Source organism: Paenibacillus sp. J31R30 (assembly GCF_059692115.1).
The window spans coordinates 173,015-288,357 of the sequence record NZ_JCAUAV010000005.1; the positions used below are offsets into that span (position 1 = coordinate 173,015).

The following is a 115,343-nucleotide window of genomic DNA, read 5'->3' on the forward strand; positions in this document are numbered from 1 at the left end:
TGCATTGGATTAGCGTATAGCTCCTCGCTCTCCGCCAGCTCGACGATCTTGCCCTTGTACATCACGGCCACACGGTCACTGATATGCTTGACCATCGAAAGGTCGTGCGCGATAAATAGGTACGTCAGCCCCAGCCTCTGCTGCAGTTCTTCCAGCAGCTTGACGATCTGCGCCTGAATGGAGACGTCCAAGGCCGAGAGCGGCTCGTCACAGACGATAAACTCCGGCTCAACCGCCAGTGTTCGGGCGATCCCGATCCGCTGCCTCTGCCCGCCTGAGAACTCATGCGGGTAGCGCATAGCGTGAGACGGGCTGAGTCCGACCATCTCAAGCAGCTCTTCTATCCTATACTGCCGCTCCGACTTGCTGCTTGTCATCCGATGGAGGTCTAGCGCCTCTCCGATGATGTCGGCAACGCGCATGCGTGGATTCAATGAGGCGTACGGATCCTGGAAGATCATCTGCATATAGCGTCGCATCGTCTTCATCTCTCTGCGAGATAACCGGTTCAGCGAGATCCCCTTGTACAACACTTCTCCGCCTGTCGCTTCGTTTAAACGCAAGATGGTCCGACCCGTGGTGGACTTGCCGCACCCTGATTCTCCTACAACGCCAAGCGTCTCACCCGCGCGGATATCGAAGGTGATATCGTTGACCGCTTTGATGATCTGGCCCTTGCCCAGTTTGAAATGCTGTCTAAGCGATCGCACCTCCAGCAACGGACGGTCATCTGCCGAACGGATGACAGAGGAAACTAGTTTAGGTTTCTTCTTCTCGTCAAGCCTCGGCAATGCGTTCAGTAGACGCACCGTGTAGGGATGTTTCGGTGCAGAGAAAATTTCCTCTGTCGTGCCCGTCTCGACGACCTCGCCATCCTTCATGACCACGACCCGATCGCACATACCGGCTACGACACCTAGATCATGTGTAATCAAAATAATAGAAGTGCCCAGCTTCTGTTGAATGACCTTCATCTGGTTCAGAATTTGTGCCTGAATGGTCACATCAAGGGAAGTGGTCGGCTCATCCGCAATAAGCAGCGACGGTCGGCAAGCAAGCGCGATGGCAATCATCACCCGTTGACGCATACCACCGGAAAACTCATGGGGATACTGATAGTAACGAGCTTCTGGATGGGGGATACCGACTAGTTTCAGCATCTCAATGGCTTCCCGCTGTGCTTCCTCTTTACCAAATCTCCGATGCTTGATCAGACTCTCCTCAATCTGCCGACCTATGCGCATGGTCGGGTTCAGTGAAGACATCGGATCTTGGAAAATCATCCCGATATCGCGACCGCGAATATGCTCCATTTCCAAATCCGACTTATCGGCAAGGTTCTGCCCTTGGAAGAGAACCTCTCCACCCTTCACCATCGAAGGAGGCGACGGCAATAACCGCATGATCGTACGTGCTGTAACACTTTTCCCGCTGCCGGACTCTCCTACGATTCCAAGCGTCTCGCCTTCGCGAACGGAGAAGCTTACGTTACGAACCGCTTCAACTTCTTTATCGCGAGCGTAGAAAGAGACAGACAATTGCTTCACTTCTAAAATTGATGTCATATAATCACCTTTGAGTTGGGATAAACTTGAAAAGAAAGTTTCTATCATTCGTAAATACATGTTAAAATATAAGTTAATTATATCGCAACGATAAAAAAATTATATAATTCAAATAAAATAAACAATTTTTCGACTTTCATTGACATTTTTAGCTACCACTCTTAAAATCTACTATATCGATCGGAATAATGCAATATAAACTGACCGACAAAGGAGCATACGAATTTGACCGGGCACACTGCCGCTATGGATTCCCCTTTAGTTGACCGAATCGGGAACATTTTTCACAAAATGCTGTTGCATCCTACTTACCGCTTTTTGCTGCTGCTGGCTGGAGCTCCCTTGCATCTAATCGTCTACTTTGTTTATCTGTCCAATAAGAAGCAAAGTAAGCACAAGACTGCGCTGGCCAAGTTAGAACAGCAATGGACATCTTCCGGATACCGAGATCGGCTGTTCGAGGAGGCGAAAGAACAACTTGAACGCAAGCACCGATTTTTCAATCAGTCTATTGTACCCGAGAAGCTTGATCGCGAAGCTAACCGGATTACAGCTATCAAATTCAGGGAAGCATTACTAAGTCAGCTTGAGTCCGAGCAGGACGGGAAGTCGCAGGTCACCTACGCCGATACGTTCACACAATTGATCCGGCACCCTGCGTTTCTGGCGATATCCTTTATTCTCGGCATTCTTATGTACGGACTTATGTACATTTATAGCAACGCCTATCTCAAATATATCACGGAGCGGCTCGTGATGACCGTTTTCGTTATTTTCGGCGTTGCCTTTCTCGTCTTTACCATTCTCTATCTGTCGCCGATGAATCCTGCCGCCAACATCATTGGAGAAACCGCTACGGCCGAGCAGATTGCTTCGTTCAACAAGCTATACGGACTGGATCAGCCTTATCTGGTTCAGCTGTGGGAGACGTTCCGAGGTATTCTAACATTCGATCTAGGTAAATCATTCGCAGGCAACGAAGTCGTCACGACCTCAATTGCTGCGAAGTTTCCCGTGACGCTGACGCTTACCGTCATCTCCACGATCGTAGCGGTATTGTTCGCCCTGCCGATCGGGCTGATATCCGCCACTCGGCCAAATTCCTTTTTTGACTATACGTTCATGCTGATTGCTCTGATTGGATTGTCGATACCTAACTTCTGGCAAGGTCTGGTCCTCATCCTGAATTTCTCGATCAAGCTGCATTGGCTGCCTGCTACGTATAATCCGAATAATGCATTGACGATGATCATGCCAATCGTCGTATTAGGAACAGGTCTTACAGCGGCAGTCGCTCGGATGACACGTTCTTCCACATTGGAGGTCATCCACGAGGATTACATTACGACAGCAAGAGCTAAAGGTTTATCCCGCAGACAAGTGCTGTGGAAGCACGCTGTAGGTAATGCGCTGATCCCGATTATTACGGTTATCGGACTACAGTTCGGTGCAATGCTCGGAGGAGCTGCTGTTACGGAGAAAGTTTTCAACATCAACGGGATTGGCAGTTATATCGTGGACAAGCAGTTCATTCCCGATATTCCTAGCATTATGGGCGGTGTCGTCTATACCGCTATCACGATCTCTATCGTCAATGTCGTTATCGACATTCTGTACGCTTTCTTCGATCCACGAATCCGTTCCAAAATGAAACAATACTAGCAGGTGACCAATGTGAGCAAACCGATTCTTACTAAACAGGACATTCATTTCAGACTACACACCTGCTCCGAATATGGACAGGCCAGCTTTGCCGGAGTCGCCTCTTTAATCTTGGCGCTGGTGCTGTTGATCAACAGCTTCGAAGGGGCCCACTTAGCTGTGAATTCAGCCGTGTTCGCTGCCTTTGTCTCTTATTTGGTTTTTGCTTTACTTCAACTGGGAACAATGTCCTTGATCCGCAAAGATCTGCTCCAGCATGGTGAGATACGCCGCGCCACTCGCTGGTTAGGCTACCTGCTGTTACTCAGCTTGCTGACTGCTAATATCTTCGTCGTTACGGCAGCCTTTCAGCTCATCAAGCGCAAGAAGACCGCAGCTTATACACTCTCGGTCTACGCCTTGTTGACCACCGTGTTCGTGTTCGCCGTCTCTGCGTTAAACGTCTTCAAGCCTTACGTATCCAACTTATTCCTACCCGGTATGTCGCTCATTCTTGTCGCGGCTGCCATTCAATTACTTGGTCTGCTTCTGATCTCTCGATATGCAGATAACCAGCTTCTGCCTAAGTGGTTGTGGATCGTCGCGATCCTGCTGCTTGCAACTTCGCTAACAGGCAATGTATTCGCCCTAGCGCTTGGCATCCTGTTGATGTCCAAACTTAAGAACAGAGATGGTTCGTCTGGATCGAAATTGAATGAAGTTGTCGACCGGCTGTCCCGCAGCTCCACTTCTATGCTGGGCTTATGGTTCATCGGCTTCCTGTTGGCCATCTCCTTGTGCAGCTACTTAACGTTCGACTACGGGTTAGCGATCGATAATAATTACAGCGCTATCCTGCAATCGCCAAGCCTTACTTATCCGCTTGGTACGGACAACTTTGGCCGATGCTTGTTCTCTCGCATTGTCTTCGGTGCACGTATCTCGCTCTTCGTCGGTATCCTCTCAACATTGATCCCCGTCATTATCGGCGGCTCACTGGGAGCGATATCCGGATACTACGGACGCAATACGGACAATCTGATCATGCGGGCGCTCGATATCCTGTACGCGATTCCTGGCATTCTACTAGCCATTGCTATCATCGCGGCATTCGGCGCCAACACGGTAAATCTTATTCTCGCGCTAAGCATTGGGGCTATCCCCACCTACGCTCGGACCATGAGAGCCAACGTGATGCTCGTCTCTACGCTTGAGTATGTGCAGGCGGCGCGCGCTTTCGGAGCAGGCGATCTGACCATTCTGCTCAGACATATCGTACCGAACTCCATTGCGCCGATGATTGTTAAGTCTACGCTAACTGTCGGCGGGGCCATCATCTCGACGAGCAGCTTAAGCTACCTCGGACTTGGCGTCGAGCCGCATATCCCTGAGTGGGGGAATATTTTGAAGGTGGGAAGCTCCTACCTTGAAACCCATTCCTATACGGCGATCTATCCCGGCTTAGCTATCATCGCACTAGTACTGTCCTTCAACTTCCTTGGAGACGGACTTCGCGACGCGCTTGATCCTAAGCTGGATTAAGCACTTAAGAAACTTTTTGGAATCTTCATTCTTACTCCATGAATCTCTTCGTTACATATACACAGAAGGATATGGAATGAATGTGCGTTCATACATTTAATTTTACTAGGAGGGTCTCTACAATGATTAAGAAAAGCAAAGTTGTCATCCCCGTCATCCTCGGTGTCTCTATGATGCTAAGCGGATGCAATGTCAAAACCAAAGACGAAGCTTCTGCAACACCATCCGCATCAGCAGGAACAGCAGTCGTCAACACTACACCGGTTGATATCGAACTGTTGGGTATGAGCTCAAACGAAACGGACCTCAACATCGTACGTGACCAGCTCACAAAGAACGGTTTTAACGTCAAGTTGAACATCCAACCGGATTACGGTACGTTCAAAGCTCAACAAGATGCAGGCAACTTCGACGCAGCACTTTCCAGCTGGACAACTGTCACAGGTAACCCAGACTATGCGGTACGTTCCCTGTTCAAAACAGGCGGCGACTACAGCATCATGTCCGATCCAGAGATCGACAAACTAATCGATCAAGCAGCATCCCAAACACCAGAGAAGTACACAGAAACATACAAGCAATTCGAACAAAAATTAGTGCTAGACAAGGCTTACATCGCACCACTTTACAACTCCCTTAAATCACAAGCATTCAATCAAGATGTTCTGAAAAAAGAGTCTGTACGTCTTTCGAAGTCACGTTCCCTTCCTTGGGAAGAGCTGGACTTCAAAGATGCCGCTAAACGCGGGAAGGACCCCATTATTCTGCAATCCACGCTTCCTTCCTTGACATCGCTTGACCCGATCAAAGGTAACGATGGTTCGATCAATATTATCAACACGAACATGTACGTACGTCTACTCAACTTGACGGACGACGATAAGCTAACAGCTGAAGGTTCCCTTTCGCACAACTTCGCGATTGCTGAAGGCAATTCCGACTACTACTTCGTACTTCGTGACGATATCAACTTCGCGCAAATCAAGAACAAGCTAGCTGCTGATTCTGGCGAACGCGTAGGTGCAGAAGATGTTGTCTTCTCGCTAAATCGTGCTAAGAACAAAAACTCAGTGCCAAACCACCGCACATTTACGCTTCATGAACATATTAAAAATGTGGAGCTCGTGACAGACCCTGCCGTACTAGATTCCGTTAAGATCTCTGGCAGCTCCGACACGATTAAAGCTGGCTTAGAAAAAGGTCTTGGCTCCAAAATCTCATCTCTCGTTTCTGATAAAACAAAAGCGAGCAATAAAGAAGGTAAATATCAAGTTGTCAAGTTGACAACGACAGAACCGTTCCCACAAGTATTGAACTATTTGGCGCATCAATCCGCTGGTATTGTTTCCAAGAAGCAAGTCGAAAGCATTAACACTTACGATATAGCCAAATATGACGTAAACAAAGACGTTGCCTACGGTGACCAAGCGACGATTACTGAGGGTGCTAAATACAACAATACGTTGGCAACAAGCGGCCCTTACATTCTTTCTTACAAAAATGATTATGAAGCTGTCTTCTACAAAAACCCAGGTTATATGAAGGGTACGAAATACGAGCCGAAAGTCGACTCCATCAGAATCCGTTTCATCAAAGATGCTGAAGCATCCCTGTCCGCGCTTAGAAGCGGTGAGATTCACTTGTACTACGGCGTGTCCGAAGTGAAGTTCGATGTTGTCAAAGCGGATACTAAGCTTCAACTTCAAACAATGCCTAGTAACGCAGTTTCTTACCTGCTGTTTAACACGAAGAACCGTGAGATTGGTAAGAGTGCTGACTTGAGAAAAGCTGTGCTTCACTCCATCAATCAAGATGAATTCCTTGCTTACTACAAGAACAATAAGTTCAAAGCGATCTCGACATTAAGTCCGCTTGTCAAAACAGGACTTGAAGTCAAAGCAGACTCTGCTAAAGTGAAGGATTTCTTGAGCAAGTATAACGCCAGCAAATCCACAAAATAACGCAACAGCAGAACATGCGAAGAAGACTGCCTCATCGTCGATATGACGGTTGGGCAGTCTCTTTCATACCAAAGTCACACGCACAGATAGGAGCGAACAAAGATGTCAACTCCCGAAACAAACCGAGTTAAACTATCGCAATGGGATGCCCTCACCTTGGAATCGATCAACTCCCAAGGATGGTCTGCAGACGAGCTGCTTCAGCGCGTCCAGAATGGCCAGCTTCCCATCGACGACAGCAAGTTCCAATTCGACTATACGCGCTTAACAGAGCTCGCGAGCAGCGATCCTGATGCGTTTGAGCAAGCTGTACGTAATGGCTATCAGATCAAATACAATACGATTCGCGGCATCGCCGGCTGGATCAGCCTCGTGTTCGGACATGAGCCCGAGTTGATCCTGGAGCCAGGTCAAGAATCAGTCGTGGCAAGCCTAACGGCCGAAGAGCATAGCCGCTTAACGGATGTGCTCTCCTATGGGTGGGTCGTGCGCGGCGAGCAGGCCGATTCTCCTAAAGCGAAATCGACCTACGTCATCGAGCCACTCGTCCGGGGTTAACATTCTCGACATATCCGCCGAGCATGGTTATAACGACAATAAAAGCGCCAAGAGGTCTATCCCTCTTGGCGCTTTTGCTATTTATTCGTCAACCGTCCGTACGTTTCCTTATCACAAATGACGAACAATCTGGCTCCCTGCGGAATCTTCTCATGGAGCCTTTTGTTAATATTCAGATGCTCGCCATCTGAGATGAGTGTGGCACCCTTTTGCAGCAAATCCTGAAAAGCATCATGGAACGTCACCCACTTCGTCTGAGCAGGGATCTCGTAAAGGTCCTCACCACTCGGCGTGCGTGTCAGCAGTTGGGTTAGGATCTTAGAACTGCCCGGGTTGAACGCTGAGCGTACCGCGAGCTGGGAAATGGTTTCACTGCCGAAGATGAACTCATCAATCCGAATATGTTGAAAGTTGGGCAGATTCTGCTTATCACGGATCTCCACAATCGTATACACGTGGTTATAGTTGCGTTCGACGGTCGTGGCGACCAGTAAGGTTTTGCCATCGACGAAGGCCGGATCTCGAATTGTGTTCTGGAACTGCGTCACCTCATCAGCGAAAATGAAGACCGCTCTCGCCTTGGACGTATTCGCCATTTCGAGTGTCGTCACGAGCTGCGGGTTGCCAAGCACATAATGCACACGTTCATGCTGAATGGGCGATTTTTCCAGTGTATCTATGAGTACAATCTCCACAAGGGGGTCTGAATTCAGAATTTCCTTAATCGCATTCTCCGCATGCTGACTCCAATCAATAATGACAAAATGGTTCGACCCCGCAAACTTCAATTTCCCTTCCTCCTTCATGCGCTGGTATACAAACAAGGCGTCCACGACTTTGCTAATTGTAATAGAAATAAGGCCGATACCGAAGATGTAGACGACGATACCTAAGTATTTGCCTGCGACCGTATGGGGATAAAAGTCGCCATAGCCGACAGTCGTAACTGTCGTCATCACCCACCAGAAGCCATTAAATCGGCTCTCGAAGGTGCTCGGTTCGAGCTCATACGCTAACAGGGAGCTGCCCGCAATGAACACAACAGCTAGGCCAAAAACAAAGAGATTATTCCACCTTATCAGACGCAAAAGGAATTTCGAGAAGAAAAGCATGGTGACCTCCTCACAGGCATCCGCCTAACATTTACCAATGCAATCATTGTAGCATATCATCCAAAACGCTTATATATGAAGGAATGAGAAAATACCATGGATACGGAAAAACCCCAGCGCCAAGTTGGTTGGCACCAGGGTTATCTTCATGTACAGGCTGTCTCCAGCTTATTTTGCAGCTTTCTTTGCCCATTTGGCTTGCATAGCACTTTCAATCTCCGCATAAACCTGCTCGGTTGTTTTGCCATCCGTGGAGATACCTAATTTGGCTGCTCGCTTGGTCACAGCTTCGGATACCTTCGCTTGTTTCGCTGCTTTCTTTGCTGCTTTGGCAGCCTTCATAGCTGTGCGAATTTCTTTGGCTGTTTTGCCATCCGTCACGATACCCGCTTCGGTCGCTTTCGCTTGCAGCTTCGTCAAAGCGGCTGCTTTCAGCGCTGCTTTGAGCTCCTTGTTCGTCAGCCCGTCCGCGCTCACGCCGAGCTTAGTCGCCTTCTCCTGCAGCTTCACGGTTACAGCGGCTTTGATTTCTGTTTTGAGCTGCTCAGCTGTCTTGCCATCTGTGGAGATTCCCAATTTCGCTGCCGCAGCATTCAACTTCTCAGTGTGCTTAGCTGTGACTGTTGTTTTCAGCTCAGCCTTGATCTCCTTATTCGTTTTCCCATCCGTCGATATGCCAAAAGCTTGCGCTTTTTCTAGTAACAGTTGCTTCATAGGATGAAATTTCGGTGTCGAAGACGCTGTTGCATCTCCTTGTGCACCTTCGGCGAATGCCGCTAACGGAACGGAACATACAATCGCACCTACCAACACTATTCCTGCTAACTTCTTCAACATGTGGAATCACTCCTCGATTCATTTAATGGTTGTGTACCTTACGAAACCTATCTTAACCCATAGTTATGTCATAAGTTTGTCATGCGAGGACATTGTTCCGATTGGCAAAAAGATTTTGAAAACCGTCCCAGCCCCCAGCTGTGACTCCACACGAATCGAACCGCCATGCGCTTCAATGATGTGTTTGCAAATCGTCAGACCCAGCCCAGCGCCAGCTCGATTGCGGCTTTCGTCCGCTTTGTAGAAACGATCAAACAAATACGGAAGCTTCTCCGGTGCAATGCCCTGCCCATGATCCCAGACTTCGACCCAGCGCTCATGTCTGATCGCCTTGATTCGAATCCCCGCTTGCGAGCCCTCTGGAATGTGGTTAATCGCATTGTCCAACAAATTGATGAACACCTGCCTCAACCGATCGGCGTCAGCCTGTACGGTATATGGGCCTTCCACGTCGGCGCTGAGCTCGATGCCTTTGCCTTTCGCCTTCATCTTCAGCTGTGTCACCACGAGCCCTATCAACTCAGGGAGATCAACGGCTTGCATAGTTAACTTCACTTGCTTCTCCTCAAAAGAGGACAGCTCCAGCAGATCATCCACCAAATGGCTCAATCGGAGTGTCTCCTGGAGGGAGATATCGATGAACTCTTTTGCATCCTCAGGCCCTACTACGCCATCAGTAATTCCCTGCAAGGAGGCCCGAATCGTCGTCAACGGAGTCCGCAGCTCGTGTGAAATTTCAGAGAGGAACCGCTTGCGGCCTTCTTCGACCTTTTGCAGCTTGCCCGCCATTCGGTTCAGGGAACCGGAAAGCGAGGCGATTTCATCTTTGCCACGCACCGGCACCCTGCCGCCAAAATCCCCCAGCGCCAGCGCCTCGGCGGTCTTGCTCATTTGTTGAATCGGCTTCACAAAATGACGCGAAACAAAATACAAAACTGCAATCGCCAGTAAGGCGACAACGAGCGCAGATGCATAAATAGCGCGATTAATCTCATTGATCGTACCTTGAATGTTCACGATAGGCGTGTACAGGAAAATCGCCCCAACCACCCGACTGTCCTGTAGGACAGGACGTCCGACAATGAGCATTTTGACCGTACTGTTCGTGGTAAAATTACTCTTCACTGTCACCGGATTGCCGGCGAGCACCTTCTCCACCCAACCGAACTTCGCGGGGACCTCGCCCACGGTCTGAATTTTATCCAAGGTAGCGCGAGGATGCCGAATCACAGAAACACGCACATTCGACGTGCGCTCTAGGGTATTAATTTGCTTGCGGAAATCCTTCTGAGCCGTCGAATTATCGAACAAATCCTTCGCCAGCTCCTCCACTTGCTCCACCTTTTCCAGAAGCAGCTTCTCGCTCCGTTCATACGTCTTCTGTTTCATCGTGTAGCCGATCGTGCTCGAAATGGCTAGAATCGACACCACCGTTATGGAAATATAGATGAATAATAGCTTGCTATAAAAGGAATTCAGCATGCGCCAGGTCCCTCGAACTTATACCCGACTCCCCATACCGTGCGGATACTCCAGTCCTCTTTCCGCTCCGTGAGTGCCGAAAGCTTCTGTCTTAATCGTTTGATGTACAAATCGACTACACGATCCTCACCATCGAAATCCCACCCCCAGATCTTGGCGATCAGATCCTCACGGGTAAATACTTGATTCGGATTACGTACGAAAAACAGCAGCAGTTCGTACTCCTTCTTCGGTAGAGACACCGCTTGCCCTTCGACCATCACCTCATGCCCCACGCTATCCACGCGCAGACTGCCGATCTCATAGATATGCGCCGCTGGCATGACTTGCGTGCGCAGCACCGTTCGGCGAAGAATCGACGTTACCCGTGCGACCAGCTCATTCGGGTCAAACGGCTTCACCAGATAGTCGTCGGCTCCCATCCGCAGGCCCTCGACGCGCTCATCCACGTGGCCCCGCGCTGTTAGCATCAGAATCGGCACATCGCTCTGGGCGCGGATATTCTGACAGACAGACCAACCGTCGCGCTTCGGCAGCATAATATCCAGCACGATGAAATCCGGCTGCAGCTCCTTAAACCTCGTAAGCGCTTGCTCACCGTCGTTCGCGGTCGCCACTTCGAAGCCGTTCTTTTCCAGGTACAGCTTCGTGATTTTACATATATTCAGATCATCATCTACGACTAATACCGTTGTCACGCGAGGTCACGCTCCCTAATTGAACCATTATCCTTTTATTTTACTGAATAATTGTGAAGAAATTATTTATAAAACACATTTTTATAGAAAAAGAGAAAATACGCTCCCTAATATACGCATTTTAGTTGCTATAGCGGATTTGCATGCCTTTATAGCTTGTTTTATGCTTGAATTGATCTTTTGACCTTGCATGTACGAATATGGATTTGTCATTTTCCCAATAGGCAATAAACTCATCATTAGAAATGAATATATTTCCACTACGGTTCTTTAAATCAGAATTAGCTTTAATCAGTGAAAGATGATAGCTATAGTCTGTCGTAGCTCCACAGTCTCTTCTAAACACAACTAGTTTGTAATTACCATCGGGCTGATTATGTTCAGAGATAATCTCATTTCCGCACATTCCTGAAAACAAGTTAGTCGCCAAAAAAAACAACATAGCTAAGCCTACACTCATGGTTAAACCTGTTGCGAAAACAATAATTGCTATTACTTTAGCTGCAACTCTGATACGACTCCTTTTGTCGGGTTCTTCCGCTGACCAATCCGTTGGTTGATCCATTCGAATCTCCTTTTATCGTGAATTCCAATTCATTTTTCCATTCCTAAACTATTCGCGAAGGACTGACGCTGTCCTGCTATGCGCGAATAGCGAGAAAATGCAAATAGGCATCCTTTTACCCGCAAATTTCTTAGGTAGAAGTACATGCTTGCGAAAATGCATCTTTTCCCCATGAATGAACCCATTCCGGGTGATTTCCCTCCAAATAACTGCATATTTGCATCTTTCCTGCCTATTTCGAACAAAAGGCCCAACAAAGCCTGCACATTTGCACTTTTGCAGGTTTTGTGGAGCTGGAAGCATGGAGCCCGCCCCTTATTGCGGGGCCTGAAATATGAAAACCCCCTAGCATCCGCTAGGGGGTCTTGGTTTATATTCGTTCGTTACACGACGAACGAGCTTTTCAACGATACGATCAAGTTGAACACCAGATGATCAGGTGTTGTGTACTTCGGATCCACGTTGAAGTAGCCGTGGCGGAAGAACTGGAACTTATCATGCGGGTTCGCGCTCTTCATGTTGTCTTCGACGAAGCCTTGTACGATTTGCAAGGAGTTCGGGTTCAAGTTCTCGAGGAACGATGCGCCTTCTTCGCCTTCCTCATCGTCCAAGATCAAAGGCTCATACAAGCGGAATTCCGCTGGTACCGCACTTTTCGCATCCACCCAGTGGATGGTGCCTTTGACTTTACGGCCAGTGAAGCCGCTGCCGCTTTTCGTCTCAACATCATAGGTGCAATGCAACTCAACAACGTTGCCATCGGCGTCCTTGATGAAGTCGTTGCACTTGATGAAGTAGGCGTTTTTCAAGCGCACTTCGTTGCCAGGGAAAAGACGGAAATACTTCGCCGGCGGATTTTCCATGAAATCGTCTTGCTCGATATAGATCTCGCGGGAGAACGGAATCATGCGATTGCCCATTTCCGGGTTCTCGGAATTATTCTCCGCTTCCAACATCTCGACTTGATCCTCTGGATAGTTGGTGATGACGACTTTCAGCGGATTTAGCACGCCCATCGTGCGCATCGCCTTCAGCTTCAAATCCTCGCGGATGAAGTGATCCAGCATTTTCGCATCGACAACGCTATAGCTGCGGGCCACGCCGATTTCGCGCGCGAAATTGCGAATGGATTCCGCTGTGTAGCCTCTGCGACGAAGTCCAGAGATGGTCGGCATCCGCGGATCGTCCCAACCGTCAACAGCTTTCTCGTCAACGAGTTGTTTCAGCTTTCTTTTGCTCATCACCGTATTCGTTAAGTTCAAGCGTGCAAATTCATACTGTCTCGGCACATTCGGCATTTCACACTCACGAATAACCCAGTCATAGAACGGACGTTGATCTTCAAATTCCAATGTACAAATCGAGTGCGTCACGCCCTCAATCGCATCTTCCAACGGGTGCGCGTAAGCATACATCGGATAGATGCACCAAGCGTCTCCTGTGTTATGGTGATGCGCATGTACAACGCGGTAAATAACCGGATCACGGAAGTTGATATTCGGTGAGGACATATCGATTTTGGCGCGAAGCACGCGCTCGCCATCCTTGAACTCGCCAGCACGCATACGCTCAAACAGCGCAAGATTCTCTTCTACTGTACGATCACGGTGAGGACTGTTCGTTCCTGGTTGTGTCAGTGTTCCACGCGTTTCACGGATTTCATCCGCTGTTTGGTCGTCCACGAAAGCCAAGCCTTTGCGAATCAACACAAGCGCACGTTGGTACATCTCCTCGAAATAATCCGATGCAAAAAACAAGCCGTCCCATTCAAAGCCAAGCCATGCGACATCCGCTTTAATGGATTCCACGTATTCGGTATCTTCCTTAACGGGATTCGTATCGTCAAATCGCAGGTTCGTTCTTCCTTTGAATTCATCTGCAAGCTCGAAATTAAGACAAATTGACTTCGCATGTCCTATATGAAGGTAACCGTTCGGTTCCGGGGGAAAACGGGTCACGATCTGACTAACTTTGCCTGATTTCAAATCTTCGTTTACAATGTTCTTAATGAAATTAGAGGGTGTACCTGCAGTTGCTACTGTACTCTTCGTTTCCATATGTGCCCAGCCTTTCTCCCACGGGTTAAAGTTTTATTTTCTATCATACACTAAATGGTACTCAAATATAAAGGAGCCAATGAGATGGAATCATTCGAGCATTACTTAGATCAATATGCAGAGCTGGCCATACGCGTCGGATTAAATGTACAAAAGGATCAAACCGTCGTCATCTCAACACCGATAGCGTGTGCGGATTTCGTACGCAAGCTGGCGCAGAAGGCCTATGACGCTGGTGCCAAGGATGTTGTCGTAGACTGGGATGACGACGTAGTGAAGGCGCTTCGACTGAAGCATGCACCCGAAGATACACTTCGGACCTACCCCGCATGGCGCGCCAACGGGATGGAAGAGATGGCTAAAGAAGGTGCAGCGTTCTTGTCTATTTATGCGCCTAACTCGGACTTACTCAAAGATATTGATCCAGCTCGCGTCGCGATGTCCAGCAAAGCAGCAGCTACAGCCCGAGCAGGCTACCTGAACTATACACGCAGTAACAAAGTCAACTGGCTTATGGTTTCCTACCCAACACCTGAATGGTCAGCGAAGGTATTCCCGCATTTAGGCGAGGCTGAGCGAATTCAGAAGCTGTGGGAGCAAATTTTCAAGCTGACGCGTGCTGATTTAGCTGATCCTGTGACGGCATGGAAAGAACATATCGGCACCTTGACCGCGAAGCAAAACCTGCTTAACAACAAGAAGTTCAAGCAGCTGCATTTCCAAGCACCAGGCACAGACCTGTACATAGAGCTAGCACCGAAGCATCAATGGGTTGCCGCAGGCAGCGAATCCGAGAAGGGCATTTTCTTCGTACCGAACATCCCGACCGAAGAAGTGTTCACAATGCCAGCTCGTAACGGAACAAATGGGACGGTTCGCAGCACCCTGCCGCTAAGCTACCAAGGCTCGTTAATCGATGGCTTCTCCGTAACCTTCAAAGATGGCCGCGTCGTCGAAGCGACTGCTGAAGTGGGTCAAGAAGTGCTCAACAACATGCTGAATATGGATGAAGGCTCTCGTTATTTGGGCGAAGTTGCCCTCGTACCTTACGACTCGCCGATTTCACAGTCAGGCCTAATCTACTACAACACACTTTTTGACGAAAATGCTTCCTGTCACGTCGCGCTCGGCAACTCCTATCCGTTCACCATTGAGGGTGGGACTGCAATGAGCGCCGAAGAACTGGCTGAAAACGGTTATAACAAGAGCTTAATCCATGTGGATTTCATGATTGGATCCAAGGATATGGCGATTGACGGAATTCAAGCAGACGGTACACGCGAGCCACTATTCCGTAATGGAAACTGGGCATAAGGCTCGACCGGAAGCCTCTATATAACGTAAGAAGACCGCTCATACCTTGGAGTATCTCCAGGTTTGAGCGGTCTTCTGTGTGTCTAATCCTCGTCCTCTGGACCCGGTGCACTCATCATGCTGGTCTGCAATGTTTGAACGACGGCCGCCTTCTTCAGCTGCCACTTGCCCTTGTGCCATTTCCACATCGAAGTGACATAGCCTAACGTATCCGCATTGGCGATACCAGTGATACGCTGAACACCCTTCAACTCACAAGAGCCGTCTTTTTTCACATCGACAGGCTTCAACAAGCTGTATGCATCCACATTGACGATGATCGGCTTCACAATCTTCCCTTGATTGTAGATGCCAAATTGCTCGTAAGCCTCCTTGCGATCCGCAATATCTAGTGTGAAGGATTTACCGGTTTCCTCGATTTTCATCTTCACCTTATAGTTATTCTTAAAGGTCGCTTTGACATGCAGCGGTTCTGGCATCGGGATTGCAGTGGGTACGTTATTTTTGAGCGAATAAATATAATTCGAAGTGAACCCGCCACTGCCCCCGGTATCGGAAGTTACATAGATCTGAGGCAGCTTGTCGTGGATAAAGTCACAAAAATCCATCTTCGGGTTATATCCGCCTTCCAGCGGAATGACTACCTGTGCCTGACCCTGTCCAACGACGGAGATAAACAGCTTGTCATAATAAGGACTGTTCATATCCGATTGGAGTCCGACCAGAGAGACGATGTCGAATTTGCCATCGCCCGTGACGTCGATCTCACGTGTTTGGATGAGCTGGCCTTGTCCACCTTGAGGCGGCGTTAGTTGTGGCGAGGGGGGAGGCACCGTCTGAGTGAAGGCCTCTGCCGATCCGCCGAAGGCCAAGCCGCCGCTCAGAATAACACCGATAGCTGCGGTGTGCAGCGCTATTGTAAACCTTTTTCTAAAACGAGACATTCTTCGCACTTCCCATCATGGAATTGAATTCAGTATATTATTTCAAATGTTTCCATGAGGTATGCGGAAAACAACTACAAAACTGGCGGTCTGCGATACAATGTTGCCTGCTCAAGGGCATATGCAAGCTTAATCAGCGTCGGTTCACTGAATGCTCCGGCCGCAAACATAACACCCATAGGGCCTTTGCGCGTGTAACCGGCGGGTACAATCAGCAGCGGATAGCCTGCTCTGGCGGCAATATCCTCGCCTTCATCTTTTGGAAAGAACAACGCATCGAGTTGATACGTCTGGAGGGCATGGTCAATCCCTTGCGCGCGTGTGAGCTCTCTATATCGATGGAGACTCCTCAAATAAGCTTCCTCAGTCAGCGTTCCATGCGTATCCTCTGAGCTAATCAGCGTATCCTGCCCGTAAACTAGCGCCTTCTCCGCATGAGCTTCATTAAAGGCGATGACCTCCTGCAGCGAGTGTACGTGATGTGGAGCTAGCTTTTCGAGATAGGCGTCCAGGTCTCTTTTAAACTCGTACAGCAGCACATCATAGTTCCACTCGGCATCTTGGCAAGGAAGCACCACATCATCAATGACAACCGCGCCCTCGTCGCGTAAAACTTGAATAGCCCGCTCGGCGATCTGCCGTTCTTCCTCATCCAACTGCTGATAATACCAGCGTGGAATCCCTATTCGGGCTTGCTGAAGCCCTTTTCTTTCCAGAAATACCGTGTAATCCCGATGACCCTGACCGTCACTCGCTAAGCTATGTGCATCCGAAGCATCTACACCTGTCATCACGCCGAGCAGAACAGCTGCATCGCTCACAGTTCGAGTCATTGGACCTGGCGTGTCCTGACTGCTAGAAAGCGGAATAATGCCTGAACGACTTAATAAACCCACGGTTGGCTTCAAGCCGACTAGACTGTTATGACCTGCCGGATTGACGATCGATCCTGACGTCTCAGTGCCGATGGCACCTGCTGCAAAGCCCGCCGCAATCGCCGCACCTGACCCCGAGCTAGAGCCGCCTACCTCAAATACGCCCGGTCCGTAAGGGTTCACTACCTGCCCACCTCTTGAGCTATAACCTGAAGGCATCGCAACAGCCATGAAATTCGCCCATTCCGTCATATTCACCTTGCCGAGCAGCACAGCACCTGCCTCACGCAGCTTGGCTGCGATATAGGCATCTTCTGTCGCCACATGCTCCGCCAAACTCAACGACCCTGCACTGGTATGCATGCGGTCAGCGGTCTGAATATTATCTTTGAGCAAAATAGGAATCCCATGCAGTGGGCCACGACTCCTACCTTCTCGACGTTCCCGATCCAAAGCTTCCGCCATCTCTAGCGCATCTGGATTTAGCTCCAATACAGCATTAATTTTGGCATTATAAGCTTCGATACGCCCTGTATAGTAGGCAACCAATGCTACCGAGCTGGTTTCCTGTCGCTCCATCGCAAGCTGAAGTGTTTGAATATCTGCGTTTGCCATAAATTCGTCCGATATAAGCATCATCTTTCACCGCCACCCTTCCACTATTCATGCTACACTTATTCCCTAGGCTTTGTGTTATACCTTCTACAACACTACCAGAATCAATGAGGTGCTTTTTTTGAAAATAGATCGTCTACTCGCCATCACTATGCTGCTGCTCAATCGTCGACGCATTAGTGCCAAGGAGCTTTCTGAACGATTTGAAGTGTCCTTGCGCACCATCTATCGGGATGTGGAAGCCATTAACCAAGCTGGTATTCCCGTCGTTTCCTATGCGGGGCTGAGTGGTGGTTATGAAATCATGGACCAATATCGGCTCGACCGCCAGTTTCTATCCCTGGAAGAACTGCAATCGATCATCATCGGTCTCAAAGGGATTCGCGCTTCCGTCGGCGACCAAGAGATCAGCAATTTGCTAGATAAGGTCGGCGCATTAGTGGCCAAATCCGAGCAGCCCGCTGCAGCTCAATTAGGCAACCAACTCATCCTCGACATCAATCCATGGCAGAATGGGCATCAAAATCTAGAGCAGCTAACAGCCCTCCGCACCGCAATTAAGGAGACAAGGCTCGTCACCTTTTCCTATATCTCATCGCAAAGTGAACCTTCCGTGCGAACCGTCGAGCCCATGGGCATCGTGGTCAAAGGCTTCGGCTGGTATTTGTACGGATACTGCTTGCTGCGGGAGGATTTTCGAGTGTTTCGATTATCCCGTATGCATGGAGTCGACGTGCTCCCCCAAACGTTCGAACGCAAGCAAGAAACGCTGGAACAGCTGGATTATGGCTGGGGCAAAAGAGACCCCTCCACCCTCATTACGCTCGTGCTCCATGCGCAGCCGAATATCAGGGCGAAGATCGAAGACTACTTCCGCCCTGAGCAAGTGACCATCCAGACCGATGGAACGCTGATGGTAAGAGCTATACAGCCCGATGAGCCTTGGCTGCACGGCATGCTGCTCGGCTATGGTCCCAGCCTGCGTATTCTAGAGCCTGCGCATATCGCAGACGCAGTCAAAGAGATGGCCGAAAAAATAGTTGCGCTCTATTCGACTCACTGACATTCTGTTGTCAGGGATGTTTGTCTATAATGTGGATATGAGAAAACCTCTATCGAGGCCATTCATGGATGAGCGACCGCGTTTAATGGTAGGTTTTATCGCCAATAAGAAAACAGGTTTTCGTGAAACGAAAACTTATACTTTCTTATGTGGTAACAAATTTGAGGAGGATCACCCTAATGTTTAAAACGATTGCGGATTTTGTAACTGAATACACACAAGAAGCCAAAGCAACCCAGCGTGTACTGGATGCTCTGACCGATGCTTCCCTTTCCCAACGCATCACGCCTGAATTCCGCCCCCTAGGGCAAATCGCTTGGCACATCGCCACAACGATCCACGAAATGCTGTCTCGCACTGGACTGACATTCACCGCACCTGAAGGAGAAGAGCATGCCCCTGCTTCTGCCCAAACCATCGCTGACACCTACCGCTCCTCCGCTGCCGCAGCCATCGAAGCGATTCAGTCGCAATGGACAGAGGCGAAGTTGACCGAAACCAGCGATATGTATGGCGATCAGTGGCCTAATGGGCTCACGCTGCGCATCCTCATCTCGCATGAAATCCACCACCGCGGAGAAATGTTCGTATTGATGCGCCAAGCTGGGCTGCGCGTTCCGGACATTTATGGTCCGACGAAGGAATGCTGGGTTGAAATGGGTATGCAGCCATTAGTGTAAAAAGCAGGATCTTTATCAAAATAGCGTCCTCTCGTTCCGTTACGTTTGTTTTAGGCATCAAACAGAAAGAGTCGTCTCCACAGGTCCTCTGAACTCTAGAACTTGTGGGACAACTCTTTTTTATTTGTTAGACGTTTTATCCCCTACGAGCCTATCCACCGAACCATCCTTATACCCCACGATCACCTGACTCGCCATCCCCACAAAAAGCCCATTCTCCACAACACCCGGAATCCCATTCATCTCATGGTGAAGTACAGCAGGATTCGGAATGTTCCCGAAGTGGCAGTCCAAAATATAGTTCCCGTTGTCCGTCACATAGGGCTGATGGTCGGCAACTCTAACTTTGGGCTCGCAGCCTAGGGCACGGAGCTTCCGCATCGTCAACTCATAACCAAACTTCACAACTTCAACAGGGAGTGGAAAGGTCCCCAGCTGAGCAACGACTTTACTTTCATCTACCACGATGATCAGTTTCTTGCTCGAAAAGGCAACGATTTTCTCTCGCAACAGCGCACCTCCACCGCCTTTGATTAAGTGCCATGCAGGGCTAACTTCGTCTGCCCCATCTATCGTTACATCAATTTCTGTAATATCTGCAAAAGGAATCAGCGGGATACCCAACTCTTTAGCTAGGTTCTCGGACGCTACCGAGGTGGCAACTGCTTGAATCTGCAGGCCGTTACGTACCCGAACACCGAGTCCTTGAATTGCCCAATAGGCTGTCGAGCCCGTCCCCAATCCAACGATCATCCCCTCTTGGATCTCTTCGATTGCTAATTCTGCTGCTGCTTTTTTGGCTTCCACCCGTGCACACTCCTAACTTCCACTGATCGGAATACTATCTAACTATTTTAACACAAAAAGGAAATTTCAACGGAATGCCGTTCGTGCAGTATTGTATGCGGGGATTCGTCTCATCCGTTATACTGGAAGAAAAAGGAGGCGAACCTCGATGCAAAATCAAACAGCTCTCGTCACTGGCGCCAATTCCGGTATGGGCCTTGCCACCACAGTGGCACTGGCCAAACAAGGCGCCAAGGTTATCATGCTCTGCCGTAGCCGCGAGCGCGGCGAGCAGGCGCTCGTGGAAGCGCGCCGACAGAGCGGCTCCGCGCACATCGAGCTGATGCTGTGCGACCTCGCTTCGCTGGCGAGCATTCGGACATTTGCTGCGGCGTTTCTGGCCAAGCACGACGTGCTGGATGTGCTCGTGAACAACGCGGGCGTCGTCACCGTGAAGCGGCAAATCACAGCAGATGGCTTCGAGGCCATGATGGGTGTCAACCATCTCGGCCACTTCCTGCTGACCCAGCTTCTGCTGGACGCCATTATCCGCGCTCCGCAGGGGCGGATCGTCAATGTCTCCTCCGGCGCCCACAAAATCGGGCGCATCGATTGGACCAACCCTCACCTGCAGCGAGGGTTCCGGGTCTGGAACGGATACGCCCAGTCGAAGCTGGCGAATATCCTGTTCACCCGCGAGCTCGCGAAGCGGCTCGCCGGCACTTCAGCCACGGCCAACTCGCTCCATCCAGGAGCCGTGGCCACGAACATCGGTGTCGATCGCGACACCGGGTTTGGGAAGGCCGTGCATGCGATGATGCGGCCGTTTTTCTTGACGGCAGCGCAGGGTGCGGATACGGCGGTGTTTTTGGCCACGAGCCCGGACGTGCGGAGGGTCAGCGGCGAGTACTACTACAGGCGGCAGATTGCGCCTGTTTCGGCCCGAGCGAAAGACGACGCGCTAGCACGTCAGCTCTGGACTTGGAGCGAAGAGCAGGTCGGACTCACCGCTAAGTAACGGACGTCATGCACGCACGACCTCGCCAAATCGACGGATAGCTCATCCAATATAAGGGTACGTTATAGGGAGCATTTACCTTATTTGCGGAGTGTGACGACCCTTGGACTTCTTCCGTAGTCAAGAATCGCTAACTACCATGCAGTGGATTCTGCGAGCCATCGTAGGCTACTTTTTCTTGCTTATCACCGCCAAAGCATTGGGCCAACGCTCCATCTCACAGCTGCGCTTTCTTGATTTCGTCATCGCACTTATCCTAGGCAACATTATGGCTCACCCGCTCTCCGACGAGCACTTGGCCCTCAAAGGCTCCATGATCACTACCCTTGTGCTCGTTGTGCTGTATCTCTCTACCTCTTGGCTGAGTCTAAAATGGAACTTCCTCAAGCATCTCTTTGAACCGGCACCATTGACGCTTATTAAACACGGGCTGCTCCGTATGAACGGCCTGCGCAAAGCCAAAATCTCCGTCGATCACCTTTTCTCCGAGCTGCGCAAGCAACAAATTGAGGATATCCAGAAGGTTGCGCTTGCACTGTGGGAGCCTGGCGGGATGGTCTCGGTCTTCCTGGAGCCGCAGCATCAGTCAGTGACTGCTCAAGACATGGCTATCCCCAGCGATCCCTTCTCCCTCGTGAAGCCGATTATCATACAAGGTGCCTACGATAAAAAGCTGCTCGCGCAGCAAGGCAAGGATCTCGCATGGCTGGAGTCTCAGCTTCATGCTGCAAAGGTTGAGCTCGAGCACGTTGTACTCGCAACCATGGATGATCAAAATCAGTTCCGCGTGTACACGGGACTAGACACAGCTCAAGACGAACAGGCGCTGTAGTAAGCGTTGGTTCGTCTTTTTTGCGGCTTTTTGGTTGTTCTGTTTCACGCTGCAGATCAAGGTCATTGGACAAATACCGTGCATTTCTTCGTCGAAATGGACCAAAATCCCTCATTTCGTGCCCTCCCCCCTTCCATTAGACAATCATATTATGTTATTATGTAATTACGTAATTAAATAATTTATATGAGGTGATCCTTTTGACAACAACACGAGATTATGGCGCCGAGCTAGATACTTTGCAGGCACAAATGAACCAACTGGGACAGCTGGTTCAGCAATTACTGAAACGGGATGCGCAGGAGCACTCCCCTATTTTCACGCATACGAAAGAGAACCCCGCTTCCGCTGAGTTAGGCCGATTATTTTATGCCGGGCAGTATCGGGGAGAGAAGGCAAGCTACCGCTGGGAGCCGCAGGACAAAGTCGTCAGTCAGCTGCTTCAACTTGATGGAGATAAATCGGCTAAAGTGCTGGGGGCGCTTGCGCATAAGCAGCGTTTGGATATTTTGCGACTAGTGTTACAGGAGCCGCTTACGGGGCCAGAGCTTGTGGAACGCTTGAATATGGGAACGACAGGGCAGCTTTATCATCATATGAAAGCCTTGGTCGGTGCGGATCTGCTCGTGCAAGAAGAGCGAGGCGGAACGTATGCGATCCCCGGCCATCGTGTGCTTCCTCTATTATTACTGCTGGCAGCCGCATCGGATCTGATGGACACAACAGATTACATCGCCATGACGGAGGCACGGACGAATGCGCCAGCCTACCTGGGCGGCGCCGATGATGCCTACAACCCGCATCTGCTGCTCTGGGCTGTCGTGGAGAACTCCCTTTTAGAGCACCAGCATGGCACGTGCACGGAGGTTAATCTCATTTTGCATGAGGATGGCAGTATAACGGTCTCAGATAACGGACGGGGCATCCCCGTTCATGCCTTGCCTGGTGCAGAATTGCCTCGAGTTCAGTCTATTCTCACGGATATGAGTCACCTTCGCGGGAGTGCCCAGTTCTTCGCCCCTGGCAGTAAAAAGGGCATCAGCATGCCGGTTGTCAACGCACTTTCTCTCAATCTTTCCGTTACGATCAAGCGGGATGGGTGCGTTTATCAGCAGTACTATAAGCACGGCATCCCTCAGAGTGAGGTCCAAACGGTGGGAGTGACGAAGGAGACGGGAACGAGTGTTACGTTTTTGCCGGATCGAGCTATTTTCAGTCAGTCGTTTGACCTTTCCACAATCCAACAACAAGCAACCGAGTTTGCAGCCTCCTATCCCGACTTAACACTTAACGTGTTGAGCGATTCCAAGTAATTTTGCCTAACTAGTAAAAAATGACCCTGCCCCAGCGAAGACAGCGGCGCCCCACGAGTTGGGAACCGTTATCCATCGCTGAGAGGCGGGGTCATCGCGTATAATCACATAAACCGCTTCTCTACTTTTTTGCTAATCACCAATGAAATACCAATGAATAAGGCCACATAAATAAGCTCGTACGGGTTATTCAAGAAACGTTTCAAATCATGCCCTATGACGCTAACGGTCATCACCATCACGGCCTTCCCCGCAGCAACCGCCACTAGGAATGAGCGAAAACGCATCCGCACCAGTCCCGCCGCCATATTAATCACCACGAAGGGTCCCAATGGGAATAAGCTAAGGATAAAAACATAATTAAAAGCTTGGCGCCGCGCCCAGTTGAGGCTTTTTTGGACTTTCGGTTTCTGCGACCAGCGCACGAGGTAGGGGTGTTCGGCCACTTTTTTGACAATCGCAAACGTCACTAAGCAACCGCACACGATACCGATCCAGGAGTAGAGAAAGCCGAGCCAGAGCCCATAAACAGCCGCGTTCACACTAATGATCACCAATGTTGGGAGCGGTGGAATAAATGATTTCATAAAAGGAAGCAGCAACCCTGGCAACGGCCCGAGTGACCGGTATTTGTCCAGAAGCAGCATCAGATTCTCTTCCGTTAAATAAGATAAGAGCTCTTTGATATCCATATGCGTGTGAAAAGCCTACTGAATTCAGCCTTTCTCTCCTCTCGTTCATATGGCACGATTATAGCACGACGGCCTGCGCCTGCGCACGGTAAAGAGGCTGACACCGGATGCATCCAGTATCAGCTTGGCTTTTGAACCTATTACAACTTATGCGAACTCATTTGAACTTATCGGGGAACTGCTTGATAATCCCATCCGACAACATATCGGCATACATCATCATATGATCCTCACCCTTATCGAAGGCAAGAATATCGGCTTTCCAATCCTTTTTCAGTCTCGCAGTGACTTGATCTGTCACAAACTGCAAGTGCGCATAGAGCATGTCCCGCTGTTCTTTCTCAGACCAATTCGGGTTCGCTGCGCTTAGAAACTTGGCGATATCATCCGCATTTCGGTACCACTCTTTGTTAAATTTGGCTAGTTCGGCTTGATTGCCAGCTTTTGCCGCGTCTATTACGCCACCAGCTAATTGGATGTGCTCCCTCAACAGTTCAGCCAACTTATTCCCAGCCGCATCTCCATAAACCGGCTTCACCGCATCACCGATGTCCTGCTGATTCTTCAGCAGCCTAGCCAAAACATCCTTCTGATCCTCCAGCCCTGCAATTGCGCTGATGATGTAGCTTCTCGTCCAGCCCACATGATCAACCCAAAGTCTCCTCATGTCTTGCTTGAGCTTCACTTTCGCAGCGTTCATGCACAGCGCAGAACCAGGTTCCTTTCCAGCGGCATGTACGCCAAACGGCATAAAAGTGAAGGAGAGAACCATGGTTAACAGTAGCATGGATATTACGATTTTTCGCTTCAAAATGTATCTTCTCCTCTGTCTGCAATTCTCGAACATGGTTTATTTTGAGCAAAATTCACAATTTTATGCCCCAGCCTTCTCCTGTACGCAAAAGACCCACAGCAATCTGCTGCGGGTCTTTTGCCTTCTATTGTCTCCGCTCGAAGGCGAGACGCACAGCCAACCCCGTCAATACGCTTCCCATCAGCCACCGCTGGATCTGCAGCCATTTGGGACGCGTGCCAAACCATGAGGCGATGTGGCTTGCGGTTAACACGATCAAGAGATTCACAGTAAAGCTCACCGTGATTTGTGTGAGTCCGAGCGTTGCGCTCTGCAACAATAAGGAACCCCGTGCAGGGTCCTCAAACTGAGGTAAGAGCGATACATACAGGACCGCCGCTTTGGGATTCAGCAGATTGGTCATGAACCCCATAAGAAATAGCTTCTTAGGCGGGTCCAAAGGTAGTTCCCGAGCAGTCAGAACGGATCTGGCCCCAGGCTTCACAGCCTGCCAAGCCAGCCAGAGTAAATAAGCAGCACCCGCTAGCTTTACAGCGTCGAATACATACGGAGCCGCCAAAAACAGCGCCGAAAGCCCTAACATCGTGGTCACGATGTAAACTAGAAATGCTAGCATAATGCCCAGCAGTGATATAACCCCAGCCATCCTCCCCTGCGTGACCGAGCGTGAGATTAAGTAGATCATGTTAGGTCCTGGCGTGCACACCATGCCTAGCGAGACTAAGGCGAAAGCTAGCAGCGTCGTAAATGTCATCTCGTGATGGCCCCCTTCGGTGTGTTATAGGTTCAGTAGGTGTAAAAGCAGACTTTTTTGAACATGCATCCGATTCTCCGCTTGCTGATAAATGATAGCATTCTCCGATTCAATGATATCTTCTGCGATTTCAAAGCCTGGATGAATGGGCATATCATGCATGATATAAGGGGAGTACTTCCCAAGGCTCCGCTTATTGATCTGAAAAGACATCATAATGTCAATTCGTCTAGCTTTCTCTTCCTGATACTGTACATCGGAGAAAAATTCCATGTCAACCCACGTATCTGTGTAGATGAAATCGGCCTTTTTCATCGCTGCAGACAACACCTCAACTTCCTCAATGTATCCACTTTGATAGGCTCGCTGCATCAGTTCTTCGTCCCATGAAGCTTCATTGACGATCGGGGTGACTAGCAACAGTTTGAGTCCCAAGATCATACAACCTGCAACTAAGGAATTTACCACGTTATTATGAATGCCAACATAAGCTACGGTTACGCCTTCAAACGTACCTTTGACTTCATAAATCGTCATTAAATCCGCAAGCGCTTGGCACGGGTGGTACTTGTCACAGCATCCATTAATCACTGGCACCCCGGAGTATGCAGCTAGTTCAAGTAAATCGGAGTGTTTTTTGAGCCTAGCCATGATCACATCGCAGTTCCTTGATGCATAACGGGCTTCGTACCTAATTGGAGAAATACTAAAATTACTAGCATCCCAGTCCATATTCACCGCATAACCGCCCATTTGATGAATACCTGAATGAAAGGAAAGCGCCGTTCGGGTCGATGATTTTTGAAAAAGCATGAGCAGTCCTTTGCGCTCGCAGTGGTGGTAGTAAGCCTCGGGATTGTTTTTGATCTCTATGCCTTTGAGAATGATGGAGAACAAGGTCTCTTTATCGAGTTCTTGCAAGGACAGAATGTGTTGCAACTTCGTCACCGCTTTCGCATAATTATTCACTATATTGTATTTTTATACATTTTAGTCCGAGTAGAGTTAGGTGTCAATGGTTAAAATGGTGTCTCTCGTTTACACAGCAAAAATGCAGGAGTTTGGCAGCGCTTCACGAAATTCAACATGTGAACTGTCAAACATTCTAGGGTAACAGGGAGAGGACGTATTTCCGTGAAAATTACGAAATTAGAATTGTTTAAAGTGCCGCCAAGATGGTTGTTTTTGAAAATCGATACGGATGAAGGTATTACAGGATGGGGCGAACCCGTCGTAGAGGGAAAAGCGGATACCGTCGCAGCAGCCGTGATGGAAATGAGCGAGCATATCATCGGGAAAGATCCGATGCGAATTGAAGATATGTTTCAGGTGCTCTACCGCGGTGGATTTTATCGTGGAGGGCCCATTCTTACCAGTGCGATTTCCGGCATCGAACAAGCACTCTGGGACATTAAAGGCAAGTTCTATAACGCCCCAGTTTACGATTTACTAGGTGGTGCATGTCGTGATCGCACACGTGTCTATTCCTGGATTGGTGGAGACCGCCCAAGCGACGTAGGTGAATCAGCAAAGCTGCAGGTTAAAGCTGGCTTCACCGCGGTGAAGATGAACGCTACAGAAGAATTGCACTACATTGATTCACTTAGCAAAGTAGATGAGGCCATTGCCCGTATTGCTGCCGTCCGTGAAGCTGTTGGCAAAGACATCGGCATCGGAATCGACTTCCACGGCCGAGTACATAAATCGATGGCCAAAATCATCGTAAAAGAGCTCGAGCCTTATCGCCCAATGTTCATTGAAGAGCCCGTTCTGCCTGAAAACAATGAAGCACTGAAAGAAATCGCTCGCTATACTTCTTGTCCTATCGCCACCGGCGAACGCATGTATACGCGTTGGGGCTTTAAAGAACTGTTGGCTCAAGGTATCGTGGACATCATTCAACCTGATCTTTCACATGCCGGAGGGATATTAGAAACCCGCAAAATCGCCGCAATGGCCGAGGCGTATGATATCGCGATTGCACCGCATTGCCCGCTTGGCCCTATCGCGCTTGCCTCCTGTCTGCAATTGGACATCTGCTCGCCAAACGCGTTCATTCAGGAGCAAAGCCTCGGCATTCACTATAATAAAGGCAGTGATTTGCTGGACTATCTGAAAGACCCGACTGTGTTCCAATATGAGGCCGGCTTCGTGAAGAATTTGACTGCTCCCGGTTTAGGGATCGAAATCAATGAGGAGAAAGTTCGTGAAATGGCGGCCATCGGGCACAATTGGAAGAATCCGATTTGGCGGCAAGAGGATGGTACGGTGGCGGAGTGGTAGATTGAAATAAGACCGCACCCTTAGGGGTGCGGTCTTATTGGTTGTCTCTTTTTGTAGTCCATTTCAGTTTGGATTGAATGAATTTATGTAATTGAACCTCTGGAATCTTTTTAAATGTCTTCAGCCTTTGATCAGCGATCTTGAAAACAAGATCCTCACTACGACGCTCAATCAATTGTTAAGATATATGCTACGCGAAGAACCTCAACTGTCTCGTTCGTAATCCGAAACACAATACGGATACCAGCATCTCTAAGCTTAATCTCTTTACAGCCTGCTAATTTTGTATTGGCTTTATTGCTGAGTAGTTTACCGACCTCATCCGCACGATAAACCAGCTCGTCAATCGCTTTGTTTACAATACCGAGCACTGAATTATCTAACTTTCGATATTCTTTCTCTGCCTCGACATCAAAACGAATATCAAAGCGTTCATTCATGAGGTTCCCTACGAATTTCTTTCCACGATTTTGCCGATTCCGGATACCCATTCAAACGATCTACACGCTCGTTCAAAATGCGTTCTTCCTCCTGCTCTTCAAGCTGGGTCAGACGCTCAAATAACTGCTCGTAGTACTCATATCCAACTAAAACAGTATCCACTGCACCATTTTCCGTAATGAATTGAGGCAGTTGCTTCGCCTTTTTGCGTAACTCACCAAACTTTTTGGATGCAACGGAGGAACTGACCAGTTGATCAGCTGTAAATGTTGGCTTAGCCATCGTAACCATCTCTTTTCTCTCCTCTTTACCCTATAGTATGATCCATGTAGTAACAAGTATACTCCATTTATAACGCAAAGTCTTACGTAATTTATTACGTAAGACTTTGCGTTATATTTATTTTAAGCCTCTAGCGAGCGGCTTACATTCTGAAATGAGGCAAGACCGCATCCCTTGAGGTTGCGCTCTTTTTAGTTATCTAGAAACTTCAACACTTCCTATTTATTTCATGCTAATATACCATTATCTTGCAATTTAGAGAGGATTAGAATCTCATGCAACAGACAGTCGTACATACAGAAATAATTGAATGCCCAGATTGCAAACAATTAATAACAGTGGACAAAAACTATGTTTCTTGGTGTGAGGGATGTAATTGGAATTTGAACACCGCAAAACCATCTTCTCCTAAAAACATATTCGAAAAGATTTATGCAAGCGCAGTGGAAAAATCTAGTAGAAGCTTGTTCGAAGCTGTAATTGAACAAGGGCATGTTAGCTCTCGCTTCTCCGGCTTAAAATTATTGACCCTACTTACATCAATATTTATTCATTTAGTGAGTTTGTGCTTTTTCTTGGCTGGTTGTTACCTCATCTTCAGTGACTTCCCTAACGTTATTTTTATCATAGTAGGGCTGTCCTTACTATTATTGTCTTGGAGTACGCGTCCAAAGCCAAGTCAACTTCGACAAGTCCTACTTCCTAGAGAACATTTCCCACATTTGTATGCATTGACTGATGATATTTCAGCGAGACTCAACGCTGATAAGATTCACGGAATTATCCTTGATAAAGAATATAATGCTTCCTTTTCTCAAATAGGCTGGAAACAAAAGAAGATACTTCGTTTAGGGATGCCTTTACTGTCCGTATTAAATCAACAAGAACTCGTCGCTCTAATTTCTCATGAAATTGCGCATGGCATAAATGGTGATCTTAACAGAGGGTTCTGGGTTGGTTCTGCTATCCAAACACTTTCATCTTGGTTTCAGATTACAAAACCAGATAAGATCCTTGATATGCGTTACCGTTCTGGGGCCTTTTTTATGATTTTCGCAAATATTCTCATGCTGCTTCTTTCAAAGATTGTATACCTTTTCTTATACATTTTATGCCATTTGAACTGGAGAGACTCTCAGCGAGCAGAATATCTAGCAGATCACTTAGCGGCTACAACAGCAGGTAAAGAAGCTACTCTGTCTCTACTTAATAAGCTGCACTTCCATGAATTATTTGAATTCACTGTACTTAAAGTAATAAATACGAAGAGAGAGGGGCATTTATTCGAAGATTTTATTGAACAAATCGACATACTGCCCCCCAAAGAATTGGAACGAATGAAGAGACTATCAAGTTTAGATACCGCACAATTAGACGCTACACATCCACCTACATGTAATCGAATTGCTTTTATTAACGCGATGGAGGATGAGAGCCCGTCTTTACAGATGCAAAAAGAGAACCATCAGCTGATAATGAAGGAATTATCCCGATTACAAGAAGTTGTAGAAAAACTTATTATTGAAGATTATAAACTTAGATATTTACACTACTAGTTTCGTAAGCTTAACCACTTAGCTAAAAGACATTATATTTTAAGCCTCCAGCGGATGAACCGCCTCATGGAGCAGCTGCTCCAGCTCGGCGGTATAAGCCGCTGTCTGCGCTTCGCTCCAGCCGAAGCGCTCCGCCAGGAAGGCCGTCGCAGGCGCCTTCCATTGCCTTGCCCACGCGATGTCGAAGAAGAGGGCGCCCGTGCGGCGGATAAAGAAATCCGCCGGCTTCACGACCATCTCCCGCTCGATCGCGTACACGAGCGCAGCGAGCACCGCGGCAGGCATGCCCCGCCGCTCCGCTTCAACCCGGTGCTGCTCCAGCAGCGCGAATACGGCGTCCACGTTGGACCCGTATCGCTGCGCGAGCTGCATCGTCTCAGGCTCGGTCAGCCCCAGCCGCATGCCTTGGCTGACCTTGCTGCGCAAGAACGGCGCCAGCTTCGCGGAGCCGCCCACATCGCCGCCGGATATCGGCAGCGTCTTCGTGCGGCTCGGAGGCAAGGCCGCCGAGACCTTGCCCTCCGCCACCAGCATGGCGGCGATCTGGTTCACGACCGACTCCGCCATTTTGCGGTAGCCGGTCAGCTTGCCCCCGGCCATCGAAATGAGGCCGGAGTTAGAGATGAAGATTTCGTCGCGGCGCGAAATCTCGGAAGGGTCTTTGCCCTCCTGATGGATCAGCGGGCGCAGCCCGGTCCAGCTCGATTCGACGTCAGCCTCCGTCAACCCGAGGGACGGAAACATCTCGTTCGCGGCACGCAGCACATAAGCGCGATCAGCTACTGTAATGCGGGGATTGGCAATATCCCCTTTGTAGTTCGTGTCGGTCGTGCCGACATAGGTTTTGCCATCACGCGGAATCGCAAACACCATCCGCCCGTCCGGCGTATCGAAATAGATCGCCTGCCCCAGCGGGAACCGGCTCTGATCAAAAACCAAATGCACGCCTTTGGTCAAATGCAACGTTTTGCCCTGCTTCGAACGGTCCATTTCACGAAGGGTGTCCACCCAAGGACCAGCCGCATTTACGATTTTACTCGCATACAGTGTGTAGGACGCGGGTTGATTCCCTACTTTCCGATCTGTCCCTCCATCTGTTCCTCCTGTTTTCGCCAGTTGATCCACAACCTTCACACCAACCAGCGTGCCATCCTTCACGATCAATTCCTGGGCCTTGGCATAATTCACCGCCATCGCGCCGAGCTCCACCGCTTTTTTCATCACTTCAATCGTTAACCGCGCATCATCCGTGCGGTACTCTACATAGTATCCGCCGCCTCTGAGATCCTTCTTCTTCAACAAAGGCTCATGCTGCAAAGTCACGTCCGGGCTGAACATCTTGCGTCGTTCCGAGCGTTTAACCCCCGCTAGGAAATCGTAAACGCGTAGACCGAGCGACGTGGAAAGCTTGCCGAACGTACCGCCTTTATAGAACGGCAGCAGCATCCACTCCGGCGTCGTCACGTGAGGTCCATTTTCGTACACAATCGCCCGTTCCTTGCCGACCTCTGCCACAACCTTCACATCCAACTGCTTCAAATACCGCAATCCACCATGCACCAATTTCGTCGAACGGCTCGACGTCCCCGAAGCAAAATCCTGCATCTCAATCAACGCCGTGCGAAGCCCGCGACTCTGCGCGTCAAGCGCAATACCCGCGCCGGTAATCCCGCCGCCAATCACGATCACATCAAATTGCTGCTGCGCCATCGCTTCGAGCATCTCTTTACGTTGTAACCCACTGAATGGTCTATGTTGATCTGTCCGTTTCTGCTGTCCCGCGTTCGCTTGCCCTTTTGTCATCCCAATCTCTCCCTTGTATGAAAAAAAAGAAGAAACCACAACAACCTATTACGTTTGCACGTAAAGGTCCGCTGTGGTTTCTCCCAATCTCCAACCGAATATGAACTTGTTAGGTGTAGTATAACACGGTATGCCTTTATTTAAAAGCAATTGCTGCGTTTACCGCCTTTTTCCATCCACTATACAACTTCTCACGCAAATCCGCTGCCATTTCCTGCTCAAAGGCCCGATCCATCTGCCACTGCGCGGCAATTTCCGCCTGATCCTGCCAGAATCCTACCGCAAGGCCAGCCAAATAGGCCGCCCCAAGCGCCGTAGTTTCATTGATCACCGGACGCTCAACCGTGACTCCCAGCATGTCACTTTGGAACTGCATGAGGAAGTCATTTTTCACCACACCGCCGTCAACACGCAGCTTCGTAAGCTCAATCCCCGAATCATCTTCCATTGCTTTCAGCACGTCCTTCGTCTGATAAGCGAGTGATTCCAACGTTGCCCGGATAAAATGCTCCTTCGACGTCCCTCGCGTCAGCCCAAACACCGCGCCCCGCACATCACTGTCCCAATAGGGAGTACCTAGCCCGACAAAGGCTGGAACCACGTACACACCCTCGGTGGACACGACTCGTTTGGCATAGTCCTCCGAATCTTTCGCGGATTTGATCATCCGCAGCCCATCTCGCAGCCATTGAATCGCTGATCCCGCCACGAAAATGCTGCCCTCTAGCGCATACTCAACCTTCCCGTTCAATCCCCAAGCTATCGTAGTCAAAAGGCCGCTGCGCGACGGAATCGCGTGATTTCCAGTGTTCATCAGCATGAAGCAGCCGGTGCCGTAGGTGTTCTTGGCCATCCCTTTTTCAAAACAGGCTTGACCGAACAGTGCCGCCTGCTGATCCCCCGCCGCGCCCGCGATCGGAATCGCCGCCCCGAAGAAGAGGCTCTCCTGCGTGTACCCGTATACCTCTGACGACGAGCGAACCTCCGGCAGCATCGCTGCAGGAATGTCCAAATGCCCCATCAGTTCCTCGTCCCACCTCAGCTCGTGAATGTTATAAATCAGCGTCCGCGAGGCGTTCGAGTAATCCGTGACATGCGCCTTGCCGCCCGTCAGCTTCCAGATGATCCACGTGTCCATCGTGCCGAAAAGCAAATCCCCGCGCTCCGCCTTCGCCTTAGCGCCATCAACGTGATCGAGGATCCATTTGATTTTGGTCGCTGAGAAATACGCATCAATCAGCAGCCCCGTCCGCTCCCGAAACAGGTCGTTAAGACCCTCTGTCTTCAGCTCCTCACAAATGTCTGCGGTCTGCCGCGACTGCCATACAATCGCATGGTACACGGGCATCCCCGTATGCTTATCCCATACAACCGCCGTCTCCCGCTGGTTCGTAATGCCAATACCCGCAATCTCCGCAGGCTGCACCCCGGTCTCGGAAAGGAGCGTGGCGATCACACTTTGAATCGACAGCCAAATTTCGTTCGCATCATGCTCCACCCAGCCCGGCTTCGGAAAATACTGCTTAAACTCCTGTTGAGCGGTGTGCACAATACTTCCTTTTTGATCAAATAAAATGGCTCTAGAGCTTGTTGTCCCTTGATCGAGGGAAAGGATATATGAGGGCTTAGATCCCGTTGTTGTCATGATTGATTATGCCTCCTTGTCACGCCATCGTAATGCTGCCATAGCTCATGGTTCGAGGTCGTTACAGCTGTCGCACCTGCCGCAAGCGCCTGCTCCACATCATCAATGGAACGGATCAGTCCACCTGCGAAAATCGGAATACCCGAGCGCTCCTTCACCTCTTTAATAATGTGCGGAATGACACCAGGCATGACCTCGATGTAGTCTGGCTGTGAGCGTTCGAGCAGGGTGTAGCTTTTGTCCAGCGCCGAGCTATCCAGCAGAAAAAGCCGTTGAATCGCGATCAAGCCGTTCTGCCTTGTTTTCGTAATCACATTGCCACGCGTCGAAATGATCCCCGCAGGGCGAATGCTTTGGCATAGAAATTCAGCCGCGAACTCGTCGTTTTTCAGCCCCTCGATCAAATCTGCGTGCAGCAGCAGCTTCTTCCCGTGGGCTCGGCCCAGGTCTACAATGCTTTTGAGTTGGCCAATATGACTGTCGAGCAGCACGATATACGTGTATGACGACTTCATGAGCCTCTCTAAATCCTTCATCTTACGGATGGCTGGTAAAATACATTGATCCTGGAGCGACATGCGCTTCACCTCGATTTTCTGAAACAAAAAGACTCACCAAGATATGCCTTCTCTATTCAAAGGGCAATCCAAGTGAGTCTCCTGTTCTCCGTCACATGTTATTAACTTACTTGTATTTTACTGAAAGAGGGGATGCCATGTCAATGGGAGCCCCCAGAGCTTAGGTGGATAAGGCCTTGCGTACAGCTAAAATATACTTCGACTGATCTAGCGGATTAACACCGCGCCGCTTACGTTCAGCATGTACATCAGGAGGACTTGGCTGATAGCCTGCAAAAGAAGAAGTAATCACGCCCCGCCCACCTGACATAGCGCTTAGCTTCACGGGATATTCGAGCGATGTCGCGACAGGGAGCCGCCCCTCTAAGACGAAACGGCCTCCAGCAATGCTAGGCGCATCAAAACTCGCCCGCATCTGCACCAGGTCGCTCAGCACCTTACCGCCGAATTCTTCCGGCACGGTAATGCGCACTTGCAGCATAGGCTCCAGCAGCGTCGTGCCCGTCTGCGCCAGCCCCTGCATAATCCCCATCGGCGTCGCGACGGCAAAATCGAGCGGATGGGTGTGCCACACATGATGCTCACCCTCCACAAGCGTCACCTTTACATCGGTGACTTCCCAACCGAGCAGCCCCTGCTGCAGCGCCTCCGGCACGCGGCGCGCCACCTCATTTTGGTACTGCACGAGCAGCTGCTCGCCGCGTACCTGGGACTCATACACGAGCCCGCTGCCTGGCGCACCAGGCTCGATGCGAAACCGTAAGATGGCCCAGCACGGCTTGGGCATCGTATAAGCAATGAATCCTTCGCCTGATTGCGAAGGCGTTTCTTTGTAGATGACGGAAGGTTGATCGAAACTTACCGCAAGACCGAAGCGCGAGCTCAAGAGACTCGTCAGAATCTCGAGCTGGATCGCGCCCATGACTTTGACGTGCAGCTCACGCTCGTCCTGCAGCCACTGCAGATCGAGCAGCGGATCTTCATCCGTGAGCTCCTGCAAGGCGGCGACGAGAGCAGGGTACTGAGCGTCGCTCTCAGCATGCACCTGCACGGTCAACAGCGGAACAGCCATACGTGGCGCAGGCGGCACACTGTCTGGCCGGCCCAGCACATCGCCGATGCGCACCTGCGTCAAGCCGCAGACGGCCGCAATGTCGCCGGCCGCGACTACACCAAGATCTTCGGCTTTGCGCCCGTCGATGCGGCGAATCTGGGTCACCTTCTCCTCCACGCCCTGCGTGGCATTGACGACGGTGTCCCGGTTACGGATCGTCCCCTCATAGAGGCGGACGTACGCCATGCGCCCCATAGTCTTGTCGCGTTCGACCTTGAACACCACAGCCGAAAGCGGCCGCTCCGCATCGCCGCGCGGCTCAGGCAAGTAATCGAGGATCGCTGCTAGCAGCTCCTCGATACCGAGCCCTTTGCTGGAGGCACCGACCAGCAAAGGAAAGGCCTCCCCCTGCCGAGCGTACCGCTGCAGGGTGGCCTTGACCTCGTGCGCCGCGATGGGCGCACCTTCGATGTAGCTCGTGAGCATCGGCTCATCGAGCTCGGAGAGCTTTTCGACCGCGGCTGCGAGGTCGAATCCATGGAGCGCGCCGACTGCCGGCGCGTCGTCCAGCACGTTCCGCGCTCCGCGGAACGTGTCCTCAATGCCTAGCGGCGCATATATCGGCACCGCCATTCCCGTGAGCTGCTTATGAATGTCCTGTAGGACACGCTCAGGGTCTGCGCCGATGCGGTCTAATTTATTCATATAGAGCAAAGTCGGGATTCGAAGTGATTGCAGCGCATGCCAAATCATTTCAGTCTGCGACTGCACACCCTCCACGGCGGAGATAATCAGAATCGCTCCGTCCATCACTCGTAAGGAGCGTTCCACCTCCGATAAGAAATCGACGTGACCTGGCGTATCTACCAGATTAATCCACGTATTTTGCCATACTAAGCTCGTAGTTGCACTCCGAACCGAAATTCCCCGCTCACGCTCCACCTCAAGGGAATCCGTCTGCGCCGTCCCACTATCTACGCTGCCTAGCGCGCGAATACGCCCACTTAGATATAGTAAATGCTCTGTCGTTGTCGTTTTCCCCGCGTCGACGTGAGCAAATATCCCTACGTTCCTTCTCGACACTATGCGTTTCTCATCTGTCATTCCGGCTCCGGCCCCTTTGGCTTTCATTCTTTCTTCTATTATACTCAAAGAGAGTCGATTTGGATAAGTCACCCAATTCTCTCAGCTTGAGAGGATATTTAGCAAAAATGCGCCGTTTGGACATGATTTTTTAGAGGAGGAATTGTTATGCACCAGCCTACTGTGCCTACTACAACCATTAAACTTCATAGCCAGCACCCTGCCATCATCGCCTTATCTCAAGCGGACCCGAAACTAGCCCGTCTAATCGAACTCATTGGTGAGCTCACACTCACACCTAGCTTTCGCCCCTATGAGTCTCTCGTCATGTCGATTATTTCACAACAACTCTCGGCCAAAGCCGCATTAACCATCAAAACGAGAGTCAAACATATCATCCCCACCATTACCCCGGAGGATGTTCTGGCCACAGATGAGGAAGCAATCCGCCAATGCGGTGTCTCCTATCCCAAAATCCGCTACATCCGCGACCTCAGTACTAAGGTGCTGAATGGCGAGGTGATGCTGGATCAGCTGCAGGATGTAGATACCTCAGAACTTCTGAAGCAGCTGACTAGTGTCAAAGGCATCGGCGTATGGACCGCTGAAATGTTTCTCATCTTCACCCTAGGCCGGCCCGACATTATGTCGCTCGGTGATGCCGGTCTGCAGCGTGCGGCCCGCTGGCTGCATGCCCTCCCTGAGCGCAAAGACAAAAACTACTTAGCCGTCGTCGCCGAAGGCTGGACACCCTATCGCAGCTTCGGCTCCCTCTATTTATGGCGCGCGATCGACACGGGGCTCGTGGATTCCGGCCTGCCGGTGGAGGCGTGTGAGAAACCGATGCAGTTGTAAGTACATATAGCATATTGAGGGAGAGTATTTACTTCCACCCTTCTGTTTAAGGTCATCTCCGCCTGCGATGTTGCATTTTGTACAACATGATGAGGACATTTCAACCTTTTTAACTCCCCAGATTGCATAACCTACAACATTTTTGCTTAAAAGCACGAGAATGGCTCTTAATGTTGTACGTAATACAACATTAGAAGCCATTTTTGAGGATTTCACTCCATTATGTTGCAATAAATACAACATAGGCATGCCTTGATTGTGAAAGCGTTCATTTCCCAAAGAAAAAGCGTAAGTTGCCGCATAGGCCACTCACGCTCTCCACTTTTATCATGCCTTCGCATCCGCACGCAGCCCCCGCAAATACGTCTGCAACAACCGACGCAAGCTCTCATCCCGGTCTATCCCCATGCGGAAGCCGTTCCGATGCTCGAGCGAGGCGAAGCCATGCACCATGCTTCGAAACCCACGCACCACGTGCAGTGCGTCTTCTTCAGTGAGCCCATAAGGCTCAAGGATGCGAAGCAGGAAGCTGACAACTCCAGCGCCGACCTCTTTCAGCTCGGGATCCTCATAATCGGGCAGCGCCGAGATCGCTTCATACAAGCCTGGCTGCTTCCGGGCAAAACCCACATAAGCCACACCCGCAGCCAACAGCGCGTCATCCTCGGATTTTCCAATCGCAGCCTCGATCATCGCTTCCTTCACAAGGATAAGCCCTCGCTTCGAAAGCTGCTTTCTCAGATCAGGCAGACCTTTTATATGATTGTAAAGGGACGGTGTTTTGATGTTTAATTTGGCAGCCAACACAGCCAGTGAAAGCTGTTCAACACCTTGTTGATCTGCAATTTCTATTGCCGCTTGCAGGACCGTTTCTGCATCTAACCCTTGTCGAATAGCCATCTTGTGCCCCTCTTTTCTAAATGGCAGCTGATGCGCCTTGAAATTTAGCGGTGGCTTCTTCGAGCGCTGCATCCATGATCGCAACAGGCTGCTCAATCATTCGTCCATGTCCCACTGCCAGCAAGCTAGGTTCTAGCTGTCTCAGTCTGCGCGTACTTTCCAAGGACGCATCTTTACTCCAGGTTGCCATCGCCGGAAACGGGAACCAGAACTTCACCACACCCGACACCGCCACACCGCCTCGTACTTGAAAAGCATCCCCAGCGATCAACGCCCGGCTCCGCACATCAAGGAAAGCCATTGAACCTGGTGTATGGCCAGGAGCAGCGAAGGCTTGCAATGAACCAATTCGATCCCCATCTGCGAGCAGCACATCGGGTTTCGTCTGAATTCCTTTCGGAATGCCGCCCTTAATCGGCATTTGGGGCTCACCAGCCTCCAGCTCCACATTGCCTGCCAGCAGCTTCGCATCCCTTCTGGAGATGTAGACCTGAGCCTTCGGCAGTACCTTTTTCAAACCGTCCAAGGCACCAATATGATCACCATGTGCATGCGTTAAAACGATGCGTGTAATCGGCTTCCCTATTTGCTCTGCTGCCTGAAGGATGCCCTTCACACTGAAAGGCAAAGCCGCATCAATTAAGGTTAATTCGGATTCTTCCTCCACCAGGTAACAATTCACCGGGAAAAATCTCGGCATAAAAGCCAGTTGGTACAAATGTCCGTTTTGCGTTATTTTCATTTGAAACGCCTCCTTTTAACTACTTATATTAGGATAATAACTAATGTCATTAGTTTTGTAAAGAGACAATATCCCTCTATTCGAAATCCGAGCAAATGTCTGAGTGTTCTTTATTGTACTGTGGTAAAATAGTTCTCATATTTGCCATTCAGTACATACAAAGTGAGTGAGGTCCCCTTATGAATAATGAAACATTGGCGCTTTTTAAAACCTTAACCGAATTGCAAGCCGCTCCTGGTTTTGAGCGAGAAATCCGTGCATTTGTGCACGGCGAGTTAGCCAAATATACCGACGAATTCGTGCAGGATGGCCTTGGCAGCCTCTTCGGGGTTGTGCGCGGCGATGAAACAGGACCGCGCATTATGGTCGCTGGCCATTTCGACGAGGTCGGCTTCCTCGTGACCGGCATCACCGAGCACGGCACGGTCAAGTTCCAGCCGCTCGGCGGCTGGTTCAGTCAAGTACTGCCCGCGCAGCGCGTGCAGATCATGACAGCGAACGGACCGATCATCGGTGTGATCGGCTCCGTTCCCGTGCACTTGCTGGACGAAGCTGCGCGCAGCAAGCCCGCAGACATTAAGACGATGTACATTGACATCGGCGCTGAAGATAAAGCCGATGCCATCGCCATCGGCATCAAGCTCGGCCAGCAGATCGTGCCGATCTGCCCGTTCACACCCCTGGCCAATCCGAAGCGGATTATGGCCAAGGCTTGGGATAATCGCTACGGCGTCGGCCTCGCGATTGAGCTGTTGAAGGAGCTTCACGGCGGGCCGAAGCTCCCGAACGTCCTGTACGCCGGTGCCACCGTACAGGAAGAGGTCGGCGTGCGCGGTGGAAGGACGGCTGCGAATCTGATTCAGCCGGACCTGTTCTACGCGCTCGATGCTAGTGCGGCCGGGGATATGACCGGCGACCGCCAGGCTTTCGGGCAGCTGGGGCGCGGGGCGCTGCTGCGGATTTTTGATCCCACGATGATCACACACCGTGGGATGGTCGAGTTCATTCTGGATACAGCGGAGACGCATAAGATCCCGTATCAGTACTTCATCTCGCAAGGCGGCACGGATGCCGGGCTGGTACATGTGCAAGGCACAGGGATTCCATCCGCTGTGATTGGGGTATGCGCGCGCTACATTCACACTTCCGCGTCGATTCTCCACGTGGATGATTATGCCGCGGCGAAGGAGTTGCTGATCAAGCTGGTACAAGCCAGCGATCGCACAACTTTAAACACCATTCATGCTGGTGCATGAGTGATGACTCGCTAACCAGGCGGGCGATATTTCGCTAATTGTCTGCATCTAAAAAGCGCCTCTCGGTTCGGCTTCATCTCTATATACAAATAAAGTGGCTGTCCTTAAGTAGAATAACCTACTTGCTGGACGGTCACTTTTTTATTTCACGCTATATTATACCTATCGTCGCCTGTTATATAAAATTTTGACATTTTTTTCATAAATATAGAACTAATGTTCCAATATATGGTACAATTAACAATATAACTTGTTCTTAGAAAGAAGGATACCCATGACCTCAATCATTCGTGAAGCAACACCCAAGGATACATCAGCGATTAGCTCACTTGTTTCTCATATTACCGGCAAGATTATTTCCCCTTTACATATTGAAAACAGGCTGCATAACATGCGAAATAATCCAGACGAACTACTTTATGTCTACGAAGAAAAGAATCGCATTCTTGGCACGTTAAGCTTTCGTATCCGCAGAGACCATGAAGAGCGGAATCTGACCTTTAGTGAAATTTCGGTTATTTCCTTACAGAAGGATCCTGACAGTAACCAAGCACCGTTGGAACAATTGAAAAGCTATGCCGAACAGCTTACCAGCGATCATAATTGCTCCGGGATGATGTGGCTAACAGATGTGGAATCCGCCGATAAAACCCGCTCCCCCAAAGCCCCCATTGGCTTCCATGAATCTGGCTACCGCTTCGTCAAACGATTCCTCTAACCTAAGAAAGCTGAATAATCCTTATTTTATTACCCATACGAAGGAGTGCTGACGTGTGCTGACTGGCTTTAATGAAGGATCTTTAAGTACGCTGGTTCTTATCCTATTCATGAGCGTCTTAGTTCTCGTTATTGGCATCTTTCTCTTCATCATTATACAATCCCTTTCGGTCTGGACATCTAACAACTACGCGCCCATTCAAGATCGATCCTGTAAGGTTGTGGCCAAACGAATACAATTCTCCGGAAGCTCTCGTAATTCGGGTTCAAACACCTCTTACTTCGTTACATTCGAGTTCGAGGACCGGAGCAGAGTGGAGCTATGGATAGGACGGCAGCAATTTGGTTATATGGTCGAGGGTGATACGGGAAATTTAACGTTTCAGGGTACTCGCTTTAAAGAATTCGAACGCAAACAGGCTGTTTAGGTCCTTGTCTACTCGCATTTCTACCGCAGGGACCTGTCTTTACAGTCCAATCTACTGAAACCCCTCTATTTATGAAAGGCAACTCACGCAATGCCAAATAGTCTCGTCACCTTTCGACATTGCTTTCGCACATTTGTGATGAAAAGCCTTATTTTGCATGTCATTTTCCTCTAGAATGAGTAATCTTCAGCATTTTCTTACGCCTTTTCATCGTTCAATTTCTTCTCTCATCTCATATTCACCTTCATAAAGGTAGCGCTTTCATTCATATGGTATTTCAAAACAGCGTAATCGCAAGCATTACCAAGATAACACCTAAAAATCGACAAAATTCCGCTGATTTTTGAATAATCTGAATATTTACAATATTTTAATAATGGGCTATTATGAATTCAAGGCAGACAGGGAGGACAACCCGCACCAGACGGTGTAAGGATCAACGAAGAGCCTAGCAATCTTCTATGAGAGGGGATAGTCCATTGGACCACGTTAGCGAAGCATGCTACTCACCTGCGCTCTAAACGACAGGAGCCTTGTGCAGGAACGTCCCACTCGTTCAACCAGCATGCGGGAAATGAGATCAGGCAGGTCATCATTTGAGGAAAGGAACTAAAGTGAGGGGCTTGTCGTAAAGGTGATTAGTTGGAGAATGAGATGGAGATTAAGACGGAGATTAACTACGAGGAAAGGACACTTTACTTTGAGAATGACTTATTGCTTTCTGAAACAAATGCATGATTTTTCGGGGAATGGAGTGTGTGTAAGAACAATTGAATAGTCAAAATGACTCATAGAGACCTCCGGTTATCATAGATAAGCGGGGGTCTCTATTTGCGTTCAAGCCGGGTTACTTGTTTGGCAGCTGTGTTTTCTGCACAATCGGCAGTCGTACGATGAAGGTTGTCATTTCATCAACTGTGCTTTCTACTGTAATGGATCCGTGATGCATCTCCACGATTTTCTTCGCAATCGACAAGCCAAGCCCATTGCCGCCCGCTGTGCGATTTCTAGATTTATCGGCTTTGTAGAACCGCTCAAAAATATGCGTCTGATCCTCTTCTGGAATACTCGCACCATTATTCGAGATGCGTGCAATCGCTTCTTCCCCGTTACTTACCACACGCACGCGAATGATCCCGCCTTCAGACACAAATTTCACCGCGTTGTGGATCAAATTGGTCCATACCTGACTGAGCAAATCCTCATCCGCGGCAATCGTCACAGCATCTAGCTCGATGTCCATTTCAATTGCTTTATCGACCCACTGCGGCTCGCAAGCGAGAATATGATTGCGCAGCTGTTTATCCAGTCGGTAACTCTTCGGTTCAAAAGGGTGGTTCTGAGACTCCAATGAAGTCAGCTTCAGCAGACTTTCGCTGAGCTTGGATAAACGTACACTTTCCGTTTCAATGATAGTCAAATAATGCTTACGCTCTTCAGGCGACAGCTGATCATTCTGCAGTGCGCGTGAGAATCCGCTAATGGACGTTAAAGGGGACTGGATCTCATGGGAGACGTTCGAAATAAACTCCTGCCTCATTCGCTCCAATTGCCCGAGGTCAGTCGCCATTTGATTGATGGACTCCGCTAGCTCCACAAAGGGACCATTCCGAGGGTTATTATCCACCGATACATTGAAATCCCCTCTAGACATGCTGCGTATCGCTTGATTCAAGCTTTGAAAGAATATCAACTGATGTTTACGCAAAAATTGGCCAAGGATGGCCATTGTCATCCCCCATAGGAACATGCCGCCAATACAGTTGATCAGCTGTACAATGACTTCGGCAGGGCGTTTCCCCAAATACGTGTAGAGATGCTCCATCCCATAGAAGGTAGCTAGCCAATACGCGATAATGAGAACAAATATCCCAAAGCCAAAAAAGAAGCCTCCTACTCGCTGGAGGAAGGATTGGTTCTTGTGGTTTAACCGCCGTTTTTTCTGTCTTTCTCTCCGCTCTCTTCTCTCCGCTTTCCGCTTATTGGTCACTTCAGTACCTCCAAACGATAGCCGAGCCCACGAATCGTGGCGATGCGAAAAGCGTGCCTCTCCTCTGGAAATCGCTCCCGCAGCCGATTAATATGCACATCAACGGTGCGTTCGTTTCCTTCGTAGTCAAATCCCCAGATCTGCTCGATCAATTGATCGCGTGAGAAGGTTTTGCCCGAGTAGCTCGCCAGCTTATAAAGCAGCTCGAACTCCTTAAGTGGCAGCGTGATGCTCTCTGCGCCCGCGGTGACTTCATACGTTTTGCGATTCATGCTCAAATCGCCCGCCTGAATGGTTTGCGCGGAGGCGATTCTGTAGCGCTTGAGCAGCGCTCTCACTCGCATCGTCAGCTCAAGCGGCTCGAAAGGCTTCGTGAGGTAGTCGTCTGCACCCAGCTCGAAGCCTTTGACCTTCTGGGCTGTTTCTCCTTTGGCCGTCAGCATGAGAATCGGCAGATCATAATGCTCTCTGAGCTCCTTGCACAGCGCCCATCCGTCCATATTCGGCATCATCACATCGAGGATGACCATATCGACTTGGACGGTTTGCAGCTTCTTGAGCGCTTCGACGCCATCCGCGGCCTCCACAACATCGAAGCCCTCGTTCAACATGAAAACACGGACCAGCTCACGAATATACGGATCATCATCTACGATCATAATGGGTGCCATGGTTCATTCATCCTCGCTTCTTGAGTTCTATCGTTCCCTTGCTCATTTCCTTCGCTGCTTCCATGAGTGCATGATAGCATAAGCATATAAACTGAATTTAAACCCATGGACCTTTTTACGAATGAAAGTGCTTTATTTGGTAAAAACTTTATGATAAATTTGGGGAAGGAACAGTTTCTTTTGGGGGGATATGGCCTGTATGACTAATAACACATTGGCGGATTTCAACAAGCTGACTACCGCGGAAGCGGAAGCCCTGTTTCAACGTGAGGTGCTCTCAGAAGGATTCGCAGGTTTCAGGCGGTTACTCGACAGTCTCACGGATGCAATTAAAGCGGCAGGAGACACGGACATCGTCACCGTGGAACAGTCGGTCGCTAAAGCGAAGCGGCTTTTTCCTGAACCCGTGGATTTCAGTCCGTCCTGGGAGAACGTTTGGCCAGAGCTGGAGACAACCATAGCTGCCAAGAAGCACATTTTCACCAACATCCCCCAAGCAGAAAGGGCCGGCGAATGGCAGGTTATCATGGATAATCCACTCGTCGTGCAAGAGGTTGTCTGTTACCCCGCCTTAACTTTCGAGGATGCGGCCTATCTGTATGCTTATTTCCGACCTCAATTAGAGAAGTCCGAATACATTCGTCTGCAGAAAATCCAAACGGTGATTCAGGAAATTGGCGGTTAATTTACTTCAGTTTCTCCTTCATCCACTCACACCAATACAGATCCGTATCTACCTTCATTGTAGCTTTATGCACGAGGACGTACATCCCAAATGCATCATCACCAATCTCTAATTGGTCGAGCGGTTTATCACTTCCTTGTTGGAGCTTATCCATCAGGAGGTTGAATCGCTCTTTTTTCTTCTTATAATATACTTCTCGTACCGCGAGCATTTTCCTCGCTTGCTCTTTATCCACTAAACCGATGCAATACATCTTCAAGGCAAGCTCATCCCTCGTCACAGGTTCATCCGTTGGCTCTGCAATCCATCCCCGTAAGGCATCTTTCCCTTGCTCCGTAATGGAGTAGACTTTCTTATCTGGCTTATCGGATTGAGGAACATGTACGAAAGCGACGTGCCCCTTTTGCTCCAATTGCGCTAAGAGTGGGTAAATTTGGCTGTGTTTAGCTGACCAAAAAGGTTGTATATGCTGCATGAGCTCATACCCCGAACGGGAGTTTTTCGTTAAAAGGCTTAGTAATCCATATGAAAGGGTATTCATTTCCGCTCCTTCACTATGTCATTATTGACATATAAACATATCGGTAGTATGATGATTTTCATTCAAATTATAGAGAATACTATCGTTAAGATCAATGATAGAGTGGAGGCATTATTTTGAGTAGGGATGAGTTACAGCAAGTGCGCTTCTGGCCAATCATGATCGCTATTTTCTTCGGGTCGTTCGTTTCGATCCTAAGTATGAGTACGATCAATATCGCCATACCGATACTTAGCGAGCATTTCAATACCGATTTAAGCAAAATCCAATGGACGATTACAGGCTTCATGCTCGCAAGCGGTACAATCGCTCCAATTACAGGGTATTTCGGGGAGAAATTCAGCTACAAGCGGCTATATGCCATTGCACTGATCGGTTTTACTGTATTCTCACTCTTATGCGCGTTAGCATGGGATGCATCATCACTTATTGCATTCCGTATTATTCAAGGGGCTTTCAGTGGTCTGATTATGCCCGCTACGATGACGATTGTCTATCAAGTGATTCCGCGTGATAAGCAACCGATTGCGATTTCACTTTGGTCCTTATCAGCGATGATGGCGCCTGCTATTGGGCCTACATTAAGCGGTTGGTTACTGCAAAATTGGAGCTGGCACTGGTTGTTCCTTATGAACGTACCTGTCGGCGTTGTTGCTATTATTCTCGTCTTCAAACTGATCCCTTATTACCGTCTTTCTGTACCAAAAAGATTTGATTTAATCGGCTTACTGACCGTCGTCGTCAGCAGTCTTGCCTTGCTGGTTGGTTTCTCGCAGGGGCATGCTTGGGGATGGACTTCAGGCCGTGTCATTGGTCTATTTATAACAGGGTTCCTAGTTCTGCTGCTGTTCATCTGGAGAGAGCTTAAGGTGGAGTCACCGTTATTGAACATTCGCGTGTTGAAAAACTCGCGTTACACCCTATCTCTCATTATTTCCAGTATTGTTACGATAAGCTTGTACTCAGGTACTTTCCTGACACCGATTTTCTTGCAAAATATTCAGCATGTCACCCCGCTTGATACGGGATTAATCTTATTGCCGGCATCACTTGTGATGGCGCTTTGTATGCCGATTGTAGGCAAGCTGTATAGCAGTGTCGGGCCTCGTATTCTTATTTTTATCGGTATTACCTTAATCGCGGTAGGTACGCTCACACTGAGCTGGTTGAGTACAGACGTCTCTCGCGGCTACATTGTGTTCTGGATGATCGTTCGGAACGTCGGGATTGCCTTCGCTACGATGCCTGCAAGTAATGCGGGTATGGAACAAATTCCAAGAACCCTATCCGGTCATGCAACATCCATTAATAACTGGGTTCGTAACGTATTCGGATCCTTTGCGATTGCCCTGTTCACATCTGTTCTATCGTCCCAAACCGTTACACACAGCAAGGATTTAGCTACTGGCGGAATGACGGACAAAGTACAAATTGGTACGCACGCCTTTACCATGAGTGTCAATGATGTCTACTTGCTTGCAACCTTTATTGTGCTTGTTGCTTTGCCGCTTAGCTTGTTCATTCGCAAGCGCTCCTTAGCGCCAGACAATCCTTCGGCGTCGGCACCTGCTCCAATCGTGGCCCCAAGCCCAAAAGCGTAATGCCTAATGAAAGAACCCCAGACCGATGTGTCATCACACACATCAGTCTGGGGTTTTCGTTTGGTTTAGGCGCGGTAGAAATCGCGCAGCAATTCATCCATCACGCGATTGGTACGCGCGGCTGTCAGTCCAGTGCTTGGACTTTGCCCGATGCCTCTGAGATCATCTACCACTGTCTGGATCAGCGGTTGCTGAACATGGGGAGGATTCGGAATATTCAACTCTTCTACGGAACCATCTTCAGCTACAATGCGCAGATCCCCACTGAAGGTGGAGAACGATAGCTTACCGCGGCTACCGACAATCTCATTCAAATCTAGGCGCGTATAGGAATTGAAGCTCCAAACCCCTGTACCCATCACACCGGATTCGAATGCGTAGCTGGTGGTAACAATGTCTTCTACCTTTTGCTTACCTGTTTGGTTCCTTGCAAAGCCTTTGACCTCACCAATTGGCCCGAGTAAGTAATCGAGGATATCTAGCGTATGACTAGCCAGATCTACGAATAGTCCGCCGCCTGACAGCTCAGGCTGAATCCGCCATGGCTCTAGCCCTTCTTGATATTCTCTTGCCGGTTGCAGATAGGTCGATTGTACAAAACGTACTTCACCGATTGCGCCGCTATCAATTAGCCGCTTGATTTCCACGAATTTCGGCAATCCTCTGCGATAATACGCCACGAAAAGAGGTACGCCCGCTTCCTCACAGGCCGCGATCATTTCCTGACACTCCGCGTGATTTCTAGCCATCGGCTTCTCCACATAGACGGGCTTCCCTGCTTTTGCAGCGAGCAATGTATATTCATGATGAAATCCCGGCGGAGTTGCGACATAGACGGCATTTACATCTGGATCATTGACTAGAGCTGCCGCATCATCGTACCATTTTGCCACATTATGCCTCTGCGCGTAATCCTCTGCCAATGCCCCATTGCGGCGCATAACCGCGACTAGCTCCGAGCCTTCTGCCTTCTGCAAAGCAGGACCGCTTTTGACCTCCGTCACGTCACCGCAGCCGATAATTCCCCAACGTACCTTCTCCACTGTTGTAGCCTCCTCGTGATTATGTAGTTAGTTAGGTATTCGACAAGAAGACGGCGACCTCCTGTGCCAAAAATGTTAACTCAAATGATCCCTCGAACGAGCAGTAAGTGAGTGGTCTAGTCAAAATCAATATAATTGGCACTTTGTATGTACCACATAAGTTGCTATTCTATATCTATTAATCCATAAAGTAGGTGGAAACCGTGTACATTCCTTCTCATTTTAAAATAGAAGACCTTTCAAAAATGTATGACTTCATAGACGCCCATAGCTTCGGTACAGTCGTTTCTCATCATCAAGGGCGGCCTTTCGCGACGCATATTCCCTTATTATTAAGTCACGAGGATCAAATCTTATACGGCCATTTCGCCCGCTCCAATACGCAGTGGATAGATATGGAGCAGCAAGAGGTTTTGGTTATTTTCCAAGGCCCTCACTGCTATATCTCACCTTCCTGGTATGGTACACCTGCTGCTGTTCCTACGTGGAATTATACGGCTGTTCATGTCACTGGCAAGGTTGAACTTCTGTACGATGACCAGGAAGTATTACGCGTCTTGCAGCTGTTGACACTCAAGTACGAGGAACCAGATAGCTCGTATGATCTAGAGAGCGTTGACCCTCACTATATTGCTGGGCTGAGTATAGGGATTCAAGCCTTCAAGCTGCCCATTACGAGCATAGAAGGCAAGGCCAAGTTGAGCCAGAACCAGCCAAAAGAGCGCCAAACACGCATTATTCAAGCACTTGAGCAAAAAGGGTATCCCGAGCAACAGATTGCCGCGCTTATGAAAGAGAACCTGAGCCAAGATTGAATTCTAACGTATGAGAAAATGCCTCCACACCCGTATTTCTCGGGTGTAGAGGCATTTACAATTAATTAGGAATGCACCTGTACCGTCTGCACGGATTCGGAAGCCATTGGAGCATGCTCCGCAATCAACTGTTCTTGAATCTGCAGCTGCTGCGTGGCAAATTCACGGTACATCTCATGCGACTCAATGAGCTCTTGATGCGTACCGCGGCCTGTGACAACGCCCTTATCGAGGAACACGATCTGATCCGCGTCCACGACTGTGGATAAGCGATGGGCGATGACTAGCGTTGTCCGCCCCTGCATCAAATTCTGCAGTGCTTGCTGCACAACGACCTCAGACTTGCTGTCGAGACTCGACGTTGCTTCATCCAACATTAAGATCTTTGGATCCCGCAGCAGCGCTCTTGCGATCGCAATCCGTTGACGCTGTCCACCGGACAGCTTGATCCCGCGCTCTCCAACTTCCGTGTCGTACTTCTGCGGAAGCTCTTCGATGAAACCATCGGCGTAGGCCATCTCGGAAGCACGCTTTAACGCCTCTTCCGTCACTTCATGCTGCAAGCCATAGCAGATGTTATCCCGAATCGTCCCTGCAATGAGCGGACTTTCCTGCGATACATAACCAATCTGGCTGCGCCAGGAGACGAGCGAGTATTGATCGATGCTTTCTTCGCCAAGTGAAATGCTGCCTTCCTGCTGCGAATAAAACCGTTCAAGCAACGAGAACATCGTCGTCTTCCCGCTTCCGCTCGGCCCTACAATTGCGGTAACCTTACCCGCATCCATCGTGAAGCTAACATCCTTAAGGACCGCCTCGCCCTCTTTATAGCCGAACGTTACATGTTTAAAATGCAGGGTTTGAGAAGCATCCTTGACCGGTAAACCTGCGTGTGGATCCTCTTCCTCATGATCTAACACCTTCAGAATCGTCTCCGTTGCTCCCATCGCTTTCTGCGTTTGCGTGAAGAATTGCGTAATCTGCGTAATTGGCATTACAATTTGGAATAAATACAGCATGAAAGCCACCAACTGACCTGCCGATATTGCACCTGACGCCACGCGTGTGCCACCATAACCGAAAAGGACAACGAACATCATCAACATGACAAACATAATTAGCGGCGACATAAGCGCTTGAATTTTACCTTCTTTTAGTCCAAATTTGAACAGCGTCTGAATCCCAACGCTTCCTTCCTTATACTCCACAGGCTCTGCATTTGCAGCCTTCACCAAGCGAATTTCGGAAAGCGCACGATTTAACACAGAAGTGAAGTTTGCCGTCTCGGCTTGCATGCCTTTAGATATTTTGTACATTTGTCTACCCAAAGGAAAAAGGATAAGAAACGCGATCGGAAATATACTAAACATGATCAGAGTCATTTTCCAATCCATATATAAGAGCACAACGATGGATCCGATAATTGAAATGCTGCCTGTAATAAAGCCTGCGGTATGCTCAGCAATCAGTCCTTTAATAATAGCCGTGTCGTTCGTCATCCGGGAGATGGTGTCTCCTGTTTGATGATTATCAAAGTAACGAACCGGCAGCACCAGCAGCTTCTTCCATAAGCGATCCCGGATTCCCGCCACAACGCGCTGACCTGAATAATTTAGTAGGTACGTAGCAACGCCAGAGGCCACTGCTGATGCGATAAAAGCAATAGCCATCCCGCTGATTTGCAGCCAATTAAGTGAGGAGATGGAGAAATTATCAACCACATTTTTCGTAAAAAGTGGAATGACCAGGGCGACCAGCGTGGCGATCACGCTTAATCCCAGCGCAATACCCAACAGGAGCTTCGGCGGATTCGCCCCCATCAGTAGGCGGGTGAATCCCCGCCAGTCGTTTTTTTGTTTCGGTTGTTCACTCTTCGTAACAGCCATCTATCTCGACTCCTTTATCCGTTCAGATTTGTATCTTTATTAAAATGATTGCTCTTCCCTAACACTGTTACGATCATACTCCCCTATTTTAAACAGAATATAAACGAGGTTGAATCGGTCCTCAGGTGGAAAAGGATGTACGGGGTTGCGTTCAGTGCGGAGTTTCGACTGTTACCGGATGTTCTGCCACAAAAAAAGCTCCCTCATGAAAAAGCCGCATGGCTTCTCACAAGGGAGCTATCAATCTGTTGTGCCTACGCTTCTGTGGCCACTTGCCACATCACACCGTACCGATCTCGCACACGACCGAGCATTGTGCCCCAGAACATCCGTTCAAACGGCATGATGACATCGCCATCGGCTGCTAGCCCGTCATAAATCGTCCGCGCTTCCTCCTCATCCTTGAAGGTGAGCGCTAAATCCATGCCTGTGCCGCGATCATTCGCCTCCGCCACTGCATCCGCCATGAAAAAACGCAGACCCAGCGCCTGCAGCTCCAAATGCAGCACTAAGTGCTTCTTGGACTCGTCCATCCCCGGCAGATCGCCATACGATTGGATGCTGACGATTTCTCCACCGAACACGCTCACATAAAAGTCAGCCTGCTTACGCGCGTCAGCGCTATAGATATATGGTGATAAGGTTGCCATCTATTCCTTCATCCCTTCTATACTTTTGCGATGTGCTTTCGTTTTATCTAACACCTCGTCTGCTGCGGCTATCTTCTTAATTTCATTCTATAAAATGGATATAATGTCCTGCTTCTATACTAAACAGCCCGTATTCCCGTTAACACATCCAAATCAACCCTGTTGGGGACGAATTCCCTTAGTTGATTGTAAAAAATATAACTTCCCCTGAAGTCCAACATCTCGCTGGTTTTGTTTTTCTAAGATGCTTACTATACAATAGTAAGAGGGGAATCGTTCATTCCCGAGTCAGTTCGAGGAGGTATACTCATGAATAATTTCACATTTCATAATCCAACAACCCTACATTTCGGTCAGGGCCAATTAGAAAAACTAGCTTCCGAAGTGCCTAAGTATGGGAAAAATATTTTACTCGTCTATGGTGGCGGCAGCATCAAAGCCAATGGCATCTACGACAATGTCCTCGCCCTGTTACAAGGTCTTGATGCGACGATCGTGGAGCTTAGCGGTGTCGAGCCTAATCCTAGATTAACGACTGTTCACCGCGGTGTTGAACTGTGCCGTAACAACAATATCGACCTCATTCTAGCTGTTGGCGGCGGCAGTGTTATCGACTGCGCGAAAGCAATCGCTGTTGGCGCCAAGTTCGAGGGCGATTTCTGGGATATCGCAACACGTAAAGCAGCAGCCACAGGAGCTATCCCCTTAGCAACGGTATTAACGATTGCTGCAACAGGCTCCGAAATGAACTCCGGTTCTGTCATTACGAACTGGGAAACGAACGATAAGCTTGGCTGGGGAAGTCCTTTTGCCTATCCGAAATTCTCAATCCTCGACCCCGCTCATACAACTTCCTTGCCTGAAAACCAAACCGTTTATGGCATGGTAGACATCATGTCTCACGTATTCGAGCAATACTTCCATCATGGCACGAACTCCCCTGTACAGGATGGGTTCTGTGAGACGATTCTGCGTACCGTTATCGATACAGCACCTCTTTTGCTGCAGGACTTGAACAATCTCGAACACCGTGCCACCATTCTGTATAGCGGCACCATGGCGCTTAACGGCACGTTAAGCATGGGCATTCGCGGGGATTGGGCGACGCACAATCTGGAGCATGCGGTTTCTGCTGTTCATGATATTCCACACGGCGGCGGTTTGGCCATCCTTTTCCCGAACTGGATGACCCATACCCTTGATGCTAACATAGGGCGTTACAAACAGTTCGCACAGCGTGTCTTCGGCATCGATGCCACAGGCAAATCCGACAAGCAAGTTGCAGAAGAAGGCATCGCGGCACTGCGTGCGTTCTTCACCAGCATCGGCGCACCAAGCCGCTTAGCGGATTACAACATCGACGACTCCACGGTCGAGCTTATGGCCGACAAAGCCATGATTTACGGCGATTTCGGCAACTTCCAGAAGCTGACACGCGCAGATGTGGTGAAAATTTATCAGATGTCGCTATAAAAATAGCGAATGCGAAGAAGCGTTGCACATAGGTGCAACGCTTTTTTTTTGCGCGGCGCTACGCTGCCGATCCGTGCATGAACTACCGCTGCACAGGCAGCACCGTATACTCGCGCCACTCCTCCGGCAGCAGCCTCTGATAGCGAGGCTGCAAATACCGATCGTCGATCAGCAGCAGTACGCCGCGATCCGTTTCGGAGCGGATCAACCGCCCGCCAGCCTGCTGCACTTTGTTCATGCCGGGGTAGACATAGGCGTAGTCGTAACCATTTTTGCCTGTACGCTCCATGTAATCCTTGATCAGATTGCGTTCCGGTCCCAGCTGAGGCAAGCCAACGCCCACAACGACAACGCCCGTCAGACGGTCTCCAACGAGATCGATGCCCTCGGAGAAGATGCCGCCCATCACCGCAAACCCCACCAACGTCTGCTCCGCTCCCGCCTGAAAAGCCGCAAGAAAGTGCTCCCGTTCCTCCTCCGTCATTTTCGCCTGCTGAACGAGCACGTTCAGTGCACTGCCACGGTGTTCGCTTTGCCCATCCTCCTGCTCACCTACAAGATCCGTAAAAGCCTCATACACACTGCTCATATACGCATACGAAGGAAAAAAGACTAAATAATTACCCTGTCGTCCCGCGACCAGTTCATAAATAGAACGAGCAATCAACGTACGGCTGTGCTCCCGGTCCTGATAGCGGGTTGAAAGCGGCTGCACGAAAACCTCCAGCTGCTCCTTGGCAAAAGGTGACGGCACCGTCACGGAATAATCGTCCTCCCCCGCCCCTAACGTGTCCATGAAATAGGACAGTGGTGACAGCGTCGCCGAGAAAAACACATACGCCCGATACCCCTTCCCCATTTGCCGCAGCAGGTGGGATGGATCCAAGCATACAAGCTTCACGCTCACCTCGTTCCGATCATTCGCAACCAGCGTTACATAACGCTCATCGTATAGCTTAGAGATACGCACAAAATTTTGCGCGCCGAAATAAGCATCCAAAAGGACCGCACTCGCAGTGTTACCGCCGGCCGATTTGGCTAACTCTTTTTCAGCAACTGCTATAAAGGCCTCCACATGAACCAATAACGATTCCGGCAGCGTGGACTCCACCATCATTTCACGATCCCCCGCTTGCTTGCGGAGTGCTATGAAATAGGCGTTTATCGCCTTGGCTGCTTCATGAATCTCCTTACGAACACCTTTGAATTCCCGTTGCAGCGTCAAAAAGACCGATTTATGCAGCTCACTGCCGTACATTTCCCGCGCTCGATCAACCAGATTGTGCGCCTCATCAATCAGCAGCGATGTTTTGCGCTTTTGCTCCTCAAACAGTCTTTTCAGATTCACACGCGGGTCAAAAATATAGTTATAGTCACAAATCACCGCATCCGCCGCATAAGCCACATCCAACGAAAACTCAAACGGACACACCCGATGCTTGCGCGCATAGGTCTCAATCACAGAACGCGTCATCACCGTTTCTTGCCTGAGCAGATCAAGCACCGCCTCGTTCACCCGATCATAGTAACCATCCGCGAACTCACAGTGGGCCGGCGTACACCTGACCTCGTCCTTCAAACACACTTTCTCCTTCGCCGTTAGCGTAACCACTTGCAGCTGCAAGCCTTTGTCCTGTAATAGGTAAAAAGCCTCCTCTGCCGCCGTACGTGTTATCGTCTTCGCCGTCAGATAAAAAAACCGTTGGAGCAATCCCTCCCCCATCGCTTTCACCGAAGGAAAAAGGGTCGACATCGTCTTCCCAATCCCTGTCGGCGCCTTGGCGAACAGCTTGTGCTCGTCCTGGATGGTTTTGTACACCGCCCCCACTAGCTTACGCTGTCCCTCACGGTACTGCGGAAAAGGGAATGGCAGCTCCTTGATGCTCTGATTTCTGCGCTGCTCATGGTCATGCTTCACTCGCGCGTATGGATAATAGCTCTGAATCACCTCATACACAAACCGTTCAAGCTCTTCATAAGCAGCTTCCCTCACAAAATGCCGCGTCTCCTCCGTATCCACCTGCGTATACGTTAGCTGAATCCGCATGTAACTGAGTCCGCGATCATGCGCAATCATATAGGCATAGCACATTGCCTGTGCCCAGTGCACAGGGTAGGAATTCTCCTCAATGAGCGTGATATCATTTGAAGTCGATTTTATTTCATCCACGGTTAGTATATCGACATCGTCATCCGTCCCAATAAGAAGCCCGTCACAGCGTCCATCAATGACAAATAAAAGCCCCTCATACGCTATCTCCGCAGACACATACACTTCATGTTGGTCTAACTCGCCATATTGCTTTTGCAGCCTTTGATGCGCCTTCGTGCCTTCCCTCAGCGACGTGGTCGATCGAAACTCCGAATCGATACTACCACTGCTAAACACATACTCTACAAGCGACCGAACTGACATCTTTACCGAAGGTAGCATTCCATGTCTCCATTTTAGAACATTTGTTCCTTATTATAACATGTTTCTATCATTTCACCCACTGAAACGGGGTTGTATTAAAAAATAAGTCCGGATTGGCCTGAATATTATGCGCCCAGAAGGTAAAATGCAGATGCGGCCCGGTGGAGAAACCGGTCGTGCCGACGAGCCCGATGATGTCGCCTTGCTTGACGCGGTCGCCTACCTTCACGCGCAGCTCGGAAAGATGCGCGTACTGCGAGAACAGCCCCATCCCATGGTCGAGATAGATGGCATTCCCGGTCAAATACAGGGTTTCGGCTAGCGCCACAACCCCATCGTTCGTAGCCTTGATCGGTGTGCCTTCTTTGGCGGCCAGATCAAGGGCCAAATGCGAGCTGTCGTATTTCCCGTTCACATAACGGGTGTACCCATACGGCGTGGTCAGAATCCCCTCGACCGGCTTCACAAACGGTCCGCGGAACAAAAATGTCGGCTCCGACTTGCTGCGCGCCAGATCAATCTTCTTCTGATCGGCATTGATGCGCGCCGTATCCTGTTTCATGCTTTCCATTTGCTCGGTGACCTTCAGATACTGCGTCTCGAACTTTTTCGCTTTGATGGTTAGCGTCTGATCGCCAATTGGATACGTGCCTGCCTTCACACTTAGCGAGATTGGCAAATAGGTGAAGTATCCCGCTTCATAAGGCTGCAGCGTATACGTCTTGCCCTGCCAACTAATATTGCCCGGCTCCTTATGACGCACAAGTACGATATCCCCCGGCGAAGCCTGTTCCGGCAGGAGCTTCCAGCTAGAGCCCATGGCCGCTTTAGCACCCGCTTCATCTATATACAAGGAAGCTTCCGCTTTTAGCTTGGCCAAATGCGACTTCTCCCCTAGAAGGATCGCTTTCGCTTCCTCTGTCATGCCATCGACCCAAGTTTGCCCGCCGTCTACTGTCAACAGCAACGGATTCTTGCTGTCCGTAGTCCGGGTCAAAAGCACCCACCCAATCTTCGGCGTCACGAATTGGGATTGCTTCACAGCGAACGATGTCCCGTTCAGTGTAATCGCCGCCAGGCTATCTGGAGTCGCCACTCCTGCTGCAGCTGTCCCAGCTGAAGCCGCTACACTCCCACTCCCCGCTTCCAAGCTTAACAGCTTAGCAATCGTTTCACTGCCCGCTGCATCAGCCCCACCATCTACCGGAGATACCTCCGTACTCGAAACTTCCTGCCAATGCGCGCCGCCATCCACGGTTTGGACCATGCCGTCCGCATATTTCACCCAGCCTCGATCTAGATCGAGCATCCGAAATTCCACAGCCACACGTGGTGTAGGCGTTGGTACTGGTGTAGCAGCAACCGTGTCAGATACATTCGTCTTTACCGTGGGGGTTGTCTCAAATGGATATTTACCGAAAAAAATTACCGTACAAGCCGCAAGGATGCAAGCGCCAGCCAACAGTGGCCATTGACGCCGTTTTCTTGGTCTCACAGAAGCTCTACCTCCCTTAAATGACGATGGGTTGTCCTCTTGTCAGACACCTTCCGTCTCTTCCTTCGCTCTTCTCATGGTAACACAAAAAACCCGGGGACAGCTATGCCCCCGGGTTTCACTATGCTATATTTGTACGCCCTTTTTGAGCGTTTTCTGATCACTATTCGTGTTATTAACTAATGGAAGTAACTTGACACTTCGAATCATTGTGGACTGACACAAATGACATGTCGGCACGTGATCGAATGCAAAATTATCTCGCATCCAGCCTTTACAGCCTTCATTTTCACAAGACCATACCGTCACATTTTCTAGAGGCATCTCTTCAAGCGACTTTTTTCTGGAATACATGGATAAACCTCCTTAGAGTACTAAGCGTCAGCTAGCTTTAAATTGAAAAAGACTGCCATTACTTAAGTAAAGGCAGTCTTTTTAATTATATTACAGTTTTACAACGTTCTCAGCTTGTGGACCGCGGTTGCCTTGAACTACGCTGAATTCAACTGCTTGGCCTTCGTCCAAAGTTTTGAAACCTTCGCCTTGAATTGCGGAGAAGTGAACGAATACATCGTTGCCGCCTTCAACTTCGATGAAACCGAAACCTTTTTCTGCGTTAAACCATTTTACTGTACCAGTAGCCATTGTGAAATACCTCCAAAAATTATTAACATGTTTTTTATTCTTCAAAGAGAAAAAATTCACACATTGTATAAGGTTCACTAACAAAAATGAAAACCCTTTACAATATGTGAATTAAGGTTCTATTTGTCGATTGGATTTATCATAACACACCCCTTATGAAAACGCAAACTATTTCCAGACTTTACAAGTATAAAACTCAAAAAAAGGGCTCCCCAACTTTAGTCTAGGTTGCCCCTTGGTCTCCAGACGGTTTGATGCGCGGGGCAGGGGGACTATACTTGACGTATCGAGTCTAGGAGGGTTTTCATCGTGTATAACGCAAGTATTCAAACGATATTATCAGTAAGTCTTTTGTTCGTCATTTTCACTTGGATCGGTAGCGTCAAAGCCTCCCGGTTATTGTACAGCGGCAGCTTAGAGAAGCTGAACCGCAAAACGCGCAAGCTGCTTTTCTGGGCATGGTTCCCAATCCTTCCATCAGCCGCTATTGTAGCTGGCATCGTCTGGCTGCAGATGAACATGGATCCGATATTTTGGAAAGATCGTGTATTCCTGCAGGCGCCGCTTGTCGTTGTTCCACTTTTGAGCATATGGTTCGCGGCTGTCCCTAAACTGCTAAAGCTTCGCTCCTTAACCAAACAAAGCTTAGCCGAAAATGGTACCGTAATCGAGCCTGCTATGTTCCAAAGAGCGGCTAGTCCTGGCCTCATTTTCCCATATCAATTAACCGCGCTTAGCGCCGTAATCTCACTTTATTTCGCATTTGTGCCACCTGTTCCTTTTCAATGGTTGGATGTTTCCATTCCTCTTGCAGTACTTGTCATACTAGCGTCTGGACTTTGGTGGAGACATCAGCTTCGTTACAAGCAAGTTAGTAAAGTAGAAACTTATCAGGCTCCACGTTTATGGAAGCGTGTTGGTACCATGACAGGGGTACTCGTCGTGATTGCGGGTATCGGCTTCTACTTAATTACGTTCGCTATGGACAATAGCGTCCTGCCAGCCGAGATCGATATGGCAAGCGGGACGCATGATTACGGCGGCGGAGCAGCTGGAGAGCATGCTCATCATGATATGACCGCAATGGCGGGCATGGTGTCTGTCGCCGACCTGACAGGTCCCAAAGAGGGGACACCGGATCGTCGTTTTACACTCGTTGCGCAGAAAAATACAGTCACACTCAGCTCCGGCAAAACCGTCGATGCTTGGACGTACAACGGGCAAATTCCTGGACCTGAGCTTCGTATGAAGGAAGGCGAGCTCATCGAGGTTACTTTAATGAACCAAGACATTGATGTTGGTGTTACGGCACATTGGCATGGATTAGATGTACCAAACGCCGAGGATGGGGTTGCTGGTGCCACGCAAAATGCGGTTATGCCCGGTGAAACCTACACGTACCGCTTCCGCGCTGAGCAAGTAGGCAGCTTCTGGTATCATTCACACCAAGATTCACAAGAAGCGGTCAGCAAAGGACTCTTCGGAGCTTTAATCGTGGAGCCTAAGGAGGCTGCAACTACAACAACTTCAATAACATCTACAAATCCGTTGAAAGATATCACTGTTATGACCCATCGTTGGAAGAATACTTTCGCGATTGGCTCAAATGATGAGCTTGATCGTCAAGCCGTCGCTCCTGGGACGCCTGTCCGGATGCGACTCATCAATACAGATGATTGGATTAATCAAACATATACGCTCGTGGGTACTCCTTTCGAAGTGGCTGCTATCGATGGGACAGACTTGAATAAGCCGGATCTCCTGACCAATACACGTGTCATTGTGCCAACTGGCGGACGATTTGATCTAACGTTTGTTATGCCGGAGCATCCTGTTTATTTGAATGTGGGAACTAATAAAAACGGAGGAATTCTCCTGTCAGCTGACGGCCAAGGGAACGTTCCTGAACTGCCGCAAACCGTGCCTTTCGATCCGCTTACCTATGGACGCCCTGCGGCTACACCTTTTGATGCGAATAGCAAATTCGATCGCGATTTTACACTAATTTTAGATAATAAGTTAGGTTTCTATAATCGGAATTTCGATTTCCTCTATACGTTGAATGGTAAAGTATTTCCAGACGCTCCAATGTTTATGGTGAAGGAAGGGGATCTGGTTAAAACAACGTTCATTAATCGCGGCAATGTCGAGCATCCGATGCATTTGCACGGTCATCACGTTCTTGTGCTTTCGCGAAATGGCAAGCCTTCTACAGGAAGTCCTTGGTGGTCGGATACGCTAGATCTTCAGCCCGGAGATACGTATGAAGTCGCTTTCGTCGCAAATAATCCAGGCTTATGGATGGACCACTGCCATAACCTCATACACGCTGCCGCTGGGATGTCCATGCATCTGATGTATGAAGGGGTTACGACACCATATTCGGTCGGAAGCGGTACACAGAATCATCCGGAATAACTTTGGCATGGGGGACCTATATACATGACAGAAGATCTATTTGTAGCCGCAGGATTTAGTTCCTTCGGCCTCCTTTTTTCAGGGTCCATAGCTGCATATTGGAGCAGTCGATTGACCTATAGCTCGGGGCATAAACAGCTGCAACACAGGTCTATAGGTCTACTTTTCCTCATCCTAATGGTTGAGGTACTAGCCTTTACTAAGGCCGCGATCATCTTGACCTCCTGGCCGATAGGTTGGCCAGCCATGCAGGTGAAGCTGGGTCTGGAACTGGCATTGTTCGTCGCCCCAGCGCTGGCGACGCTGGTGTGGTCCGTGCCGAGGCTGTGGTGGTTGACTCGGCTCAGCTTTAAAGAGCCGCAGGGCAAAGCCCTGCCTGCGGAAGTGCGGTTGAGCGCCGCGCATATCGCGATAGCGCTGCCGGTTCAGGCGGTCATGCTGGGCGCAATGACCGTTTTCTTTTACACCTTCTTCACCGCGGTTCCGCTGCCGGTGAAGCTGATCGTCGTGCCGACGCTGCTAGCCGCAGTCGGCACAGCACTGCAGGGGCATCGGCTGCACCGCCGATACCTGGCCATGCGCAGCCCCGCGTTGACGAAGCCACGGCTCGGGATGCGGGTTGTGCGCGCTGCCGCCGGCGTCCTAACGGCGGCAGCGGTGCTCTGGATCTGGCTGAGCGCAGCTAGCCAGATGAGCCGTTTGCCCGCCGAAATGAACATGGCGGCGGGGGTCATGGACTACGGCGGCGGCGCAGCGCCGGCGAACAGCTCGCACGCCCAGCACGGCGTGGGCTGGACGAGCGTAGCGACGCTGACGGGTCCCCGCGAGGGGACGCCGGATCAGCGGTTTACGCTCACGGCAGTGAAGAAAACCATGACGCTCAGCTCGGGTAAACTGGTGGAGGCGTGGACGTTTAACGGCCAGCTTCCTGGCCCCGAGCTGCGCGTGAAGCAGGGTCAATTGGTGGAAGTCACGTTGATAAACGCCGATATTGAGGATGGCGTAACGCTGCATTGGCACGGTCTTGACGTCCCCAATGCGGAGGACGGAGTGGCAGGCGTGACGCAGAATGCCGTCATGCCAGGTCAGACCTATGTGTACCGATTCATTGCCAGTGACGCGGGTACCTATTGGTATCATTCACATCAGCAATCGTATGTGGGAGCTGGTAAAGGTCTATTCGGCTCTTTACTTGTTGAGCCCGCTGCTTTTTCCGCCGAAACTAAGTCAAATGAACTAGAAATCCCGATTGTTGCACACACTTATTCAACCGTAGATGGCACATCGAACACGATCTCTTTTGGAGCTTCAGATACGCGCCAAATCCAGCGGATTGCGCCGGGGACACCGGTCCGCTTACGTCTTATTAATACAGACAATGAGCCGATGACGTTCAAGTTAGTAGGAACAGTTTTTCAAGTGGCCGCCATTGATGGAACGAACCTGCATGGGACCACAGATCTAGTAGAGAAAGATTTACTCCTCGCACCAGGTGGACGCTATGACGTGACATTCACGATGCCGCAGGGGGGTGTGCTACTAGGTCCACAGTCCGAGAAAGAGCGGGGTAGCCATGCCTCCTTGGTGATGAGCCCAGATGGCAAGGACGGTGAATTCGACGATGCTGCGAGTAAACGCGGACCCGTGTGGGACCCACTGACGTATGGCGGTCCAGACGCCAACGCTGTTGCCGCATTCAACGGACAATACGACCGCGAATTCCAGCTAATTTTAGATAAAAAATTAGGCTTCTTCAACGGAGGTTTCACGTACTCTTTTACGATTAATGGCAAGCTATTTCCCGATACGCCTATGTTGATGGTGAAAGAGGGAGACGTTGTGAAAACGACGATCGTCAATCATAGCAACGCCAGCCATCCGATGCATTTGCACGGACACCATATGTTGGTGCTGAGTCGCAACGGGCAGCATTCAACCGGAAGTCCTTGGTGGGTGGATACGTTGAACGTTGCTGCAGGTGAGACGTATGAGGTTGCTTTTGTCGCGGATAATCCTGGCCTCTGGATGGATCATTGCCACAATTTGCAGCATGCGACTGCGGGGATGACCATGCATTTGATGTATGAGGGGATTACGACGCCTTATTCCGTAGGAACTGCAACGTCGAATCATCCGGAGTAACGGTTTTCACCTTTTCGACAAGATTGGAAGCCGTTTTTTCAGAAAAGAGGGAGGGCATGTCATGTTAACTTACACATTGTTGACAAAATTGACCTCGACAGTTTACTCTAGAGAAAAGCAGGCACGACATAATTGCATATGACTTCTTTCGTATAACCTTAATAATTGGATTAAGGGTCTCTACTTAGAAACCGTAAATTTCTAGCTACGAAAAATGTGCACTGACACAGGCATATTTTTCATGGCTAGTTTTTTTATGCCTACATTTTCATATATTAGGGGAGTAGGAGGTTTTCGAACGATGACAACGATATTAATTAAAGATGCACAGATCGTGACCATGAACCGCAACGGGGATATTCTGACAGGGGATATGTTGATCGAAAATGACCGCATTACCGCGATTGGGCCTGACTTGAACCCCACACATGCAGATAAAATCATCAACGCCAAGAATCGTACCGTCATTCCGGGCTTTATTCAAACGCACATTCATCTGTGTCAGACGTTGTTCCGTGGCAAAGGAGACGATCTCGAGCTTATGGACTGGTTGAAAAAGCGGATCTGGCCGCTGGAAGCCTCCCATGATGAGGAGTCGATTTACTACTCGGCGATGCTCGGTATTGGTGAATTGATTCAAAGCGGAACGACAACGATCGTGGATATGGAAACGGTGCATCACACTGATTTTGCTTTTCAGGCGATTGCAGAGAGCGGTATTCGAGCGTTGTCAGGCAAGGTGATGATGGACAAAGGGGACGAAGTTCCTTTCGCTTTGCAGGAAAATACGACAGAATCGCTTCAACAAAGCGTTGATTTGCTCGAAAAATGGAACGGACACGACGACGGACGTATCCAATACGCGTTTTCACCGCGTTTTGTCATCTCATGTACGGAAGAGCTGCTGCGTGAAGTTCGTAATTTGTCGGAACAGTACAATGTGAAAGTGCACACGCATGCTTCTGAAAATCTTGGTGAAATCGAGATCGTGCAAGCGGAAACGGGCATGCGCAACGTCGTCTACCTCGATCATCTCGGCTTAGCGAATGAACGATTGATCCTGGCGCATTGTATCTGGCTCGATGAGCAAGAGAAACGCATCATCCACGAGCGCGGCGTGCATGTCAGCCACTGTCCCGGCTCGAACCTGAAGCTGGCTTCAGGGATCGCCGAGACGCCTGAGATGCTCAAGCTGGACATCTCCGTCAGCTTGGGAGCAGATGGCGCGCCGTGCAACAACAATCTCGATATGTTTAACGAGATGCGGCTCGCAGCGCTGATCCAAAAGCCCGTCCACGGACCGACGGCGATGAACGCGCAGACGGTGTTCCGCATGGCGACCATCGGCGGCGCACGCGCGGTCGGGATGGCCGATGAGATCGGCAGTCTTGAAGTCGGCAAGAAAGCCGACTTAGCGATCCTCGATCTCAACAACTTCCACACGTATCCGTCCTATGACGTGGATCCGATCTCACGCATCGTCTACTCGGCGACGCGTGCTGATGTCGAAACGACCATCATAAATGGTCGGATCGTCATGGAAAACCGCATCATGCGGACGGTTGATAAGGACATCGTCCTGCCCGAAGCGAACCGCTCCATTCAGCGGTTGCTGAAGAGGGCGAACCTGCGCTGAAGTAAGTAGCCCAGACCCATGCATGAAACGGAACGAGGAACCGCTATTTGCTCAAAATCGAACTTTTTGATTGCGTTGCGGAACCACGTTCCACTAATTTGACTAAACCCTCCTTCATCGAGCCAAATTTCATGAAATAGCGTCCTCACGTTCCGATTCAGCTGAAAAATGGCCGTTTTAGAGTGAATAGCGCATTGACGTTCCGTTTCTCTTAGTGTTGGCTTGGTTCGGCCTAAACTAGCTAAAAAATCCTCCAAGCCCATACAATATCGGGTTTGGAGGATTTTTATATGGTCTCTAGTGAATGAGCCCCAACCACTTCCAGTAAGGTACACACAGAAGAGCTAGTAGCAGCACAGCTAATCCGTAAGCAAATGCAACCTTCTGTCCCTGGCGGTGGCTAAAAGCTTTCCCCTCGGAGCTATAATAAGCCGTCAGATACGTCGGCGATTGATATGCGAAGAAGAAAGGGTCCGTCGATAACAGCACCACGAAAACGAGAATCCACGGGTGCACACCCGCTTGGTCAGCCAACGGCAGGAGTGCCGTGACCAGCAATATTACGGCAGGATCGTCCCGGACGATCAACGTGACGATGAACGAAAGCAAGATGACGGCGGCCAAGAAGAAGAACGGCGACGTTACGAAAACACCCATATGCTGACCAAGGAACGAAGACAACGCTTCGACAAGTCCAAGCTCATTAGCGGCAGCAGAGAAGCTGAAAGCTACGCCAAGGAATAGCAGGAACGTCCAATCGATGCCGGTTGAAATCGTTTTGCGATCCAGCACGCCGCTGATCACGAGCACGGCAAAGCCAATGAGCATGATCCAAGCGCTGTCGATGCCGTGTAACGGCTGCAGCACGAGCATAAGGATACAGCTAAGAACGGTGACAACTGCAATGCGTTCCTCCCTTGTTAGAGGGCCTAGCAGCCGCAGCTGCTCGTCTAGGACATCAGCAGATATAGGCTTAGCGGATGTTGTATTGCGAAACATGATAAAAATAATGGCAAGCAGCACGCTGCTAAAAATAAGAAATGCCGGTAAAGCATAGATAAACCACTGAATCCAGTTCACCGGTGAAGCCGTGGTGACCAGTCCGAAGGCCAGTACGTTCGTGTACGAGCCTGTGAGCACGAAAGGCGCCGTAAAGCCATAGAAGAGCATGGCTGTAAGGCCTAAACCGGCTGCGCCATGGCTGCGTGCTCCGAATCCCATGGATTCGGACAACGTCTGTGCAATCGGCACGCCGAGTGATACCTTCGCTGACGAGGAAGGGATCATCGGGTTCAGCATGATACCGCCGGCCACGATGCCCCATAGCTGCCCGCGATAGTTAGCGGGGAAGCGCTTCAGGGCATGGAGGGAGAAGCGGTATAAGAAACCTGACTTCGTAATCACAGCGCTCATCGCCATGATGAAAATCATGTACAGCCACGTCGGCGAGGCGAAGCCCGACAGGGCTACTTCGGGCTCGACGAGCCCGCCGAGCACCCAGAGCATGGCCATGCCTAAGGCTACAATGTAGTCGGGCATGATGTTGACGATCCAGAGGATCACGGCGGCTAAGCCGATCCCAATGAAGTCCATGCCGTGGCGGGATAGCCCCGCGACTGGCTCGGCGATGTGGAAGCCGAGCACCGAGGCCACGGCCAGGATGACAGCCGCCAGGCCTAGCCAGCGGCTGCGATCTCCGAGCCGCCCCGCACCTGCGGCGAGGCGCTCGCTCTTACTTCTGGCCAGCATCTGCTTGGCCAGGCCAAAGCTCGGCTCTCCGCTGCGTGGAGAGCCCTCCCCTGACAGCGCGGTTGCCTCCGCGAGCTGCAAATACTCGAGCGCAAGCTGCTTTCGCCCCAGCTTGCGGCACAGATCGGCGCCCCACTCGTAGACGGTGGTGAGCTGCTGCGCCGAATAGGCAGCGCCTTGCTGATCCAGCGCCGCCTCAACGATGGACAAGCCCGCTTCGGGCGCGTGTTCCACGCAGTAGCGGACATAGGCCCACAAGACCGCGTAGCGCGCGACAAGCAGCTCGTCCGGGCAGCGCCTAAGGGCATGGCCAATCGCTTGCTGCTGCTCCGCTCGTTCCACTTGCTCTCCTACGGCTACAGCCGCAATCTCAAGCGCCTGCTCCCACTCACTTCGTGCGGCATATATCTCAACCATTGCAGCCCAGTTCCGCCTGGCTCGATAGAATTCCAGCGCTTGCTCGACCCACAGCTGCTGCTGCGTCGTGCCATACCGCCCAGGTAATAAATCTAGCATGACTCGTGCAATTTCAGCACGTATCTGAAAACAGTTCCGCTCCAAGTCCTTCTGAACGAAGCGCCCGAGAGCCGCATAGGCCTGATCCGCTTCTTGAAGCGTCATGCTGAACATATGCATCAGCAACTCCCCACTCAGACTTGGCAGGCATGCACATACAAATAAAAAGTCACGCATTGGCTCAGGCAGCTGCTCCACTTCGTGCAGCACCCATTGCGCTTTCGCCTCCTTGGAGGCTTGCAAGCGACCATTGGTGGATACCAGCCGCTGCGAAAGCAGCCGAATGAAATAGGATGAGATCTGCGGCTGCTCAACGACCAACCGATCGAAAGTTTCACGGTCAATATAATAGAGAACACTATCGACGGCTACGATAGCCGTTGCTGATCTTGGCTCGTTCGTTAACAGCGCCATTTCCCCCAGCGTATCCCCTGCCTGCAAGCTGGCTAGCGACTGGCGCGTGCCTTCTTGGCTCTGAGAGAACAGCTCAATTCTGCCACTCTCAATCAGATACATGCTATCGCCTGGATCACCCTGCTCGAACAAAGTGTCTCCTGCCTGCCTTTTCCACATATCTAATTTCCCCAAAAGCTTAGCCAGCTCTATGTTAGAGAAGTCCTTAAACATCTCCATATCTTTAATCGCCATGAATAATCCACTCTCCTTGCATGATGCTTTGTAAACACAACGCTATGAATCCCAAAGAATACTGTACGCTTGATATGACAAATTTGTCCACCAAAAATCCTAACACAAAAAAGAGGCCATCCCCCAGTAGTCGAAATCGCTACTACGAGACAGCCCCTAAACATGAAAGAAAGACCCTTAACTTTAAGTTAAGGGTCTTTCTAGAGAATGCTATATTTGCAAGCTGAAGCTTACAGTTTTACAACGTTCTCAGCTTGTGGTCCGCGGTTGCCTTGAACTACGTTGAACTCAACGCGTTGGCCTTCGTCCAAAGATTTGAAACCTTCGCCAGTGATTGCGGAGAAATGTACGAATACATCGTTTCCACCTTCAACTTCGATAAATCCAAATCCTTTTTCTGCGTTAAACCATTTAACTGTTCCTACTGCCATGGGTAATACCTCCAAAGTTTTATTAACATGTCTTTTTTCTTGTTTCGAACAAAAAAATTACACATTGGAAAAGGTTTCATTTAACTTAAATGATAACCCTTTGCAATACGCAATTCAGGTTTTCCCTTTAAGACTATTAATACTGTACCACACAATATTAGGTATTGCAATTATACCTGAGAGGGATTTATTGCTAAAGCTATAAAGGGTTCTCTATCGTCAACTTTAAGCGCCACAGCTAGTGCTAATGCGACATCTTTCGACGGGACGATTCGACCATTTTCGATTGAATTTAGGATGGAGTAACTGATCCCCGCTTTCTCGCCAAGCTTGCGTAAAGTGAGATTTTGCTGTTGCCGCAGCTCTTTGAGCCGGATATGGAAGGCCATTATCGCCTCACCTCAACTTTCCTTATTTTTTTGTCTGTGAATTTCAGTTCTAATTTTGTCGAATGGATCTTCCCAGGCTGGCGGCTTGATCGTTTTGCCCATTTCATTCTTGTGAACCTTGCCGTCAGGCCAAACCTTGGACATGTTTGCATGTTGGACGATATCAAAGATCGGTCCAGGCTCAACACCCATTTCAACCAGTGTCCCTAGTACAAAATATAATTCATCGATCATCGCATCCACTTCATCTTCTAAAGTAGCGGCTTCTTCAAATTCATTCAACTCTTCTTGCATCCACGCCAAACGCGCGGCTTTACGTTGAACAGATAGGCGCTGCGGTGATGCGCCCACCGGATGCTCAAACGTCTCATGAAACTTCTTCACGGCTTCGAAAGCTAGCTTTAATGTCATCTTTCCTTAACTCCCTTAATGATTATAGTTTTCTACTATATACCATTTGGAGGGAGTTATGGTCAATATCCACCAATCTTTTTAAAAATGACGTCCCATAATAAAACGATCTTTCCAGTAGCCAGTGGTCATAGAGCGTATAACGACACCTGAGCTGGTTGTATTACTGATAAACTGCCCATTGCCGATATAGATACCTACATGATTAATCCGGCCTGGTGTCGATACACTGAACATCACCAGGTCGCCCTTGCTGAGGCTTGTCTTCTTGGAGACCCGGGTTCCTAGCTTCGCTTGCGCTTGGGAGCCCCATGGAAGTTTGATCCCATTCTTGCTAAAAACGAGTTGCGTATAAGCAGAGCAGTCCATGATTAGACGGCTAGTATTTCTAGTACCATATCGGTAGGTAACATCTCCGATGTAAGACTTCGCAGTACGCACTATGCTGTCTGCACGGGACGTGCTCGTTGCTGTCGCAGTTATGGTTGTTGCATTGGTGGTAGCCGTGGCGGCAGAGGCCGCGTGTGGGCTTAACAGCGCAGTTCCCGTAACTAGCAAAGTTAGACTTAGACCTAAGATGGATTGTGTAAGGCGGTTCTTTTTCACAAAAATCATGATTGATTTCCTCCTTTGATATTAAACATGGACTTGTTTGACCTGCTACTACCATAGCACATGCCAAATGCCCTAATATTTAACAACTAAGGAGAAAACACGCGTCACGCCTAATTGTAGGTATTATTCTGAGAATTTCATGAGAATTCGATGAGAATCAGTCTCTTGACACGAATGTATCCGCTTTATCGCCTGCATGCTCCTGACGGAACTCCGACGGGGTAACGCCATATTTCTTTTTAAACACCTGGGAAAAATGCCTCATATCTTGATAACCTATACGCTCAGCAACGTCTGCCAGCTTAATCTTCGGATTCAACAGCAGCTGCTTCGCCTGCTCTAATCGCAGGTTAATCACGAATTCCTTGAAACCCTGACCTGTCTTCTGCTTAAACAGCTGACTAAAATAAACAGGGTTCAAATACACAATCGACGCCACTTTCTCCAGAGAAAGGTCGTCATGATAGTGCGTGCGCATATATTGCAGGGCGACTTCGACGGAACGATCACTGCCGCTGGCGTGATGCTCATAGACCTGTGTCGTTGAGGCTTGCCGCATCCGTTGAACTTCCGCGGGCACAGACTGGAACTGCTCGATCCGTTCCGTGCTCATGATTTGGAAGGGAACCTTCAAATATTTAATGAGATGGCTGCGAAGCTCCTCAATGAGAAGCGCGATACTTGAAGCATCGGGAGGCGTGACGAGCCCTAACAGGCTCTTGCTATCGTGTACCGTCACGAAGCCCTTGCCGTAGCGTTCTATCAGCTCCAATAGGACATTCTCGATAATGAAATTTTCGAGGAAGACGGCCTTATCGGTCTCCATTTTGACCATAATTAAATAGAAGTAAGGGTGCTGCTCCACGAAAGGTCCCATGTCTATGCGGCCCGTATCTAGACCTTGCACCCAACGCTGGAAGACAGCCTCCTGCAGGAATTTGCGATTCGTCTTGAGCAGCTCCGCTTCCTCTATCAGCTCGGTATCATGGGCGATCTCCTCGCTCAGCTTGCGAATCATTTCGCTCAGCACTTCTTTGCCGATCGGTTTCAGCAAATAATCCTTGGCTCCAAGTCGCACAGCTTCTTGCGCATAAGAAAACTCCGAATACGCTGAGATCACAACCCATTTCACATGGGGATGGCGGCTGCGCGACATATTCATGAGCTCTAGACCTGTCATCCCCGGCATCAGAATGTCCGTGAGCACGATATGAATCGTCTGACTGCGCAAAATACTAATCGCTTGCTCCGCATTCGAGGCTAAGTGGATCGTATGCTCGGGAAAGCGATTCTGAAGCGTGCGTTGAATGCCTTGCAGAATTATGGTTTCGTCATCAACGATAAGAATATCCATGATGGTCTGTTATACCCCCTTACGAGGAAGCGGCATCGCTATGATAACCGTAGTTCCTACCTCTTGTTTACTTTGTATCCGAAGTCCATAGGACTCTCCGAACAGTAATACAATACGACGATGCACATTGGTAAGACCGATGCCTCTCCGCGTCATTTTGCTATCCAGGACGGGCTTCAGGTCGCTTGCATACTCCTCCGTTTTATAGGTGTACGGATCACCAATCATTCGCGCATCCTCTACAAGTCTCTCCTGCATCTGGCGAAGAAGGACTTCCTCAATACCCACACCATTATCGGAAATAATGATATGCAGCTCTTGTTCTTGTACCTCTGTAAACACGCGAAGCACCCCAGGCTCTCGCAAGGGCTCCAGCCCGTACTTAACGGCATTCTCGATAATGGGCTGCAGCGTCATTTTGGGCAGAACAACGTCCAACCACTCCGGATCAATATGAATCTCCGTACGCACCCTTCCCTCTAAACGGTTCTCAATAATCGTCATATAATGGCGCATCTGATCCAGTTCTTGCTGCAGCGTCGTTTTGGACGCTTCCTGCCAATCGCTGCTGTACCGGAACATATGAGACAACGCCAGGATGACTTTGCCTAATCGATCATTCTCTCGTTCATCCAGCATCCAATAAATCATATCTAGGGTGTTATATAAGAAATGCGGATTCACCTGAGATTGAAGCGCCTGCAATTCCGCATTTTTCTCACTCATCGAAGCTAGCGTAATTCGTTCAATCAGTTCATCCATCCGATTCACCATGCGATTAAAGGAGGACACTAATGAGTTTATTTCCTCAAAGGATTTGACCGTCACCGAGCCTTTGAAATTCCCCATTTCCACTTGCTTCATCTCACGAATCAGCAGTTTCAGCGGGGAAGCAATATTCTGCGAAATCAGACTCGCCAAGGCCGTAGAAAGGATAATAAGGACCACGATGACAACGTATAAGTACTCCCGCGTTTTCACAACTTCCGCATTAATGTCATCTTTGGGTGTTAAGCCGAAGACAGTCCAATCCGACATTTTCGCCTTCGCGGCTACAATTAATTGATCTGTCCGATCATCAATAATGATCTCATTCTGTTGCGGGCGTGGAAGCCCACTGAAGGAAGGGAACGATGTTTTATCCTCCGCTGTCGTAGCAATCAGTCGATTCTCTCGGTCCACGATGTATACCCGGCTGTTCGGACTAATCGTTACGTTAGACAAGGCTGCAAGGATCGGCTGCGGATTCGTTTCAATCAGCATGACCCCGATTACCCGATGGTCTGTGAGGTCGTATAGCTTTCTGCCAAAAACAAAGAGAGGATCTCGCTGGAACTGGTTAATCACCGAGCCCTGCACCAGACCTAACCAGACCATCTCCCCTGTGGAGTCCTGCAGCTTCTGGTACCAGTCTGCGCTCGAATAATTGGTATCGATGACGCTGTCAAAGCCTCGCTCGTAATTATAGTTTTTCCCTGCATTAGTAATGACATGAATGCCGATGATATCGTCACGCGAATAATAGATTGCTCCCAAAATATTCGTAATGGTACGTTCATTGAAAATGCTGGCCGTCACATCGGGGTTTGTATCGCGATCTTGAATTAAGCGAAGCATTTCGTAGTTGCTATTCAATGATTTCGTGATACTATCGTAGCCTTGTAAGAGCAAATCAAATAAACCTACCGTTTGTGAGATGTTTTTCTGCGCCAGATCACTGATCTTGCTATGTATAATTTGGGTCGTCTTCTGATAATACAGAACGCTGACAAGTAACACGAGCACAAGCATCGATGTGATAAATAGCAAAAACAGCCGATTATGTATGGAATTAAGGCCCCGTTTCACGCTTGCGTGGTCCCCTTTCGTTAGGAGTATTTGCTATTCTACCACACCCAAATCCGAAAATGAAAAAAAGAGAGGGGTGAAGTTAACCCTTCACCGCTCCCGCTACCATACCTTTTGTAATTTTATCCGCTAATAAGAAGTACACGAGAATAACCGGCAGCGCACCTAAGACGAGAAAGGCTCCGATCGCTCCATAGTTAACTGAATATTGACTCACGAAGCTATTTACCCCGAAAGGAAGCGTCTTGAGTCGCTCGGACGAGATGAACGTCGCCGCGAGGATGTACTCGTTCCAGATGTTGATGAAGGTTAGAATACACACCGTCATCATCGGAGGAATTGAAATAGGAAGAATGATGCCGCTGAAAATCTTGAAGACTCCCGCTCCATCCACAACCGCTGACTCTTCAATTTCAGCAGGAATGGATTTCATGAAGCCGCTAAGGATAAAGACGGCAACTGGCGTCTGAAACGCAATGTAAGGCAGAATGATGGAAGCATGCGTGTTCAGGATATGCATATTTTTGAAAATGATCATAAGCGGCAATAGCGTCGCCTGCATCGGAACCATCATCCCAATGAGGAAGATAACCATAACTAATTGACCATATTTCCATTTGAACCGTGTAATTGCAAAGGCAGTCAGTGAGCTTAAGAACAGTACACATACCATCGTTACGATGGTAACAAAGAGACTATTCTTTAAGTATTGAAAGTAATTTCCTGCATCAATCGCATCGGTGAAGTTCTTCCATTGAAGCACGTGCGGTAAGGCGAAAAACCGACCTGAGAGAATTTCCTCATTGGTTTTCAGTGAATAAATGAACAGCCATAGCAACGGATACACCTGTGTGACCACAAGTAAGGATAAGAAGACAATGACAATTATTTTTAGGATAGAGAAGCTTTTGCGTCTCCGTATGATGGCAGGTTTAGCCGAAGCTGCTTCCCTGGCGTTTAGCATGGTGACACTTCCCTTCCTCACGAAAATTTTCTCTCTAGTTTGTTGAAGACTGTGTTAATAATAACCGTTGCTACAAGACATACCACAACCAGGAAGGCTGCAATCGCACTACCATAACCATATTTCAGGGATAGGAAGGAATTATTGTACATCAAGGTGGAAATGACATCTGTTGCATGAGCAGGGCCGCCACCTGTCATAACCATAATCATGTCAAATGCTTGTAAAGAACCGATAAATGCAAGGACAATCGATATTTTGAAAATCGGAATATTCATAGGGAAAGTGATATACCAGTCGGCTTTAAGGCCTTCTGCTCCATCAAGACGTGCAGCTTCATAAATGTCAGCCGGAATGTTCTGAATACCGGTGAACTGAATCAATGTGTGATAACCCAAGTACTGCCAAAGCGCTACAAAATAGAGTGAATACATAGCAATTTTCGGATCCGTTAACCACGATCTCGTCCAGCTATGTAAGTTTAGTAAATCTAGAACTTGGTTGAGCATACCGCCCATAGATGCTGGATTATAAATGGTTTTCCACAATTGTCCAACAATAACTACTGATAAAATGACAGGCAAAAAGTAAGCAGATACTAGGAAATTCGGTTTTTTGACAAAACGGTTAAGCAAAATGGCTACACCCAAAGCGATTGGAATTTCAATCATGGAGAAGACTGCAAACATTAATGTTCGTTTGACGGAAGGCCAGAACACAGGATCATGGAAAAGCATGGTGCGGAAGTTCTCAAGTCCAATGAACTTAGATGCGCCAATTCCGTTCCACTCCAGCAACCCACTATACATAGACACGAGAATGGGTACGAAAACAAGACCAACATAAATCAACAGACAGGGTAGTACAAACATGGCAATCGTCCACTTGGAGACTCTTAACACATTCACTTGGCTCGCCTCCTTCATGGGAATATACCAATGAGAACTCACCTCAAGCACCGTGGCTGGCACTCAAGGTAAGTCCCGATTGGGCTACTTCTTCAAATTATTTTTTGTTCGTGTCGTAAGCTGTTTGGTGCTCTTTCGCTACAGTTGCAGGATCTACTTTTTGTACGAAAAGGTTTTGAATGCTTGTTAAGTGGCCTTGAGCTGTTCCTGGGTTCATCGTGTTATCGAACGCAAGGTCGCCGCCTTTAACTTTCTTGAATAAACCAAGTACTTCCATTGCCATATCGGAGTATCCAGCAGCTTTGAAGTCGCCGTCAACTTTTTGTGCGATACCTACAGCGCCTTTAACTGCGAAAGCTTCTTTAGGGAAGTTCAACATGAAGTAGTTTAAGAAATCTTTCGTTTCTTTCAAGTGTTTGCTGTTTGCAGATACTGCAAATGCGCTGCCTGGAGCCAACATGAACTCGTCTGGGTTACCTTTACCTTTAACTGTTGGGAATTGGAATACGCCAACTTTACCGTTAACGGAAGATGTTTCAATACCGCCAGTTGCCCAGCTACCCATGAAGTACATCGCTGCTTTACCTGTTTTGAACAAGTTTTCACCTGCGTTGTAATCAAATGAAGTTGCGCCCTCTTGGAATGCGCCAGCTTGGATCAAGTCTTGGAAGGAGCTAACTGCATCCGTAAATGCTGGATCAGCGAACGTTTTCTTACCGTCTACAACTGATTGCAAGAATCCAGGACCGCCGTTAGTGCGAAGCAAGACGTTCATGAACAAGAAGGAACCCGTCCAAGAATCTTTTTCACCGATCGCCATTGGCTGAATGCCTTTGCCTTTTAATGTTTTTACAGCAGTAACCATCTCTTCGAACGTTTTTGGCACTTCAACGCCAGCTTGTTTGAACAAGTCTTTGTTGTAGTAAACAACAGCGATGTTGTTACCATCTGGCAAAGCGTAGATGTTATTTTTGAATGTATACCAGTTAAGGATACCTTCTTGGAATGTACCTTTAAGGCCGTTTTGCTCAACCATGTCATTCAAAGGAGCAAATAGACCTGCATCCACGAATGGTTGCATTTGTGCAGCTGGGTTCACGACAGTGATGTCAGGAACTTCTTTGGAAGCTGCTTGTGTTTTCAATTTAAGCTTTTGTTGATCCGTGTTCAAGGAATCAAGTTCGATCTTGATATTCGGATTTTTAGTTTGGTAATCGGCTACGATTTTCTTCAACATACCATTTTTCGGATCAGTTGGATCCGGATATATGTTTTGGAACGTGATAGTAATGTTTTTCCCCGTTGATGGTGCCGTCGTTGCCCCTGCTGCTGGTGAAGCTGTGCTCTTGCTGTCTCCACCTGAACCACACGCTGTTAAACTAATGGCTAGCAAGCTTGCCGCAATGACTTGTAGTGATTTATACTTTTTCACCAATGTAAATCCCCCTCGTTTGAGTGAATGTCTTTATGTTCCTATTATGCCGTGTTGTTGGCACCCCTTACAATGTGTGAACTTTAGGTATGATGTTTGATTTCTATAGATTTATTACCTCACCTAACTTTCCCGTTTGGGCGATTTTTTATGAGTTGAACTGAAACCCGGTGCAGATTAGGGGTAAAAAAGGAAAGAAAAAGCGACTCCTCGGCAGCTTGCGCTGACTTAGAATCGCTTTATTACTTACATATATTAGTAGGCCTTTGGCACTTCTACGCGGTTCGTGATACCGTCTTCGGTGAAGTAAATATGAACGTCAAAGCCTTGATCATCCATGAAATACGACACGTATTTCGGTTCACCATGCTTGATCGGCACAAGAAGCGTCGCAATACGATGGCTGCGGGCAGACTTCGTTGTCGCCTTCAAATGGTAGTGCGGCGGTAAACCTTCAATTTCGGACTGATCAATGTCTGTGAAGCTCTGATGCTGGGATAGCTCTAGCTCGCCAGAGGAGCAGTACACGAAACGTCCGTCCATATCAGCCTTACGCCCCTGAACCTTGAAGGTCTGGCCGTTCAGCTTCATTTCATACAGGGTCTGGAATAGCCAATCAACGGTTCCAGCCTGTGCAAGATCGATATGATCGACAACTACGACGTAGGTGCCGAAGAAGTAAAGTTCCCGTACATACCGTTCCAAATACGGTACGTATTCTTGGTATGCCGCGGTTGCGTTACTGCGGGAATATCCATATCCTTTGCGCTGTTCGGCAATCTCAACGAAGCCATTGGCTGCCATGTTGAGTACTTTGTTCTTCTCCGCATACTGACCGAGACCATCGATCAAAATGTTGTTCGTTGAGCGCGTCTGTCTGCGCCAATTCATATGCATCGTGGAGCTAAACGCCACGTAGTAGCCGCTCTCGATGGCTAACGGCTCGCCATAGGCATGCAGCAGGAAGCCGTTCTGGTCGCCATGGCTATGGCTGACAGAGCCATATTTGCTGCTCTTCGTGAGGAGCATAATGTGACGCTCTGGATCAGCCATATTCGAATGGAAGGCGACCCAGTCGATGTCACGGAACCATTTGACCGACTGGATATTCGCATCGGTTGGTGCAATTGCTTCCACCTGCGGATAATCGTGACGGTATACCATTTCGTCAAAACGGAAATCCCACCAGCCATAGTTGTAGAATTTCATTTCCGAATCGGTATCGATCTCACGAACGCGTTCGTAATACCATTGATACAAACCGTTTCCTGTTACACCTGCAAATTGACGGATGTTAAATCCAGTCTTCAAGCTGACTGGATCCCCCAAAGTCGACTGATCACCAAAGCTTGCCCGCAAGGTATCTGGACTGAACGCATACAGCGGGAAATCGCCTGTTTTAGCGAAAAATGGTCGTTTATAGAAGTTAATGCCTGTATATTTCTTCAGCAAGTTCATCGCTTCCGTGACGAAAGCCATCCCTGTCGTCCAATACATCGGACCTTCAGCCCAGCCCCCGTCCGGCCCGCCCCATGGCGAGTAAAGACACGCATAGTATTCAAGCGTATAGTCTAACCATTCTTGAACCTCCGGCTCTTCCTGCAAAAGCACGATGCAGCAAGGTACTAGCACGCTGGATAGGGAACGCACCGCGTGACTATCGAAAGGAACATGATGAATCTTGGAATGCTCAATGACGTGCTGAGCGATTTGACGTGTACGTTCGAGCAGAACGTGTCGGATCTGCTTTCTTTCCTCTTCGGATAGTTGGTCATAGAGCCAGTCATAACCCCAAGCGATGGCTCCAGCCATACGGAAGGAAGCCTCATCGTTATAGTCGCGGCTTGTCGTACCTTTAATGTCCCACGTACAGATGTGGAGCAACCAGGTTTTGGCGCGGTTTAGTAAGGATGCGTCGTTTAACAGTTGACCTGCTACTGCAAGATGACGCACGGCATAGAGTGCTTCTTGCGTATCCATGTACATCTGACGCCACAATTTGGCTACACGCTTATTTCCTGGGTAATGAAGCGGTTCCGCAATGAGTTCGCGTTCGATCCATGGTTTAACGGACTTTTCATAGAAAACATCCCATGCACAATAGGTTGGATCACTCGCTAATTCGGAGCGGAAGGCTTCTACCTCGGGAGCTTGCAGCCATAAACGTGGATGCTGAGCTGAAACCTCTGCGTAGCGCTTGGCTCTGCTTGGCAGTGGTGTTTCCGGCAAATCTGCCGGTACTTCGAAGCGTCGAACGCAGCTCCATGCAGTTTGCTCGCCGTTTTCTTGAAGAAGCGCATAGCGCCAATAGTACGTGCCTGCTTCAAGTGCAGCATCAGGTGTATATAAGTTATATGGAATCGGCCCAACCGTCTGCGTTTCGGCAGGCTCGAAAGCCTCTGATTGTGCGATCTGCAGCACATAACGATCATGCTCCAGTTGTGCTGGAATCCAAGTGAAGCGAGGTGGGTTCTCCAGCAACACCGTCTTCTCATTCGGCTCGTATTGTACGGTTAGCACACCGCTCTGCGGTTCGTAAAGTGGAGATTGTGTCATTGATAATTCCCCTCCAGGCTCTGTTCTGTAAGGCGTATGGTGGAATATGAAAAATGAATGCGACTTCTAAGGATCGATGAGTAACGTAAGTGCGTTATGAATTTAGAAGTGAGCTCAACAGCGTTTCTGCGTTTCTGTTTCTGCGCGTCGAGTATGACTTTCGAACAAAAGCCCGAATGACAAATTACAAGATTTGTAATCCTTTATCTGTCATTAGAACGCGGACGGAACCTTTCGGATCATTCGGTACGGAAATGCTAATTTCATCATCTGTCATTTCAAATAGCTGAACCGCACTACCCGCACGATACACATGAATGAAATCCGCCTTACGGTCATTCCGACGATGAAGCATCGCTGTAAGTGAGCGACTTGGATCTACGGCATCTCCTGGTGTCTGTACAGCCACAACCTCATCGCCTGGCTGAACGAGAGCGGAATGGAAGACGACGGCGTCTGTTAGTTCATAGGAAACCTGAAGTTGCGCCGTTCCGGTAGCGTCAAGACCTTCGTTCGGCACGAATTGGCCAACGATAGGCAGCAATTGTTCATTGATCGTTGTTGTTTCTCCCACTTTTTCAGCGATCAACAGCTTGTAGTCAGCTTCTTTGCTGGCTGGTTGTTGATTGGACGCTACCGGTACGACAGGGTGCATCCACCACTCGATCGCTTGCGGTTGTTCGCCGGAGAGCTCAACTTGGAACCAATCCAGCAACCATTCTCCTGTGAGCAGAAGATGGCGATTCATCGTACAGCCTTCGTAGCCTTCCGTCGATTGCATCCATGCGTATACGGAAGTCTCTGTCGCTTCATAGTGCTTCATGCGCCCTTCATGCGGCGCTTGAGATTGACCTGCCAGCGACACGGTATTATGGCTGGCTGTCTCTGCGAACCACGATCTGCGCATGGACGAGCCGTAAGGCACCATCCCCAGATCGGGTGTCAGGGTTTGATTCTTGTGCATCAACGTGAGATGCAGCTTGTCGTAGTGGCCGTGGGAACCGCCGTGCTCGCCGAAATCGGCGAGGAACGACAGCGGGTTCTCCGCTATGCGGCCGATGACGAAGCCAGCGTCCGCCCAGAGTCGCGAGCTGCGCGGCTCTAGTGTAGCGGCGCGGTCAGCGCCACCGCCGTAGAGCAGCGCCTCGAGCTGCTCATTCCCGGCAGCGCCTAGCTGCCGGTACGCTTCGCGAAGCACCGGCGCGAGGCCAGGGATGCCATAGATCGTGAGCCCCTGCTCAGCGATCTCGGCGATTTCGCGGGCGTAAGGGCCCCGCTCGAGCGGCCCGTCATGCAGGGCAGGCAGAGCGCCCTGGTCGTCAGCCAAGTCGGCCAACGCTTCAAGCATGCCGCGCATGGACTGCCCCTCTGCGCCAGTCGTGGCGTAGAGATCAATACCGAAGCGCTGTGCCATTTCGGCAGCGATAAGATATGCACGAAGCACGAATACATGGTAGTACGTGCTTCCTTCGAATTCGAATTGATCGGCTTTGACGCCGATGGAAAGATGATGAATGAAGCCGCCTTGGCCTTCAATAAGCGCTTCAAGTGCAGCCTGCTCGCCTCGAGCCGCATAAACACAAGATAATGACGCGTTCAGCCAAGCGGTGTAGTTGTTCTCCGCATTATTCCGCTCATGAATCAAAATATGGCGGTACTCCTCCATACTCCCTGCCAATAAACCTAAGAACACGTCGATCGCTACCTGTTCCTTCGCATCGAAGGTAATACCTTCATCACGTAGAAGCAGATAGGCGCGTATCAGCGTGGTAGACCAAATTGCCTCAGTCAGTGCTTGGTGGAATGCGCGTCCCTTCAGCATCCAACTCTGCGCTTCCGGATGAACCGGATAGTGCGGGAACTGCTCTGCGTACTCGACTAGCAAACGTTTACTAATCTGTGCATAAGATACGTTGCCCAATGCCGCATAAACGGCAGCGGATTGCAAAGCCACTCGTGCTAAGGACTGATGCTTGAACACGAGCCATGCACCGCGATATGCTTCGCCTGTGATCACACAACCGTGTGGGCACAGAAATTCTGAAGCATCTACACAGCTTTCGTCGAACAACAGTTCGGTATGATGATGTGGACAAACATACTGGTGCCACCAACCCCCAGGTTCTTTAGGAACGACCAGGCTGCCTGCTTGCTGCAGCCTGTCGATTTCTTCTTTAAGCCTTTGGGCGGTTTGACCCGCCCACGTCATTGTCTCTACTTTTGCGCCTAATGGAATCGCGGTACTCATCGCATCATCATCCCGCCGTTGATTTCGATCGTTTCACCTGTTACGTAGCCAGCAAGATTGGAAGCAAGATACAGCACTGCACCTGCCACATCATCCGGTGTTCCTTCACGTTGCAACGGAATGCCATTGATCGTAGCTTGGCGAGCTGTGTCCGTCGTGAATGTCGCGTGGAACATGGTATTGCCAATAAAACCAGGGGATACGTTGTTCACTGTAATTCCACTTGCAGCAACTTCTTTTGCTAAACCTTTGGAGAAGGTTAGCACTGCTGCTTTACTTGCTGCATAAATGCTGGATCCTGGTCCGCCGCCGTTATGAGCTGCAACAGATGTCATGTTGATGATGCGGCCGTAGCCTTTCTCTTTCATGCCAGCAAGCACTCGTTTGGACATGAATACCGTGCTTTTCAAGTTCACGTCCATGATGCGATCGTACATTTCTTCAAACATGTCAGCGTTCGGTACACGTTGTACCAAGTGACCTGCATTGTTAACAAGAATATCGATGGTTCCGCCCAACGCTTGCTCAACTTCACTCACAAGTCGGTCGATTTGTTCTACATTCGTTACATCTGCTTGCACGAGGACTGCTTCCCCACCCAATGCTTGAATTTCAGCAACAACTTCCTGTCCTTGTGTTACATTGTTCAAACAGTTAACGCCAACTTTAGCACCGTTGCTAGCCAAAGCTAGTGCAATTGCGCGTCCAATCCCAGCATTAGATCCTGTTACAAGTGCGATTTTTCCCGTTAAGTTGATGTTCATTGTGGTATCCTCCCATGGATGTAAACCTATTTTTTATTTGAATCGCTGCTAGGCAGCGTAACTACCTATTTTTACGAACCTATAAGACTCCACCACTCAACCGCGCAGCCGAGGCCGCTCCGTCTCCGGCATCGTCATCGTGACGCAGGTGCCGCGTCCCCACTCGCTGTCGACGGACAGCCCGTAGGCTTCGCCGAACACCATTTGAATCCGTCGGTGGACGTTCATCAGACCTATACCGCCACCACGCTTGGTTCCGGTACTCGCTTCATCCGGCTCCGCCAAGCGGTTCTCCTCCAGCTTCCTGCGCAGCTCAGCCAGTCGTTCCGGCATCATGCCTGTGCCGTTATCCTCGATGAAGACCTGGAACAAGCCGCCCTCTTTGCGGGCATCAATACGAATTTTGTGATGCTCCTCCACGCCATCGGGAAAAGCATGCTGAAAAATATTTTCGATCAAAGGCTGCAACGTCAAGCGGACCATCTTCTCTAGCAGCAAGCTCGGCGGAATCGCAACGTCAATCTCGAATTCCCGCTCCGTACGATGCTGCAAAATAATCATATAGTTCCGCACATGATTCAACTCATTCGCAACCGTAATTTCCTCTAGGTTGGTCTGAACAGAGTAGCGAAGCATGAACGCCATGGCCTCAACCATATCTGTGATTTCACCAGAATTTTGAACAATGGCATAACAGTTGATCGTTTCCAACGTGTTGTATAAGAAGTGCGGGTTAATTTGCAGCTGCAGGGACTGAAATTCAGCTCTCTGACGTTCTAGCTTGGATTCGCCTAGCTCCAGCGCATGCTTCTGCTGTTCTAGCTCCGCTTCATACACCCGCTCGATCATATCCGATAGGCGCGTCACCATCAGGTTGTAACTGTGAATGAGTCCACCCATTTCGTCCGTTCGGCCGGCATCTTCGATATACTGCCAATTCCCTTTCTCGGTCTCGCGCATGCTGTCTTTGAGATTCCGAATCGGCATAATGATGGAACGACCAAATCGAAAGGCAAGCCAGAGCGCAGCAGCTAAGGTAATCAGACCCACGAAAATGGTTGTTGTCCGAATGGTATTCGCGGGACGGCGGAGCTCATCAACAGGCATCGATGCAACAAGGTTCCAGTCCGAGTAAGCAGACTTTCGAGATACAAACATACGTTCTTCCCCATTGTATTTGGACAAAAATGTTTGATTGCCGCTCGACAGCACTTGAGAAGCTAGCTCGTCTTTCGGTTTGCGCTCACTCATTGTCCGCGGATAAATGTAATTACCCGCATCATCCACGATGAAGAAAAACCCCTCTTTCCCCAAGCTAACCCGATCCCAAGTCTTCGCGAGTTCATCCAATTTGATTTCAATCGCCACAACTCCACGGTTCGTATCACCATACGAAGGACCTCTTACCTTGCGAGCCATCGTTACGACAGCCCCCTTATCGACGGTGCGGATGCTCATATTGAGAAGCACGATTTTGAGATTATCTGGCGTTAATTTCATCAAATTCTCATACTTCTCCTGAACTAGAACCGGATCAAAGTTGAATAAGTTCTGATTCTCATAGATCACAGATCGACCATGCTGCCCCGTCACATAAATCATATTAAGCTGCTTATACAACGTAACAATTGATTCAACAGAGGAGAGTGCGAACTTTTTGATTTTGTCCGAGTACACATAATACTCATACCCATCATCCGGCTTAATTTCCATGAATCCCCGCACATCTGAATTCGATGAAAAGGCATTGCTGAGCAGCTCATACGCCTGTAAGTAGCTATCCGTCTGATAGTTCGCACTATCGACCATCTGCTCCATATATTGCTTCACTTGATCATCCAGCGCCCGCGAGGATTGCCAGTAGGAAAAGGCCCCAACAGACACCAACGAGAGCACGATTACGATGAGAAAATACGCATAAATTTGACGCGACAGCGACTTTCTCTTCATTAACGAATCCCCATTCGCTGACGGTATTCCGAGGGTAGACAGCCTTCGTACTTTTTGAACGTTTTGGTAAAATGCGGATGATCCGCGTACCCAACCTCACCGGAGATATCGGTAATTCGCCAATGCGGCTGCTGCAACAGCTTCTTCGCTTTCTCCATCCGTCGACGCGTCCGATACTGAACGAAGGTTTCTTGCGTGTTTTGCTTAAACAACTGGCTGAAGTAAGAGGGATTCAATCCAATGAATTCAGCTACCTCTTCTAAGGAAACCTCCTCAGCAAGATGCTTCTCCATGTACTGTTTCGCTTCTTCAACAGGATCCTTCTGCTTGCCTTTACGCTTGCTCTTAAGCTCTTGCAGAAGCCCTTTCACAGCTGCCGTAAACCACAGCCACACATCCTCCTCGCTTAGCGAAGCGGAAATCCTTAGCTCATCCTGGATCACATACACATCGCGCACTGTGAGTCGCCCATGCACAAGTGTATAAATTTCCTGCACAATTTCGCTGATGCGGTTAAGTTTTAATTTATAGGTACCTAGCTCCGATTGAATCTCCTCAAGAACGCGTTCAAGCTCCTCTTGTTGCAGCATCCACACGGCTTGTTCCATGCGGGTAGCCCAGTTCTCCAGCTTCGTGACAGCGATAAAAGATTCTGAGCTCACTTTGCTTTTATTCACAATGAGCTTCTCTAACACCTGCCCAAATCCCTTAATATTGACCGGCTTTAGCAAATATTCTTTTACACCGTAAGATAAGCACTTTTGTGCATACTCGAAATCCCCGTAACCGGAAATAACGACCACTTGAATGTCGGCATCCATTTGGGCAATTTGAGCACATAGCTCTAGACCATCCATCTTCGGCATACGTATATCCGTAAATAGAAAATCAGGTCGTTCCTCTTGAATCCGCTGCATTGCGACAACACCATTCTCAGCTGTTCGCAAGCTTTCAATGGGCAGCTCCGATTGTTCGACAAGTTTCTGTAATCCTCTGCGTATCATCGGTTCGTCATCGACAATGAGTATGCGGTACATGAGGAACTCTCCTTTCAAAACCTGATGAAATGCACGCTCCCCACGCACCGTTGGGTACGTGAGGAGGCGGCATGCTCAGGATCTGAGCTTATTTTCTTGGCATCGACACAGTCGTACCGGAATCTTTGCTATTAAATTTCTCATTTGCTTCCTTGATTACATCATTTCCACCTTTGGACTTCCACTCGTCCAACACTTTCGGCCAGTCGGAAATTGGTTCTTTTCCGTAAACCATTTTAACCATGTGTTGAAGAAGTACAGGAGGTGCTTGGTCAGAAATAGGTGCAATATCAGGATTCTTTGCTAATGAGTCCAAACGAGGTTCGAATTCGATGCCATCGCGGCCTTCATTTTTCAAAGTTGTATCAAAAATATTCATCAACTTTTTACCTTCTTCAGTCAAGCCAAGCGTCCCTTTATTATAAGTTGTATCTTGAACCATCCACAAGAAGGATTGACGGTAACGCTCTTCATCTACAGCTGCAGTATCGGTTGGCTGTTTGTACTCAATTTTGCCATCTTTTTCTGTGTACGTGTCGCCAGCAATACCGAATGTGAAGAATTTCTCTGCTTCAGGAGACATCATCCAGTCGAAGAACTTGATGATTTGTTCAGCATTTTTCACGTTTTTGTTAATGAAATAAGCGCGCGGTGCTGCTCCATACAGGTAGTGACCACCTTTGCCATCTGGTCCTGTTGGTGCTGAAATGATTTCGATGTCACCAGCTGGAACGTTAGCTTTCAGTTGTGTTTCCCATTGCAGCATTTCATTCGCGTTCATGGACCACATACCCGCTTTACCAGCAAGAATCGTGTTCTTGAACACTGTTGCGTTGATCGTTGCGAATTCTTTATTGATTAAGCCTTCGTCAAACATCGTTTTGTACGTTTGAAGAGCTTTCATCATATTTTCTGTGTCATAGAATTTCGGCAATACTTGATCGCCTGACTTCTCGAACATGGACAAGTAAGGGTAGACGTCATAAGCACCGAAGAAGGAATCCGCGTACTTGAAGTTCTCACGACCCATATAAGGGTTCTCTACGCCCATTTCCTTGAACTTGCGAAGTACTTTCATGTACTCATCAACCGTTTTCGGAACGCCTAGGCCTGCTTTATCCAGCAAGTCCTTACGAACGAAGATGGCGCGGCGGGATGGGTTGGACAAGTATTCAGGAATCGCGAAAATTTTACCTTGATACGTCACTTTATCCCAAGCTTCTTTAGGCACTTTTTTCAGCAAATTCTGACCGTATTTCTTAAGCAGATCATCAAGCGGCATGAACACGCCAGCTTTCACGGAACCTGCCATTTCTTTGCCGTTTACACCGCCATTAGCCTGAACAACATCAGGAATGTCGTTTGTTGCAAACATTTGGATCATTTTCTGTTCATATTCTTTGTGTGGAACAAGCACGATATTCATATCGGAGTTCGTTAGCTCTTCAAGCTTCTTCACCCATTTGTCTTGATTGATATCAGGCGATTTCTCAACATGTCCGAATGCTAGTGTACGCATAGAGATCGAGAATTTCGTTTTTTCTGCAGGTTTAGCACTTGCTGCGCCCGCTGCGCTTGATGCTGGTTGGTCCTCCGTTTTCGTTCCGCAAGCAGCCAACATGGAAGCCATTAAAACGGTAGCCATTGTGACAGGAATCCATTTTTTCATTTATACCCCTCTTTTCATCTCGCTTAGATATGAATACTTTCCTGCTCTCATTGTAAAAGCGTTTACATTCCGCTGATATGGACTCTCTTTAGTTTGAATTGTCTTTTTTTTAGAATCTTGTAAAAATTAATCAATTCATGCAGATTATGTCTACGACTTAACCGATCCAACCATCATACCTTTGACGAAATGACGCTGTAAGAATGGGTAGATAATAATAATCGGAAGCGTCGCAATGATAATGGTAGCCATCTTGATACCCTCTGGATCCATATGGGCAAGCCCGCTGAATTGAGCGGCATTCGGATCGATACTAATATCCTCGGATACAATCAATTGACGCAGCTTGACTTGAAGCGGCCAAAGGGCCGGCTTATTTACGTAGTACAAGGCGCTTTGATACGTATTCCAGTGACTTACCGCATAGAAAATCCCTAGAGAAGCCATAACCGGTTTGGATAGAGGCAGCACAATGTTCCAGATCATTCTAAGCTCGGAACATCCGTCGATACGTCCGGAATCAATCAATTCACTCGGAATTTGCATGAAGAACGACCGCATAATGAAGAAGTTAAAGGCGCTGATCGCACCTGGAATCATTAAGGCCCAAAGTGAATTGGTCAGATGTAAATTTTTCATCAAAATAAAGTTAGGAATGAGTGGCGCTGTGAAGACCATCGTAATCAAAACCATAATAACGACAGCATTACGGCCAGCATACTCAGGGCGCGACACCGGATAAGCTAGTGAGGCAGTAGCAATCAGATTGATGAGTGTACCCAACACTGTAATATACACCGTTACTCCGAAAGAACGCCAGATTGCTGCGTCACTAAATACATATTGATAATTGATTGATGTAAATTCAACGGGCCAAAACAATACCTTTCCATTGACAATAGCTTCCGAGGAACTGAACGATTGAGCCAGCACGTTTAAGAACGGCAGGAGCATCGCTAGCGATAAAAGAGAAAGAAATAATATATTGAAGCCGTTGAACATTTGCCAGCCGGCTGTCGGCTTGCGATTCATATAGCGTTCACCTCCGTCTTAGTACAAGCTTTCACCCGTTGTTTTTTTGCTTAGAACATTACCTGTTACGATAAAGATCACGCCTACTACGGCTTTGAAAAGTCCAATAGCAGTTGTATAACTAAATTGTTGAGATAGTAATCCTTGGGTATAGATGTACGTATCTAAAATTTCACCGTTCGTTTTATTTAGCGGATTCAAGAACACGAAAACACGTTCGAAGCCGAAATCTAAGAATTTACCAATATGAAGCAGGAATAGAATCATGATCGTAGGCAGCAACGAAGGGAGCGTAATCGAAATCGTTTGTCTCCAACGGTTAGCGCCATCCACCTCAGACGCTTCATATAAATCGGGATTAATCCCAGCCAACGCCGCTAAATAAATGATCGTCCCATACCCGGAATCCCGCCAAATCCCTGAAGAGATCAACACGGTACGAATCCATGATTCTTCACCTAAGAAGTAAATAGGTTCAAATCCTAACCAAGTAATGAAGTGGTTGACAGCCCCTGTAGACGGAGAAAGAATGCCGATCGCAATCCCGCTCACGATTACCCATGACAGGAAGTGAGGCATGTACACGACCGTTTGAAGCACACGCTTATACACCACTAGGCGGAGCTCGTTCAATAGTAAGGCGAGAATGATTGGAGCTGGAAAACCTAGCAGCAAATCATAAACACCGATGAGTACCGTGTTTTTCAAAATATTTATAAAGTCATAGTGTGCAAACATGCGGGTAAAATGTTCAAGACCTACCCACTTGCTGCCTGTAAAGCCGTCGAAAATGTTGTAATCCTGAAATGCAATAACAGAGCCTAACAACGGTACGTACTTGAAAATAATAAAATAAATAATGCCCGGCAGCGATATTAGATATAGTGCCCTATACTTCCAAAACGTTCGCAGCAAGGCCTTCCCCTTACTCACCTGCGCACGCTGATTCATTTGCTTTACCGCTTGTGCGTTGACCGCCATCCTCTGGCCCCCCTCACTCATCTTCGTCGATGTTATAGGTCTATCGTACCTTGATACAGCGCTTTCAACAATGGAATGACTTTTCACCGACTTGTGTTTTTTTTAGGTTTTTGGGGTTGGGAGACAAAACAGAACGTCGTTCCTCTTTTTCATAGCTTTGCACTATTTCCAGGGATATTCGGCGAGATTAGCGGAACCACGTTCCGCAACTCGCAGAATAACCACAAAATCGACTGAATAGCGGAGCTATGTTCCGCAACTTTGGTTCTGCTCACTCCCGCATCTATCCACTAACAAAAAGTGCCCTCCCACAAAGGTGGGAAGGCACTTTTATTAAACATCGTTACGCTGTGCGGCTCTCCGTCGACACCTTGCGCGCCGTAACGCCACGCTTCGCACGAAGCGCTTCTGGCATCGCCAGCAATGCCGGCAGAAGCATCGGCAGCAAGACGAAGCAGAGCACGATGAGGCCAACGATGACCGCTACGGCCAGCTCGATCAACAGAACGAGGCCGGATGGCACGAGCGTGGCAAAGGTTCCGCCAAGGATGACCATCGCCGAAATCACTACGCCGCCGATGTGCTTGGCGGCTTGCACGATCGCCTTCGCTGGCGATAGGTCGCCAAGCTCTTTGTACCGCATCATCAGGAAGATGCTGTAGTCGACGCCGACAGCAATAATAATGATGAAGGAGAAGAACGGTACGAAGGAGGAAACGCCATCGGCACCGATGATTTTATCCGTTACGACATTCGTCGCTGTCATCGCCACGTAGTAGGAAATCACTAAGCTCAGGATGATGTAGACAGCTGGCCAGAAGGCACGAATAACGAACAGCAAGACAATGAATACACCGATAATAACAATAATCGCGGTGCTATTAAACGATTTCAGCTGCGCCTTGTTCGTGTCATACGTTGTCGAACTCGGCCCCGCCGCGCCTACCTTCGCATGCTCGAGCACTGTGCCCTTCACAATGGCAGCGAGCTCCGTGTTAATCGCTTCAATCGTATCCATCGCAGCCGATGAATACGGATCATCCTTCAGGATGACGATCATCTTCGTCATCGTCCGATCCTTGGACATGAAACTGTCCAAGGACTTCCCGAAATCCGCGCTCGTCAGCGCTTCTTTGGGGATGAAGAACGTCTTCGAGCCGTTCAGCTGCGTCAGGAACTGGCTCGTTAAGCCGAGCCCCTCGGACACGTCACCGAGTCCGTTGCCGCTCTGGCCAAGGCCGTCCTTCAGCTGGCCCATGCCGCCGCTGAGACCTGACAAGCCTTCGCTCAGCTTCTGCTGACCGTCTTTAACGCTGCCTAGCGCAGCGTTCAGCTTCGCCATGTTGGCCGCGATCTCGCGGCTGCCCGCGCTGCCTTGCTTCAGCCCGTTGGCCAGCTCAGCCGCACCGCTCTCCAGCTGAGCCAATCCTGCCGCTAGCTGCGCCTGCGCGCCGTTCACTTGCGTCAGGCCTTGCGTCGCCTCCGCAAAAGCGCTGTTCAGCTTGGCTGCGTTCTTGCCAAGCTCGCCAAGTCCGCCGCTCAGCTGCGTCAGGCCGGAGGCAAGCCCCTCACCCGTTTGCTTCAGCTTGATGTAATCCGCATCGGTGGTCAGCTGGCTGTACTTGCTGCCAAGTCCGCCAATCAACCCATTCATACCAACAAGCCCTTGCTGAATACCTGCAAGTTGCCCCTCGATCTGGGTGTAGCCATCCGTCATGGCACTGTAGCCCTGCCCCAGCTGAGTCAAACCATCGCTGATTTCCCCCGTATTGCTCTCAACTTGCGACATGCCATCCTTCAGCGCAGCAATTCCTGCGCTCAATTCACCTGCACCGCCAGCACCTTGCGCAATACCGCTAGCCACTTGATCCAATGCAGTCGTTAGCTTGCTATATCCGTCTTGAACTTGACCTGTGCCATCAACAAGTTGGCCAACACTTGATGTATCCGGCGCCGCCAGCTTACTTTGCATGAGTGTAAGTCCGTCGCGAATTTGATTTACACCCTTTTGCGAGGCTGTAATGCCGTCAGCCACGGTTTTGGTTTGGCTAGAGATATAGAAATCATCAATCGGCTTCGCTTGCGGCTGTGTCACGCTGGATACCATATCGACACCTGGAATGCTTTTCAGCTTCTCCGTCACCTTATCAATCGCAGCTAATCCCTCATTAGTGTTAAGCGGTTTGTCATTCTCCATAACAACCATCGTTGGCAGCGCCTGACCACGACTGAAATGATCCGCCACAAGGCTGAAGCCTTTGGTTGACGGGTGATCATTCCCAAGCTCCTTCAACTGGTCAAAAGACAGCTTCTGATGATTCGCAAGCGCAAGCGGAATTGTCACAATCAAAATGATAACCGTCGTTACAATCGGTCTTTTCACCGCGATTTTCGTCAAGCCCGCCCAGAATTTACTCTCTTTATGCCCCCCCATGCCTTTGGAAGGCCAAAAGAGCTTATTTCCGAGCATTTTCATGAAAAATGGCGTTACTGTTACGATTTGGAGCAGAAGTATAGCCGTACCAATCGCAACTACATTACCTGACTGATAAATACCGAAATCTGAGAACGTTAAGGCTGCAAACGCAATAAATACGGTTAAAATACTGTAGAAAATCGTTTTACCCGCCGTGCGGTAAGTCACAAGGATCGCTTCATCCACGGATAAGCCATGGGATAATTCCTCTTTGAACCGATTGAATAAAAGAATGTTATAATCCGTTCCAATCCCGAACAAAATCAAAATCAACAGCATTTGCGTGACACTCGTCACTGGGAAATTGAACTTATCGATGAGCTGCGCGGCAATACCCATGGACACGAGGTATGAAATACCGACCGCTAACAAGGAGACCACCGGAATAATGACGGAACGGAACATAATCACTAGGACAGCTAGGATGAAAATGACCGTTAATGCGGCACTTTTTTCGACGCCGGACTCAGAAACTTTAATATAATCATCCTGGATGAAATCCTCCCCAGAGAGGTAATACTCCACCTTCATATCCTTCAAAACATCTTCAAATTCCAGCTTAATGTCCTCGACGTGACGCCCTCTTTTATCCAAGGAAAAGCTCGCCATTAAGGTTGTGCCATCCTCAGAAATTAGTGAAGATTTCGCCTCTGGCATCGTAAAAGGATCAATCAACTGATTGAAGCCCAGCTCGGCTTGATGGCTTTTCAGATTTGTAATACCTGCCTCGATCGCCTTCATATCCGCATCTGACAGCTTGTTAGGGTTATGGAAAACCACGATATCACTCGTGCCCTCGACCCCATTGATCTTGTTCAAAATCGTGGATGCAACCTTCGAGGGGCTGTCACTGCGCAGCGGATCTTGCCCTCTTAAACCAAGGATCGCATTCACATTCGGTTGGAAAACCGTCAGCAACACCGTTGCCACCAACCAAACCGCTAGAATCGCCCAACGCCATTTAATAATTGATTTCATCTCTCTCTTCTCCTCCACTCACCTTGCCCGATAATAAACAAGCGTTCATTATTGAGCTAAATTTTTTTATTGCTGTGTAAGCTTTATTTTTTCTGCAATACCTGTGCAAAACAGGTACAACAGTTCATCAACGAGCATCTTGATCGTATCGCCATCCTCATGATCGCGCAAAATAAGACAAATACTCTCAATCATTGTAGTCGCAATCATGCGTGCCGCTAGCTGATCTTTCTGTGGCAGCGTGCCTGATGGCGCCAATTCTGCCGTAAATACTTCTGAGATAATCTGATGCACTAGTGTAATCATGTCTTGTTTCGCCGAAGCAAATCGAGAGCCTTCACTCAGATTAAGCAGAATCGTAAGCTCCGTGCTGGACTCCTTGAAAAGCAGCATCAGAGAGGCATCAATTCTACGCAGGATCAGCAAATGATCAGACAAAGCCGTACAAAGGGTGTCATCCACCTCTTGCTTACATACGCGCAGAACCTCGGCTAATTGCTCCTGAATGGGCTGAATCAGCTCATCGAACAGATCATCCTTGCTCTTAAAGTAACGATAAATGTTACCTGGTGTTATGCCTGCGGCATCTGCAATTTGCCGAATGGAGGCTTTCAAATATCCATGCTTCTTGAACTCGGCCAAAGCCGCTTGGCGGATACTCTTTTTGACTTCATCTTTTAAAATTTGCATTAATAAACACCCGTTCACTTTTTGACATCATAAATGGATTATACAGCGCCCATTAGGCCATTTCAACGCTATTATTAAAAAAAAAGAGCCCAACCCGCATATGCTCACAGGTCGGACACAATTCTTAATCAAGGTCTACTGCTTTAATAATACGAGGCTTCACTTTTACTCGGAATTGCTTCAAATCCTTGAACTGAATGAACTTCTTGGATTCCTCATTCCAAATACGGAATTTCAGAGATTCCAGGCTCGTTTTCAGTGTAATCGTCTGCACATTACGAAGTGCTGCGTTCTTATTGTGAACCTTTTGCAAATGATAATTAGGTACGCGCGGGCTTAAATGATGAATATGGTGATAACCGATATTGCCAGTAATCCAATGTAAAATACGCGGCAAATTGTAGAATGAGCTGCCGTGCATCGCTGCTTTGACATAATCCCACTCTTTATCATTCTCATAGTACGTTTCTTCATAGTTATGCTGTACATAGAACAGCCAAATGCCCGCCATACCTGAGAAGAAGAACATCGGACCTTGAATCAGCAAGAACGACTGCCAGCCGATGCCCCAACAAAGTAGAGCAATGCTGCCAACAATACCGATATTGGTGATATACGTATTGATTCTTTCTTTCATGCCTACCTTCCTGCGGTTAAACCGGTAATCAATGAGGAAGATGAAGATTGGTCCAATAACAAACATTACGAACGGACTGCGATATAGGCGATATGTCATTCGTTTGAGCCATGTTGCTTGCATATATTCATCCACGGTAAGCGTCCAGATGTCGCCAACGCCTCTTTTATCCAAGTTACCACTAGATGCATGGTGAACAGAGTGTGTATGACGCCATTGATGGTACGGTACGAAGGTTAATATTCCTGTTAGTGTGCCAACAATTTCATTGGCGAGTTTGTTTTTGAAAAAAGATTTGTGACAGCAATCATGAAAAATGATAAATATGCGGATTAAGAATCCTGCGGCTATTAAATCAATCACGAAAGTTAGCCAAATGGAAACGGAAAGACTTAGAAAAGCAAAATACCAAAGCACGAAAAAGGGTCCCACTGTGTTGATGATTTGCCACACACTATGCTTCATATGTGGTCTTTCGTAAGGCGCGATATCTTTCCGCCACCCACCCTTATCCTCATGCTTCATCCTGTTAGAACTCCCTCTCTCCACGTCGTGTCGGATCTTGTAAGTTAATATCCTTTGAAGTAGTACGTTACGAATCGAAATAAGTTCCCGTTATAGGATAACTAATATTACATTGCTGTCTCATCATACGTGGGTAAACCCATTTTGTAAAATGCAATATAAGTAATTCTTATGAGAAGAGACGAAGTGCCTCTCGTTCTGAGTAAGAACGAAGCTCTTCGTCTCTTTGTTAAATGGGTCGATCCAGTGTAAAAAGCTCACCCAACTTCGCGTAGGAGCTGCCGGCTAACCTGCTGACAGGTTTTACTTTCTGTGGATCAATATGCCCATTGTCAATTAAGTTATCATCGATGTGAAAATAAACGACACGTCCGATAAGCAAATCTGCCGCAGGTGCATCCGATGTTCCGCCAAGCGGGATTGCTTGCTCGAGGACACATTCCATGCGGATGCTGGCCTCGGCGATGCCAGGGACAGCGATTTGGCGACTCGCGACGGGCGTTAGCCCGGTCAGCGCCACTTCGCTTTCTTCAGGCGGCAGCGCTGCAGCGCTCTGGTTGATCTGGTCGATATAGGATTCGTCGGAGATATGAACGACGAAAGCCCCTGTATCGACCGCGTTGCGGGAGGTGTCCTTGCGGACACCCTGCTTCCGCTGCACGGAGACGGCGATCATCGGCGGGTCTGCCGTGACGATGGTGAAATAGCTGAAGGGAGCGGCGTTCAGCACGCCTTCTTTCGATAAGGTCGTGACAAAGGCGATCGGCCGTGGAATAATGCTGCCGATGAGCAGCTTATAGTTCTCTCGCTCGGATTGTGATGATGGATCTATACCTAACATCGTCATAGTGGCAATCCCCTCTCTTCAACTGTTAGAGTGAGAGCCCTTTGAGCCAATCGGCCGCTGCGAAAACCTCAGAGCGCGTCAATTGGTGCCCTGAATGCTCCCAATGCACATGAACATCGGCTCCAGCGTCGCTCAATAGGTGCTCTAGCTCCTCAGACTCCTCAGGGGAGCAGATCGGATCGTTCTTGCCTGCGCCGATGAAGATAGGCGTATCTGTGAGATCTGGCAGCTGCAGGCCGCGCCGCGGCACCATGGGATGATGCAGAATGGCGGCGCGCAGCGCATTCGGGTAATGGAACAAAAGGCTGCCCGCGATATTCGCGCCGTTCGAGTAACCGATGGCGACGACGTTACTGCGATCGAAGCCCTGCTCTACCGCTGCTGTCTCGAGGAAATCATACACTTCCTTCGTGCGGAAGATGAGATCCTCCTCGTCGAAGATGCCTTCAGCCAGCCGGCGGAAGAACCGCGGCATGCCATTCTCTAGGACGTTCCCCCGTACACTCAGTACGGAGGAGGTTGGTGAAATCGCCTGCGCCAAAGGCAGCAGGTCTTGCTCTGTCCCGCCGGTTCCGTGAAACAGAACGAGCACAGGCGCTGTCACATCAGATCCTTGCTGATAAATATGTTTCATTGTTTATCACCTTCCAATACTCGCACTTCAATCGGCGGCAGATTTTTCACGATTTGATCACGGCTTGCTTCGAACCATTCCGGCAGCATCAATTTCTCGCCAAGCGCTTCCGGCTCTTCATCTCTTGCAAAGCCTGGAGGATCCGTAGCAATTTCAAACAGGATGCCGCCTTCTTCACGGAAGTAAATCGCGTTGAAATATTGACGATCGACGATTGGCGTAGGGTGGTAGCCATGGCTTGCCACGTGACTTCTCCATAGTGCGTGCTCTGCATCATCTTTGGCGCGCCATGCGATGTGATGCACCGTTCCCGCTCCTCCGGCGCCGTAGTCCATCGGCGTTACGTTGATATCGACGATATTCCCTAGGTCACCGAAGGAGGCAAAGCGTGCGTAGGCCCCTTCTTGCCCTATTTTTTGCAGACCCATAACGTTTACGATGAGTTCCGAAGTTTTGTCTGGAGCAGTACTGTACAGAACAGCACCTCCGAAGCCTTTAATCGCTTTTTCCACTGGTACGCCGCCAAATGCCCACTGACTAAGCGCTCCCTGCTCGCGCTCCACGATTTCAAGTCTCAGACCATCTGGATCCTTGAACTGCAGATACGTTTCGCCAAATCGTGATGTTTTCTCGAAGGCGATGCTGAATTGCGCTAGACGCGCTTCCCAGAAGGAAAGGCTGCCCGTTGGCACAGCATACGTGGTTATACCGACTTGCCCTCCGCCGATCCGCCCTTTGCGGGAGCCTGCATAAGGGAAGAAAGTAATAATGGTACCTGGGCTTCCTGCTTCATTACCGAAATAGAGATGGTAAACTTCCGGTGCATCAAAGTTGATTGTTTTTTTGATCATCCGAAGTCCCAAAATACCAGCGTAGAAATCAACAGTTGCCTGTGCATGTTGTACAAAAGCGGTAATATGGTGAATACCTGCAGTTTGTTGTGTTGTTGTCATAATTGCCAACTCCTTCATATTTAAGAATCTTTATTTTAAGATAGTTTGCGTAAGATGTTATTTATTATGCTGAAAATTGCTGGATCAAGTTAAGAAGAGTTTCAAAGTGCTTCTCTCTATTTGAAACCTTCTTGCGCGAATTTGCCAAGCTTCTTTAATAACTGACTTGCGAGCCTTTTCTCTTCATCCGTCAACCCTGCTACCGCACTCTCGATCACTTCTGCGTGCTTCGGAAATACGTGCTCAATAAATTGTTTCCCTTTTTCCGTAATTTCAGCAAAAATCAATCTGCGATCTTCCGTCGATGTATTTCGTGTGACGAATTCCTTTTTCACCAGTTTATCGACGACATACGTGATGTTTCCGCTGCTCATCAGCACCTTGCTGCCAATTTGTTGAATAGCTTGCGCACCCTTGTGGTAAAGCAGCTCCAGAACACCAAATTCTGTGCGGTTCAGTCCATGCTTGCGAATATCTCGATCCCCGTGGGCATTCACCCACTCACTCGCTCTAGAAAGGGCGATGTACAGATCTAGAGAATCATTTCTCGTTTCGCTCATGTCGCTTCACCTCATTTCTTTGTTTCGTTTATCTTAATTTAAAGATACTCTACTTTAAGATAATTGTCAACAGGTGAATTGAAAATGCAGCAAGAGTTTCAACCTTTTTTAAGTGCCATTCCACATTGTCTGATATTCGATATCATTCCCTAACTCATATTCCCGTATTTATGGCAAAAAGATGCACAGAATGTCACACCTTGTTCGCCAGTACACGTGGTATGATTAAGCCTTTAAGAATGGTAAGAAAGGTTGGTTTCCACAATTATGAACACTTCACAAGTCTTACACGGGACAGTGGCCGAGAAAGAACGGTTCCCTATCTCCCTTTTCTCTCTAACGGTTGGCGCCTTCGCTATCGGTATGACCGAGTTCGTGATCATGGGGATTCTGCCCAATGTGGCTGATGACTTGAACGTTAGCATTTCTCAAGCTGGTCAGTTGATCACGGGTTACGCATTGGGCGTCGCCTTCGGTGCTCCTGTTCTCGCGATGCTGACCCATAAGCTGCCGCAAAAGCGCCTCCTTTTGATGCTGATGCTCATATTCATCCTGGGTAATGGCTTGGCCGCGCTAGCCCCCTCCTATGGGATCGTGCTCGTAGCTCGACTAATCACCGCTTTGGCACACGGGACCTTCTTCGGTGTCGGCTCTGTCATTGCCGCGAATTTGGTCCGACCCGAGAAGCGCGCCAGTGCTATTTCGGTGATGATGGCGGGGTTGACCATCGCGAATATTCTTGGCGTACCGCTTGGCACGTACATCGGTCAGCATCTCGGCTGGCGAGCATCTTTCGGCTCCGTTGTGATCATGGGGATCATCTCATTCATCGGCATTCTTATCTTCATTCCACAGATTAAGCAGAAGACGAATAGCAGCCTTGTGAGGCAGGTTCGCTCGCTTATGCAGCCGCGATTGCTGCTCGTTTTTCTGATTGGTGCGTTAGGCTGTAGCAGCTTGTTTGCCGTATTCACCTACATCGCACCCATTCTTATCAACATTACAGGCTTCAAGGAAAGCAGCGTAACGTGGATTCTCGTCTTGTTCGGCTTTGGCGTGACGCTCGGCAACATTGTTGGCGGGAAAATGGCTGACTGGAAGCTCATGCCGTCCTTGATCGGCAATTTTGCTGCATTATCACTCATTCTAGCTGTCTTCGCGTATACAGATCAGTACCCGGTTGCCGCGATTGTCACCATATTCATATGGGGAATTGCGTCGTTCGGGATTTTGCCTGGACTGCAGATTCGCATCATGAATCTGGCGAAAGAAGCACCAGAGCTGGCCGCCACATCAACGCATTCTGCGTTGAATCTTGGCAATGCTGGCGGTGCTTTTCTCGGTGGCTGGGCGATTACGCACACCGGCCTTCCATCTTTGCCATGGATCGGCGCGGGATTGACCGCGGCGGGGTTTGTTTTGATGTTGTGGAGTTATTTGCGGGAACGTACGGTGAAGTAAGCATAGGTTTCCCGTTAAGCCCACTGCGGTCGGGCCCAACTTCCGACCCGACCAAAAGAAAAAGGCGCCTCCTCATCCCGAGGAAGCGCCTTTTTCTTTACCCACTAACTGCCGAAGCACCCTTCTGCAGTTGGTACATTTTTGCGTAGCGCCCGCCCAGCGCCATGAGCGTCTCGTGATTACCCCGCTCGGCGATCTCGCCGCGGTGGAGCACAAGAATTTGATCCGCATCGCGGATCGTGGACAACCGATGGGCGATGATAAGTGTCGTCCGCCCTTCGCTCACAACCTGCAGCGCTTTCTGGATCAGCCCTTCGGTCTCACTGTCGATGCTGGCTGTCGCCTCATCGAGGATCAGGATCGACGGGTCGAACGCCAACGCGCGCGCGAACGAAATCAACTGCCGCTGGCCGGAGGACAGCGTGCTTCCCCGCTCTACGACCTGCTCGTCGTACCCTTTCGGCAGCTGCTCGATAAAGCCAGCCGCGCCGACATCACGCAGTGCAGCCTTCACTCTGTCCAATGAGATATTCTGATTGTACAGGCTCACGTTGAATTTGATGTCCCCCGCAAACAAGAACGGATCCTGCAATACGATCCCCATATGCTTGCGCAGCGCCTGTTTCGACATCCCCTTGATGTTATGCCCATCAATCGTAATGGCGCCCTCATTCGGCTCGTAGAAGCCGAGGAGCAGGTTCAGGATGGAGCTTTTGCCTGATCCGGTGTGCCCGACTAGGGCGATCGTTTCCCCTTTTCGCGCCTCAAAGGAGATTCCCTTCAATACATTTTCCCCTTCTTTATAGGCAAAGGTGACATTATCGAACTTCACAATGCCCTCGGGACGGCGAACGTGATCCGTGTTCTCCACTTCTTGGCCTTCCATATCCAGGATGGTGAATACCTTTTCCGCGGATACGAAAGCCCGCTGCGCATTCGTCAACTGATCGAAAATCCCAATGATCGGCTGAAAAATCCGGCCCAAATAATCAATAAAGGCATAAAACACCCCGAAGGAAATAGCGGTCTCTAAGGATTTTCCGCCAAAATACCAAATCACCATCGCTGTCACCAAACTGCCTATCGTCCCCACCACGTTACGAGTAGAAAGGCCATAAATCCGAAACTGATTCCGTTGGTTGACATATCGATCCATGTTGAGCACTTCGAACTCATCCAGCGTAACTTTCTCCCGACGAAAAGCCTGAATGATCGGCATCACGACGATCGACTCATTGATCATCGCGTTCATATCGCTGAGTCTAGCGCGCATGATAGTAATAAAAACTTTCGAATATTTGAGATGAATGTACATGATCACCACAAAAATCGGCGGCAGCACTAAGCAGAACATCGCCAGCTGCCAATCCAATAGGAAAAGTGCGATGTAAATACCGACTAGCTGCAGCATGCTAACAACGAAAGTTGCCATGAAGCTCATAAAGAGATCGCGAACAGCCTCCGTATCATTGGCGATACGAGATACAACCTGGCCGATCGGCGTGTTATCGAAATAACGCAGCGAAATGCGCTGAATGTGCCCCATCAGATCCATCCGCATGTTCTTAATAATTTGCAGGGCGGTGGATTGGAGGATATAAGCCTGTGAGTAATTACATAAACCCGCTGTTATCAATAAACCCAAATAGATACCGAGCAATTTAAGCACAGGACCCATTTCATTCGCACCGGTTGAAAGATACTTATCAATAATTGTTTTCGTTATATAAGGCCCGCCCAGCTCGGCAGCTACTGAACAGCAAAGAATAAGCAGCGCTCCGAGAATTCTGAACTTGTAGACGAGAGCATATGAAATCAGTCGTCTGGCCGTTGTCGGTTTAGACAAAATAGTCGTCCTCCTTTCTTAATCCTCGAGACTGGCTTCCATCTGTTGACGATCCCATTGCTCGCGGTACCAACCTCCGAAATGCATGAGCTCCTCATGCGTACCTTCTTCAATGACTCTGCCCTCATCAAGAACGAGAATCCAATTCGCGTGACTCACGGCAGATAGTCGATGCGTAGAAATGAGTGTCGTACGACCCGCGCGTTCCTTGCGAATGTGCTGAAGAATGCGACTTTCCGTACGTGCATCAACAGCTGATAATGAATCATCCAGCAGCAAAATCTCCGAATCAATCAATAACGCTCTCGCTATCGCTAAACGCTGTTTCTGACCACCGGACAACATAACACCATTCTCACCAACAATTGTTGCTAAGCCATCTGGCATCTGAGCAATATCTTGGGTAAAAGAGGCCATTTCCACGGCGTGCGCAATCTCTTCCGGCGAAGCCGTATGTTTCCCTAATGCGACATTATCGCGAATGGATTTCGATAGTAATAGATGCTCCTGCGGCACGTAGGCCACCCAGCGTTTCATTTGATCAATGGCAATTTGCTCAATCGGTACACCCGAAATGCGCAACTTACCTGGCTCCAGCGGATATTGGCGCAGCAATTGCTTGAGCAGCGTGCTTTTGCCACTGCCGGTTCGACCGACGATACCCAGCGTTTGTCCTCGCTCTAGCTGAAAAGAAACATGAACGAGACTCGGATGGTTCGCAGTCGGGTACGTGAACGTCAAATCGTTCATCTCAATACGTTCTGGCACAGCGATGTCGATCGGCTTCTCGGCATCAACGAGATCTGCCTTCTGCGACAGCGCCTTATCCAGACGATCCGCTGAGGCACTGCCCCGTTGCAGAACATTAATAAACTCGCCAAAGGAAATCATCGGCCAGATCAGCATACCGAGGTAAATATTGAAGGAAATCAGCTGTCCCAGCGTGATTTCACCTTGAAACACGAGATACGAGCCGTATCCGATGCCAATCGAATAGCTGATGCCAACGATCAATGAGGTCAACGGTTGGAACAGCGCATTGAGCATGGAGACGCGGCGATTCTTGTTCATCACATCCGATGTAACATCATCGAATGCCTTCAAATCCTGCGCTTCTTGCACATAGGAGCGAATAACTCGGATGCCGGAGATCGATTCTAACGCATGATCGTTCATGACACCAAAGGAAGCTTGTGCTGCCAGGAAGCGCACTCGCACCTTTTTGCCTAACAGATTAATCATCAAGGCAAGACAAGGCAGCGGAATTAGCGCCGCAAGCATTAATTTGAAGGAGATCAACGACACCATCGTAATAATAACAACAGATGCGCCAACAATCGTTGAAACGAGCGTCATCACCCCGTAACCGGAGGTTTGACCAATCGCTAGAATATCATTCGTCGCCAGCGCCATCAGCTGTCCCGTCGAGTTGCGTTGGAAAAATGGCGGAGACATTTTGGACAAATGCGTCAATAAACGCCCACGAAGCAGCTTCTCCACCAAAGCAGAGTTACCGAATAGGTTCGTGATCCACAAGAAGGTCATGACATACAGCAGCAGCGAAAGTCCAATCAGCAAGTAAACCGTATGATGAAGCCCGGAAGCTGTTAAATTCCCAGTACGAATATGGTCGATGATATTCCCAATCATTTTTGGCGGAATCGTCGCTAATAAATTCACACCGATTAATAGGGAGACTGCCAGTACATAATACTTCCATCTCTCTTTGAAAAACCAGCGAAGCTTCATAACAAAAGACAAATTTCCCACCTCTTTTTGAATTTCTTGGCATACTCATTGATTTTATAGTTTAAGCTAAGTGAAGTCCACACCCGATCTTTTTTAAAATGAAACTTTCAGCTCGTCTGCAACCTAATCACAGACACGATCGACAGAGAGCGCAGGACACTACCATATTTTACATAAAGGAAGGAAGTCACCACTTACATGAAACCGATGATGAAAAAAACGCTAGCTATCCTCTCCCTATCCAGCATGCTGACAACAGGAGCGGCTTATGCAGCTACCATGGAAGCTGTTGTTCCCGATATGCATGCGAAGCAAATTCAGCCCATTAAAACGCAGTTTGATGTTGCCGTTCAAGTAAATGGACAAGCAACCGAGAATGGCTATGTGAAAACTTTGCACGGTTCCATCGCTTCTAAAGGGAATTCCGTTGCGATCTCGATGAAAGAGGAAGCTAAGAAGATGCAATCGACTGGTGTCATTACCTCTATTCGCACTACAGGCGATAACGCACAGATTCACATTCAAGACACGGGTACAGGCGGTATCGTTCTTAATGTGAGCCCGGAAACGACCTACCAAATGCTTGACGGCACGAAGCTGACGCTAGCTGATCTTCATGTTGGTTTAACGATCACTGCAGAGCATTCCCTGGCGATGACACTTAGCTTGCCGCCGCAAACGTCCGCATCCAACATCACTGTGCTCGATACAGCAGCTCATAAAGGTGCGCTAGGTACAGCGGGTGTAATCGATGCTGTGCGCGAAGACGGAAGCCTTCTCGTTAAAGGCCAAGGACTTACCGAAGATGCACCAGGTGAGATTGTTCTTACAGTTGGAGCTGACACAGCCGTCGTGGATGGCAAAGGAAACCCTGTGGAGAAATCCGCATTGGTTAAAGGCACGAACGTTATCGGATTCTACGGCCCGATGATGACCAAAAGCTTGCCGCCCATCAGCAACGCTTGGAAAATCGTTATAGCTGCTCCGCAAGAATAGGCATCTTCAATAAGAACCTTCCCTGACAGGGAAGGTTCTTTGCTTTCTAAAGAGTCGTATTCATGATGGATGTACACTGTCCAAATGTTCTGTTTTTTGATACAATAACTGAAAATTCAATCGTATAAGGGGACTCATATGGAATACATTAGCACTCGCGGCAAAGTAGAACCCATCGGCTTTATCGATGCGATCCTGATGGGATTGGCCAATGACGGCGGTCTACTCGTGCCGAAAAACATCCCGCAGCTATCCGCTGACACGCTTCAAAGCTGGTCGAAGCTCTCCTATTCAGAGCTAGCCCTAGAAATCTTCTCGCTCTATGTGAACAACGAAATTCCACGCGATGAGCTGAAGCAGCTCGTTGATGAAAGCTATGCAACGTTCCGTGACGAAGCAGTTACGCCGGTTAGACGTCTGAGCGATGACACGTATGTGCTGGAATTGTTCCACGGTCCTACGTTTGCTTTCAAGGATATTGCGCTGCAATTCCTTGGCAATCTGTATTCGTATGTTTCACGCAAAACGAATTCCATCATCCACATCCTCGGAGCTACCTCCGGTGATACAGGAGCTTCTGCGATCGAGGGCGTTCGCGGTAAAGAAGGCATCCGCATCTGCATCCTGCATCCGCATCAGAAGGTAAGTAAGGTACAAGAACTGCAAATGACAACCGTCAATGATGCGAATGTATTGAATCTTTCCGTTGATGGTACCTTCGATGATTGCCAACGTATTATTAAAGAACTTTTTGCTGATGTCGAGTTCAAGCACCGCTACCACTTGCGCGCAATTAACTCGATCAACATTGCCCGCATTTTGGCGCAAACCGTGTATTATTTCTATGCTTACTTCCAATTACCACAAGAGCAACAGGCCGCGAAGGTGAATTTCAGCGTGCCGACAGGTAACTTTGGCGATATTTTTGCTGGCTACCTGGCTCAGAAAATGGGGCTTCCGATCAATAAGCTTATTCTTGCTACGAATGAAAACAATATTCTTGAGCGCTTCGTGCAAGAAGGCGTGTATCAACCGGGCGAGTTCCGCGGTACGTACAGCCCGTCCATGGACATTCAAGTCGCGAGCAACTTCGAGCGCTACTTGTTCTATCTGTACGGCGAAGACGCAGCGGCTGTTAACGCAATCATGGAGCAGTTCAAGGCTGAAGGCCGCGTCGTTATCCCTGCCGACAAGCTGCAAGCGGTGCAGGCTGATTTTGCCGCGTACGGCGTGAAGAACGAGGAGTGTCTCGACACGATCAGCGCTTACCACGCGAAGTACGAGTACCTGCTCGATCCGCACACAGCGTGCGGTGTCGCAGCTGCCGATAAGCTCGCCGTTCCTGGCGAGGTGACAGTGTCCTTGTCCACCGCGCATCCGGCGAAGTTCGATGAGTCGATTCGCTTGCGTGGTATTGCTCAGACGTATCCGGAGCAAATCCAAGCTCTGTTCGACAAACCACAGTTCCAGAAGGTGGTTGGCGGTTCGAACGATGCGATTAAAGATGAGCTCGTGAAGTTTTTCTAGTAGGGTTTATAAGGAGCTTCTGCTCCACTGTTTGGAAACCTTCCTTCCACATTGTGGAGGGAAGGTTTTTTGCATATGTCTACATCCATATTCCTAAGGACAAATCAGTCCTCAGACCGATCTTCGTCCTTCCCTATAGTCGGAAGACACTTGTACCCTATCGTGGTATTCTTAGTGTAATGAATCCAACACAGTAGGAGTGAAACAATTGAATATGAATATGAATCGTAGCGCTTTTCTCGGCCCGATCCTGATTTTGCTTGGCGTTTTTATGTTTTTGAAAGGTGATGTGGCGTTTAGCTCGGGTACCATTTTTGAATACTTTTGGCCGACGCTGTTCGTCATCCCTGTCGGTGTCTTCTTCCATTGGCTGTACTTCTTCATAACGCAACGCCGGGGTGCAGGTGTACTTGTTCCCGGAGGAATCCTTTTAACAGCAGGTGTCGTGTGCCAAGTCTCCACCTTGTTCGATATCTGGCACCTCATGTGGCCAGGCTTCATGCTAGCGGTTGCCGTCGGCTTGTTCGAACTGTATTGGTTTGGCGGCCGCAATAGATATTTGCTGATTCCGATTAACATTCTAACGGTGATGTCGCTGCTGTTCTTCGCGATTTTCTCCATCGGTTCGCTCTTCGGAGCGATTTTCCATAACAATTCGCTCATTGCGATCGGACTCATCGTCGTGGGTGGCCTGATGATGATCTTCCGGAATCGCACCTAATTACCATGTAAGGCCAAAAGCCGTCCCACACAGTAGAGTAACTGCAGGGACGGCTTTTCCATTTTTATTAACGCTTATATTTGCCAATAGAGATGTTATCACGCTCGTGTACGCTTAATATATGCGAAAGCGATGAGACCCCACCTTCATTCGTTAACAAGCCAAAACGAGCGTCCAGCCCCGACCATCCTTCTATCCTATCATTCTGATATTTCCCAGCAACATAAGCTTGGGCAAGCTCCTTGTTTGACCAGAACTCGATTTGCTTGTTAGGTAAATCCCCTATTTGATCTGCTAGTAGTAAAAGAAACAGCTTCTGAAAATCCGTGTTATCCGGCACATCCACATACCCGTCTGCAAACACAATCGTCGTATTTGATTGAGCCCCGAGGTTCTCTCCTATCACCTCAATTTTCAAGCTATATTTACCGTGAAGCAATAAGGACACATAATTAGCGTACGGCATCTGGTTATCATCGATCGTCTTTTTGCCTTCCACACTATGAATTTCAACCGTGTTTAAAGGTTCGTTCCAAGTCACCTTCGCACCAAGCGACTCCGCTATTGCCCGCGTAGAGGTCATAGTCGTTCCGTCTTCCGCAACTTGAACTTTGGCATCTAACATTTTACCATTTACCATCACTTGCCTGACCGAATGTAGCGTATCCGACGCAGAGACCACTGTTACACCTGTTAAAACAGCACCGCAGATCAAACCGAGGATCCATGCCTTCATAAGTGACCACTACCCTTCTTCTAAACTTGAAAAGCAAGATGCGCATCGTGATGGTAAAGTTGGCTGCGCTTAATTCATTATATGCGGAGGTTGTCCAGATCAGGCATCCCCAGGATACAAAAAAGCCCATGGATGTCATTCATCCACAGACCTTCCTATTAACCCGCCACAACGTTATCCCCTGTGGATTGTTTAATTTGTTTGCTTCGTAGTTGTCCACAAGCCGCATCAATATCCGTCCCGTGCTCCAGACGCACGCTGCAGGAGATGCCCTGCTTCTTAAGCGTATCGTAGAAGGCACGCACGGATTCGCGCTCACTTCTCTGATATTGGCTGTGCTCATCCACCGGATTGTACGGAATCAAGTTCACATTCGCCAGCTGGCGGATATGCTGAATCAGCTCAGCGAGTTGAAGCGCATGCTCTCTGCCATCATTCACGTCTTTGAGCAAAATGTACTCGAGCGTAATTCGACGATTCGTTTTCTCCAAATAGTACTCGATCGCTTCCATCAACGTTTCAATCGGGATCGCCTTGTTGATTTTCATGATGCGGGTCCTAAGCTCGTTCGTCGGGGCATGCAAGGAAATCGCTAGATTCACTTTCAGATCGGAGTCTGCGAACTCTTTAATCTTAGGCGCTAGACCGCTAGTAGATACGGTAATATGGCGCGCTGCGATATCTAAGCCCTTCTGATCCTTCACGACACGGATGAAATCGACCATGTTCACGAAGTTATCGAATGGCTCGCCGATCCCCATCACCACAACATGGCTGACGCGCTCGTCTTTACCGATCGTGTCCAAATGAAATTGGACCTTCATAATTTGTTCCACGATTTCCGCGGCGGACAAATCACGACTTTTAGCTAACAAACCGCTCGCACAAAAGCTACATCCGATGTTACAGCCCACTTGCGTGGTCACACAGACGGATAAGCCAAATTTATGCCGCATCAGCACCGTTTCGATCAAATTGCCGTCCGACAGCTTGAACAGAAACTTCATCGTACCATCTGCCGATTCCTGTCTCGTATGTTCATTCAGGGTATGAATGGCGAAATGCTCACTCAACGTTGCTAAGCAATCCGATTTCACATCCGTCATCTCCGCAAATGTAGCGACCCGCTTACGATACAGCCAGTCCCATACTTGCAGGGCGCGCGATTTTTTGTAGCCTTTCTCGGCGAGCCAAGCGACCAATTGATCAAAAGTTAATCCATAAATGGATGGTGTATTCATTCCGTTATCCTCTTTTCAAGACTATCACATGCAGTCCATTTCTCTAAGCAGCCGAAGCGTACCATATAGTTAGTATTGTGCCAAAAATCCTCCCTGAACACAAGGGAAGACCCTCATTTCCACAAAGAAAAGGCACCTCCCTGATAGGGGGCACCTCTTTCATAAGCTCTTTCGAGCCAATTAAGCGCTAGTCACTTCCACTTTGCGTTCCTCATCCGCCACGACTGCATCATCGGACACCAAACCATATGGAATACAGAGCGGCACGCCAGCACGTTTATCCACGATGACATCAGCATGAATAGCAAACACATCGAGCAGCATCTGCGGTGTTACAATATCCATCGGTGCGCCTTCGTAGACGACATTTCCTGATTTAATCGCGATCAAATGATCCGCATAACGCGTCGCATGATTCAAATCATGCACAACCATGACAATCGTCGTATTGTGGCGCTCGTTAATTTCTTTGAGTAAACACAGAACCTCTAGCTGATGCGCCATATCCAAATAGGTCGTCGGCTCATCCAAGAACAGCATATCCGTTTGCTGTGCTAACGCCATGGCGATCCACACACGTTGACGCTGTCCGCCTGACAAATGATCGATCGGACGATCCTTGAAGGGTGTCATCCCTGTTACTTCAAACGCCCAGTTGATGATCTCGCGATCAGCGCTGGACATCTTCTGGAAGCCGCGCTGATGCGGGAAACGGCCATATCCCACTAATTCTTCGGCTGTAATACCTTCTGGAGCGGATGGTGATTGCGGCAAAATCGCTAATTTCTTAGCAATTTCCTTCGTCGACTGATGATGAATGGAATGACCATCGAGGAACACGGTCCCTTCGGTCGGCTTCAATAGTCGCGACATCGCCTTCAAAATCGTCGATTTCCCCGAACCATTCGCACCAACTAAAGCAGTAATTTTGCCTGTTGGAATCTCAATGCTCAAATCGTTGATGATTTTCAATTTATCGTAAGAAACATGCAGCTGTTCGGTATAAATTCTCGTCGCAATTGCCATGAGGAACATCCCCTTTTCCAATATGTATATAGGGTTAAATAATTGTATGATTTCTCTCCATTAACTAAAAATGATAATCATTATCAATGAAAAAGTCAAGGTTTTTCCTATGAAAAAAGGATGCCCTCAGGCATCCTTCTTCTTCCATGCTCTCTGCATTTACACCTTGAACCGCGCTACAGCCAATTGAAGCTCATTCGACATGCCGCTTAATTCGTTAGCAGTTCTAGAAACCTCCGAAATCGTGCTCAACTGACGCTCCGTTGCGGCTGCAACGGCTTGTGTCAGCTCGGTTGTCATCCGAGTCAGCTCTGCCATCTCTACAATTCCAGCTAGCACTTCCTCCGAGCTTGCTGACATTTGCTCCGATACGGCGGATACATCTGTCATCTGATCGACAACATCTTGAACTGTGTGAGAGAGATCCTTGAAGGTGCCGTCCGTCTGCTCCACGACAACCTGCATCGCCTCCACTTCTCCAAGGCCGCGATCCATCGCGATAACTGCCGCACCTGTCTCGTGTTGAACTCGTTCGACGAGTTCGGCGATTCGCTCTGTCGCCAAGCGAGACTGATCCGCAAGCTTGCGGATTTCTGTGGACACAACAACGAAGCCTTTACCGTGCTCGCCTGCTCTAGCTGCCTCAATCGAGGCATTCAGCGCAAGCAGGTTTGTTTGTCTCGTCACATTCGTGATGAGGACGGTGATCTCGCCGATTTCCTCGGACATCGATTTCAAGCTCTGAATCGCTTGGACGGCCTGCTGTACGGAACGCAATGCTTCCGTAATTTGCAGCATGCTTTGCCCCATCCGCGCATTGCCTTCACTTGTATGGTTGCGTGCATGGCCTGAAATATCCGTGGCTTGTCCAGCTGATTCCGCTACGCGCTGAATCCCAACCGCCATCTCATTCATAGCATGACTGCTTTCCTCTGTACCCTGGCGTTGCTGCTCCGAGTGCGAAGCAAGCTGACCCATCATATCGGAGACAGAAGCTGTGGATTGGCTTGTCATCTGTGCCCCTGCTTGTAGGGATTCCGATGCCGCTGAAACATGTTGCGCGGCCTGTGCAATCTGAACAATGAGCCCGCGCAGGTTCCCAACCATATCCTTCAAATGATTGCCCAAAACACCCAATTCATCTTTGCTTTTGCTTTTCGTAAGCGCCGAATCCGATAAATCTCCAGCTGCTGCGGCCTGTGCAAGCTTGACCAATGGGTTAATCTGGCGCAGATACAAGCGTACGATGAAGATAATGAAGAGGGTTCCGATCAAAATGGCGATTAACCCAATCCATACGGATTGCATGGTATATGTATTCATCTGAGCTTTAATAACGCCGTAATCGAAATCTAGCCCTGCGAAAGCAACAAGTTTGCCGTCTTTATCACGAATCGCACTTACTGCACTAACCCATGTTCCCAGCGAATCTTGATAAGTACCCGTGATGCCAAAGCCCGTTTTCTCCGCTTCCTCTAACGCAGCTTTAAGCTCAGGCACCGGTACATAAGGCTCAGCTGGCTTCTCATCGACATAGAGCTCCGCATTAGATAAAAGATTCAAAAGGGCAGGTTCCCCCTCCGACGTTGTCCATTCTGGGTAAAATAAGTACGCGTTCTCCACCAATTCTCCTTGGGAAACGCGGTCCATATCTTCCTGAACATTCATGACAGCAGGCTCATATTTATAAGCTTCATTATTTTTCTTTAGTTCTGTTTTTGCTTTCTCAATAAAATCTATTTTCTGCAAAAGTGGCGCATGGAAAACACCTTCCAGCGCACTCAAGTTATCGGACATTTGTTGTTGATGTTGTTGATACGAAACGAAGGTGAGCAGCACGCAGAGAAGGATATAGCCCGCGGCTGTCCATGCAGAAATTTTGAAAGAAAGCGATCGAAAAAACCTTACAGATGCTTGCTTGCCTTGTGGTTTAGCTTGTGACATGATTAAAAAAAACACCTCCGAAGTTGTACAGATCAACAGTTAGCAAATATAGGTCTTAAAGGCTAGTCCTCTAGATTTCGACAAAGTTTTTAGAAACCCTTCCACTTTTTTATTTAGAATTTGTACATGGCTTTATGATGGACCCAGAAACGGCAGCTATTGAGGTGATTGTCGAGGATTACAGAGAAAAGGAGTTGTAGGAAGATGCCCGTGATTCGAGCGCTTATTTTTGACTTTGATGGCACGATTCTGGATACGGAAACGGCTTGGTATGAGGCATTTCGAGAGGCTTATCTCGAGCATGAGGTGGAGCTTTCTTTGGACATGTACGGGAAGTGCATTGGCACATCCTTGCATGTGTTTGATCCCTATGAATATCTGATCACGGAGCTGAAAATCCCCTTGGATCGGGCAGCATTTCGGCAAGGTGTACACGATCGACATACCGAAATGATGGCGCAGGAAGGCATCCGTCCAGGTATTCTCGATTACTTATCGGAGGCCAAAGGATTAGGCCTGCGTATTGGTTTGGCCTCCAGCTCGAAGCGAGCTTGGATCGATAAGTATCTGGCGCAGCTAAGGATCGGCGATTATTTTGAGACGATTCGCACCGCAGAAGATGTCGCATTGGTGAAGCCACATCCCGAGCTGTATGAGCTCGCGTTAAAGGATCTGGGCGTACAGCCGCATGAGGCGATAGCGATTGAGGATTCGCCTAACGGTGCTCGCGCAGCGGCAGCCGCAGGCATGCACTACATCGTCGTACCCAACCCGGTGACGAAGTATCTCACTTTTGACGGAGAGCCGCGTACGGTGGGGTCTTTGGAAGAGCTATCGCTGCAAGCGTTGCTGGAGGCGGTACGGGGTAAATAAGTGGCAGCAGGTGGCAATCGAAGTCGGGCAAGGTAAGCTGGTAAATGAAAAGCTTGTGTTGACGGCTCCTCCTTATTCACTGATAATGATTCTCATAATCATGAATACAGATAAGAAGGAGCTGAACCTCGTGCTTATTCAGCAGCGAACCATTATTGTACAGCCTGGTAGTAGCGACAAAGTCGTAGAACGTTTTAGCAAGGAAGGTCCGCTGGACGGCATGGAAGGACTTATCGATGTGACCGTGATGGTCAATAAACGGAGTAAAGAGACCGAAGAGGTCGTTGTCTTCATTCGTTGGGAGTCCGAGCAGGCATGGAAAAACTGGGAAAAAAGCCCCGAGCATATCGCTGGACACCGCAACAGTAAGGGTCAGCCGCGTCCAGAGTACGTTATCTCTTCGACGGTTAGCATGTTTGATGTGAAAAAAATTCGGCCCGGCCAGTTCGGGCGATAAAATGGTGGCGCGGGGGTGAACCTGCGCTGCTTTTTTGTTAGTTGGGGGGTGGCATGTGGGGCTGCAATGGCTGGCTTAGTCGGCTCCCCTACTTCACAGCATGCAGAGCATCCAAAGCGGCCTGCTCGTCTTTGACGAAGAAGAATTGCTTGCCATGGTTGCATTCATAGATGAAGTCGCGAAGGCTTTTGCTGTCGTATTGATCAAAATCGCCGACGATGGCCATTTTCATGTGATAGTTCGTGTATTTCTGGAGAACATCGCCTGCGAGTTTTGTTTTGAGCTCGAAGAAATCCTCGGTCACATTCCACTGATGAATGATAAACTTGTCGCACCCGGACAAATATCGGACTGATGCCATTAGATCTAGCGCATCCTGGCCGTTGCTGATAAGAATGTCCGTGCTCTCCACGATGGCTACTTGGGAATCTCCCTTTTGATTGATCGATGTATTCATGTCATTTCTACCTCTTTCCCCATAAGCTCGTGAACTAGGACCTCTACCTCTTCGTCCCGTCTATTCAGTACATTTTCCTCAAGGACAGCGAATTTGTCTCCGTATTCTTTAATAATGTGCTTTTCTCCCCACATACAGAGTGAGTCCAGAATTGGCGTCAAACTTGCCCCATAATCGCTGAGCTCATATTCCACCTTTGGCGGCACCTGATTATACACGATCCGCTCCACGATGCCATCTTGCTCCAGCTCTCTGAGCTGCTGAGTGAGCATTTTCTGTGTGATTCTCGGCATCAGACGCTTGAGATCACTTGTGCGCAGTTTACCATGGGTCAAATGGCAAAGAATCACACATTTCCACTTTCCGCCAATGACTTCGAGCGTGGCTTCGACGGAAATATTGTACAATTTTTTACCCATTCGGCTGTTTCCCTCCTATTCCACCTATAGGCACTAAAAAGTGCCTACCGTACTAATAAGTACGTACTGGTCAATCCAACTATAATGCTTGATAATAGCACTTACCGGCCGGGAAATACAAGTTTGGAGTGATTGCAATGAAACAAGAAACCAATCGAAATACGCTGGCGCTGCTTGCCCTCGCGGTTAGCGCCTTCGCCATTGGCACAACCGAGTTTATCAGTGTCGGACTGCTTCCGCTCATTGCTGAAGACCTTCATATATCGATCACAGGCGCAGGCTTAACAGTCACGTTATATGCCTTAGGAGTTACTTTTGGAGCGCCCATCTTAACGTCTCTGACCTCGACCATCTCACGCAAAACGCTGCTGCTCTGGATCATGCTTGTCTTTATCGCAGGTAATCTATTAGCCGCTACGGCAAGTGGCATCGTCGTTCTATTAATCGCTCGCGTCATCTCTTCGCTGGCGCACGGCATTTTCATGTCGATTGGCTCGACCATCGCCGCCGATCTCGTGCCCGAGAACCGCAGAGCCAGCGCGATTGCGCTGATGTTCTCGGGGCTTACCGTCGCCACCGTCACTGGTGTGCCGATCGGAACTTACCTCGGCCAGCAGCTAGGCTGGCGCGCCGCGTTCTTCGCCATTGTCGCGGTTGGCGTGGTGGCTCTCATCGCGAACCTGATCTTGGTGTCCGCCAATTTGCGTAAAGGCACACGAACTCGGTTAGGCACACAGCTCAAGCTCGTTACGAACGGACGGCTGCTGCTCGCCTTCTCGATTACAGCCTTAGGCTACGGCGGGACGTTCGTGGTGTTCACGTATTTATCTCCGTTATTACATGAGATTACAGGATTTCAAGAGCATACGGTAGCGCTGATTCTGCTGCTGTATGGCGTTGCCATTGCCATTGGCAACATTATTGGAGGGCGCGCCGCGAACCGCAATGCGAGTAAAGCGCTGCTTGTTATGTTCCTTTTACAATCCCTCGTGCTGTTTCTCTTTATGTTCACAGCGCCATTTAAAGTCGCGGGCTTAATCACCATCTTTTTTATGGGATTACTTGCTTTTATGAACGTACCTGGACTGCAAATTTATGTCGTTCAGCTAGCTGAGCGATTCGCCCCTGAGGCCAAAGATGTGGCATCTGCCTTCAACATTGCAGCTTTCAACGCCGGTATCGCTGGCGGAGCCTTCCTAGGCGGCGTGATTACCGATTCCATCGGACTCATTCATACCACATGGGTGGGTGGAATCATGGTTTTCGGTGCCGTCCTACTCACCCTGTGGAGCCGGAATCTTGAAAAATCAGAGCAACCGCAACGATCACAACCAACTATTTTAGGAGGAATACCACAATGACCAACCAACTACCAAACACGATAAACAACAACCTGCAAACTGCAACTACACTTCATAATGGCATAGCTATGCCGTGGCTGGGGCTCGGTGTATTTAAAGTAGAGGACGGCCCAGAGGTCGTGCAAGCTGTGAAAGCAGCGATAAAAATTGGCTATCGCAGTATCGATACCGCGGCGATTTACGGCAATGAAAGCAGCGTCGGACAAGGGATTCGCGAGGGCATGGAGGCGTATGGCCTAACTAGAGATGAGCTTTTTGTGACTTCAAAAGTATGGAATGCCGATCTAGGCTATGAAGCCACCCTAGCTGCCTATGAAGCTAGCTTAGAGAAGCTGGGGTTGGATTATCTGGATCTGTACCTCATTCATTGGCCTGTTCAGGGCAAATACGTGGAGGCGTGGCGAGCGCTAGAGACGCTCTATCAAAAAGGGCGCGTCAAAGCCATTGGCGTCAGCAACTTCCAAATTCATCATTTGGAGGACGTGATGAGCACTGGGACGATTACACCGATGGTTAACCAAGTGGAGCTTCATCCCCTTCTCGCTCAAACGGATTTGCACGACTTTTGCAAGGAGCATGGCATTCAGTTAGAGGCTTGGTCTCCGCTTATGCAGGGTCAGCTTTTGGATAACCCTACGCTAAAGGGGTTGGCTGAACGTTATGGCAAATCCATTGCCCAAGTCATCTTGCGTTGGGACTTCCAACGTGGCATCGTCTCTATACCGAAATCCACAAAGGAGCATCGCATTCTCGAAAATGGTTCGATCTTCGATTTCGAGCTAACGCACGAGGATATGGCAGCGATCAATGCGATGAATCAGAATCTGCGTGTTGGGCCGGATCCGGATAATTTTGATTTTTAATCAACATATGGTGACGAAGCCTTCGCAAATTCTTACAAGTCCTCCCCTCTTTCTTCGGAAAGTGGTTGAGGGCTTTTTGCGAGGAATAATTTCCCTCAAATTGGTAAAAGTTACTTGTAACTAACGATGGGAGGCTGCATCACCGACATGAGTAAAGACAAGACAGATCCGAGTAACGTTAACAATCAAACCAATATGACCTTAACGAACCGTCAAGGCCATCCGATTTCGGATAACCAGAACATCCGCACGATTGGCAATCGCGGCCCGTCAACGCTGGAGAATTACCATTACATCGAGAAGATTTCCCATTTTGATCGGGAGCGTATTCCAGAGCGTGTCGTGCATGCGCGCGGCGCGGGGGCTCACGGGTATTTTGAAGCGTATGGAACGGTTGGCGACGAGCCGGTCTCTACGTATACGCGGGCTAAGCTTTTTCAGGAGAAGGGGAAGCGTACCCCTGTTTTTGTTCGTTTTTCGACCGTGGTGCACGGCACGTACTCGCCAGAAACTTTGCGGGATCCGCGCGGCTTCGCAACCAAATTTTATACCGAGGATGGTAACTGGGACTTAGTCGGCAATAATTTGAAAATCTTTTTCATCCGCGATCCCTTGAAATTCCCTGATATGGTGCACGCGTTCAAACCGGACCCGGTCACGAACCTGCAGAACCCGGAGAAAATGTTCGATTTCGTCTCCAATACGCCGGAAGCGACGCATATGATTACCTTCCTTTTCTCGCCGTGGGGCATTCCAGCCAACTATCGGCAGATGCAGGGGTCGGGCGTCAATACGTACAAGTGGGTGAACCAGAACGGGGATGCCGTGCTCGTGAAATACCACTGGGAACCGCTGAAGCAAGGGATGAAGAACTTAAAGCAGTCCGAGGCCGAGGCGATCCAGGGTAAAAATATTAGCCATGCCACGCAGGATTTGTACGAAGCCATCGCTAGCGGCGACTATCCGGAGTGGGAGTTGTGTGTGCAGATTCTCAGCGACGACGAGCACCCTGAGCTCGATTTTGATCCATTGGATCCGACGAAGCTGTGGGATCATGAGAAGATTCCTTTTCGGAAAGTAGGCAAAATGGTGCTGGATCGCAATCCTGAGAATTATTTTGCTGAGGTGGAACAGGCCGCTTTCGGGACAGGGGTACTCGTCGATGGCCTCGATTTCTCGGACGATAAGCTGCTTCAGGGACGGACGTTCTCCTACTCGGATACCCAGCGGTATCGTGTAGGGACGAATTATTTGCAGCTGCCGATCAATGCGCCAAAATCGCCTGTGGCGACGAACCAGCGGGATGGGCAGATGATGCTGACGGTTGACAAAGCGCCTGGGCAAAACGCGCATGTCAATTACGAGCCCTCTTCGCTCGGCGGGTTGCAGGAAGCGGTGCCTTCGGGCAAAGAGCATCAGCCGATGTACAATGACCGTTTGGTTAGGGAGAAGATTAGCCGCACGAATGATTTTGGGCAGGCGGGCGATACGTACCGCAAGTTCGAGGATTGGGAGCGCGAGGAGTTGATCGCGAATCTGGTCGATGCTTTGAAGATCTGTAAGCCTGTCATTCAGGCGAACATGATCAGCTATTTCGAGCAGGCCGATCCGGATTACGGACGGCGCGTGTCAGAAGGGCTCGCTCAAGCGAAGGTTGAGATGGAGCATCTAGGCTCCGTCGCTGCGAAGGCTGGGGCTGAGCTTGCGGAGAGCGCCGGACAACGGACGGACGGCTATTAGGATAGTTCATGATGGTCTCCAATCGGCATCCCTCTGGCCAAATCTTAACGGCAGAATCCGGCCGAGAACTCATTATGGCGATTTGTGAACACCAAAATGCTGTTTATAAGCAATGTAAGCTCGATACGTATACATCTTCCTCTGCCTAAAATGAAAAGGAGCTAAGCGCGTACAAGCCGCTTAGCTCCTTTTCATTTTCTATTTAAGATTCAATGATAGCTTTACGCGCAACCTCTAACGCTACAACGACTTTATCACACCACACATCAAACTCTGGATCTTCGCGCTGAAGCTCAGGATTAGCCAGGATATTGGCGATGGTGCGCTTGATCCCTTGATCGAATCGGGTTGTAGCCACGAATTCTGGCACAAGCCGCTTCAGCTTCGAATTGTCGAATACAACGGAATTCGCCTTATCCCCGAGCAAACCGCCTCGATAGTCCTGTGTGCTGACCGCATCCAGAAACTCAGATGCTACATGCACCGCGTGAAGCTTCACGCCAAGCGCATCGGCAATCGCTTCGTAGATTTGATTCCAAGTCATCGACTCGTCTGACGTAATATGAACGGACTCCCCGATCGCATGGAGATTGCCCATGAGCCCGATGAACCCTTTGGCGAAATCACTGTTATGCGTCATCGTCCACAAGGAAGTACCGTCACCGTGTATGAGGAC

98 protein-coding genes and 1 riboswitch (2 of these 99 running past the window's edge) are annotated in these 115,343 nt (G+C 49.1%); of the genes, 32 read left to right on the forward strand and 66 right to left on the reverse strand.

The window, feature by feature from the left end; all coding sequences use genetic code 11:
• On the reverse strand, positions 1 to 1,565 hold the 5' portion of the coding sequence (locus tag AC58QO_RS19490; RefSeq protein ID WP_497268413.1) for an ABC transporter ATP-binding protein. Its footprint begins 169 nt before the window's first position; 1,565 of the gene's 1,734 nt are visible here — the first part of the coding sequence; the start codon lies at positions 1,563 to 1,565; the stop codon falls past the left edge of the window.
• A 225-nt stretch (positions 1,566 to 1,790) separates the two neighbouring features.
• Here AC58QO_RS19490 and AC58QO_RS19495 point away from each other — a divergent pair, with 225 nt between their 5' ends.
• The 4 genes from AC58QO_RS19495 to AC58QO_RS19510 all read left to right on the forward strand — a co-directional run bounded on the left by AC58QO_RS19495 (position 1,791) and on the right by AC58QO_RS19510 (position 7,267).
• Positions 1,791 to 3,227 carry an ABC transporter permease gene (locus tag AC58QO_RS19495; protein WP_497268415.1) on the forward strand — a complete coding sequence of 479 codons (1,437 nt, stop codon included), beginning with the start codon at positions 1,791 to 1,793 and terminating at the stop codon, positions 3,225 to 3,227.
• A gap of 12 nt (positions 3,228 to 3,239) precedes the next feature.
• Positions 3,240 to 4,748 (forward strand): ABC transporter permease, encoded by a 1,509-nt coding sequence (locus AC58QO_RS19500; protein ID WP_497268417.1) that lies wholly within the window; start codon positions 3,240 to 3,242, stop codon positions 4,746 to 4,748.
• 122 nt (positions 4,749 to 4,870) lie between these two features.
• Complete coding sequence (locus AC58QO_RS19505) at positions 4,871 to 6,709, forward strand: ABC transporter substrate-binding protein (protein WP_497268419.1); 1,839 nt, start codon at positions 4,871 to 4,873, stop codon at positions 6,707 to 6,709.
• A gap of 102 nt (positions 6,710 to 6,811) precedes the next feature.
• A complete protein-coding gene (locus AC58QO_RS19510; protein ID WP_497268420.1) occupies positions 6,812 to 7,267 on the forward strand; it encodes a hypothetical protein in 456 nt (151 codons plus the stop codon).
• A gap of 77 nt (positions 7,268 to 7,344) precedes the next feature.
• On the opposite strand, the gene AC58QO_RS19515 is transcribed toward AC58QO_RS19510, so the two are convergent.
• From AC58QO_RS19515 to AC58QO_RS19540, 6 genes are all read right to left on the reverse strand, one after another.
• Positions 7,345 to 8,379 carry a potassium channel family protein gene (locus AC58QO_RS19515; protein WP_497268422.1) on the reverse strand — a complete coding sequence of 345 codons (1,035 nt, stop codon included), beginning with the start codon at positions 8,377 to 8,379 and terminating at the stop codon, positions 7,345 to 7,347.
• A 168-nt stretch (positions 8,380 to 8,547) separates the two neighbouring features.
• Entirely contained in the window at positions 8,548 to 9,216 is a 669-nt protein-coding gene (locus AC58QO_RS19520) for a hypothetical protein (RefSeq protein WP_497268423.1), read from the reverse strand.
• Positions 9,217 to 9,279: 63 nt separating this feature from the next.
• On the reverse strand, positions 9,280 to 10,698 hold the full coding sequence (locus AC58QO_RS19525) for a sensor histidine kinase (protein WP_497268425.1): 1,419 nt from the start codon (positions 10,696 to 10,698) through the stop codon (positions 9,280 to 9,282).
• On the reverse strand, positions 10,692 to 11,396 hold the full coding sequence (locus AC58QO_RS19530) for a response regulator transcription factor (protein ID WP_497268427.1): 705 nt from the start codon (positions 11,394 to 11,396) through the stop codon (positions 10,692 to 10,694). Before AC58QO_RS19530 ends, AC58QO_RS19525 begins: the two co-directional genes overlap by 7 nt.
• Positions 11,397 to 11,517: 121 nt before the next feature.
• Positions 11,518 to 11,961 (reverse strand): DUF5412 family protein, encoded by a 444-nt coding sequence (locus AC58QO_RS19535; RefSeq protein WP_497268429.1) that lies wholly within the window; start codon positions 11,959 to 11,961, stop codon positions 11,518 to 11,520.
• A 383-nt stretch (positions 11,962 to 12,344) separates the two neighbouring features.
• Complete coding sequence (locus AC58QO_RS19540) at positions 12,345 to 14,018, reverse strand: glutamine--tRNA ligase/YqeY domain fusion protein (protein WP_497268431.1); 1,674 nt, start codon at positions 14,016 to 14,018, stop codon at positions 12,345 to 12,347.
• Positions 14,019 to 14,102: 84 nt separating this feature from the next.
• On the opposite strand from AC58QO_RS19540, the gene AC58QO_RS19545 reads away from it, so the two are divergent.
• Positions 14,103 to 15,332 carry an aminopeptidase gene (locus tag AC58QO_RS19545; protein WP_497268433.1) on the forward strand — a complete coding sequence of 410 codons (1,230 nt, stop codon included), beginning with the start codon at positions 14,103 to 14,105 and terminating at the stop codon, positions 15,330 to 15,332.
• An 83-nt stretch (positions 15,333 to 15,415) separates the two neighbouring features.
• Here the strand turns inward: AC58QO_RS19545 and AC58QO_RS19550 are convergent, their stop codons facing one another.
• Together AC58QO_RS19550 and AC58QO_RS19555 are read right to left on the reverse strand one after the other, a co-directional pair.
• Entirely contained in the window at positions 15,416 to 16,276 is an 861-nt protein-coding gene (locus AC58QO_RS19550) for a YybI family spore inner coat protein (RefSeq protein ID WP_497268435.1), read from the reverse strand.
• Positions 16,277 to 16,350: 74 nt separating this feature from the next.
• On the reverse strand, positions 16,351 to 17,790 hold the full coding sequence (locus tag AC58QO_RS19555) for an amidase family protein (RefSeq protein ID WP_497268437.1): 1,440 nt from the start codon (positions 17,788 to 17,790) through the stop codon (positions 16,351 to 16,353).
• 97 nt (positions 17,791 to 17,887) lie between these two features.
• Here AC58QO_RS19555 and AC58QO_RS19560 point away from each other — a divergent pair, with 97 nt between their 5' ends.
• Positions 17,888 to 18,829, forward strand: a complete 942-nt coding sequence (locus AC58QO_RS19560) for a helix-turn-helix transcriptional regulator (protein ID WP_497268439.1) — start codon at positions 17,888 to 17,890, stop codon at positions 18,827 to 18,829.
• Between the two features lie 179 nt (positions 18,830 to 19,008).
• The gene (locus AC58QO_RS19565; protein ID WP_497268441.1) at positions 19,009 to 19,509 is read left to right on the forward strand and encodes a DinB family protein; all 501 of its coding nucleotides are present in this window, start codon (positions 19,009 to 19,011) and stop codon (positions 19,507 to 19,509) included.
• Between the two features lie 120 nt (positions 19,510 to 19,629).
• On the opposite strand, the gene rpiA is transcribed toward AC58QO_RS19565, so the two are convergent.
• On the reverse strand, positions 19,630 to 20,316 hold the full coding sequence (gene rpiA / locus AC58QO_RS19570) for a ribose-5-phosphate isomerase RpiA (protein WP_497268443.1): 687 nt from the start codon (positions 20,314 to 20,316) through the stop codon (positions 19,630 to 19,632).
• A gap of 148 nt (positions 20,317 to 20,464) precedes the next feature.
• Here rpiA and AC58QO_RS19575 point away from each other — a divergent pair, with 148 nt between their 5' ends.
• The 3 genes from AC58QO_RS19575 to AC58QO_RS19585 all read left to right on the forward strand — a co-directional run bounded on the left by AC58QO_RS19575 (position 20,465) and on the right by AC58QO_RS19585 (position 23,458).
• A complete protein-coding gene (locus tag AC58QO_RS19575; protein ID WP_497268445.1) occupies positions 20,465 to 21,313 on the forward strand; it encodes an SDR family oxidoreductase in 849 nt (282 codons plus the stop codon).
• Positions 21,314 to 21,416: 103 nt separating this feature from the next.
• Complete coding sequence (locus AC58QO_RS19580) at positions 21,417 to 22,145, forward strand: DUF421 domain-containing protein (RefSeq protein WP_497268447.1); 729 nt, start codon at positions 21,417 to 21,419, stop codon at positions 22,143 to 22,145.
• A gap of 200 nt (positions 22,146 to 22,345) precedes the next feature.
• Positions 22,346 to 23,458, forward strand: coding sequence for an ATP-binding protein (locus AC58QO_RS19585; RefSeq protein WP_497268449.1), 1,113 nt, complete (start codon positions 22,346 to 22,348; stop codon positions 23,456 to 23,458).
• Positions 23,459 to 23,562: 104 nt separating this feature from the next.
• On the opposite strand, the gene AC58QO_RS19590 is transcribed toward AC58QO_RS19585, so the two are convergent.
• From AC58QO_RS19590 to AC58QO_RS19605, 4 genes are all read right to left on the reverse strand, one after another.
• On the reverse strand, positions 23,563 to 24,150 hold the full coding sequence (locus AC58QO_RS19590; protein ID WP_497268450.1) for a TVP38/TMEM64 family protein: 588 nt from the start codon (positions 24,148 to 24,150) through the stop codon (positions 23,563 to 23,565).
• A gap of 157 nt (positions 24,151 to 24,307) precedes the next feature.
• Positions 24,308 to 24,961 (reverse strand): glycosyltransferase, encoded by a 654-nt coding sequence (locus AC58QO_RS19595; protein ID WP_497268452.1) that lies wholly within the window; start codon positions 24,959 to 24,961, stop codon positions 24,308 to 24,310.
• Between the two features lie 127 nt (positions 24,962 to 25,088).
• On the reverse strand, positions 25,089 to 25,718 hold the full coding sequence (locus AC58QO_RS19600; RefSeq protein ID WP_497268454.1) for a LysE family translocator: 630 nt from the start codon (positions 25,716 to 25,718) through the stop codon (positions 25,089 to 25,091).
• A gap of 24 nt (positions 25,719 to 25,742) precedes the next feature.
• A complete protein-coding gene (locus tag AC58QO_RS19605) occupies positions 25,743 to 26,657 on the reverse strand; it encodes an ornithine carbamoyltransferase (RefSeq protein ID WP_497268456.1) in 915 nt (304 codons plus the stop codon).
• A 195-nt stretch (positions 26,658 to 26,852) separates the two neighbouring features.
• On the opposite strand from AC58QO_RS19605, the gene dgoD reads away from it, so the two are divergent.
• Positions 26,853 to 28,001 carry a galactonate dehydratase gene (gene dgoD / locus AC58QO_RS19610; RefSeq protein WP_497268457.1) on the forward strand — a complete coding sequence of 383 codons (1,149 nt, stop codon included), beginning with the start codon at positions 26,853 to 26,855 and terminating at the stop codon, positions 27,999 to 28,001.
• Between the two features lie 167 nt (positions 28,002 to 28,168).
• On the opposite strand, the gene AC58QO_RS19615 is transcribed toward dgoD, so the two are convergent.
• Together AC58QO_RS19615 and AC58QO_RS19620 are read right to left on the reverse strand one after the other, a co-directional pair.
• Complete coding sequence (locus AC58QO_RS19615) at positions 28,169 to 28,441, reverse strand: type II toxin-antitoxin system RelE family toxin (protein WP_497268458.1); 273 nt, start codon at positions 28,439 to 28,441, stop codon at positions 28,169 to 28,171.
• On the reverse strand, positions 28,434 to 28,733 hold the full coding sequence (locus AC58QO_RS19620; protein ID WP_497268459.1) for a type II toxin-antitoxin system Phd/YefM family antitoxin: 300 nt from the start codon (positions 28,731 to 28,733) through the stop codon (positions 28,434 to 28,436). Before AC58QO_RS19620 ends, AC58QO_RS19615 begins: the two co-directional genes overlap by 8 nt.
• Positions 28,734 to 28,999: 266 nt before the next feature.
• On the opposite strand from AC58QO_RS19620, the gene AC58QO_RS19625 reads away from it, so the two are divergent.
• Complete coding sequence (locus AC58QO_RS19625; RefSeq protein WP_497268461.1) at positions 29,000 to 30,280, forward strand: M48 family metallopeptidase; 1,281 nt, start codon at positions 29,000 to 29,002, stop codon at positions 30,278 to 30,280.
• Positions 30,281 to 30,319: 39 nt separating this feature from the next.
• On the opposite strand, the gene AC58QO_RS19630 is transcribed toward AC58QO_RS19625, so the two are convergent.
• From AC58QO_RS19630 to AC58QO_RS19645, 4 genes are all read right to left on the reverse strand, one after another.
• The gene (locus tag AC58QO_RS19630; RefSeq protein ID WP_497268463.1) at positions 30,320 to 32,083 is read right to left on the reverse strand and encodes a glycerol-3-phosphate dehydrogenase/oxidase; all 1,764 of its coding nucleotides are present in this window, start codon (positions 32,081 to 32,083) and stop codon (positions 30,320 to 30,322) included.
• Between the two features lie 136 nt (positions 32,084 to 32,219).
• The gene (gene glpK, locus AC58QO_RS19635) at positions 32,220 to 33,728 is read right to left on the reverse strand and encodes a glycerol kinase GlpK (protein WP_497268464.1); all 1,509 of its coding nucleotides are present in this window, start codon (positions 33,726 to 33,728) and stop codon (positions 32,220 to 32,222) included.
• On the reverse strand, positions 33,725 to 34,306 hold the full coding sequence (locus AC58QO_RS19640) for a glycerol-3-phosphate responsive antiterminator (protein ID WP_497268725.1): 582 nt from the start codon (positions 34,304 to 34,306) through the stop codon (positions 33,725 to 33,727). The genes glpK and AC58QO_RS19640 overlap by 4 nt, the downstream gene beginning before the upstream one ends.
• 160 nt (positions 34,307 to 34,466) lie before the next feature.
• The gene (locus AC58QO_RS19645; protein ID WP_497268466.1) at positions 34,467 to 36,464 is read right to left on the reverse strand and encodes a GTP-binding protein; all 1,998 of its coding nucleotides are present in this window, start codon (positions 36,462 to 36,464) and stop codon (positions 34,467 to 34,469) included.
• A 147-nt stretch (positions 36,465 to 36,611) separates the two neighbouring features.
• Between AC58QO_RS19645 and AC58QO_RS19650 the strand changes: the two genes are divergently transcribed.
• Positions 36,612 to 37,298, forward strand: a complete 687-nt coding sequence (locus tag AC58QO_RS19650) for a DNA-3-methyladenine glycosylase family protein (RefSeq protein ID WP_497268468.1) — start codon at positions 36,612 to 36,614, stop codon at positions 37,296 to 37,298.
• A gap of 327 nt (positions 37,299 to 37,625) precedes the next feature.
• Here the strand turns inward: AC58QO_RS19650 and AC58QO_RS19655 are convergent, their stop codons facing one another.
• The gene (locus AC58QO_RS19655) at positions 37,626 to 38,198 is read right to left on the reverse strand and encodes a TetR/AcrR family transcriptional regulator (RefSeq protein ID WP_497268469.1); all 573 of its coding nucleotides are present in this window, start codon (positions 38,196 to 38,198) and stop codon (positions 37,626 to 37,628) included.
• A 16-nt stretch (positions 38,199 to 38,214) separates the two neighbouring features.
• A complete protein-coding gene (locus AC58QO_RS19660; protein WP_497268471.1) occupies positions 38,215 to 38,940 on the reverse strand; it encodes an MBL fold metallo-hydrolase in 726 nt (241 codons plus the stop codon).
• Between the two features lie 179 nt (positions 38,941 to 39,119).
• On the opposite strand from AC58QO_RS19660, the gene AC58QO_RS19665 reads away from it, so the two are divergent.
• The 3 genes from AC58QO_RS19665 (at position 39,120) to AC58QO_RS19675 (ending at position 41,341) form a co-directional block, all read left to right on the forward strand.
• Positions 39,120 to 40,196 carry a M42 family metallopeptidase gene (locus AC58QO_RS19665; protein ID WP_497268473.1) on the forward strand — a complete coding sequence of 359 codons (1,077 nt, stop codon included), beginning with the start codon at positions 39,120 to 39,122 and terminating at the stop codon, positions 40,194 to 40,196.
• Positions 40,197 to 40,470: 274 nt separating this feature from the next.
• A complete protein-coding gene (locus AC58QO_RS19670) occupies positions 40,471 to 40,914 on the forward strand; it encodes a GNAT family N-acetyltransferase (protein WP_497268475.1) in 444 nt (147 codons plus the stop codon).
• A 55-nt stretch (positions 40,915 to 40,969) separates the two neighbouring features.
• Positions 40,970 to 41,341, forward strand: a complete 372-nt coding sequence (locus tag AC58QO_RS19675; protein WP_497268477.1) for a DUF2500 domain-containing protein — start codon at positions 40,970 to 40,972, stop codon at positions 41,339 to 41,341.
• An 847-nt stretch (positions 41,342 to 42,188) separates the two neighbouring features.
• Here the strand turns inward: AC58QO_RS19675 and AC58QO_RS19680 are convergent.
• Positions 42,189 to 43,331 (reverse strand): HAMP domain-containing sensor histidine kinase, encoded by a 1,143-nt coding sequence (locus tag AC58QO_RS19680; RefSeq protein WP_497268479.1) that lies wholly within the window; start codon positions 43,329 to 43,331, stop codon positions 42,189 to 42,191.
• Positions 43,328 to 44,002, reverse strand: coding sequence for a response regulator transcription factor (locus tag AC58QO_RS19685; protein ID WP_497268481.1), 675 nt, complete (start codon positions 44,000 to 44,002; stop codon positions 43,328 to 43,330). The genes AC58QO_RS19680 and AC58QO_RS19685 overlap by 4 nt, the downstream gene beginning before the upstream one ends.
• Positions 44,003 to 44,201: 199 nt before the next feature.
• On the opposite strand from AC58QO_RS19685, the gene AC58QO_RS19690 reads away from it, so the two are divergent.
• Positions 44,202 to 44,687 (forward strand): hypothetical protein, encoded by a 486-nt coding sequence (locus tag AC58QO_RS19690; RefSeq protein WP_497268483.1) that lies wholly within the window; start codon positions 44,202 to 44,204, stop codon positions 44,685 to 44,687.
• 1 nt (position 44,688) lies between these two features.
• Here the strand turns inward: AC58QO_RS19690 and AC58QO_RS19695 are convergent, their stop codons facing one another.
• A complete protein-coding gene (locus AC58QO_RS19695; protein WP_497268485.1) occupies positions 44,689 to 45,228 on the reverse strand; it encodes a PadR family transcriptional regulator in 540 nt (179 codons plus the stop codon).
• 116 nt (positions 45,229 to 45,344) lie between these two features.
• On the opposite strand from AC58QO_RS19695, the gene AC58QO_RS19700 reads away from it, so the two are divergent.
• Positions 45,345 to 46,829: an MDR family MFS transporter gene (locus AC58QO_RS19700; RefSeq protein WP_497268487.1), complete on the forward strand. Its 1,485-nt coding sequence runs from the start codon at positions 45,345 to 45,347 to the stop codon at positions 46,827 to 46,829.
• Between the two features lie 65 nt (positions 46,830 to 46,894).
• Here AC58QO_RS19700 and AC58QO_RS19705 read toward each other — a convergent pair whose 3' ends face one another.
• Complete coding sequence (locus AC58QO_RS19705) at positions 46,895 to 47,872, reverse strand: Gfo/Idh/MocA family protein (RefSeq protein WP_497268489.1); 978 nt, start codon at positions 47,870 to 47,872, stop codon at positions 46,895 to 46,897.
• Positions 47,873 to 48,075: 203 nt separating this feature from the next.
• Between AC58QO_RS19705 and AC58QO_RS19710 the strand changes: the two genes are divergently transcribed.
• Positions 48,076 to 48,687 (forward strand): FMN-binding negative transcriptional regulator, encoded by a 612-nt coding sequence (locus AC58QO_RS19710; RefSeq protein WP_497268491.1) that lies wholly within the window; start codon positions 48,076 to 48,078, stop codon positions 48,685 to 48,687.
• 65 nt (positions 48,688 to 48,752) lie between these two features.
• Here the strand turns inward: AC58QO_RS19710 and AC58QO_RS19715 are convergent, their stop codons facing one another.
• Together AC58QO_RS19715 and AC58QO_RS19720 are read right to left on the reverse strand one after the other, a co-directional pair.
• Entirely contained in the window at positions 48,753 to 50,573 is a 1,821-nt protein-coding gene (locus tag AC58QO_RS19715; RefSeq protein WP_497268493.1) for an ABC transporter ATP-binding protein, read from the reverse strand.
• A gap of 254 nt (positions 50,574 to 50,827) precedes the next feature.
• Positions 50,828 to 51,223 carry a VOC family protein gene (locus AC58QO_RS19720; RefSeq protein ID WP_497268494.1) on the reverse strand — a complete coding sequence of 132 codons (396 nt, stop codon included), beginning with the start codon at positions 51,221 to 51,223 and terminating at the stop codon, positions 50,828 to 50,830.
• A 309-nt stretch (positions 51,224 to 51,532) separates the two neighbouring features.
• Between AC58QO_RS19720 and AC58QO_RS19725 the strand changes: the two genes are divergently transcribed.
• Positions 51,533 to 52,696, forward strand: coding sequence for an iron-containing alcohol dehydrogenase (locus tag AC58QO_RS19725; RefSeq protein WP_497268496.1), 1,164 nt, complete (start codon positions 51,533 to 51,535; stop codon positions 52,694 to 52,696).
• A gap of 82 nt (positions 52,697 to 52,778) precedes the next feature.
• Here the strand turns inward: AC58QO_RS19725 and AC58QO_RS19730 are convergent, their stop codons facing one another.
• The 4 genes from AC58QO_RS19730 to AC58QO_RS19745 all read right to left on the reverse strand — a co-directional run bounded on the left by AC58QO_RS19730 (position 52,779) and on the right by AC58QO_RS19745 (position 57,252).
• Positions 52,779 to 55,130: an ATP-dependent DNA helicase gene (locus tag AC58QO_RS19730; RefSeq protein WP_497268498.1), complete on the reverse strand. Its 2,352-nt coding sequence runs from the start codon at positions 55,128 to 55,130 to the stop codon at positions 52,779 to 52,781.
• Between the two features lie 49 nt (positions 55,131 to 55,179).
• The gene (locus AC58QO_RS19735) at positions 55,180 to 56,607 is read right to left on the reverse strand and encodes a M23 family metallopeptidase (protein ID WP_497268500.1); all 1,428 of its coding nucleotides are present in this window, start codon (positions 56,605 to 56,607) and stop codon (positions 55,180 to 55,182) included.
• A gap of 126 nt (positions 56,608 to 56,733) precedes the next feature.
• On the reverse strand, positions 56,734 to 56,961 hold the full coding sequence (locus tag AC58QO_RS19740; protein WP_028555205.1) for a cold-shock protein: 228 nt from the start codon (positions 56,959 to 56,961) through the stop codon (positions 56,734 to 56,736).
• Between the two features lie 90 nt (positions 56,962 to 57,051).
• Positions 57,052 to 57,252, reverse strand: a complete 201-nt coding sequence (locus tag AC58QO_RS19745) for a cold-shock protein (protein WP_314800096.1) — start codon at positions 57,250 to 57,252, stop codon at positions 57,052 to 57,054.
• Positions 57,253 to 57,561: 309 nt separating this feature from the next.
• On the opposite strand from AC58QO_RS19745, the gene AC58QO_RS19750 reads away from it, so the two are divergent.
• The 3 genes from AC58QO_RS19750 (at position 57,562) to AC58QO_RS19760 (ending at position 63,448) form a co-directional block, all read left to right on the forward strand.
• The gene (locus AC58QO_RS19750) at positions 57,562 to 59,670 is read left to right on the forward strand and encodes a multicopper oxidase family protein (RefSeq protein WP_497268502.1); all 2,109 of its coding nucleotides are present in this window, start codon (positions 57,562 to 57,564) and stop codon (positions 59,668 to 59,670) included.
• A gap of 447 nt (positions 59,671 to 60,117) precedes the next feature.
• On the forward strand, positions 60,118 to 61,812 hold the full coding sequence (locus AC58QO_RS19755; RefSeq protein ID WP_497268504.1) for a multicopper oxidase family protein: 1,695 nt from the start codon (positions 60,118 to 60,120) through the stop codon (positions 61,810 to 61,812).
• Between the two features lie 128 nt (positions 61,813 to 61,940).
• Positions 61,941 to 62,040, forward strand: a riboswitch (purine riboswitch).
• A gap of 73 nt (positions 62,041 to 62,113) precedes the next feature.
• A complete protein-coding gene (locus AC58QO_RS19760; RefSeq protein ID WP_497268506.1) occupies positions 62,114 to 63,448 on the forward strand; it encodes a 5'-deoxyadenosine deaminase in 1,335 nt (444 codons plus the stop codon).
• Positions 63,449 to 63,745: 297 nt separating this feature from the next.
• Here the strand turns inward: AC58QO_RS19760 and AC58QO_RS19765 are convergent, their stop codons facing one another.
• From AC58QO_RS19765 to AC58QO_RS19885, 25 genes are all read right to left on the reverse strand, one after another.
• A complete protein-coding gene (locus AC58QO_RS19765) occupies positions 63,746 to 66,361 on the reverse strand; it encodes an SLC13 family permease (RefSeq protein ID WP_497268507.1) in 2,616 nt (871 codons plus the stop codon).
• A 230-nt stretch (positions 66,362 to 66,591) separates the two neighbouring features.
• On the reverse strand, positions 66,592 to 66,792 hold the full coding sequence (locus AC58QO_RS19770; protein ID WP_028555213.1) for a cold-shock protein: 201 nt from the start codon (positions 66,790 to 66,792) through the stop codon (positions 66,592 to 66,594).
• 170 nt (positions 66,793 to 66,962) lie between these two features.
• Positions 66,963 to 67,181, reverse strand: coding sequence for a helix-turn-helix domain-containing protein (locus AC58QO_RS19775; RefSeq protein WP_497268509.1), 219 nt, complete (start codon positions 67,179 to 67,181; stop codon positions 66,963 to 66,965).
• A gap of 12 nt (positions 67,182 to 67,193) precedes the next feature.
• Entirely contained in the window at positions 67,194 to 67,592 is a 399-nt protein-coding gene (locus AC58QO_RS19780; RefSeq protein WP_497268511.1) for a pyrophosphohydrolase domain-containing protein, read from the reverse strand.
• Positions 67,593 to 67,673: 81 nt separating this feature from the next.
• Positions 67,674 to 68,207, reverse strand: a complete 534-nt coding sequence (locus AC58QO_RS19785; RefSeq protein ID WP_497268513.1) for a C40 family peptidase — start codon at positions 68,205 to 68,207, stop codon at positions 67,674 to 67,676.
• 157 nt (positions 68,208 to 68,364) lie between these two features.
• On the reverse strand, positions 68,365 to 69,561 hold the full coding sequence (locus tag AC58QO_RS19790) for a response regulator (RefSeq protein WP_497268515.1): 1,197 nt from the start codon (positions 69,559 to 69,561) through the stop codon (positions 68,365 to 68,367).
• Between the two features lie 9 nt (positions 69,562 to 69,570).
• A complete protein-coding gene (locus AC58QO_RS19795) occupies positions 69,571 to 71,409 on the reverse strand; it encodes a sensor histidine kinase (RefSeq protein WP_497268517.1) in 1,839 nt (612 codons plus the stop codon).
• An 82-nt stretch (positions 71,410 to 71,491) separates the two neighbouring features.
• Entirely contained in the window at positions 71,492 to 72,373 is an 882-nt protein-coding gene (locus AC58QO_RS19800; RefSeq protein ID WP_497268519.1) for a carbohydrate ABC transporter permease, read from the reverse strand.
• 17 nt (positions 72,374 to 72,390) lie between these two features.
• Positions 72,391 to 73,281 carry a carbohydrate ABC transporter permease gene (locus AC58QO_RS19805; RefSeq protein WP_497268521.1) on the reverse strand — a complete coding sequence of 297 codons (891 nt, stop codon included), beginning with the start codon at positions 73,279 to 73,281 and terminating at the stop codon, positions 72,391 to 72,393.
• 97 nt (positions 73,282 to 73,378) lie between these two features.
• Positions 73,379 to 74,716, reverse strand: coding sequence for an extracellular solute-binding protein (locus AC58QO_RS19810; RefSeq protein ID WP_497268523.1), 1,338 nt, complete (start codon positions 74,714 to 74,716; stop codon positions 73,379 to 73,381).
• 252 nt (positions 74,717 to 74,968) lie between these two features.
• Entirely contained in the window at positions 74,969 to 77,269 is a 2,301-nt protein-coding gene (locus AC58QO_RS19815) for a DUF4962 domain-containing protein (protein WP_497268525.1), read from the reverse strand.
• Positions 77,270 to 77,453: 184 nt separating this feature from the next.
• The gene (locus AC58QO_RS19820; protein WP_497268526.1) at positions 77,454 to 79,517 is read right to left on the reverse strand and encodes a heparinase II/III domain-containing protein; all 2,064 of its coding nucleotides are present in this window, start codon (positions 79,515 to 79,517) and stop codon (positions 77,454 to 77,456) included.
• Positions 79,514 to 80,281 (reverse strand): SDR family NAD(P)-dependent oxidoreductase, encoded by a 768-nt coding sequence (locus AC58QO_RS19825; protein WP_497268528.1) that lies wholly within the window; start codon positions 80,279 to 80,281, stop codon positions 79,514 to 79,516. The genes AC58QO_RS19820 and AC58QO_RS19825 overlap by 4 nt, the downstream gene beginning before the upstream one ends.
• A 96-nt stretch (positions 80,282 to 80,377) precedes the next feature.
• Entirely contained in the window at positions 80,378 to 82,231 is a 1,854-nt protein-coding gene (locus tag AC58QO_RS19830) for a cache domain-containing sensor histidine kinase (protein WP_497268530.1), read from the reverse strand.
• Positions 82,231 to 83,268 (reverse strand): response regulator transcription factor, encoded by a 1,038-nt coding sequence (locus tag AC58QO_RS19835; RefSeq protein WP_497268532.1) that lies wholly within the window; start codon positions 83,266 to 83,268, stop codon positions 82,231 to 82,233. The genes AC58QO_RS19830 and AC58QO_RS19835 overlap by 1 nt, the downstream gene beginning before the upstream one ends.
• 88 nt (positions 83,269 to 83,356) lie before the next feature.
• On the reverse strand, positions 83,357 to 84,937 hold the full coding sequence (locus tag AC58QO_RS19840; protein ID WP_497268534.1) for an extracellular solute-binding protein: 1,581 nt from the start codon (positions 84,935 to 84,937) through the stop codon (positions 83,357 to 83,359).
• Positions 84,938 to 85,087: 150 nt separating this feature from the next.
• Positions 85,088 to 85,969, reverse strand: coding sequence for a carbohydrate ABC transporter permease (locus tag AC58QO_RS19845; protein WP_497256339.1), 882 nt, complete (start codon positions 85,967 to 85,969; stop codon positions 85,088 to 85,090).
• Positions 85,970 to 85,987: 18 nt separating this feature from the next.
• Entirely contained in the window at positions 85,988 to 86,950 is a 963-nt protein-coding gene (locus AC58QO_RS19850; RefSeq protein WP_497256341.1) for an ABC transporter permease, read from the reverse strand.
• A 343-nt stretch (positions 86,951 to 87,293) separates the two neighbouring features.
• Positions 87,294 to 90,404 carry an MMPL family transporter gene (locus AC58QO_RS19855; protein ID WP_497268536.1) on the reverse strand — a complete coding sequence of 1,037 codons (3,111 nt, stop codon included), beginning with the start codon at positions 90,402 to 90,404 and terminating at the stop codon, positions 87,294 to 87,296.
• A gap of 66 nt (positions 90,405 to 90,470) precedes the next feature.
• Positions 90,471 to 91,094, reverse strand: a complete 624-nt coding sequence (locus AC58QO_RS19860; RefSeq protein ID WP_497268538.1) for a TetR/AcrR family transcriptional regulator — start codon at positions 91,092 to 91,094, stop codon at positions 90,471 to 90,473.
• Positions 91,095 to 91,218: 124 nt separating this feature from the next.
• Positions 91,219 to 92,256, reverse strand: a complete 1,038-nt coding sequence (gene desA, locus AC58QO_RS19865; RefSeq protein WP_497268540.1) for a Delta(5) desaturase DesA — start codon at positions 92,254 to 92,256, stop codon at positions 91,219 to 91,221.
• A gap of 229 nt (positions 92,257 to 92,485) precedes the next feature.
• Positions 92,486 to 93,097 (reverse strand): flavin reductase family protein, encoded by a 612-nt coding sequence (locus tag AC58QO_RS19870; RefSeq protein ID WP_497268726.1) that lies wholly within the window; start codon positions 93,095 to 93,097, stop codon positions 92,486 to 92,488.
• Positions 93,098 to 93,128: 31 nt separating this feature from the next.
• On the reverse strand, positions 93,129 to 93,737 hold the full coding sequence (locus AC58QO_RS19875; protein ID WP_497268542.1) for an alpha/beta hydrolase: 609 nt from the start codon (positions 93,735 to 93,737) through the stop codon (positions 93,129 to 93,131).
• Complete coding sequence (locus AC58QO_RS19880) at positions 93,734 to 94,690, reverse strand: ring-cleaving dioxygenase (RefSeq protein ID WP_497268544.1); 957 nt, start codon at positions 94,688 to 94,690, stop codon at positions 93,734 to 93,736. The genes AC58QO_RS19875 and AC58QO_RS19880 overlap by 4 nt, the downstream gene beginning before the upstream one ends.
• A 116-nt stretch (positions 94,691 to 94,806) precedes the next feature.
• Complete coding sequence (locus AC58QO_RS19885) at positions 94,807 to 95,250, reverse strand: MarR family winged helix-turn-helix transcriptional regulator (RefSeq protein ID WP_497268546.1); 444 nt, start codon at positions 95,248 to 95,250, stop codon at positions 94,807 to 94,809.
• A 267-nt stretch (positions 95,251 to 95,517) separates the two neighbouring features.
• Between AC58QO_RS19885 and AC58QO_RS19890 the strand changes: the two genes are divergently transcribed.
• Positions 95,518 to 96,711, forward strand: coding sequence for an MFS transporter (locus tag AC58QO_RS19890; RefSeq protein WP_497268548.1), 1,194 nt, complete (start codon positions 95,518 to 95,520; stop codon positions 96,709 to 96,711).
• A 97-nt stretch (positions 96,712 to 96,808) separates the two neighbouring features.
• Here the strand turns inward: AC58QO_RS19890 and AC58QO_RS19895 are convergent, their stop codons facing one another.
• Both AC58QO_RS19895 and AC58QO_RS19900 read right to left on the reverse strand, forming a co-directional pair.
• Entirely contained in the window at positions 96,809 to 98,557 is a 1,749-nt protein-coding gene (locus tag AC58QO_RS19895; RefSeq protein WP_497268550.1) for an ABC transporter ATP-binding protein, read from the reverse strand.
• An 18-nt stretch (positions 98,558 to 98,575) separates the two neighbouring features.
• A complete protein-coding gene (locus AC58QO_RS19900) occupies positions 98,576 to 100,306 on the reverse strand; it encodes an ABC transporter ATP-binding protein (RefSeq protein ID WP_497268727.1) in 1,731 nt (576 codons plus the stop codon).
• 198 nt (positions 100,307 to 100,504) lie between these two features.
• Here AC58QO_RS19900 and AC58QO_RS19905 point away from each other — a divergent pair, with 198 nt between their 5' ends.
• From AC58QO_RS19905 to AC58QO_RS19915, 3 genes are all read left to right on the forward strand, one after another.
• Positions 100,505 to 101,302, forward strand: a complete 798-nt coding sequence (locus AC58QO_RS19905) for a hypothetical protein (protein WP_497268552.1) — start codon at positions 100,505 to 100,507, stop codon at positions 101,300 to 101,302.
• Between the two features lie 138 nt (positions 101,303 to 101,440).
• Positions 101,441 to 102,829, forward strand: coding sequence for a threonine synthase (gene thrC, locus AC58QO_RS19910; RefSeq protein WP_497268554.1), 1,389 nt, complete (start codon positions 101,441 to 101,443; stop codon positions 102,827 to 102,829).
• A gap of 214 nt (positions 102,830 to 103,043) precedes the next feature.
• Positions 103,044 to 103,550, forward strand: a complete 507-nt coding sequence (locus tag AC58QO_RS19915) for a hypothetical protein (protein WP_497268556.1) — start codon at positions 103,044 to 103,046, stop codon at positions 103,548 to 103,550.
• Positions 103,551 to 103,617: 67 nt separating this feature from the next.
• Here AC58QO_RS19915 and AC58QO_RS19920 read toward each other — a convergent pair whose 3' ends face one another.
• The 4 genes from AC58QO_RS19920 to AC58QO_RS19935 all read right to left on the reverse strand — a co-directional run bounded on the left by AC58QO_RS19920 (position 103,618) and on the right by AC58QO_RS19935 (position 108,497).
• Complete coding sequence (locus AC58QO_RS19920; protein ID WP_497268558.1) at positions 103,618 to 104,286, reverse strand: stalk domain-containing protein; 669 nt, start codon at positions 104,284 to 104,286, stop codon at positions 103,618 to 103,620.
• Positions 104,287 to 104,444: 158 nt separating this feature from the next.
• Complete coding sequence (rlmN, locus tag AC58QO_RS19925) at positions 104,445 to 105,527, reverse strand: dual-specificity RNA methyltransferase RlmN (protein WP_497268560.1); 1,083 nt, start codon at positions 105,525 to 105,527, stop codon at positions 104,445 to 104,447.
• Positions 105,528 to 105,707: 180 nt separating this feature from the next.
• The gene (locus AC58QO_RS19930) at positions 105,708 to 106,553 is read right to left on the reverse strand and encodes an ABC transporter ATP-binding protein (RefSeq protein WP_497268561.1); all 846 of its coding nucleotides are present in this window, start codon (positions 106,551 to 106,553) and stop codon (positions 105,708 to 105,710) included.
• Between the two features lie 159 nt (positions 106,554 to 106,712).
• On the reverse strand, positions 106,713 to 108,497 hold the full coding sequence (locus tag AC58QO_RS19935; RefSeq protein ID WP_497268563.1) for a methyl-accepting chemotaxis protein: 1,785 nt from the start codon (positions 108,495 to 108,497) through the stop codon (positions 106,713 to 106,715).
• Between the two features lie 204 nt (positions 108,498 to 108,701).
• On the opposite strand from AC58QO_RS19935, the gene AC58QO_RS19940 reads away from it, so the two are divergent.
• Positions 108,702 to 109,370, forward strand: a complete 669-nt coding sequence (locus tag AC58QO_RS19940; protein ID WP_497268565.1) for an HAD family hydrolase — start codon at positions 108,702 to 108,704, stop codon at positions 109,368 to 109,370.
• 130 nt (positions 109,371 to 109,500) lie between these two features.
• The gene (locus AC58QO_RS19945; RefSeq protein WP_497268728.1) at positions 109,501 to 109,827 is read left to right on the forward strand and encodes an antibiotic biosynthesis monooxygenase; all 327 of its coding nucleotides are present in this window, start codon (positions 109,501 to 109,503) and stop codon (positions 109,825 to 109,827) included.
• A gap of 88 nt (positions 109,828 to 109,915) precedes the next feature.
• Here AC58QO_RS19945 and AC58QO_RS19950 read toward each other — a convergent pair whose 3' ends face one another.
• Positions 109,916 to 110,284: a DUF4180 domain-containing protein gene (locus AC58QO_RS19950; RefSeq protein WP_497268566.1), complete on the reverse strand. Its 369-nt coding sequence runs from the start codon at positions 110,282 to 110,284 to the stop codon at positions 109,916 to 109,918.
• Positions 110,281 to 110,703 (reverse strand): winged helix-turn-helix transcriptional regulator, encoded by a 423-nt coding sequence (locus AC58QO_RS19955; RefSeq protein WP_497268568.1) that lies wholly within the window; start codon positions 110,701 to 110,703, stop codon positions 110,281 to 110,283. The genes AC58QO_RS19950 and AC58QO_RS19955 overlap by 4 nt, the downstream gene beginning before the upstream one ends.
• Before the next feature lie 137 nt (positions 110,704 to 110,840).
• Between AC58QO_RS19955 and AC58QO_RS19960 the strand changes: the two genes are divergently transcribed.
• From AC58QO_RS19960 to AC58QO_RS19970, 3 genes are all read left to right on the forward strand, one after another.
• Positions 110,841 to 112,064 (forward strand): MFS transporter, encoded by a 1,224-nt coding sequence (locus AC58QO_RS19960; RefSeq protein ID WP_497268569.1) that lies wholly within the window; start codon positions 110,841 to 110,843, stop codon positions 112,062 to 112,064.
• Positions 112,065 to 112,084: 20 nt separating this feature from the next.
• Entirely contained in the window at positions 112,085 to 112,927 is an 843-nt protein-coding gene (locus AC58QO_RS19965; protein WP_497268729.1) for an aldo/keto reductase, read from the forward strand.
• A 147-nt stretch (positions 112,928 to 113,074) separates the two neighbouring features.
• Positions 113,075 to 114,667 (forward strand): catalase, encoded by a 1,593-nt coding sequence (locus AC58QO_RS19970; RefSeq protein WP_497268571.1) that lies wholly within the window; start codon positions 113,075 to 113,077, stop codon positions 114,665 to 114,667.
• A 202-nt stretch (positions 114,668 to 114,869) separates the two neighbouring features.
• Here AC58QO_RS19970 and AC58QO_RS19975 read toward each other — a convergent pair whose 3' ends face one another.
• Positions 114,870 to 115,343 carry the 3' portion of an SDR family oxidoreductase gene (locus AC58QO_RS19975; protein ID WP_497268573.1) on the reverse strand. The gene runs 546 nt beyond the window's last position, so 474 of the gene's 1,020 nt are visible here — the last part of the coding sequence; the start codon falls outside the window, past its right edge; it ends in the stop codon at positions 114,870 to 114,872.

Excerpts from the sequence above, each read along its gene's own strand:
- AC58QO_RS19505 (WP_497268419.1), top strand. The coding sequence starts at position 4,871 with ATGATTAAGAAAAGCAAAGTTGTCATCCCCGTCATCCTCGGTGTCTCT.
- AC58QO_RS19510 (WP_497268420.1), top strand. The coding sequence starts at position 6,812 with ATGTCAACTCCCGAAACAAACCGAGTTAAACTATCGCAATGGGATGCC.
- AC58QO_RS19515 (WP_497268422.1), bottom strand. The coding sequence starts at position 8,379 with ATGCTTTTCTTCTCGAAATTCCTTTTGCGTCTGATAAGGTGGAATAAT.
- AC58QO_RS19520 (WP_497268423.1), bottom strand. The coding sequence starts at position 9,216 with ATGTTGAAGAAGTTAGCAGGAATAGTGTTGGTAGGTGCGATTGTATGT.
- AC58QO_RS19525 (WP_497268425.1), bottom strand. The coding sequence starts at position 10,698 with ATGCTGAATTCCTTTTATAGCAAGCTATTATTCATCTATATTTCCATA.
- AC58QO_RS19535 (WP_497268429.1), bottom strand. The coding sequence starts at position 11,961 with ATGGATCAACCAACGGATTGGTCAGCGGAAGAACCCGACAAAAGGAGT.
- AC58QO_RS19540 (WP_497268431.1), bottom strand. The coding sequence starts at position 14,018 with ATGGAAACGAAGAGTACAGTAGCAACTGCAGGTACACCCTCTAATTTC.
- AC58QO_RS19545 (WP_497268433.1), top strand. The coding sequence starts at position 14,103 with ATGGAATCATTCGAGCATTACTTAGATCAATATGCAGAGCTGGCCATA.
- AC58QO_RS19550 (WP_497268435.1), bottom strand. The coding sequence starts at position 16,276 with ATGTCTCGTTTTAGAAAAAGGTTTACAATAGCGCTGCACACCGCAGCT.
- AC58QO_RS19555 (WP_497268437.1), bottom strand. The coding sequence starts at position 17,790 with ATGATGCTTATATCGGACGAATTTATGGCAAACGCAGATATTCAAACA.
- AC58QO_RS19565 (WP_497268441.1), top strand. The coding sequence starts at position 19,009 with ATGTTTAAAACGATTGCGGATTTTGTAACTGAATACACACAAGAAGCC.
- AC58QO_RS19575 (WP_497268445.1), top strand. The coding sequence starts at position 20,465 with ATGCAAAATCAAACAGCTCTCGTCACTGGCGCCAATTCCGGTATGGGC.
- AC58QO_RS19590 (WP_497268450.1), bottom strand. The coding sequence starts at position 24,150 with ATGGATATCAAAGAGCTCTTATCTTATTTAACGGAAGAGAATCTGATG.
- AC58QO_RS19600 (WP_497268454.1), bottom strand. The coding sequence starts at position 25,718 with ATGACATTTACGACGCTGCTAGCTTTCGCCTTAGTCTCGCTAGGCATG.
- AC58QO_RS19615 (WP_497268458.1), bottom strand. The coding sequence starts at position 28,441 with ATGAATGAACGCTTTGATATTCGTTTTGATGTCGAGGCAGAGAAAGAA.
- AC58QO_RS19620 (WP_497268459.1), bottom strand. The coding sequence starts at position 28,733 with ATGGTTACGATGGCTAAGCCAACATTTACAGCTGATCAACTGGTCAGT.
- AC58QO_RS19625 (WP_497268461.1), top strand. The coding sequence starts at position 29,000 with ATGCAACAGACAGTCGTACATACAGAAATAATTGAATGCCCAGATTGC.
- AC58QO_RS19630 (WP_497268463.1), bottom strand. The coding sequence starts at position 32,083 with ATGACAAAAGGGCAAGCGAACGCGGGACAGCAGAAACGGACAGATCAA.
- glpK (WP_497268464.1), bottom strand. The coding sequence starts at position 33,728 with ATGACAACAACGGGATCTAAGCCCTCATATATCCTTTCCCTCGATCAA.
- AC58QO_RS19640 (WP_497268725.1), bottom strand. The coding sequence starts at position 34,306 with ATGTCGCTCCAGGATCAATGTATTTTACCAGCCATCCGTAAGATGAAG.
- AC58QO_RS19645 (WP_497268466.1), bottom strand. The coding sequence starts at position 36,464 with ATGACAGATGAGAAACGCATAGTGTCGAGAAGGAACGTAGGGATATTT.
- AC58QO_RS19650 (WP_497268468.1), top strand. The coding sequence starts at position 36,612 with ATGCACCAGCCTACTGTGCCTACTACAACCATTAAACTTCATAGCCAG.
- AC58QO_RS19655 (WP_497268469.1), bottom strand. The coding sequence starts at position 38,198 with ATGGCTATTCGACAAGGGTTAGATGCAGAAACGGTCCTGCAAGCGGCA.
- AC58QO_RS19660 (WP_497268471.1), bottom strand. The coding sequence starts at position 38,940 with ATGAAAATAACGCAAAACGGACATTTGTACCAACTGGCTTTTATGCCG.
- AC58QO_RS19665 (WP_497268473.1), top strand. The coding sequence starts at position 39,120 with ATGAATAATGAAACATTGGCGCTTTTTAAAACCTTAACCGAATTGCAA.
- AC58QO_RS19670 (WP_497268475.1), top strand. The coding sequence starts at position 40,471 with ATGACCTCAATCATTCGTGAAGCAACACCCAAGGATACATCAGCGATT.
- AC58QO_RS19685 (WP_497268481.1), bottom strand. The coding sequence starts at position 44,002 with ATGGCACCCATTATGATCGTAGATGATGATCCGTATATTCGTGAGCTG.
- AC58QO_RS19690 (WP_497268483.1), top strand. The coding sequence starts at position 44,202 with ATGACTAATAACACATTGGCGGATTTCAACAAGCTGACTACCGCGGAA.
- AC58QO_RS19695 (WP_497268485.1), bottom strand. The coding sequence starts at position 45,228 with ATGAATACCCTTTCATATGGATTACTAAGCCTTTTAACGAAAAACTCC.
- AC58QO_RS19715 (WP_497268493.1), bottom strand. The coding sequence starts at position 50,573 with ATGGCTGTTACGAAGAGTGAACAACCGAAACAAAAAAACGACTGGCGG.
- AC58QO_RS19720 (WP_497268494.1), bottom strand. The coding sequence starts at position 51,223 with ATGGCAACCTTATCACCATATATCTATAGCGCTGACGCGCGTAAGCAG.
- AC58QO_RS19725 (WP_497268496.1), top strand. The coding sequence starts at position 51,533 with ATGAATAATTTCACATTTCATAATCCAACAACCCTACATTTCGGTCAG.
- AC58QO_RS19730 (WP_497268498.1), bottom strand. The coding sequence starts at position 55,130 with ATGCTACCTTCGGTAAAGATGTCAGTTCGGTCGCTTGTAGAGTATGTG.
- AC58QO_RS19740 (WP_028555205.1), bottom strand. The coding sequence starts at position 56,961 with ATGTATTCCAGAAAAAAGTCGCTTGAAGAGATGCCTCTAGAAAATGTG.
- AC58QO_RS19745 (WP_314800096.1), bottom strand. The coding sequence starts at position 57,252 with ATGGCTACTGGTACAGTAAAATGGTTTAACGCAGAAAAAGGTTTCGGT.
- AC58QO_RS19755 (WP_497268504.1), top strand. The coding sequence starts at position 60,118 with ATGACCGTTTTCTTTTACACCTTCTTCACCGCGGTTCCGCTGCCGGTG.
- AC58QO_RS19760 (WP_497268506.1), top strand. The coding sequence starts at position 62,114 with ATGACAACGATATTAATTAAAGATGCACAGATCGTGACCATGAACCGC.
- AC58QO_RS19765 (WP_497268507.1), bottom strand. The coding sequence starts at position 66,361 with ATGGCGATTAAAGATATGGAGATGTTTAAGGACTTCTCTAACATAGAG.
- AC58QO_RS19770 (WP_028555213.1), bottom strand. The coding sequence starts at position 66,792 with ATGGCAGTAGGAACAGTTAAATGGTTTAACGCAGAAAAAGGATTTGGA.
- AC58QO_RS19775 (WP_497268509.1), bottom strand. The coding sequence starts at position 67,181 with ATGGCCTTCCATATCCGGCTCAAAGAGCTGCGGCAACAGCAAAATCTC.
- AC58QO_RS19780 (WP_497268511.1), bottom strand. The coding sequence starts at position 67,592 with ATGACATTAAAGCTAGCTTTCGAAGCCGTGAAGAAGTTTCATGAGACG.
- AC58QO_RS19785 (WP_497268513.1), bottom strand. The coding sequence starts at position 68,207 with ATGATTTTTGTGAAAAAGAACCGCCTTACACAATCCATCTTAGGTCTA.
- AC58QO_RS19790 (WP_497268515.1), bottom strand. The coding sequence starts at position 69,561 with ATGGATATTCTTATCGTTGATGACGAAACCATAATTCTGCAAGGCATT.
- AC58QO_RS19800 (WP_497268519.1), bottom strand. The coding sequence starts at position 72,373 with ATGCTAAACGCCAGGGAAGCAGCTTCGGCTAAACCTGCCATCATACGG.
- AC58QO_RS19815 (WP_497268525.1), bottom strand. The coding sequence starts at position 77,269 with ATGACACAATCTCCACTTTACGAACCGCAGAGCGGTGTGCTAACCGTA.
- AC58QO_RS19820 (WP_497268526.1), bottom strand. The coding sequence starts at position 79,517 with ATGAGTACCGCGATTCCATTAGGCGCAAAAGTAGAGACAATGACGTGG.
- AC58QO_RS19825 (WP_497268528.1), bottom strand. The coding sequence starts at position 80,281 with ATGAACATCAACTTAACGGGAAAAATCGCACTTGTAACAGGATCTAAT.
- AC58QO_RS19830 (WP_497268530.1), bottom strand. The coding sequence starts at position 82,231 with ATGAAGAGAAAGTCGCTGTCGCGTCAAATTTATGCGTATTTTCTCATC.
- AC58QO_RS19835 (WP_497268532.1), bottom strand. The coding sequence starts at position 83,268 with ATGTACCGCATACTCATTGTCGATGACGAACCGATGATACGCAGAGGA.
- AC58QO_RS19840 (WP_497268534.1), bottom strand. The coding sequence starts at position 84,937 with ATGAAAAAATGGATTCCTGTCACAATGGCTACCGTTTTAATGGCTTCC.
- AC58QO_RS19845 (WP_497256339.1), bottom strand. The coding sequence starts at position 85,969 with ATGAATCGCAAGCCGACAGCCGGCTGGCAAATGTTCAACGGCTTCAAT.
- AC58QO_RS19850 (WP_497256341.1), bottom strand. The coding sequence starts at position 86,950 with ATGGCGGTCAACGCACAAGCGGTAAAGCAAATGAATCAGCGTGCGCAG.
- AC58QO_RS19855 (WP_497268536.1), bottom strand. The coding sequence starts at position 90,404 with ATGAAATCAATTATTAAATGGCGTTGGGCGATTCTAGCGGTTTGGTTG.
- AC58QO_RS19860 (WP_497268538.1), bottom strand. The coding sequence starts at position 91,094 with ATGCAAATTTTAAAAGATGAAGTCAAAAAGAGTATCCGCCAAGCGGCT.
- desA (WP_497268540.1), bottom strand. The coding sequence starts at position 92,256 with ATGAAGCATGAGGATAAGGGTGGGTGGCGGAAAGATATCGCGCCTTAC.
- AC58QO_RS19870 (WP_497268726.1), bottom strand. The coding sequence starts at position 93,097 with ATGTTAGGTATAGATCCATCATCACAATCCGAGCGAGAGAACTATAAG.
- AC58QO_RS19875 (WP_497268542.1), bottom strand. The coding sequence starts at position 93,737 with ATGAAACATATTTATCAGCAAGGATCTGATGTGACAGCGCCTGTGCTC.
- AC58QO_RS19880 (WP_497268544.1), bottom strand. The coding sequence starts at position 94,690 with ATGACAACAACACAACAAACTGCAGGTATTCACCATATTACCGCTTTT.
- AC58QO_RS19885 (WP_497268546.1), bottom strand. The coding sequence starts at position 95,250 with ATGAGCGAAACGAGAAATGATTCTCTAGATCTGTACATCGCCCTTTCT.
- AC58QO_RS19890 (WP_497268548.1), top strand. The coding sequence starts at position 95,518 with ATGAACACTTCACAAGTCTTACACGGGACAGTGGCCGAGAAAGAACGG.
- AC58QO_RS19900 (WP_497268727.1), bottom strand. The coding sequence starts at position 100,306 with ATGAAGCTTCGCTGGTTTTTCAAAGAGAGATGGAAGTATTATGTACTG.
- AC58QO_RS19905 (WP_497268552.1), top strand. The coding sequence starts at position 100,505 with ATGAAACCGATGATGAAAAAAACGCTAGCTATCCTCTCCCTATCCAGC.
- thrC (WP_497268554.1), top strand. The coding sequence starts at position 101,441 with ATGGAATACATTAGCACTCGCGGCAAAGTAGAACCCATCGGCTTTATC.
- AC58QO_RS19915 (WP_497268556.1), top strand. The coding sequence starts at position 103,044 with ATGAATATGAATCGTAGCGCTTTTCTCGGCCCGATCCTGATTTTGCTT.
- AC58QO_RS19920 (WP_497268558.1), bottom strand. The coding sequence starts at position 104,286 with ATGAAGGCATGGATCCTCGGTTTGATCTGCGGTGCTGTTTTAACAGGT.
- rlmN (WP_497268560.1), bottom strand. The coding sequence starts at position 105,527 with ATGAATACACCATCCATTTATGGATTAACTTTTGATCAATTGGTCGCT.
- AC58QO_RS19930 (WP_497268561.1), bottom strand. The coding sequence starts at position 106,553 with ATGGCAATTGCGACGAGAATTTATACCGAACAGCTGCATGTTTCTTAC.
- AC58QO_RS19935 (WP_497268563.1), bottom strand. The coding sequence starts at position 108,497 with ATGTCACAAGCTAAACCACAAGGCAAGCAAGCATCTGTAAGGTTTTTT.
- AC58QO_RS19940 (WP_497268565.1), top strand. The coding sequence starts at position 108,702 with ATGCCCGTGATTCGAGCGCTTATTTTTGACTTTGATGGCACGATTCTG.
- AC58QO_RS19950 (WP_497268566.1), bottom strand. The coding sequence starts at position 110,284 with ATGAATACATCGATCAATCAAAAGGGAGATTCCCAAGTAGCCATCGTG.
- AC58QO_RS19955 (WP_497268568.1), bottom strand. The coding sequence starts at position 110,703 with ATGGGTAAAAAATTGTACAATATTTCCGTCGAAGCCACGCTCGAAGTC.
- AC58QO_RS19960 (WP_497268569.1), top strand. The coding sequence starts at position 110,841 with ATGAAACAAGAAACCAATCGAAATACGCTGGCGCTGCTTGCCCTCGCG.
- AC58QO_RS19970 (WP_497268571.1), top strand. The coding sequence starts at position 113,075 with ATGAGTAAAGACAAGACAGATCCGAGTAACGTTAACAATCAAACCAAT.